Genomic DNA, 110,258 nt, shown 5'->3' on the forward strand with positions numbered 1-110,258 from the left:
TCGACCTCGACCTGCTTCAGCAGCCGTTCGAGATCGCCGCGGTCGATGTCGAAGGTCTCGTCGAGCGCGGCGAGCGCCGCATCGATGTCCTCCTCGCGGAAGCCGACGCGGACCGGCGGCGGCAGGTCGCGGGTCTCGTGGGTGTTCACCGGACGGGGTGCTGCGACATGCGGATAGGCGCGGCCTGTCGCCCGGTGGAAGGCGAAGGCGAGGCCGACCAGCAGGCAGGAGTTCAGTCCGACCGGGATGAAGGGATAGAGATAGCCCCATTTGGCGAGCGCGGCATTGCCGAGCACCGCCGTCATGGCGACGGCACCGCCGGGCGGATGAAGCGAGCGGGTGAGCGACATGGCGGCGATTGCCAGCGCCGCGGCAATCCCGGTCGCAAGCACCGGCTCCGCCACCAGCTGCGCGACGGTGAGCCCGACGATACCCGATATCACATTGCCGCCGATGACCGACCAGGGCTGTCCGAGCGGGCTCGAGGGAACGACGAAGAGGATGACTGCAGAGGCGCCGATCGGCGCAACGATCAAGGGCAGGTGCGGATCCGGGCCGAGCAGCGCTCCGCAGACGAGGCCGGTGAGCGTGGTCGCGATCAGTGCGCCGAGGCAGGCGAGCAGACGTTCGCGCAGCGTCGCGCCGGCAAGGATGGGGTGGAAGAAGGGAAAGCGGTTTTCGGGCCGGAAACGCCGGTTGCGAACGGGTTTATTGGTCATTTTCCGGCCATTTGCTCGCTCTTTTGACGGGACCTGCTTCCGAAAAGAGCAGATTGCCCGTTTTATTGGCGATGGCGGAATGGTACTCAAGGAAGATTATTGCCGCTTCGCCGGCTTGCGGGGAAAGTTCGTTCCACGCCGGCAGAGAGAGGATTTTATGTCCGGTCGCGACGATGACGAGGAAAGCCGCGAATATGCTTCGCCGGCCTGTTTCATGCACGAGATCGACCCAGCCTATATGGGGCTCACACCTGTGGAACCGCATGACGTCGGACGATGGCGCTCGGCGGAGCGGGAGCGGCTGATCGCCCAGCGCATGGCGCTCTCGCCGGACGCGCGGGCGAGCTATTCGCGGCTGATCGCCGAGCGGCTCGATACGCTCGTTCCCGAGGTTGCCGGCAAGGCAATCAGCCTCTATTGGCCCTTTCGCGGCGAACCTGACCTCCGGCCCTGGATGGCGTCGGTGACGGCAAGGGGCGGCAAGGCCCTGCTCCCGATCGTCGTTGAAAAGGGACGGCCGCTCACCTTCCGCGCCTGGGCGGAGGGCGAGAAACTCGAACGCGGGGTGTGGAACATTCCCTACCCGGCTGAGGGGCCGGAGGTCACGCCGGACGTGGTGATCGCGCCGCTGGTCGGTTTCGACCGCGACTTCTATCGCCTCGGCTACGGCGGCGGCTATTACGACCGCACGCTGGCGGGGCTTGCCGGCCGGCCGATGGCGATCGGCGTCGGTTACGGATTACAGGAGATCCCGACCATCCACCCGCAGCGGCACGACGTGCCCATGCAGGCAATCGTCACGGAGCGGTGCGTCCGCCGGTCATGAGGGAAAGCACGCCTCAGGCGTGAGGGGTCTTTTCCGCGGCTGCGGCGGTAATCGCCGCGGCGCTGCGATAATAATGTTCGGCATGCTGGTAGTAGTTTTCCGCTTCGATGCGGTCGCCCGAGCGGGCGGTTTCCTGCGCCAGCGCAAGATAGTGCTCGTAGCGGTCCATTGCGGCCTTGGGCGAGGTCGCCGGGCCGTGCGAGCCGCCGCGTGCGCCGCTGCGGGCGCGGTTGTTTGACGGGCTCTTCTGGCGAGGCCCGCGGGTTGGTCTTTTGCTCATTTTTGGTGTTCAGGCCGGTCTTACCGGCCTCTCCTTGGTGGAAGATTGGTTTTAAAGGGACAGGTGCAGGGCGCCGTGGCGTCAGTCGATCTGTTCGGCGACGATCGCGCGCATTTCCTCGCGGCTGAAGCGCACGATGGCCGGCCGCCAGGTTGCGGATGCGGCGATGCGCTTGGCGGCATGGGCGGCGACCGGCAGGCGCCGGGGCAACGAAATGGTTTTCGGTTTGTTGGTCGTCAGTGTTTGTGTCTTTTGCATAGTTTTCCTAGGCGGCGGTCTTTGGATGCGACCAGCCGCAATTATGTCTTGGGAAGAATTCAGGCTGCAGGGGAAAGCTCAAGGCTCGTCGTGAGAGCCGATGTCCGATGCGTGCATTCAAGAGGCGCTCTCCCTGGAGCGCCAGCCGCATCAAGCCCGATATCGAAGCTATAGATGACTATGCATTGTGTCCGTTTCAAGATGCTGCCGGACGCGATGATGTAAAGAGGCATCCGGCAGCATGATGGATCAGCCGCCGGCGCCTGCCCCGAAGGCGGAGAGGAATGCGGTGAGATTGTCGGAAAGCGCGTCGCAGAGATAGCCGCCCTCCTGAACGATGACGGTCGGCAGCTTGAGGCCGGCAATCGCCTCGCCGATCCGCGAAAAACCGGGCGTCGTCACCGACAGCCCGCCGAAGGGGTCACCCTCGAAGGCATCGAGCCCGAGCGCCACGACGAGAGCATCGGGAGAAAAGGCACGGATGCGGCGGAAGGCGGCGCCGAGAGCGAGCAGGAAATCCTCGTCGCCCGACTGGCGCGGCAGCGGCAGATTGAGGTTGTAGCCGAGGCCGGGCCCCTCCCCGCGCTCGTCGGCGTGGCCCCAGAAGAAGGGGTAGAAGCGCACCGGATCGGCATGAAGCGAGATCGTCAGCACATCGGGGCGCGCATAGAAGATGCCCTGCGTGCCGTTGCCGTGATGGAGATCGACGTCGAGGATCGCCACCCGCGCGGCCGACCGGCGCAGATGCTGCGCGGCGACCGCGGAATTGTTGACGAAGCAGAAACCGCCGGCGACATCGGTGAAGGCATGGTGGCCGGGCGGTCGGCAAAGCGCGTAGGCGGTCGGCGCGCCTGCGAACACCGCCTCTGCCGCCTCCACTGCGCTCCATGCGCTCCAGCAGACGCTCTCCCAGGTTTCGGCGGAGATCGGGCACGCCGTGTCGGCCATGTGGTAGCCGGCCTGGCCGACGGCGGATGCGGGGTAGCGCCCGGTGCGGGCGAGCGGATGGATGTTCGGGATAACCTCCTCCGAGGCGCCGGCGATGCGCTGCCAGCGCCTGAAGATATGCTCCAGGAATTCGAGATATTCCGGCGTGTGGACGGCGGCGATCGGGGCCAATCCGTGGGCCCGCGGCCGGACGATCTCGCAGCCGGCCGCCTTCGCGCCGAGGAGCAGGCGCTCGACCCGTTCGGGCTGCTCCGGATTGGGAAGCGGCGCACCGCTCGACAGGAACATCTTCGGGTCGTGCCGCTTCTGCTCGTCGGCGTAGAAGGCTTTCATCACATTTCCTCGTGTCGGGTTTCATCGGGACCGGCGAGCGCCTGGAAGGCCTCGCCATAGGCGCCGTGCTCGCGGTCGGTCGAGAGCCAGGCGAGGCCCACGCGCTCGTAGAAGCCGTGGGCGGAGAGGTTTTCGGTATCCACCGCAAGGCGCAGATAGACGCCGCCACGCCTGCGCGACCAGGCGGCGACCGCGCGCAGGAGGCGCTCGCCGATCTTCCGCCCGCGGAAACGCACGTCGACGAAAAGGTCCTGCACGTAGACGCCCGGCCGGCCGAGCCAGGTGGAGAAGATCGGAAAGAACAGGCAGAGCCCGGCAACCTCGCCGTCCACTTCGGCAATGAAGCCGGAAAAGGCCGCCTCCGGGCCGAAGCCGTAGCGGCGGAAATCCTCCGCGGTGCTCCTGATCTTCGCCTGCTGGCCGAGATGGCCGGCAAGCGCGAGGATCGCCGCGTGCATCGCTTCTGCATCCTGCGGCTCCGCCGGACGGATGCGCAGGGCCGCCGCCTCGTTTCCCTCGTCGCTCATGACCTGCCCGTCCTCTTCATGGTTCCCGTCGCCGGCGCGATGATAGCCGTGCGCCGTCAAAAGGCCACCGTATCGGCGCCCTTCAGGCCGAGATGAGCGCGCGCCTCGGCAGGGGTGGCGATCTCGAGCGACAGGGCGTCGAGGACGCTGCGGATGCGCTCGACCTGCTCGGCATTGCTACGGGCGAGACGGCCGCGGCCGCTGTAGAGGCTGTCCTCCAGCCCGACGCGGACATGGCCGCCCATGGCGGCGGACATGGTGATCATCGGCATCTGGTGGCGGCCGGCGGCGAGCACCGAGAAACTATAGTCGGCACCGAAGAGCTTGTCGGCGATGCGCTTCATGTGGGTGAGGTTTTCCGGATCGGCGCCGATGCCGCCGAGCACGCCGAAGACGAACTGGATGAAGAGCCGCCCCGAGACGAGGCCGCGGTCGCGCAGATAGGCGAGCGAGTAGAGATGCCCGACATCGTAGCACTCGAATTCGAAGCGTGTGCCGCATCCCCGGCCGAGCCTGTCGAGGATGAATTCCATGTCCTCGAAGGTGTTCTTGAAGATCGTGCCGCGGGTCGCCTCGAGTAACTGCGGCTCCCAGGCGTGCTTCCATTCCAGCGGCTTGTCGAGTACCGGGAAGAGGGCGAAGTTCATCGAGCCCATGTTGAGGGAGGCCATCTCGGGACCCGCATCGAGTGCCGGAGCGAGACGCGCTTCGAGCGCCATCAGCGAGGAGCCGCCGGTCGAGATGTTGACCACCGCGTCCGTCGCCTGCTTGATGCGCGGCAGGAACTGCCGGAAGACCGCCGGATCGGCGCTCGGGCGGCCGTCCTTCGGATCGCGGGCGTGCAGATGCAGGATCGCGGCACCGGCATCGGCGGCGGCGATCGCTTCGGCTGCGATCTCGTCCGGCGTCACCGGCAGGTAGGGCGACATGGTCGGCGTGTGCACCGAGCCGGTGACGGCGCAGGTAATGATCACCTTGTTGCGCATGGGGTCGGTCTTCGTGGTCATCGGCCTCTCCTTCAGCGGTTCACGGGCAGGCCGAGCTCGGCGGCGAGTTCGGCGAGCGTGCTTTCGAGGATGCCGACCGTCTCGGCGATCTCTTCCGGCGTGATGATCATCGGCGGGCAGACGAGGAAATGGTCGCCCTCGGTGCCGCCTCGGGTGCGCCGCGAATAGATGATGAGGCCACGCTCGTAAGCGATGTCGACCACCCGCTGATAGGCGTTCATCTCCTTCGGCAGCGGCGCCATCGTCTCGCGGTCGGCGATGAATTCGGCGGCGAGCAGCAGGCCCTTGCCACGCACGTCGCCGATGAAGGGAAAGCGCTCGGCGAGCCCTTCGAGCTCGTGGCGCAGGAGATTGCCGGCGCGCGTCGCATTGCCGAGCAGGTCGTGGTTCTCGATCTCGTCGAGGACGGCAAGCCCCGCCGCACAGGCGAGCGGATTGCCGGCATAGGTGTAACCGTGAGCGAAGCCACCGGCATCGAGTACCGGTTGGACCAGACGCGAGGGGGCGATCATGGCGCCGAGCGGGCAATAGCCGGCGCCGAGGCCCTTGGAGAGGGCAATCAGGTCCGGCTTGCAGTTCCAGTGGTCGCCGCCGAGATATTTGCCCGTGCGGCCCGCCCCGCTCATCACTTCGTCATGGATCAGCAGGATGCCGTAGCGGTCGCAGATCTCGCGGATGCGCGGATAATAGCTGTCGGGCGCGACGAGGGCCCCGGTCGAGGCGCCGCCGATTGGTTCCATGATGAAGGCGAGAACGCTTTCCGGGCCTTCGGCGAGGATCTTCTCCTCCAGCATGTCGGCATATTTCAGCCCGCGCTCCTCCATCGAGAGGTTGTCGCGGTCGAGATAGGCGGTCGGCGCCTTGATCTTCGGCATCGCCTGCATCATCGGCAGGAAGGGGGCGGTGAGCGCATCGTAACCGGTGACGGCGAGCGCCCCGAGCGTCGAGCCGTGATAGGAGGGAAAGCGCGAGATCACCTTGTAGCGGCTCGCCTGCCCCACCGCGACGGCCCACTGGCGCGCGAGCTTCAGGCAGGATTCCACCGCCTCCGAGCCGCCGGAGACGAAGAACACCTTGTCCATGCCCTCCGGCATCAGGCCGGCGAGGCGGCGGGCCAGTTCCTCGGCCGGTTCGTTCTCGAAATGCAGGCGGTAGGCGAAGGTCACCTTGTCCATCTGCCGCTTCATCGCCTCGAGGACGCGGGGATTGCTATGGCCGATGTTGACGACCATCGCGCCGCTCGACCCGTCGATGACCTTCCGGCCGTTCTCGTCCCAGATGTAGATGCCCTCGGCATGGCTTGCGAGCGGCCGGCGCAGGCGGCTCTGGTAGAAGAGGTGGGAGGCAGGACGTTCGTCGGTCTTCAGTGGCTTGTTCATCTTGGATCTCTGTCAGCGTTTGAGATAGCGGTCGAGCACGTTCCTGGTGACGCGTTCGACCATGGCGTCGTTGCGCAGCAGTCCGGCCACCCATTCGCAGGTTCCGGCATGGAACACCTCGCCCTTGCCTTTCGGGAAATTGACGATCATGCCGTTGGAATAACGCACCTTTTCGAGGTTCTCGTCACTCGCCTCGCCATAGAGGGTCTCGGCGATGAAGCGACCGTCCTCGTCGCCGAAGAACACGTCCTCGGGCGCGAGCACGTCGCTTTCCTCGACCTGGCTCGCCATGCCGAGCGCGAGGATTTCAAGGCCCTCGGGCGCGCCGCTCGTCTTCGTCGGGTATGGCAGGCCGTGGCGGATCTCGTATTCCAGGCCGTCGACCTCATAGCCGTAGATGTGGCTGTCGGCGCCGAGAAGATCGCCATAGAAGAGACCGGTGCCGGCAAAGGCCCAGTGGCCCGGCCGGCAGACCGGAAAGCCCCGCACGCCGCGCGGCGCACAGCCGCCCCAGCCGGCATAAACGCCGTTGGTGGAATTGAGACCGAAGGTCGCCGAACCCGGACGCCCGATTTCCGGCGCTTCCCAGCTGTTGGTGGCGCGGGTGACGTCGCCGGTCCTGTAGGCGGGGTCTTCGGCGCGTGCGCGATATTTGTAGCAAACCTGGCGGCGACCCTCGTCTTCCAGACGCGTCTGCCACATGAAATTCCCGGCGAAGCGCGCCGCATGCCCGCCGCGCCCGACGAAATTGTCGACCGCATCGCGCATCTCCCAGGTCCAGTATTCGTCGTGGCCGACGAAGACGGCGCAATCGTAACCGTCGAGGATTTCCGGTTTGAAATGCAGCTCGTGCTGACTGGCGAGATCGACCTCGTAGCCGGCGCGCTCCGCCCAGCGGAAGAAATGGCTGTCGTAGCTCGCCCAGCCGGCGGAGGCGTATTTCTTAGAGTAGCCCGTCGCATAGGCCCATTCCATATGCGGATAGCGCGGCGTGGTGCCCACCTGCAGCGAGACTTCCAGCGGCACGCGCGGCGCCTCTTTTGGCAGGACCACGAAACCGCGGCACCACGGCCGCTGGGTGCTCACGCCCGTGGCGTACTGGTCGCGGTTCTGACCGGTGATGCCCTGATAGTGGTTGGAGCCGCCCCAGGTGTTGTAGGCGGTCCAGGTTCCGGTTGCGGCGACCTGCAGGATGCGGCCCTTCTTTCCGGCGGGCGCCGGATGAAGGATGAAGAGATGATAGCAGTGGATCGGCGCACCGTCCCGGCCTTCGGCCCGCAACGTCAGGCGATAGGCGCCGGACGCCCATTCCTCGGGAATGCGGAATTCGAAGGTCTCCTGCCAGCCGCACCCGAGAACCGAGCATTGGTCGGGCGTCTCCTGCCAGCGGGCCGCGATATTGCCTTGCGTCAGGACGGGCGTTTCGACGGCACCGTCGCGCACGATCTCGAGATCGAAACGCGGCGCCGTGGAACTGACGAACAGGGTCACCTTTTCGCCCGGCCCGTAGGAGAAGCGGTCGGAATAGCACCAGATCTCGCCGCGTCCGCCGTCCATGCCCGGGTATTCGTAGTAGTGGCCGCGCACGGCGAAGCGGCGCTGTTCCGGCGTCAGCCCAAAATCGGGAAAGTCTTTTCTGATCATGATCGTGGCATCCATCAGCCTGCGAGGTATTTTCTCAGGAAAGTCCGGGTGCGCTCCTGCTGCGGGGCGCGGAAGATCTCGTCGGGCGGGCCCTCCTCGACAACCACGCCGCCGTCCATGAACAGCACGCGATCGGCGACCTCGCCGGCAAAACGCATCTCGTGGGTGACGATCAGCATGGTCATGTGCTCGGCGGCCAGTTGCTTCATGACGGCGTTGACCTCGTCGACCAGTTCCGGATCGAGCGCGGAGGTCGCCTCGTCGAACAGCATGACCTTCGGCTGCATGGCCAGCGCGCGGGCGATCGCCACGCGCTGCTTCTGGCCGCCCGAGAGGCGCGAGGGATAGGTGTCGATCTTTTCGGCAAGGCCGACCTTCGACAGGAGCTCATGCGCCAGCTCGCGGGCCTTTGCCTTGGGCATGCCCTTCAGGATCACCGGCCCCATGATGATGTTCTCGAGCACGGTCAGGTGCGGGAACAGGTTGAAGTGCTGGAACACCATACCCATCTGCTGGCGCACCGCATTGATGTGATGCTCGAAGGCCCGGCCGCTCAGGGGCTGGTTGACCTGCACGCCATCGAGCCAGACCTCGCCGCCGTTCAGCGTTTCCAGATGGTTGATCGAGCGCAGCAGCGTGCTTTTGCCGGACCCGCTCGGGCCGATAATGGCCACGATCTGTCCGCGATCGACCGAAAGGTCTATGCCTTTCAGCACTTCGAGCGGGCCGTAGGCCTTGCGGGCGCCCTTCACTTCGACCATTGGCCGCCGAACGGTCATCGCGATACCTCCACCTTCTTTTCGACCTGCCGCAGACCGGCTTCGAGGACGAGATTGAGTACGTAATAGAGCACCGCCACCGTGATGTAGAACTCGAACGGCCGGAAGGTCTCGCTGATCGCCAGCTGCGCCGCATGCACCAGTTCGGCGATGCCGATGACCGAAACCAGCGAGGATTCCTTCAGGAGTGCGATCATGTTGTTGCCGATCGGCGGGGCGGTGTTGCGCACCGCCTGGGGCACGACGACATAGCGCAGGGTCTGGAACCTTCCGAAGCCGAGGCTGCGTGCGCCCTCCGACTGGCCCGGATCCACGGCGACGATGCCGGCCCTGAGCACGTCGGCGTTATAGACGGCAAAGTGCAGGCCGAGGCCGATAATGCCGGCGCCGAGCGCGGGAATGTCGATGCCGATCTGGACGAGACCGAAATAGATCAGGAAGAGCTGCAACAGGAGCGGCGTACCCATGAACAGCCACATGAAGAGCCGCACCGGATAGGCGATGATCGCCGGCGCATAGAGAACCACGAGCGCGAAGAAGATGCCGCCGAAGAAGCTCAGCACCGCGGCCGACACGGTCAGCACCACGGTCCACCAGACCCCCATCCACAGGAGTTCGGCGTAGGGCGGGACGACGCTGAAATCGAGACCATGCATCCGTCAGTCCTCCCCTCAGGCGATCGCAAAGCGCTTGTCGAGCGCATCCACGGCGCGGGCGACCGCATAGATGATGATCATGTAGAGAAGCGCCGACACGCCGAAGATCTCGAAGGGCTTGTAGGTCGAGCCGATGAACCGTTGCGCCGTATAGGTGAGTTCGACGACCGAGATGGTCGAAACCAGCGCCGATCCCTTGACGAGTGCGACGGTGTTGACCCCGAGCGGGCGGATCATCAGCCGTGCCGCCTGCGGCAGGATCACCTTGCGTAGCGTCTGGAGACGGCTGAAGCCGATCGTGCGGGCAGCTTCGGCCTGTCCCCGATCAACGGCAAGCAGGGCTCCGCGGATCGATTCAGCCATATAGGCGCCGATGTTGAGGCCGAGGCCGATGACGCCGGCGGCAAAAGGTTCGAGATTGATCCCGATCTGTGGCCCGCCGAAATAGAGAATGAATAGCTGGATCAGGCACGGCGTGCCGCGAAAGAGGCTGACGTAAAGCGAGCCGACCATGCGCAGCAGAAGTGAGCGCGACATCTTCGCAGCCGTCACGAGAACTGCGACCGCCAATCCGAGGATCATCGACAGCGCCGAGATCTGGATCGTGGTCCAGGCGGCTTCCACGAAGAACGGGAAGACACGCTGCATCAACGAAAAATCCATGGATACGGCTCCGCAGGGCTATGGGCGAATGGGGACCGGCGGGAGAGACTTCCCGCCAGGCACCTGTTCCGTCGGTCTCAGCGGATGTCGCTGCCGATCCATTCCATGGAGATCTTCTCGTAGGTGCCGTCGGCCATCATCTCGTCCAAGGCCTTCTGCATGGCAGCCTTGAGCTCGGGATTGTCCTTGCGGATGGCGATGCCGATGGCGACGGCGCCGCCCTCGATGTCGGGCGTATCGAGCTTGCGGATCTTGTCTCCGGTTTCCTTGACGGCAACCATGACCGGGATGTTGTCGACGACAATCGCATCGACCCGACCCGATTTCAGTTCCAGCATCAGCTCCGGCAGGCCCTTGTATGTGCGGACGTCCCAGCCGCCCTGCTCGCGGGCCCACTTCTCGTGGGTCTCCCCGAGCGTGACGCCGATGGTCTTGCCCTTGAGTTCGTCGAGCGTCTGGACCGTCGAGCCTTCGCCGACGAAGACGGCGCGACCGGCGTGGTAATAGGGGCCAACGAAATCGACGACCTTCTCGCGTTCGGGCGTGATCGTCATCGAGCCGACGATGGTGTCGTATTTGTTGGCAAGCAGGCCGGCGATGATGCCGTCCCAAGCGGTGGTGACGATCTTGCCCTCGACGCCGATGCGCTTGGCGATTTCGAGGCCGATGGAGGCGTCGAAGCCGACGACTTCGTTCTTGTCGTTGACGAAGTTGAACGGCGGATACTGGCCGGACATGGCGATCTTCAGCTCGCCTGCCGACTTGACGGCTTCGAGATCGTCGGCACGGGCAGCGATGGCGGAGAAAGTCGCGGCAACGGCGATCGTTGCAGCGACGAGACCTGAAATAAGCTTGTTCATGAGACCTTCTGCTCCTCTGTCCTCTGGATGCTGGGCATTATTGTTTTTTGGGGAGACGCTCAGCGGCGCTGTCCGGAAATCATGATTGCGTTTGCAGCAATATTACGCAAATAGATAATGGAAATAGAGGACATAGATTTTAAGAATGATGCCGCGCGCCGAGAAACTGGTCTGGGAACTCGACTGGAACCTGTTGCGTACCTTTGTCGTGATCGCGGAGGAAAAGAGCATCACGCGGGCTGCCGAACGCCTCAAGCTCAAGCAGCCGAGCGTGAGCAACGCGCTCAGGCGACTGGAAGACCGAGTGGGTCTCCGGCTGGTGCGGCGTGATGCGATCCGCTTCGAACTGACGGAGGTCGGACAATTGCTCTATGAGCAGAGCATCGAGGTGTTCGGCACGATCTCGCAGCTTCCCGACCTGATGCATGGCATGAGCAGCGCGGTGACCGGGAACGTATCGATCGCCCTTGCAAGCCACGTCGTCTCACCGGTCTTCGACCGGGCGCTCGCGGGCTTCCACAAGGCCCATCCGCGGGCGAACCTCACCATCTCCGTCGCCGAGAGCCTGGAGGTGGTGCAGCGGGTACGCGAGCGGCGCGCCTCCTTCGGCATCTGCCTCGTGCGCGAGCGCGATCCCGCACTGTCCTACACCATGGTCTATCGCGAGCATTTCGGCTTCTTCTGCGGCCCCGGCCATCGGCTCTACGGGTGCAACGACCTGACGCTCGCCGACCTGCGCGAGGAATCCTCCGTCTCCTTCCAGACCGACAACATCTCCGATGCGCTGCGGCCCGTGGCGCTGCTGCGCAGCGAGGCGAAGCTGCGCGGCAACGTTGTCGGCACCTCCTCGAGCCTCGAAGAGGTGCGCCGGATGATCGTCGCGGGCTTAGGCATCGGGCCGCTGCCGCTGCATGTCGCGCGCCGCGACGTGGACGACGGTTTTCTCTGGCGGCTGCCGCCCTATGACAATCCGCCGGCAGTCGATATCTATCTCGTCACCAATCCGGAAAAGCGGATGAACCGGGCGGAAAAGGCGCTCGTCGACGCGCTGGAGGCGGAGATCGCCGCAACGCCTGTCGAGGAACGGATCTACGGGCCGTGAACGGCCAACACCCTGCCGGAGGTCAGCCGGCATCCTCCGCGAGCAGCGCCTCGGCACGGGCACGGGCGGCCGGATCGAGCGCGATCGCGGCGCGGGCGTCGAGATCGAAACGGGCGCTGACGGTACGGGCACGAGCGTGGAGCACGCCGTCGAGGCTGCCGCGCATCTCCTGCTCGAAGGTGATCGAGGACCGGCCGACCTTCACCACGTGCGAGCGGATGGTCAGAAGCGCGCCGGGTTTGGTTTCGTGCTTGTACTCGATCTCGGTGCGGACATCCGCCCAGCCCTTGCCCGTATCATCGGCCGCTTCCGCCCCGGCGATATGGCCGAGAAGCTGAAAGCTCGCATCGTCGAACATCGCCGCATAGTGGCGAACGTTCATATGGCCCATGGTGTCGCACATCCACGGATGCACGACGCCGACGAAAGTGACGATGGAACGCTCGGTCATGGTTTGCCTCTCCCCCGGTGTCTGGTCCTCCCCGCGCTTAGCGGAGCGAGGGCGTAGCTGTAAAGCGGCAAGGTGCGGGAGCGTTGGGAAGGACGGGAGGAAACTGCGGCCGGAAATGAAAAAAGCCCGCTTCCGCGGGCTTTTCGGCTGGTCGGAGTGGCGTGATTCGAACACGCGACCCCCACGTCCCGAACGTGGTGCGCTACCAGACTGCGCTACACTCCGTGACCAGCGGCGCCTCTATAGACCAGCCGTTTTTGTTGTACAAGCGGTGTTTTGAAAAAAGCGCCGGGCCTATGCGAAAAATTTGTGACGGGCCGCCGCGACTTCCGGAACGACGCGCGACGGCAGGCGCCCGGAGCCCTTGTTTTACAGGGCGAGCGTGGCAGGAGAGATACAGACGGGAAAATAAACCGGCGGGCGTGTGGAACCGATTTTCTCCGCAGGCGATTGGGGATAAAGCCGCCAGAGGTGAGGTCGCCGGTGCGGGGGCTGCGCAAAGGCGCGGCCGCCGGCCCCACCGCTCGAAGCGAAGGACGGGACAGATGAATTTCCGCGTGATTACAATGGCTGGCCTCGCGCTGGCCCTTGCCGCATGTACCACAACAGGGATCGCCAGAAATGGCGTCGAGGCGCGCTGGAACGGCAAGCAGGCCGGCGCCTTCTTCGCCAAGTTCGGCCCGCCGGTCAGCGACACGGCCGCCGGCGGCAATACGCTCTATAGCTGGCGCGGCGGTTACAAGACCCGCGTGGTGCCGGCGGTCTATGAAGACCTCAACGGCAAGAAGGGCAAGCTGCTGCAGCGCGCCCGCACCGAGTACCTGCGCTGCGAGGTGCAGCTCACCGTCTCCCCGGATTACGTCATCCGCGGCGTCCGCACCGTGGTCGACAAGCGCGGCGCCGACGGCAAGAGCTATTGCGAGGAATTCCTGGCAGCCGAATGAAGGCTGCATCGGCGGCCATGACCGGTAACGGGCTCCTTCGCGGGGTCCGTTTTCGTTTTCGGCGATTTTTTTTGGGGGAGCCGTCGGTGAACGGGAAGATCGAAGAGCCTCGCTACGCACTACCCATCGCGAGGCAAGGTCGTTATAGCCGCGCCAAGGTTAATTTTTACCTTATCCAGCAAATGCTTATCGTCAAAAATCCGACGGCCGCGAGAACGACGTCAACGGTCGCGAGGACCGGCGGATCGCGGGAAATTACCGACCTACGCCCCCAAAAGGCCAGGGCTTTCTTGACTATGTTCACGCCATGTTCCGTGCCTTTGCGCAATGGCCACGAGGTTCGGCGCTCTCGGCAAACCGCCCTTCACCATATGAAACTTTAGGATGCGACAGCGACAGGCCTTCCGCAACCAACTCTCAATTAGCATTGACTCTTCCGCCAATGAGAACAAAATAGGAACAAATTCCCGTTCTCAAGAGTGCCAATTATGCCTGTCGTCGCCCACCAGATCGAACCCCTTTCCGATGAACAAGACTTGGCGGAAGCCGTCCTCGCCGCTCACGACGGCGACCCACTCGCCGCCCTTCGCTCGGTCATCGCCGATGCGGAATTCCTTCACGGTCAACTCGAAATCGCTTCCGCCCTCATAAGCCCCGGTCTCGCACGTGGCTGGAAACCGAAGTTTCAGCGTGTGGAATAGCCATGAAGCACCGTCGTGGCATTGATCTAACCGCGTCTTTCGGTCCGTCCGATTACCGGGAGCACGAAAGCCAGCAGTACGAAACGTTGAAGAGCCTCCACGAATGGGAAGTGCTCGGTGCGAAATGTGGAAAGTGCGGTCGCGTCTCGTGGCTCGACAAGCGTGTGATCGAGCGTGAATTCGGGAATCAGTACCTCATGAATCTTCGCCGCAAGCTGCGGTGCGTTTGCGGAAACAAGGAGGGCAACACCGTGCTCATCGGAAAACTGCCGCGATAGCCGGTTCCACGCGCCGGAAAAGTGTCCCGGTTGGGAGGTCGCAGATGTTCTCGCACCGTTGGATTTGCCGGCAATGCGAATGTGGCTGGGGCGCCTGGATTCGAACCAGGGGATGGCGGTACCAAAAACCGCTGCCTTACCGCTTGGCTACGCCCCAACACGTGCGGATCGTCGCGGCGGGGAGGAAGGCTCCGGCGCCGGCCGTTGCCCCTTAGCAAAAGCGGCATGGCGGGGCAACGGTTTCGTGACAAAAAAAGCCGGCGCCCTCTCCACCACCTCCGCCGATCAACGGTTTTCATCGGCCGCATCCGATTTTTTCATTGGACGCGACGTGCGCGCGCCTTAGGGTCCGGTCGAGACTTCACCGCTTGCGAACGAGGAACACCCATGCCCGGCTTTTCCGCCCGCCCGCCTGCCCTGCCGACGATCCTCCTCGACGATGCCGTCGTGCGCATCACCCGCTGGGATTTCGAGCCGGGGGCTGCGACCGGACACCATGTGCACGGCCTCGGTTACGTGGTGGTACCGATGACCGATTGCCATTTCCTGATCGAGGACGCCGCCGGCGAGCGGCGGGTGACGAGCAAGGCCGGCGAGGTCTATCGCCGCGAGGCGGGCGTCGAGCACAATGTCGTCAACGGCGGCGATGCGCCGATGTCCTTCATCGAGATCGAGTACAAATGAGCGAGCCGCGCGACACGCCGAAAAGCCCGGAATTCGACCTCACCTTCGAACCGGCCCACGGCCGGGCGGTGCCGGTCGCCGACGGCGTGGAGCGGATCACCGTCAACAATCCCGGCCCCTTCACCTTCCACGGCACGAATACCTACATCGTCGGCCGCCGCTCCGTCGCGGTGATCGATCCGGGACCGGAGGACGAGGCGCATTTTGCCGCGCTGATGCAGGCGCTCGAAGGTCGCGAGGTGACCCATATCGCCGTCAGCCACACCCACAAGGACCATTCGCCGCTCGCGCGCCGACTGAAGGCGGCGACCGGGGCGGTGATCGTCGCCGAAGGGCCGCACCGGGCGGCGCGGCCTCTCCATACCGGCGAAACCAACCCGTTCGCGGAGAGCTCCGACATGGAATTTTCCCCCGACATCGCGCTTGCCGACAATGACAGGGTCGAGGGCGACGGCTGGACGCTATCGGCGATCGCCACTCCCGGCCACACCGCCAACCACCTCGCCTTCGCACTCGAGGGGAGCGGCATCGTTTTTTCCGCCGATCATGTGATGGCCTGGGCGACGAGCATCGTCGCCCCGCCCGACGGCGCCATGGGCGACTACATGGCATCGCTGGAAAGGCTGCTTTCGCGCGACGACCGCATCTACTTTCCCGGCCATGGCGGGCCGGTGAAGGACCCGCCGGCCTTCCTGCGCGGGCTGCGCACCCACCGGCGGATGCGCGAGCGCGCCGTGCTCGAACGCATCCGGGCGGGCGACCGGCTAATCCCGGACATGGTGAAGGCGATCTACCGCGACACCGATCCGCGCCTTCATGGTGCGGCCGCGCTTTCCGTGCTGGCGCATATCGAGGATCTCGTCGAGAAGGGGATCGTCGCGACCGACGGTCCGCCGCGGCTCACCGGCGTCTACACGATCGCCTGAGGCAGGGCTCCCGCAGCCATCAGTCGCCGGCAACCCCGAGAAGCTCGGCATCCAGTTCGTGGAGGTAATGTTCGGCGATCAGGTCGCCGATGCCGAGATCGTGCGGGCCGTAGCGGCTGGCGACGCGGACGTCGACCAGCGTCGTCTCGGCCTCCTCGCGCAGCCTCACCATCACGTCGAAGGAAAGACCGAGCACCAGCGTGCGCATCTCCGCCTGGACGCGCGCGGTACCGGCGGGTTCCGGCGGTTCGGCGACGGCGAGCTCCTGCGGCGCGGGCCGCGGCAACGGCACCGGCCCGACCTTCGGCATCGTTTCGGCCGGCGCCGTGACCTGCGCATCCCTTCCCTGCGGCAGCGGCGCGAGCTCCGGCAGGAGGGGCTCGTGGCCACGCGACGCTGTCACAGTGAGCCCGGTGAGGTCGGCGACCTTCAGCACCGCCTCGTGCACCCGGTCGAGCGCGCCTTCGTAGCGCCGGCCGGTGAGGCCGGGATAGGCGCCCGCCTGGGCCTGCCGCATCGCCGGCGTCACCGGCGGCCGGTCGAGCCATTGCTGCTTGCCTTCCGGCACGGTGATCCAGGCTGGCGGATCGGCAATGTCGGTCGTGACGTCGTAGAGCATCGGCCGGGTCATGTACTGGAAGGCGGCAAAGCCGACGAGGCCGAGCGGCAGGGCCGCGTAAAGAAGCGCGCTGGTGGACGCCACACCGCCGAGCGCCCCGACCTTCCAGAGGCGCCAGAGGCCGAAGAGCGCGAGCGGCACGGCAAGCGCCGCCGGAACCGCCGAGGCGAGCACGAGCGCGACAGAATCCGGCGTGGTGAGTGGCCCAAAGCGATGGAGAAGCACGACCAGGACGAGGAAGACGGCGGCCGCACGCGAAAGCCGCCGCGCCAGGAAGGCCGAGCGGGAGACGGGCCGGTCATAGCGAATGGTCATCGATGCGTCACCGGCGCTCGCGAGTTCGGATCAGGAGCTTCCTGTTTACCGTCTCGCCCGGCAGGCGACAAGCGCGCTCACGGTTGCGTGCCCTCGCCCGCCTGACTGCCGTCGGTCTGATTGCCGTCGTCGAGCGGCAATTCCTCGCCGTTCAGGGTCGGAGCCGAGCCGTCATCGGGAATGATGAGTTGCAGGTCGCCCGGCGGCGGTGGCGGAGCGGCGTTTTCCGGCTGCGGCATGTAGAGCGAGCCGAGGACGATGAAGCCGATGACCACGAGCCAGCTGCCGACGATCCGCGAGGGGATCACGAGCCAGGGCCCGCGGAACTGCCGCAGCAGCAGCGCCGGCGCCACGACCAGCCAAAGCGCGCAGAGCGCCGTGCCGACGGTGAAATCGAGGATGCCGATGCCGAGGTCGTCGAGGCCGACGAAGAGCGAGAAGGAGAAGGCGACGATCGCCGCGGCGACGGCCGCTGCAAGAACGGCCCAGCGTCCCGGCACCCAGAGTGCCGTCCCGGTCGAAATCACCGCGGCGGGTGCAACGAGATAGAGCACCTCACCGAGCGGCGAGGCCATGACCCCGCGGAAGATCGGATCGAAGAAGGACAGCATCACCACCAGAACGGCAAGGAAGGTGAGGAAGATGATGCGCACTCCGCGCGTATCCGGGGCAACGGCAGCGGCGACCGCAAGGCCGAGCATCGCCAGAACCAGGTCATAGACCGAGAGCGTGAAGAGGAAGCCGAGCTCCATGAAGCCGTAGTCATGGGGGATCGCCTGCGAGAGGCCGAGCCCGACGAAGCCGAGAAGGACGAGGCCGAGCGACCAGCGGAAGCCGGCGGTGCGGGTTCTGGCGCGGATCGCAGCAAGGCCGGTGCCCGGCGCCTCGACGAGGGGAAGACCCTGGCGCTGCCTGCGGCGGCGCTCGGCACGCGACAGTGCCGGTTTGGCGTCGCCCGTTGCGCCGTGCGTTTTCGAGACCATGCGTCGCCTTGTCCCTTGGACCGGTGTGGAGAATTGTCCATAAATGATGCCGAGGTCATCATTCAAGACCGATGAAAGACGAGAGCGATGAGATCGATCCTGATGCTGAACGCCGTTACCCGGTGCGAGCGCAACGCGGCCACCAGCTTCGTCTTCGACAGCATAAACGCCCGCGGCGGCTGGGTCGATGACGTTCACATGTATTCCAACAAGATGACCAACATCCGGTTCGTGCTGGAGGCCGGCGACATCGAGCCTTTCCTGGCCGCGCTTGCGGACTACGGCATCCGCCTCGACGCCCCGGCCGAGCGCTTCGCGCCGGACGACCACACGGAGAGGAAGGCGACCCTTCAGCTCAGCTTCGTTCACGACGAGCCGGATCTGAGGCGCGAAATCCCCGCCGTTCCGGGCTGACGCAGTCAGCCCCTTCGGCCGTTCGCCTTGATCGCGGCCTGCGCTGCGGAGAGCCTTGCGATCGGCACGCGGAAGGGCGAGCAGGAGACGTAGTCGAGTCCTGCGCCTTCGCAGAAATGGATCGAGGCCGGGTCGCCGCCGTGTTCGCCGCAGATGCCGAGCTTCATGTCCGGCCGGGTCTGGCGGCCGCGCTCGGCGGCAATCCGGATCAGTTCGCCCACACCGTCGAAATCGAGCGAGATGAAGGGATCGTGCTCGATGATGCCCTTGCGCTGGTAGGTGGTGATGAAGGACGAGGCGTCGTCGCGCGAGATCCCGAAGGTCGTCTGCGTCAGGTCGTTGGTGCCGAAGGAGAAGAATTCCGCCGCCTCGGCGATGACGTGGGCGCGCAGGGCGGCGCGCGGCAGCTCGATCATCGTGCCGACGAGATAGCTGATCTGCAGGCCGGCCTCGGTCATCACCTCCTGGGCGACGCGGTCGATAGCGGCCTTCACGTAGTCGAGCTCGGATTTAAGGCCGACGAGCGGCACCATGATTTCCGGCACGACGGCGGCACCCGTTTCGCGGGCGGCCTCGATCGCGGCCTCGAAGATCGCGCGGGCCTGCATTTCGGCGATCTCGGGATAGGAGATCGCAAGACGGCAGCCGCGATGGCCGAGCATGGGGTTGAACTCGTGCAGCGCATCGACCCGCTGGCGCAGAAGCTGCGGTTCGAGGCCCATGGCGTCCGCCACCTCGGCAATCTCCTCGTCGGTCTTCGGCAGGAATTCGTGCAGCGGCGGGTCGAGGAGACGGATCGTCACCGGCAGGCCGTGCATGATCTCGAAGAGCTCGGTGAAATCGGAGCGCTGCATCGGCAGGAGCTTGGCGAGCGCGCGGCGGCGCCCCTCCTCGTCGGCGGCGAGGATCATCTCGCGCATGACCTGGATGCGCATGCCCTCGAAGAACATATGCTCGGTGCGGCAGAGGCCGATGCCTTCAGCGCCGAAGGAGCGCGCCGCACGCGCATCGGTCGGCGTATCGGCATTGGTGCGCACCGTCATGCGCCGGGTGCGGTCGGCCCAGTCCATGAGCTGGGCGAAATCGCCGGAAAGCTCCGGCTGCAGCATCGCCACCCTGCCCCTCAGCACCTGGCCGGTGGACCCGTCGATGGTGATGATGTCACCCTTGCCGAGCGTCACGCCGGCGCCGATCAGCACCTCGTTGCGCAGGTCGACGCGCAGGCTTCCGGCGCCCGCCACGCACGGGATGCCCATGCCGCGGGCGACAACCGCCGCGTGGCTGGTCATGCCGCCGCGGGTCGTCAGGATGCCTTCGGCGGCGTGCATGCCGTGAATGTCTTCCGGGCTTGTCTCGACACGAACGAGGATCACCTTGCGGCCCTCCTCCTCGGCGGCGACCGCCTCTTCCGCGGTGAAGACGATTGCGCCGGTCGCGGCCCCCGGCGAGGCCGGGAGGCCGGAGCCGATGACGTCGCGCTCGACGCGCGGATCGATCGTCGGGTGCAAGAGCTGGTCGAGCGAGGACGGCTCGATGCGCATCACCGCCTCTTCCTCACCGATCAGCCCTTCGGCCGCCATGTCGACGGCGATCTTCATCGCCGCCTTCGTCGTGCGCTTGCCGGAGCGGGCCTGCAGCATCCACAGCTTGCCGCGCTCGATGGTGAATTCGAGGTCCTGCATGTCGCGGTAGTGCGATTCGAGCTTGTCGCAGATCGAGCGGAACTCGGCGAAGGCCTCGGGCATGACCTTTTCGAGCGAGGGCCGGTCGGAGCCGGATTCGATCCGTGCCGCCTCGGTGATCGACTGCGGCGTACGGATGCCGGCGACGACGTCCTCGCCTTGGGCGTTGACGAGGAATTCGCCGTAGAGCGCCTTCTCGCCGGTCGAGGGATTGCGGGTGAAGGCGACGCCGGTCGCCGACGTCGAGCCGAGATTGCCGAAGACCATCGCCTGCACGGTAACGGCGGTGCCCCATTCGGCAGGGATGGCGTGCAGGTGGCGATAGGTGATCGCCCGCGGGTTCATCCAGCTCGCAAAGACCGCGCCGATCGCGCCCCAGAGTTGCACCAGCGGATCCTGCGGGAAGGGCTCGCCGAGTTCCTCCTCGATCAGCGCCTTGTAGAGGCCGACCACGTGCTGCCATTCGACGGCGGAGAGATCGGTGTCGAGGTCGTGGCCGAGGCGGGCCTTCTCGTCTTCGAGGATTTCCTCGAAGGACTCGTGGCCGAGACCCATGACGACGTCCCCGTACATCTGGATGAAGCGGCGGTAGCTGTCCCAGGCAAAGCGCGCATCGCCGGCATTGTGGCCGAGCGCCTCGACGGTCTCGTCGTTGAGGCCGAGGTTGAGCACCGTGTCCATCATGCCGGGCATGGAGGTGCGGGCGCCGGAGCGGACGGAGAGCAGCAGCGGATTGGTGGTATCGCCGAAGCCACGGCCGGTGATCTCCTCCATGCCTTTCAGGCCGGCGAGCACCTCTTTCTTCATCGCCTCCGGCAGCGTGCGGCCGTTCTCGTAATAGTAGGTACAGACGTCGGTGATGATGGTGAGGCCGGGCGGCACCGGCAGGCCGAGGCTCGCCATCTCCGCAAGGTTTGCGCCCTTGCCGCCGAGATGCTCGCGATCACCTGCGCGACCTTCGGCCTTTCCGTCACCAAAGGTATAGACCCACTTCCTCATGCCCGCTCTCCACCCATAGGCTTTTTCCATCATTTACAGCAATCTAGCCGGATTGGAAACGCCGCCGCCTGCAACTTATGTTGCATTGCATCATAATTGCGGCATGGTCGTGGAGAATTTGCAGATCGCGACGTCAGGCGGCAGTCGATCCGACATCACCGCTCGTGATCTGGTCACGATCCCAGCCGCCTTGCCGTCTGGTGCCGACGCGGCGCAGGATCGATTCCAGGTTGAATGCATGAAAGACGAAGCCGACGTCGTCGAGGGTGCTTCCGTCCCTGATTTCCGAGAGGGCGCGGATCAGAGCGTCCGCGTCGACGATCCCAAGATCGTGCAGGCGGCATTCGCGACGCAGATCGCGCGTGATGCCTCCGGCAGCGGCGACGAGCGACGTCGTGAGATAGGTCTCGAAATTCTCGCGCAGCGGCACATCGAGAAACGCGCTCGGGTAACCGAGATGGGAGAGCATCCGACGATGCAGCTCCTTTCCGGCACGCCATTCGCGGGGCAGACTGCGGTAGAAGCGCACCGCCTCCGGCTGGGCGAAGGCGCTGACCGGCCAGAGCCCGTTTTCCGCAAACAGCGGTGCGCGGGCGGCCTGCGCTTCGAGCACCGAGATCGGCAGGACCGGAAACGGCGCGCGCTCGCACCCGCGGGCGTAATCGGCGAAGCTGTTGCGGTAGGCCGGTCTGATCGCCGGGGCGGGTGATTGCGGCAGGTAGGCGTCGCCGACGTTCCTCGCCCATTGTTCGGCATCCTGCTCGAACGCATGCAGCATGTGCAGCTCGTCGCCGCCCGTCCCGGTCGCGATCACGCGCGTACCCCTTTTGCGCACCAACGCCGCGATGAGACCCCGCAAGGGCCGCTGCAAGTCGGCGTTGCGCGGTGTCGCGACGTAATCGCTCGTCGTGGAAAAACCGGAGGGGATCATCGCCGTGCGCTCGACCGGCCAGGTCATGTCGCGATAGCTGAACCGGCTGATCGCGAGCCTGCGCCGCTCGCGCTGCTGGCGTGCGGCAGCGCCGGTGATCGCAAGCGCCGCCGTTACAGGTGCCGACACGGCCGCGCGGGCGAGCACCCCGGCGATCACCGCGGAATCCATGCCGCCGCTGAACTCGGCTGCGACCTCCAGATCGCCGAGCGGCCATCGCCGCAGAAGCGCGTCCACCAGACCGCAGGCGGCAGCGGGGATGTCGACGTCTTCGCGCAGGGGCGTCGGCAGGAAGTAGGGAGCAGGCGGCGGGTATTCGACGCGGACTTCGCCACCTGCACCGACATACAGGGCGGCGCGTTCGGTCACCATGAAGACGTTGGAAAACAAGGTCGCCGACGCATAAGGCGGATTGCCGGTGAGACGAAAGGCGGTCCAGGCCGGGTCGACATCGCCCGCATCCGCATCGGCGTAGAAATCGGCAAAATTCCAGGAGACTTCCAGCGCGGACGCCGCGGCGCGCACATAGAGCGGCGCCACGCCGCCATGCCCGGCGCGGAACGTGACCGACGCTCGGCGATGGTCGACGACGATCGCCTGCCAGTCGAGCGGCCAGGTCTCCAATGCTGCAAGGAACGCACGCAACTCGCCCTCGCCTGCGTCGGATGCAGGCGGGAAATCCGCCCCTCCGGCCGCGGAGCGCTCACGGCAGAGAACCAAGGAAAGGTCCGGCCCTTCCCAGCAGAAGTTCTCCAGCAGCGGATGGGCCATCGCCCGCAACCCGTCGAACGACCACCGCTCGCAACCGGCAGTGGCCGTCCTGTCGATTCGTCCAATGAACATGCACACGCTCTCCGCGCGAGGTCCGTTGCCTCAGCCGAATGGCCGCCCCGAAGGGCGGCCGCTGATCGGCGTTACACGTCGAGCTTGTCCATGTCGCCGGGCTTTCCGCCCTTGATCATGGCGGAAATCTCGGTCGCCGACGGGGTCTGGCCGACACGCGGCGCCTTGGCGAAGACGTCGAGTTCAGCACCGAGGGTTGCCGACGGACGGGTGGACTTGGTGGTATCCATAGAGCTTCTCCTTGAGTTGAGACAGGTTTATGCTCGCCACGATTGCGCCACCCAACATAAGCATCTATAGATTGCACTCACATAACCGCAATGTCAACCGGAACTGGCAACCCATCCGGCCCTGACGCGGACCGCCCTCAGAAATCGCCGGCGAGCCGTTCCGCGGGCGTCGGATCGCCGAAGACCAGATGTCCCTGCCGGGCGTCGCGGATATAGACCGTCACCCGCTTGCCGTCGGCGGAGAAGAGCGCCCGCAGGCGGCTCTCGGCGCAACGCCCGGCCTCGCAAGCGGAGAAGAGCTGCATCGCCTTGCCGTCGACGGTAACGCGCTTCGAGGCGAGCGCGACGTATTTGGGGCGAGAAACCATGGCGCGTATCCATGGCGGGAGCCCGCGGCGGCCCCGCAGCAGCGTTTCGAGCGCCTCGCGATGGGGCGCGGACGCGGCAATCACCTGCGGCAAAAAATTGCCGGAAAGGCTCGGCTCCGGTTCCCCGGCGTGGAGCGGAAGGGAGAAAGCGACCATCAGGGCGGCGGCCGTGGCGACGGACCGGAGAGAACCCCGATACTGCCGGCGCCGGCCGGTCACACCGCCTCGCGCTCGCGCAGGGCCTCCGCCGTCTGCAGGTCGACGGAGACGAGCTGGGAGACGCCCTGCTCGGCCATGGTGACGCCGAAGAGCCGGTTCATCCGCGCCATGGTGATCGGATTGTGGGTGATGACGACGAAACGGGTCTCGGTGGAGGCCGCCATCTCGTCCATCAGGTTGCAGTAGCGCTCGACATTGTGGTCGTCGAGCGGCGCGTCCACCTCGTCGAGCACGCAGATCGGCGCCGGATTGGTGAGGAAGACGGCGAAGATCAGCGCCATTGCCGTCAGCGCCTGTTCGCCGCCCGAAAGCAGCGTCATCGTCTGCGGCTTCTTGCCCGGCGGGCGGGCGAGGATTTCGAGGCCGGCGTCCAGCGGGTCGTCGCTCTCGATCAGCTGCAGCTCCGCGGTGCCGCCGTTGAAGAGATGGGTGAAGAGGCGCTGGAACTGGGCGTTGACGACGTCGAAGGCGGCGATCAGCCGTTCGCGCCCCTCGCGGTTCAGGCTCTGGATCGCCCCGCGCAGCTTGCGGATCGCGTCGATCACGTCGTCGCGTTCCCTGATGAGCGCGGCGAGCTTCTCCGAAAGCTCCTTCTGCTCCTCGTCGGCGCGCAGGTTGACGGCGCCGAGACGCTCGCGCTCGATGCGCAGCCGGTCGAGATCGCGCTCGATCGCGCGCAGGTCCGGCAGGCCGTCGCCGGCGTTCCGCCCGGTCACCCGGAAGGCCTCGTGCGGCTCGACGTTGAGCGCCTGATGGATGCGCCCTTCGATCTCCTTGCGGCGCTCGCGCGCCGACATCAGGCGTTCCTCGGCGCGTCCGCGCTTCTCGCGGCTCTCGGCGAGCTCGGCGAGCGCGGACACCGCCTTCGCATCGGCTTCGCGCTGGCGGGTCTCGGCCTCGGCAAGCCTGTCTGCGGCAGCCCGGCGGGCAGCTTCCGCCTTGTCGAGTTCGGTCATCAGCGCGCGGCGCTTCTCGTCGAATTCGTCGGGCGCCATTTCGAGCGACATGACCTCTTCGCGCGCCTCAAGCTCACGGTCGCGCAGGGTGGCGATATGCTCCTCGGCGCTCCGCGCACGGGCGATCCAGGTCGCCCGTTCCTGGCCGATCGCGGCAATGCGGCGCCGGCGCTGCTCGTTTTCGCGGTCGAGCCCTTCGTGGCGGGCGCGGGCCTCGGCGAGCAGGCCGCGGCCGGTCGCCACCTCGACCTGGCTGATCCGCAGACGTTCGTCGAGATCGGAAAGATCCGGCGCATCCTCGAGCTCGATGCGGGCATTCTCCTCCTGCGCGAGGATTTCCTCGACCTGCGCCTGCAGGCCGCTCAGCGCCTCCTCGACCACGTCGCGGCGGCGCAGAAGCTCGCCGGAGGCGCGCTCCGCCTGGGCGAGCACATCGCGAGCCTCGGAAAGACGGCGGAGCGAGAGGCGCTGGGTCTCGCGCGCGGCGGCGAGGCTCGCATCCGCCATGCGGATCGCCTCGACCGCTTCCGAAAGCCGGTCCTCGGCCTCGGCGAGCTGGTCGCGAGCCTCGCCGATCTCGGCCTCGATTTCGGCGAGCCGGTTCTTCTGGGCGAGGCGGAGCGCGGCCGCACTCGGCGCCTCGGAGCCGCGGACATGGCCGTCCCAGCGGTAGACGGCACCCTCGCGGGTGACGAGCCGCTGGCCGGGCTGCAGGAGCCCCATCAGGTGGTGCGCCTGACCTGCGTCAACCACGCCGATCTGGCGGAGACGCCGCGTCAGCGCCGGCGGGGCGGCGACATGGCCGATCAGCGGAACCGCACCTGCAGGCAGCGCCGGATCGTCGGTGCCGGCGCCGTTTTCGCTCCAGTGGGCGGGCGCGCGCGGATCGGTGGGCGAATCGAGGTCGTCGCCGAGCACCGCGCCGAGCGCGGTCTCGAAACCACGGTCGACGCGTAGATCTTCGGCGACGGGCGAAAATTCGCCGGACGCGGCGGCGGAAGCGAGCATCTTCGAAATCGTGCGGGACTCGGTCTCGAGCCCGTTCAGCCTTGCGCGCGCCGCTTCGAGCGGGGTGCGGGCGAGGCTCTCGTCGCGGCGTGCGCCGACAAGGGCGGCCTCCGCCTCGACGACTGCCGCCTCGCAATCGGCGGACGCCTGTTCGGCGGCTTCGACCATTTCCCGCTTCTCGTCCGGATCGGGCAGGCCGGCGACGCGGGCGGCGATATCGGAAATTTCGCGGGTGGCATCCTCCGCCTGGCGCTGCAGACGCTGGCGGCGGTCGGCGAGTTCACGGATCGAGCGTTCGAGCTGGGTACGGCCGGCGGCCGCCTCGGCGCGTTCGGCAGTGAGCGCTGAAAACTGCTTCTCGCTTTCGGCAAGCGTCGCGGCGGCAGCCTCGAAGGCCTCGCGCGTCTCCTCGGCATGGCGGCCGGAATCGGCGAGCACCTCTTCGATCTCGGCCTCCTCCGCGTCGAGCCGTTCGAGAATCGTCGCATTGTCGGCAACGAGCCGCTCCTCGCGACGGATGTCCTCGTCGAGCTGGGCCAGACGGCGGGCGAGTTCGTCGCGACGTTTCAGCAGCCGTCCGGCATCCTCTTCGAGCTGCGAACGGGCGATCTGCAGGCGCTGCAGCGCCGCGGCGGCCTTCGCCTCGTCCTCGCGCAGTTCGGGCATCTTGAGGCTGGCGATCGCCTGGGCCTTGGCGGCCTCCATCTGGGCCTGCGCCTTTTCCGCGACGATCGAGGTCGCCTGGTTCAGCGCACTTTCCGCCTCACCTTCCGCCTCCTTGGCCTGCACCCATTGCACATGGAGCAGCATCGCCTCGTTGGCGCGGATGTCGGCGGAGAGCATCTTGAAGCGGTTCGCCTGCCGGGCCTGCCGCTTCAGGCTCTCGATCTGGCCTTCGAGTTGGGTGGTGATGTCTTCGAGACGTTCGAGATTGCCTTCGGCGGCGCGCAGACGAAGTTCCGCCTCATGCCGGCGCGAATGCAGGCCGGAAATGCCGGCCGCCTCTTCGAGAAGCTGGCGCCGCGCCTGCGGCTTCGCCTGGATGAGCTCGCCGATCCGCCCCTGCCCGACCATGGAGGGCGAACGCGCGCCGGTCGAGGCGTCGGCAAAGAGCAACTGCACGTCCTTGGCACGCGCCTCCTTGCCGTTGATCCTGTAGACCGAGCCCTGCTCGCGCTCGATGCGGCGCGTCACCTGGATCTCGTCGGCATCGTTGAAGGCGGCGGGCGCAGTGCGGTCAAAATTGTCGAGATAGAGGCCGACTTCGGCCGAATTGCGCGCCGGACGGTTTCCCGAGCCGGAGAAGATCACGTCGTCCATGCCGGAGGCGCGCATGTTCTTGTAGGAGTTCTCGCCCATCACCCATCGCAGCGCCTCGACGAGATTGGACTTGCCGCAGCCGTTCGGGCCGACGACACCCGTCAGTCCGCGCTCGATCACGAACTCCGTCGGTTCGACGAAGGACTTGAAGCCGACGAGGCGGAGACGGTTGAATTTCATGGAGCGACTCCGCGGAGACGCCGTGCAGAGATACCCCCCTCTGTCACTTCGTGACATCTCCCCCTCAATGGAGGAGATCGGCGCGGGGCCGACGGCCCAGGTCTCTCCACCGTTGCGACGAACGGAGCTGAGCCCGGACGCGCGACAAGGCCCCTCATCCGCCTGCCGGCACCTTCTCCCCGCACGCGGGGAGAAGGGCGATGAGCGGCACCCTCGGCGCAAGCCTTCCCTCTCCCCGCTCGCGGGGAGAGGGTCAGGGTGAGGGGCAAAGAGTTCAGAGACACGGAAAGCAGATGCTCCACCCCCGCCCGCGCATTCGCGCGACCTCCCCCATCAAAGGGGAGGTGGAAAACGGCCGCACGGGGGCTGCCGCCGGCCGTTGTATCGAATGCGCGCCGGTCAGAGGAAGCTGTCGATGAGTGCCGACATGGTTTCAACCGACATGTCTCCGGAATAGCTCTTTCCATTGATGAGGAAGGTCGGCGTCGACTTGATGTTGTAATCCTTGGCCGCACGGTCTCTCACAGCCGTCACATCAGCGGCAAGTTTCGCGTTCGTCAAGCACGCCTCGAAGCTCTCCTGTGTAAAACCGGCAAGTTTCGACATTTGCAGCATCGCGCCGCGGACATCGCCGTCGGCGGGAGCCGCCCAGGCCCGCTGCTGCTTGAGGAAGGTGGAGACGAACGGGAAGTAGCGATCCTGCGGGGCGCAGCGCGCCAGCATGAAGGCGGCGGTGGCGGCCGGATCGAAGGGGAACTCGCGCAGGACGAAGTAGACCTTGCCGGTGTCGATATACTTCGTCTTGATCGCGTCGAAGGTCTTCTCGTGGAAATTGGCGCAGTGCGGGCAGGTCATCGACATGTATTCGACGATCTTGACCGGCGCATTGGCGTCGCCCATCGCCATTTCCGGAAGCGTTCCTGGCTTCAGCACGTCGGCCATATCGACGGTGCCGTCGGGCTGCGGGACCTCGACCTTGGCGGCGGGCGCCTCGGCCGGTGCCGGCGTCGTTTCGGCGGCAGGCTTCTCGGCGGCGGGCTTCGCCTCTTCGGCGGCGGGAGCGGTCTTGCTCTCGGCCGGCTTTTCCTCAGAGCTGTCCGAGCAGGAGGCGAGAAGCGCGCCGAGCGCCGTCACGGCGATCCCGCCGAGCAGCCGCCGCTTGGTGAGGTTCAGTTCGGAAATTTGCATCGGGGCACCTGTCTCGTTCAGCGTTTGGACGTTGCCACAACCGTTATATTGCCGGATGGCGGCAAACAAGGCGGGGAAGCTGCTGTTTCATCAAAGAATTGTGACATCCTGAGGCCGGTCGGCGCAAGAAACGCAACGAGACGGGCTCGCTATCTCTTCCGCCGGTTCGGCGAGAGAACCGCCGTGCCGAGCCGCTCGATCGCCGCCCTCAGCTTCTCGTCGGTGATGCCTTCCATCATGTCGGCGAGGCGTCGCGCCCGCTCGCCCTCGAGCTTGCGCGGCTTGGGGCGGTGAAGCGCCGCCTGCGAGACCGGCTTCTGCACGATGCGGATCTGGCCGATCGCCGGATAGCCGAAGAAGCCGTTGATGCGGGCGATCAGTTCGCCCTGGGCATGGGAGAGGAAGAGCGCCCGTGCGCCGTCGCAGGCGATCGTCAGCACGCCCGGCCGGTGGCCGCCCTCCTCGCCCGGTTCGCCGCGCCGCGGCCAGGCGATCTTTTCCGGCCGCGAGCAATCGGCGAAACCGTCGCCGACGATCTCGTCCCAGGAGCCGAGCAGCGCGGTGTTGATGCCGGCGCGGCGCGCGAGCACCGGATCGACGATGCCGTTCGCCACCTCGGATATCTGGAAGACACCCCTTCTCGGCGCGGCGCTTTTCTTTTTGGTATTCATCGCGGCGCCTCGAAACCTTTTACCTCTGCCGGCAGATCCGGCCTTGAACCAAATGCCGATTTGGCCAGATATAGGCGAGTTTACCCCACATCGGCAAATGGCGACCTTGAAATCCTCCGCAAATCCGACCGCCCGGGCGCTCATTGCCTGGTACGACCGCCACCACCGCAAGCTGCCGTGGCGCACGACGCCGACGATGGCGGCAAAGGGCCTGCGCCCCGACCCCTACCATGTCTGGCTTTCCGAAGTCATGCTGCAGCAGACCACCGTGCAGGCGGTGAAGGCTTATTTCGCGAAATTCTTGAGCCGATGGCCCACCGTCGACGACCTCGCCGCCGCGCCGAACGAGGATGTGATGGCCGCCTGGGCGGGGCTCGGTTACTACGCCCGCGCCCGTAATCTCAAGAAATGCGCGGAAGTCGTTTCCGGCACGCATGGCGGCGTCTTTCCCGACACCGAAGAGGGGCTGAGAACCCTGCCCGGCATCGGCGATTATACCGCGGCAGCGATCGCGGCGATCGCCTTCGACCGGCAGGCGGCGGTGATGGACGGCAATGTCGAGCGGGTGATTTCGCGTCTCCATGCGATCGATGCGCCGCTGCCCGGCTCGAAGCCGGAGATGAAGCGGCACGTGGCGGCGATGACGCCTGCCGAGCGGCCGGGTGATTTCGCCCAGGCGATGATGGATCTCGGCGCGACGATCTGCACGCCGAAGCGTCCGGCCTGCGCGCTCTGTCCCTTCCGCGGGGAATGCCTGGCGCTCGAAGGCGACGATCCCGAACGGTTTCCGGTGAAGGCCGCGAAGAAGGAAAAGCCGGTGCGGCAGGGCGCGGCCTTCGTCGCCGTCTCGGGCGACGGGCTGATTCTCCTGCGGCGGCGTCCGGAACAGGGCCTGCTCGGCGGCATGACCGAGGTGCCGACCACCGGCTGGACGGCGCGCATGGACGGCGAGACCGGCGTCACCGCCGCCCCCTTCCCTGCCGAGTGGCAGCCCGCGGGCACCGTCACCCACGTCTTCACCCATTTCGAGCTCCGGCTTTCGGTCTATCGTGCCGGCCCGCTCAGCCTGCCCTCCGGCGTTCACGGATTTTGGGAGCCGGTGACCAAACTTGATGGCCTCGCGCTGCCGACCGTCATGAAAAAAGCAATCGTTCAGGCTATTCCGAACGCCTTTCCGACCAACAAGGGATAAATAATGCCTGCAGATATCCGCCACATCGTCTTCGACATAGGCAAGGTGCTCATCCACTACGATCCCGACCTGCCTTTTTCGCGCATCATCCCCGATCCCGAGGAGCGCCGTTGGTTCTTCGACAATGTCTGCACGCATGACTGGAATCTGGAGCAGGACCGCGGCCGCGGCTGGAAGGAGGCGGAAGAGCTTTTGATCGCCAGCTTCCCCGAGCGCGAGGACCACATCCGCGCCTTCCGGATCAACTGGCGCGAGATGGTGCCCTATGCCTACGAGGACACGGTGACGGTGCTGCGCGAACTGATCGACAGCGGCCGGGACGTGACCATGCTCACCAATTTCGCCGCCGACACCTTCCGCGAGGCGCAGGAGATGTATCCGTTCCTCACCACCTCGCGCGGGATCACGGTCTCCGGCGAAGTCGGGCTCATCAAGCCCGACCGGGCGATCTACGAAAGCCATGCCGCGGCGCACGGTCTGGAGCCGGAAAACACGCTGTTCATCGACGATTCGCCTGCGAATGTAGAAGGCGCGAAATCGGCCGGCTGGCAGGCGGTGCAGTTCACCGGCGCCGACAAGCTCCGCCGCGACCTCGCGACTTACGGCGTTGCCATCTGAGGACGGCTGGGGAACCGATCAGACGAAATCAGAAAAGATGACGCCCGGTTCCTTGTCGGAACCGGGCGTCAAGCACTCCTTCCGGGACTGAAGGTACTGGAACCGGAAGGAGGATTCTCGCATGCAGGCGAAGCACGCCGGATCGTCAATCGAGCTTCGCCATTCCGCTGCGGACGACCGCCCGCAATTCGTCGATCGGGCGCAGCGCCTTGCCTTCCTCGAAGTGCCAGAAGGTCCAGCCGTTGCAGGCGTCGAGCCCCTGCACCCTGGCGCCGACGCGGTGGATCGAGCCCGCCTCGCCGCCGGAAACCAGTGTACCGTCCGCCCGGACGATCGCCGAATGGCGACGGCGTGCGCAGGTGAGCACCTGGCCGGGGCGGATCATGCCGCTCTCGACCAGTGTATTGAAGGCGACGCGCGGTTCGGCCTTCTTGCCGGTCATCACGGTCAGTTCCGTCTTGCCGAGCGGCTCGACGGCGGCGATGCGCGCAGCAGCCGCATCGATGTAATCCTGTTCGCGCTCGATGCCGACGAAATGGCGGCCGAGGCGCTTGGCGACCGCACCGGTGGTGCCGGAGCCGAAGAAGGGATCGAGCACGACGTCGCCGGGCTTGGTGGAGGCCATGATGACGCGGGCGAGCAGCGCTTCCGGCTTCTGGGTCGGATGCACCTTCTTGCCGTCCTCGCCCTTCAGCCGCTCGGAGCCGCCGCAGATCGGGAAAAGCCAGTCCGAGCGCATCTGCACGTCGTCGTTGGCGGCCTTCATGGCGTCGTAATTGAAGGTGTAGCCCTTGGCCTTCGGATCGGGCGAGGCCCAGATCATCGTCTCATGGGCGTTCTGGAAACGGCGGCCCTTGAAGTTCGGCATCGGGTTGGTCTTGCGCCAGACGATGTCGTTCAGGATCCAGAAATTCAGGTCCTGCAGCGTCGCGCCGACGCGGAAGATGTTGTGATAGGAGCCGATGACCCAGATCGTGCCGGTCGGCTTCAGCACGCGGCGGCAGGCGAGCAGCCAGGCACGGGTGAAGGCGTCATAGGCCTCGAAGGAGGCGAACTGGTCCCACTCGTCGTCGACGGCGTCGACCACCGACTGGTCCGGACGGGTCAGCATGCCGCCGAGCTGCAGGTTGTAGGGCGGATCGGCGAAGATCGCATCGACGGATTTGTCGGGAAGTGCTTCGAGCGCGGCGACGCAATCGCCCTTGATGATGCTGTCGACCCAGGAGAACGGGTCCGAAGAACGGCGAAGTTCGGCGAGCGGAAATACAGAAGCCATGTTCTACTCTCTGTTACGCGGACGCAGCACGGGATAACGAGGCTCATGGTTACCGAACTTGGTTACCAAAGATTGAACGGCCCGGGCGATTTTCCGCGCTTGCCGGCCTTTTCGACCGGTAAGCCCTCACGAACATGGTTTACGCGCCTCTCCGCGCCGGCGGGCGACGGCGCGGAGGGTCTGAACTGTCGTCCTCAGCCGTGCAGGAGGCGGCTGTCGGCGGGCGCTTCGTCGCGGGCGGCGAGACCATAATCGCGGATGACGTGGGCGACCCGCAGCCGGTAGTCGGCGAAGATGCCGGCGCGACCCGCCTCCTGCGCCCGCCGGTGCTCCTCCGTCCGGCGCCATGCGGAGACGGCCTCCTCGTCCCGCCAGAAGGAGAGCGACAGGACCTTGCCCGGTTGGGAAAGGCTCTCGAACCGCTCGATCGAGAGGAAGCCGTCGACCTCCTCCAGCAGCGGCCGCAGGAGCTCGGCGCGGGCGAGATAGGCGGTGCGCCGCCCTTCCGCGGGAACGACCTCGAAGATGACGGCGATCATGGCTGCCTCTCCGCCGACGGCAGGCGGCTCACTTCCTTCAGGAACAGGCGGTCTTCCTCGAGAATGAAACCGGCCTTGCGGGCGAATTCGTAGTTCGCCTGGCCGAGCGGATCGGCCGCGAGCCTTGCCCGGTAGGCCTCGTAGGCCGCGAGGTCCTCGACATGATAGATGCCGTAGGCGGTGGTCAGCGAGCCCTCGTGCGGGGCGAAATAGCCGACGAGATCGGCGCCGCAGCGCGGGATCGCTTCGCCCCAATTGCGGGCATAGGTCGAGAAATCCTCCCGGGCAAAGGGCGCGATGCGATAGCGGATGATGCAGGTAATCATGATTGGTCCTTTCGGTTTCGGGAGCCCCGATGTGCCATGGTCCCGAACGAAGCTGCTTCGACCGCGATCGAAGCATCGCTTACCCACGACAGGGCATGATGCAGGCATCGCTTCGACGGACATAGTTCGATATCAGCCGAAGCATGTGCTACACTCGGCGTGTCGAGTGCCACAAACCCCGCGAGGTGCATCATGGCCGAAGGCCCGGACATTGCCCGCATTGCCGCCCTGATCGGCTATCCCGCCCGGTCGAACATGCTGCTCGCCCTGCTCGGCGGCAGGGCGCTCACCGCGACCGAGCTCGCAGGCGCGGCCGGTGTCACGCTGCAGACGGCAAGTTCGCATCTTTCGAAACTCGAAGACGGCGGGCTGCTTCGCCAGCGCAAGCAGGGGCGGCACCGCTACTTCGCGCTCGCCGACGACCATGTCGGCGCGATGATCGAGAGCCTGATGGGCTTTGCCGCGAGCCGCGGGCACCTGCGCCACCGTGTCGGACCGAAGGAACCGGCGCTCCGCAAGGCGCGCATCTGCTACGACCATCTCGCCGGCGACTATGGCGTCAGGATGCTCGACAGCCTGATCACGCAAGGGGCGATCGAATCCCACGACGAGGCGCTGCGGCTGACGAAGGCGGGCGAGAACCTGCTTTCCGGCCACGGCATCGATTTCGCCGCGCTGAAGGCGAAGCGCCGGCCGCTCTGCCGCGCCTGCCTCGACTGGAGCGAACGCCGCACCCATCTCGCAGGCTCGCTCGGCAAGGCCCTGCTCTCCCACTTCCTCGACCGCGGCGAGGCACGCCGCGTGGAGGGAAGTCGCGTCGTCCAGTTCTCCCCGGAAGGGGAACGGCGGTTCCGGGCGATGTTCCGGTAGACGATCAGCACCGCGCCGCCCGCTCCCTGGAGGATGCGCTGATCGAAGGCGAACAGTCGGGCGAGCCGCGTCCCTTTGACTTCGATGCGTTCAAGAAGCGCAAGCGGGCAGCGTTCTAGCGGCCCGTCTCTTCGCGCTGCCCCTCTTCTCCCCGGCGGGGAGAAGAGAAGCGCCTTGCAAAGAAACCAACCGTCCGGTATCTTTAGGGCCATGATGAACGCGTGCGAGAGTATTTTGCGATGAACCCCGTCTTTTCCGCCTACGGTGCGCTCGGTGGCGCCATCGTGCTCGAGGTGATCGGCACGACGCTCCTGCAGAGGTCCGAGCAGTTCACACGCCTGCTACCGACCGCGGGCATGGTGATGTTCTACGCCGCCTCGTTCTACCTGCTGACGCATGCGCTCAAGGGCATGCCGCTCGGCATCGCCTATGCGATGTGGGGCGGGCTCGGCATCGTGCTGACGGCGCTGATCAGCGTCTTCGTCTTCAAGCAGACGCTCGATTTCGCCGCCCTTTCCGGGATTGCGCTGATCGTCGCCGGCGTCATCGTCATGAACACGCTCTCCGGGTCGGTGAGCCATTGAACGCGCCCGCCCTCTCCGCCTATCACCGCCCGAAACAGCCCGAACAGGTGCGCCGGGCACTGCTCGATTGCGCCGCGCAGATCGCCGCCGAAAGCGGGGCGGGCGCGATCACCATCCAGGCGGTGGCGGAACGCGCCGGCGTCACCAAGGGCGGGCTGCTCCATCATTTTGAGAGCAAGCAGGCGCTGCTCGCCGCCGTCTTCGCCGACCTGCTCGACCAGCTCGACCGCGAGATCGACCGCTCGATCGAGAGTGACCCGAAGCCCGCGGGCCGCTTCACCCGTGCCTATGTCCGCGCCTGCTTCTCCGACCGGCTGCTTGGCGCGAGAAGTCTCTGGGCAGCGCTCTCGGTCGCGATCGTTTCCGAACCGGCGCTGCGGGCGCTCTGGACCGCCTGGCTCGACCAACGGCTTTCCCGGCACCGCGCGACGGACGATACGCCGGCGCTTGCCGTCGTCCGGCTCGCCGCCGACGGCATCTGGCTCGCCGACATGCTGGAGAAGGAAGGCGGGCTCCGGCGCTATCCGCAGAGCTTCGAGGCGGAGCTGCTGGCACTCGCCGGTGGATGAAGGCGCAGAGTGCGGCGCTTGGCGGGCTTCAGGCCGAAGGACGGGCGGCAGGTGCGAGCCGCGCCATGAAGAGGTCCACCAGAAAGGCGACGCGGCCGGGGGCGCTGGCCGGGTCCAGCGCCGTCTGAACGACGAGGTCGATCCCGAGCGCAAGCATGGCGTCGGCCATCAGCACCGGATCGTGGCGCCGTAGCCGCCCCTCCTCCATCCAGCGCCCGAGATCCGTCTCCAGATCGGTCTGCACGGTCGTCCTGATCGGGGTCAGATAGAAGGTCTGGCGAAAAAGGGTCTGGTTCTTCACGATGAGTGCGGCGTTGGCACTGTCCGTCCGGGCGAAATCCGCCACCAGCCGATAGGGCTCGCCGATGAAGGCCTGCGGCGTACCGGCTGCCGCCCGGGCGGCCTTTAGATCTCTGGCGAGAGGAACGACGATGGCCTCGACCAGGGCGGCGAAGGCTTCGTCCTTGTCGTTGAAATAATTGTAGAACGAACCGATCGCCAGGCCGCTGGCACGCACGATGTCGCGCACCGTGGCGGCGCCGAAGCCCAGCTGCGAAAACACGTCGCGTGCAGCGACCAGGATCGCTTCGCGGTTCGCCTTCTTGTTCTGCTCGCGTTTCGACATCTGCATGGCGTCTCATCTCACAGTTCCGACGAAAGATGAAGGGCGCGAACAAAAAATGACGCAAGCGTCATTATTATTATTGACGCATGCGTCATTTTTCCTGATCCTTACATCCGTCTTCAGGAGGAGGAGGAACCCCCATGAGCAAACGCGTCGCCGTCATCGGTGCCGGACCCGCAGGCATCACCGCCATCAAGAATTTCACCGACCTCGGTTTCGAGGTCACCGGTTTCGATCGCTGCCAGGGTGTGGGCGGCAACTGGCGCTTCGACGATCCGACCGGCCATTCGAGCGTCTTCGAGACGACCCACATCATCAGCTCGAAATACACCTCGTCCTACGAGGATTTCCCGCTGCCGACCGACGTGGCCGACTATCCCTCGCATCGCATTCTCGCGAAGTATTTCGAGGACTATGCCCGGACGTTCGACGTGCCCGGGCGCATCCACTTCGAAACGGAAGTGGTGGCCTGCCGGCCGGCACCCGGAGACCGCTGGTCGGTGAGCTGGCGGAAGTCCGGCGAGGAGGACGTCCGGACCGAGGTCTTCGACGCCGTCTGCATCTGCAACGGACACCACCACACGCCGAACATGCCGAGCTATCCCGGCACCTTCACCGGCACCTTCATCCACTCGCACGCCTACAAGCGCGCGGCCCCCTTCGCAGGCCAGCGCGTGCTGGTCATCGGCGGCGGCAATTCGGCCTGCGACGTGGCGGTGGAGACGGCGCGAATCTCGGAAAAGACGGCGATCAGCTGGCGGCGGGGCTACTATCTCGTCCCGAAATTCCTTTTCGGCAAGCCGATCGACTCGGTCTTCTATCGCTTTAGCTGGCTTCCGAAGGCACTCCAGCTCAGGCTGTTCGAATGGCTCCTGAATTTCCTGCAGGGACGGAACAGGGACATCGGCCTGCCCGATCCCGACCACCGGATCATGTCGACCCACCCGACCCTCAATTCGGACCTCTATCTCGCCCTTCGTCACGGCAAGGTGCAGCCGAAGCGGGACATCGCCCGCTTCGAGGGCAAGCGGGTCCATTTCGTCGACGGGACCTCGGAGGAGTTCGACACGATCATCGCCTGCACCGGCTACAAGATCGCCCATACCTTCCTCGATCCCGCGCTGATCGACCTCTCCCGCGGTCCGGTCCGGCTCTATCAGCGGATGATCCCGGAGAAGCTGAAGAACATCTACTTCATGGGTCTCTTCCAGCCGACCGGCTGCATCTGGCCGGGGGCGGAGCTGCAGGCGAAGCTCGCCGCGCGCCACCTCGCGGGCCTCTGGTCACCGTCGAAGCCGCTCGGCACGCTGATCGACGAGGAGCTGGCCGACCCGGATTTCCAGCAGGTCGCCTCGCAGCGCCACACGATCACCGTCAACGACATGGCCTTCCGCAAGCGGCTGAAGCGCGACATCGCCCGCTCGAAACCGGCACCGGTCGCGACCCGGATCGCCAGATCTCCGCTTGCCGTGGCAGCTGAGTAATGACGAGCGTCGGGCACAGTACGATCAAGGGGAAGGCGGGCGCGCTCAGCGTCCGCCGCCAAGGGCCGCGGGGTGAGGCAGCGAAGGGGCAGCTGCTGTTCCTTCACGGCGCGTGGTCCTCGACGTGGTACTGGGACATGCACTTCATGCCCCATTTCGCCGAGGCCGGATATGACTGCATCGCTGTCAATCTTCGGGCGCACGGCGACAGCGAGGGCGAAATCCGGTTCGCGACGATCGAAGATTACATCGACGACGTGACCCGGCTGATCGGAGAACTCGACAGCCCGATACTGATCGGCCACTCGATGGGCGGCTTCATCGCCCAGCACATCGCCGCACGGCAGGCGGTGCGCGGGCTGGCCCTGCTCGCTTCGGTGCCCCATTACGGCTGCTGGAGCGGCTTCCTCAACGTTGTGCGGACGACGCCGTCCGGTGTCCTGCGCTGCCTTTCGACCGGCGACCTGACGCCGATCGTCACCGATCCGGACGCGGCGCGCTCGCTGATGTTTTCCCGCGGGCCGCTGGAGAGCGATATGGACTACATGCTCGATCTCTACGGGACGGAATCGATCCCGGCGCTGTTCGGCATGCTGTTGAAGCGCGTCCGCGGTCTGCCTGCGGCCTCGACGCCGAGGCTCGTCGTCGGCGCCGACCGCGACAGGCTGGTCTCGGCGGCCGATGTACGCCGGACGGCAAGGCGCCTCGGCGTGGAACCGGTGTTCATCCCGAACAGCTCGCACATGCTGACCGTCGACCATCGCTGGCGAACGGTGGCGGCCGTCCTCATGGAGTGGCTCACGATCCATCTCGCCAGACCCGTGCGTGGCGAGCCGGCCGGGCCTGCAGGCTCCGTCGTTCCCGAGGAGGGAGAAGCGGAGAACAAACCTGCCCTGCGCCGAGCGTGATTGTTCTTCCTCGCCCGATCGTGTAGTCAGGCGACCTTCCCGAGGCAGAGGACGAATCTTTCCATGAGCGGTTTCGAGCTGACCATTTTCGATTGTGACGGCGTTCTCGTCGATTCCGAGATCATCGCCGCGAGGGTGGAATCCAAGCTTCTCAACGAAGCAGGCTACCCGATCTCCGTGGAAGAGATGGGCGAACGCTTCGCCGGCATGACCTGGAAGAACATCCTGCTCTCGGTCGAAAAGGAAATCGACATTCCGCTTTCGGCGAGCCTGCTCGACAAATCCGAAACGCTTCTCGACCAGCGGCTTGCCCGCGAGGTCAAGATCATCGAAGGTGTCGCCTTCGCGCTCTCGCGCATCGAGGGCCCGCGCTGCATCTGCTCCAATTCCTCGGTCCACCGCCTCGACAGCATGCTGACGAAAGTCGGCCTCAAGGAGCACTTCGCGCCGAACATCTTCTCGGCCAAGGACCTCGGCGCCGACCGCGTCAAGCCAAAGCCGGATATCTATCTGCACGCGCTCTCGCAGATGGGCGTCGCGGCGAAGAAGGCGGTCGTCGTCGAGGATTCGGTCCATGGCGTGCATGCCGCGCGCGATGCCGGCATCCGCGTCATCGGCTTCACCGGCGCTTCGCACACCTATCCTTCCCATGCCGACCGGCTGACCGATGCCGGCGCCGAGACGGTGATCTCCCGCATGGTCGACCTGCCGGCGGTCATCGCCGCGATGGAGAGCTGGTCGGGCCTCGTCTGATCTCGCTCAGATCTTGAGGGTCAGCGCCGCCGGCTTCATGTCGAAGGAGGCGGCGATGCTTCCCGGCGTCTCGCCATCCGCCTCCAGCAGCGCCGGCCGGTCGTCGAGCGGCTCGGCCTCGACCGAACGCGCCCGGTAGAAACGGACCTTCGGATCGCGGACATGGGCGCCGGAATAGATCTTCTGCAACAGCATCAGAGTCTCGAGCGTCGGGGCGCCGCCGAGCACCGCGACCTCGAAGAGTCCGTCGGAAAGGTCCGCGGACGGTGCGACATGCATGCCGCCGCCGAACCAGCCGCCATTGGCGATCGCCACCGCGGTCACCGGTCCGGCATGCACCTCGCAGCCGTCGAGCACGAGCCGCACCCGGCGGGGCCGGTAGCGCAGGATCGACCGCGTGGAGTGGACGAAGAAGCGCAGCGAGCCAGGCAACCAGCCGCCGCGCGCGGCCCCGTTGACCGAACGCACGACATCGCCCGAGACCCCGAAGCTGGCGATATTGATGAAATGGCGTTCGCTGGTCGTCCCGTCCTCTGTGCGGCAACGCAGGACGCCGGCATCGACCTTCCGCAGGCGCGCGCGGGCGATCACTTCGGCGATGGCGCCCGGCTGCCGCGGCAGATCGAAATTGCGGGCGTAGTCGCCGCCGGTTCCGGCGGCTACGAAGGCGAGCGGCGTGTCGGGACGCGCGGAGGAAAGAATGCCGTCGGCAACCTCGCTGATCGTCCCGTCACCACCGACCGCGATCACGAGGTCGACACCAGCTTCGACGATGCGGCGCGCCAGGAGCGGCGTGCCCCCGACGACGGTCTCGTGCTCCTCGATTATCGGAAAATGCCGTTCGAGCTCGCGCCTGACGCGCAGCCAGCCCGCCTGCCCGAGCGACCACCCGAGGCGGGATTTCTGATGATGGCGACCTTCACCCCTGCCCCGACTTGCAGGGATCGCCGCCTTCCCCTCAAAGGCGGACGATCCGTGCGGCAAACGGCCGGTGAAAACCGGCCGCCCCGCGAAACTCCTTGGATTACTTGGTCTTGTAAGGACCTTCGTCGAATCCGACCTGCACCTTGGTAATGCCCGAGACGTCGCCGGGCACCGTCACCTGCTTGGTGAAAAGGAACTGGCTCGCCTGAGCGGCATCGGCAAGGCTCGCCTCGAACTGGGTGAGCTCGGTATAGACGACCTTGTCGCCGTCGGTGACCGCCACGCGGATCGGCATCTTCAGCGTGCCCGCCTTGCCCATCGGGCCGGCGACCAGGCGACCCTGGACCATGACGTTGATCGTCAGCTGCGTCTCGTCGCGGCTGCAGGAACGGGTCGTGTCGGCAAGCGAAGCCTGGTAGACGACCTTCGCCGGGTCGTCCTTGCCGCCCTTTGCGTAGGTTCGGTAGTAGGCCGTACCGTCACGCAGCGCGATCGTCGGGCAGAAGCCCTGCACCACGGGAGCGACCGCGGGCGTTGCGGCCGGCTTGTCGGCGCCGCCGCCGAGACCGGCACCGGGATTGCCGGCGTTGCAGCCCGCCAGCACTGTCAACAAGGATGCGGCCAAAATCCCGCGCGAGACTTTCAAAGACACGATTCCGAACCTTCCCCATTTCAGGCTGCGCGCAGCCAAAAACCATTCCAATTGAGGCCTTTTCACGACCCTTGCGGATGGTCTATATCAGCGGCGCAGTGAAAAATCGATCCGGTCGCCGGTGTTTCGCTTCAATTTTCGGCCTCGTGCGGGCCTTCGAAGGCAAGCCTTCATTCCCGACAGCAAGGATGACACTCTTGGAATACATCTCTACCCGGGGCCAGGCCCCCAGCCTCGGCTTCTGCGATGCGCTCCTTGCGGGGCTTGGCCGCGACGGCGGTCTCTACGTGCCGCGCGAATGGCCGAAGCTCTCGAAGAAGGAGATCCGCGCGCTTCGGGGCAAGAGCTATCAGGAGGTTGCCTTCGCCGTCCTCAGTCCCTTCGTCGGCGACGAGATCAAGGCCGATGTCTTCCGGGCGATGATCGACGAGGCCTATACGACCTTCCGGCATCCGGCGATCACCCCGCTCGTGCAGACCGGCCCGAACGCCTTCGTGCTGGAACTCTTCCACGGCTCCACGCTCGCCTTCAAGGACGTCGCGATGCAGCTGCTCGCGCGGCTGATGGACCATGTGCTGGCCGAGCGCGGCGAGCGGGCGACCATCATCGGCGCCACGTCCGGCGACACCGGCGGTGCGGCGATCGATGCCTTCGCCGGTCGTTCCCGCACCGACATCTTCATCCTCTTCCCGCATGAGAAGGTCTCGCCCGTCCAGCAGCGGCAGATGACCACCTGCAAGGCCGACAACGTCCATGCGCTCGCCATCCGCGGCAATTTCGACGATTGCCAGAACCTCGTGAAGGCGATGTTCAACGATGCGGCCTTCCGCGACCGGCTGCGCATCTCCGGCGTCAACTCTATCAACTGGGCCCGCATCATGGCGCAGGTGGTCTATTACTTCACCGCAGCGCTCACCCTCGGCGGCCCGGATCGCAAGATCTCCTTCACCGTGCCGACCGGCAATTTCGGCGACGTCTTCGCCGGTTATGTCGCCAAGAAGATGGGGCTGCCGATCGATCGGCTGGTGATCGCCACCAACGAAAACGACATTCTCGCCCGCACCCTGAAGAGCGGTCGCTACGAGATGCGCGGCGTTTCGGCGACCACCTCGCCGTCGATGGACATCCAGATTTCCTCGAACTTCGAGCGGCTGCTGTTCGAAGCTTATGACCGTGACGACGCGGCCGTGCGCGCCTCGATGGAGAGCCTCAGGCAGTCCGGCTCGTTCGAGATCAAGGAGCGCGCGCTTAAGGCGATCCGCAAGGATTTCCGTGCCGCTCGCGCCAGCGAAAAGCAGGTGGAGAAGACGATCCGCACGACGCTCGCCGAGACCGGTTACCTGCTCGATCCGCACACCGCCGTCGGCGTTTTCGCCGCCGCCAAGTTCGAGCGTTCGGCAAGCCCGATGGTGACGCTTGCGACCGCGCACCCGGCAAAATTCCCCGCCGCGGTAAAATCCGCAAGCGGTATTGACCCGGCGCTTCCGACGTGGCTTGCTGACCTGATGGACCGGGAGGAACGTTTCGACATTCTCGACGCAGAGCTTAAAGCCGTTGAAACTTTCATCGGCCAGCATGCCCGCGCGCAAACGTAAACCAGGCGTAGAAAGACGGATATGAAGGTTGAGTGTACCCGGCTGCCCTCCGGGCTGACCGTCGTGACGGAGAGGATGCCGCACCTCGAAAGTGTGGCGCTCGGCACCTGGATCAAATCCGGCGCCCGCAACGAAACACCGGACGAGCACGGCATCGCCCATCTCCTCGAACACATGGCCTTCAAGGGCACGAGGAGCCGCAGCGCCCGCGACATCGCCGAGCAGATCGAGAATGTCGGCGGCGAACTCAACGCCGCGACCTCGACCGAAACCACCGCCTATTATGCGCGCGTCCTCAAGGACCACGTTCCGCTCGCGGTCGACATCCTCTCCGACATCCTGACGGACTCGCTGTTCGACGAGGACGAGCTTGCGCGCGAAAAGCAGGTGATCCTGCAGGAGATCGGCGCGGCGAACGATACCCCGGACGACGTCGTCTTCGACCGCTTCTCCGAGATCGCCTTCCGCGACCAGACGCTCGGACGGCCTATCCTAGGCACGCCGGACACCGTCAAGGCCTTCACCAGCGACGAGATCCGCGGCTATCTCTCCCGCAACTACACGACCGACCGCATGTTCGTCGTCGCTGCCGGCGCCGTCGACCACGATGCCTTCGTCCGCCAGGTCGAGGAGCGCTATGCCTCCCTGCCGACCAAGGCTTCCGCGACCCCGGTCATGGAGCCCGCCCGCTACACCGGCGGAGAAGCGCGCGAGACCCGCGACCTCATGGATGCACAGGTGCTGATCGGCTTCGAAGGCCGCGCCTACCACGTGCGCGACTTCTACTGCTCGCAGGTGCTCGCCAACATTCTCGGCGGGGGCATGTCCTCGCGGCTCTTCCAGGAAGTGCGCGAATTCCGCGGCCTCTGCTACTCGGTCTACGCCTTCCACTGGGGCTTTTCCGATACCGGCATCTTCGGCATCCATGCCGCGACCGGCGGCGAGAACCTGCCGGAACTCGTGCCCGTCATCATCGAGGAATTGCGCAAGGCGTCCAAGACGATCGACCAGCAGGAAATTGAACGTTCGCGCGCCCAGATCCGCGCACAACTCCTGATGGGACAGGAAAGCCCGGCGGCACGCGCCGGCCAGATCGCCCGCCAGATGATGCTCTACGGCCGCCCCATCTCCAACCAGGAGATGATGGAGCGCCTCGAAGGCATCACCACGGAGCGCCTCACCGATCTCGCCGGCCGGCTGTTCTTCGACACGGTACCGACGCTTTCGGCGATCGGACCGCTGGAACAGCTCGCGCCGATGGACGAGATCGCCGGTGCCCTGTCGCTCGGCGATCGATCGGCCCGCAAGGCCGCCATTTAAGGCGGGTCGACCGCCGGGAAGACACGTGCGGCGGAAACGGCCGCCGCTGCGGGGGTAATCGATGGGACGATCGGTGTTTCGGTTTCTGTCACGGCAGCCGGACAAGCCTGATCTTGCAAGCGAATTCCATCGCCTGCGTCTGGCCCGCTACAGCGATTTCGAGCAATGGCATGCGCTGCGGGCGGAAAGCCGCAGTTTCCTGCAGCCGTGGGAGCCGAGCTGGCGCCCGGACGATCTCACAGAGAGGGCCTTCCGCGCCCGCGTGCTGCGCAACGAGCAGGAATACTATGCCGGGCTCGCCGTGCCGCTCTTCCTTTTTTCGCGTTCCGACGACACCCTGCTCGGCGGCCTGACGATCGGGCTCATCCGGCGCGGCGCCTCGCAAAGCTGCATGATCGGATACTGGATGGGCGAAAGACATGCGGGGCACGGCCATATGTTTGCCGCACTTCAACTGGCTATTCCATACATATTCAGGGTCCTCGAGTTGCACCGAATTGAAGCAGCCTGTATTCCAGACAATCAAAAAAGCATCCGGCTGCTCGAACGGACCGGATTTCAGCGGGAAGGCCTTTTGCGCGAGTATCTGAAAATAAACGGACAGTGGCGCGATCACGCCCTGTATTCCAGACTGGCCGAAACTGCCGGCGGGAACAGGGACAAAGAGCGTTGATGAGCTGGCTCCGGAATGACCATGCGTCCCGCGGGCGCCGGATGGTGATGCTTGTCGCCGCGCTGATGTGCGGCCTGATCAGCCTTGCCGCCGCTCCCTTGCGGGCTGCCGAGCCGGTGAAGATCTCGCGCGACGATACCGCGCTCGACCTCACCCCGACCACGGAGATCTACACGAGCCAGGGCGAGGCCTTCCAGGTTTCGACGGCCGCCGGTGCCGACGGCATCCGCCGCCGCATCGAAGTCCGCTCCAGTTCGGAAAACCACCAGGGCGACTGGGCGGTGTTCGCACTCGCCAATGTCTCGGAAGAGCAGCTCGAACGGGTGATCGTCGCACCGCATTTCCGGCTCGCCAATTCCAAGATGTTCTGGCCCGATCTCGGCTCGCAGCGCATCATCGCCATCACCCCTTCTGAAGGCTTCGCCCTCGACCGCCAGCCGAGCGACGAGGCGGACGTCTTCCGCATTACCCTGAACCCCGGCGCAGTGATCACCTTCGTCGCGGAACTTGCGACCCCCAACCTGCCGCAGATCTATCTCTGGGAGCCGAACGCCTACAAGGACACGGTGAACGCCTTCACGCTCTATCGCGGCATCGTGCTCGGCATCGCCGGCCTGCTCGCGGTGTTCCTGACGATCCTCTTCGTGGTGAAGGGCACATCCATGCTGCCGGCGGCGGCGGCGCTTGCCTGGGCGGTGCTCGCCTATATCTGCGTCGACTTCGGCTTCATCGACAAGCTGATCGGCATCACCACCGTGGACCAGCGAATATGGCGCGCCGGCGCGGAGGTGGCGCTGGCGTCCAGCCTGGTGATCTTCCTCTTCACCTACCTCAACCTCAACCGCTGGCACGTGCATCTCGGCTACGCGACCTTCGCATGGGTGCTCAGCCTCGGGCTCGTCTTCGGCGTGGCGATCTACGATCCCTCCATCGCCGCCGGCATCGCCCGCCTCTCCTTCGCGCTGACGGCGACGGCCGGTATCGCCCTCATCGTCTATCTCGGTTTCAACCGCTACGACCGGGCGATCCTGCTGGTCCCCTCCTGGGCGCTGATCCTCGTCTGGCTGTTCGGCGGCTGGCTCACCGTCACCGGCCAGCTCGACAACGACATCATCCAGCCCGCACTCGGCGGTGGCCTCGTGTTGATCGTGCTGTTGATCGGCTTCACCGTCATGCAGCATGCCTTTGCCGGCGGCGCCTACCAGCAGGGCTTGTTCTCCGATCTCGAGCGGCAGGCACTGGCGCTCAGCGGCTCCGGCGACACGGTCTGGGACTGGGATGTCGCCCGCGACCGCGTCGTCACCAGCCCCGACATCTCGCAGCGACTCGGCCTCTCGCCGGGCACGATGCACGGGCCGGCGCGCAACTGGCTGCCGCGTCTCCACCCGGACGACCGCGACCGCTTCCGCGCCACGCTCGACGTGCTGCTGGAGCACCGCAAGGGCCGGCTGAACCACGAATTCCGCCTGCGCGCCGAGGACGGCCATTTCCACTGGCTGCAGATCCGCGCCCGTCCGGTGCTCGGCTCCAACGGCGAGGTCATCCGCTGCGTCGGCACGATCGTCGACGTCACCGAACAGAAGAACTCGATCGACCGGCTGATGCAGGATGCCATGCACGACAACCTGACCGGCCTGCCGAACCGCGAGGTCTTCCTCGACCGGCTGCAATCGGTGCTGGCGCTTGCCAATGACGGCGACGCCATTCGCCCGACGGTCATGGCGATCGACATCGACCGCTACAAGCAGGTCAACGACTCGCTCGGAATCGCCGCCGGCGACAACATCCTCATTGCGCTGACACGTCGGTTGCGACGGCTCCTGAAGCCGCAGGACACGCTCGCCCGCATCTCCGGCGACGAGTTCGGCCTCATTCTCGTCTCCGAGCGCGATCCGGCCAAGGTCGCCGATTTCGCCGATGCCGTCAGCAAGGCGATCATGGTGCCGATCAGCTTCGCCAACCGCGAGGTGATCCTGACGGCCTCGGTCGGCCTCGTCTCCTGGGTGGACCAGCAGGAGAATGCCGCCGGCCTCCTCTCCGATGCGGAGCTAGCCATGTACCGCGCCAAGCGCGCCGGCGGCAACCGCGTCGAACCCTTCCGCCCGGCCTTCCGCACGTCCGGCACCGACCGGCTGCAGCTGGAAACCGATCTTCGCCGCGCGATCGAGCGCAAGGAGCTTTCGATCGTCTACCAGCCGATCGTGACGCTCGCCGATGGTGAGATCGCCGGCTTCGAGGCGCTGATGCGCTGGGACCACCCGAAGCGCGGCAACATTCCGCCCTCCGAGTTCATCCCGATTGCGGAAGGGTCCGATCTCATCGAGCCGCTCGGCATGTTCGCGCTGGAGCGCGCGACCTCGGACCTCGTCGAGTGGGAGCGACACACCGGCCACGTACCGATCTTCGTCTCCGTCAACCTGTCGAGCGCACAGCTCCTCAGCAGCGAGCTCTACAACGACATCCGCTCGATGCTCGCCAAGACCCAGTGCGAGCCGAACCGCATCAAGCTCGAACTCACCGAGACGGTAATGATGGCGAACCCCGAGCAGGCGCGCCTCGTGCTCGGCAAGCTCAAGGAGCTCGGCATCAGCCTGGCGCTCGACGATTTCGGCACCGGCTATTCCTCGCTCGTCTATCTGACGCGCTTCCCCTTCGACACGATCAAGCTCGACCGGGCGCTCGTCTGCGCCGAAGGCGACAAGCGCGAAGTGATGCTGCGTTCGGTCGTCACCATGGCACGCGAAATGGAGATGACGCTGGTCGCGGAAGGCGTCGAGACCGACGAAGCCGCCAAGGCGCTCGCCGACCTCGGCTGCCAGTATGGCCAGAGCTATCTCCTCGGCCCGCCGATCGGCGCCGAATCCGTCCAGAAACTGCTGCGGGAGCGCTTTCCGCTGACCAAGCGGGCGTAAATTCCGGTCCCGACGAGACGAACCGCCCGCCGCTGCCCGTCAGGCGTGGCCGGCGTCGGCCGAAAGCATCGCGGGCGTGACGCCCATCAGGGCGAGCGCACGCTCGTATTTCCCTTCGAGCGCACGGTCGAAGATGATGTCCTCGGTCGCCGGGCAGTTGAGCCAGCCGTTGTTGGCGATCTCATGTTCGAGCTGACCCGGTCCCCAGCCGGCATAGCCGAGCAGCATGGTCGCCCGGCGCGGCCCGCGGCCGTCGGAAATGGCCCGCACGACATCCAGCGTCGCCGTCAGCGAGATGTCGTCGCTGACCGGAATGCTGGAATCGCTCAGGTAATCGTCGGTGTGGAGCACGAAGCCGCGGCCGACTTCGACGGGGCCGCCGCTCTGGATCGGAAAGTCACGGGCGTGCTCCGGCAGCATGATGGCGTCTGCCCGGTCGATCATCTCGAGGTGCAGGAGCACGTCGGCGAAGGTCAGCGATTGCGGGCGATTGATGATGAAGCCCATGGCGCCGGCCTGCGAATGGGCGCAGACATAGACCACCGAACGGGCGAAATTGCCGTCCGCCATGCCCGGCATGGCAATGAGCAGCTGCCCGTCGAGATAGCTGCGCTCGCGGTTATTCGCTAAAGACGAGAAGGGCATCCTACCTCCAACTGCCTCTACGAGGCTTTCGGCGCCGCGCGCTCGGTCTTCGACATGCGTTAATGAGAAGATGGGGCATCGGTCGCGATCTATCAACCAAAAATGATCACGGGCTATCGAGCGTGACTAGAATTGACCCAAAATGGACGCTAAGTCCATGTGACATGTTCACGCCCCGTCCTTTCCGCCTGCTGTCCTCCGCCATCGCGGCGGTCCTTGTCGCCGCGCTCGCACCGGCGCTGCCTGCCCGTGCCGCATCGAGCGACTGGGCACTCAACGAGGGCGGCCGGATGCGGCTCGTCGTCCTCCCGGCCGATGCGGAGGGCCGCCGCCAGGCCGTGCTGCAGATCGAGCCGCAGCCGGGCTGGATCACCTACTGGCGCGAACCCGGGGACAGCGGCGTTCCGCCCGCCGTGACGATGGCGCCCGCAGACGGCTTTACGCTCGACCGGATCGACTTCCCCGTGCCGAAGCGGATCGAGGCCGGTGGCCTCACCGATATCGGTTATGATAATGCCGTGGCCCTGCCGCTTTCGCTTTCCGGACCGCCGGCAGGGAAGAAGGCGACGCTTGAGGCAACCGCCTTCATCGGCCTCTGCAAGAACATCTGCATCCCCTTCCAGGCAGCTCTCGCAATCGACCTGCCGGCAAACGAGGCTGCCGACGCGGACGAAGCCCGCATCGTCGCAGATGCCCTCGCCAGCCTGCCCGGAAAGGCTTCCCCCAATTTCGCCGTCGAGCGCCATGCGATCAGCGCCGATCTCAAGCGCCTGACGCTCGAGGTCTCGCTCCCCGAGGGTGCGAAGGAGGCACAGGCGATCATCACCGGCCCGTCCGGCTACGTCTTCTTCGCCTCCACGAGCGCATCCGGGGCCGGCGGCAAGACGGTCATCGAGGTGCCGGTCGGACACCTGCCGAAGAATTACGCGATCGCCGGCAAGCGCTGGGACGCGCTGGTGATCGCCGGTGGACGGGCGATCGAGACCGTCCTTGCCTTTGACTGACGTCAATCTATATTCCCGGCGAAACGCCCCACCGCCACAACGATCCCCGCAGAGGAGAAGCCAATGACGATCGCGATCGGAGACAAACTGCCCTCGGCCACCTTCAAGGAAAAGACGCCGGACGGCCCTGTCGAGATCACCACCGACGAGCTCTTCAAGGGCAAGCGGGTCGTCGTCTTCGGCGTACCCGGCGCGTTTACGCCGACATGCTCGCTGAACCACCTGCCCGGCTATCTGGAAAACCGCGACGCGATCCTCGCCCGCGGCGTCGACGACATCGCCGTGATCTCGGTCAACGACTGGCATGTGATGGGCGCATGGGCGCAGGCCTCCGGCGGGATGGGCAAGATCCACTTCCTCGCCGACTGGGACGCCTCCTTCACCAAGGCGATCGGCCTCGACGCCGATCTCTCGGCCGGCGGGCTCGGCGTGCGCTCGCAGCGCTATTCGATGCTGGTCGAGGACGGCAGGGTCAAGACGCTGAACGTCGAGGACATGACGAGCCAGGCGACGGTGTCCTCCGCCGCGACCATGCTCGAGCAGCTCTGACGGGGTAGCCGCCGGAACGACCGCGGCGGGTCCCGCTCGCCGCGTCGTCAGATTTCCATGTCGAAGACGAGGACGCCGGAAAGCCCGCCGTCGGTCGCGCGCACGATCCGCTCGGCGACCTCGAGATGGGCCGGGTGCTGCAGATAGTAGTCCCGCACCTCAGCATCCTCGAAAGTGACGATGAAGCCGTCGACGAAGCCGCCGTCGAGCCCTTCCGTCGAGACATTCGGCCCGCAAGCCACTTCCACGATGCCGGGGATGACGTCCTTCAGCGCGGTGATGCCCTCATAGATCGCCTGTTTGTCGGCGGCTTGCGTGGCCGCCTTGAAGCGCAGGAATACGCAATGCCGGATCATGTGGACCTCCCCTCCGTCACGTCAGGGCAAACAATAGGGACGGCTCGGGCTTTGACAAGCCGCCAAATCATCGCGGCCGGAGAAAGCCGTGGATGGCGGCGGCGCGCCCGCAGATTCAACGCCCTCTCTTGAACGGCTCCATGCCGAGGCGGGCGAGTTCGTCGGCGCGCTCGTTCTCCGGATGGCCGGCATGGCCCTTGACCCAGTGCCAGGTCACCTTGTGGCGGCTGCGCGCCTCCTCCAGCGCCTGCCAGAGCTCGGCATTCTTCACCGGCTTCTTGTCGGCCGTCTTCCAGCCGTTCTTGCGCCAGCCGAAGATCCACTTCGAGATGCCGTCCATCACGTATTTGCTGTCGGTGTGGAGATCGACCTCGCAGGGCGATTTGAGCGCGTTCAGCGCACTGATCGCCGCCATCAGCTCCATGCGGTTGTTGGTCGTCTCCGCCTCGCCGCCGGAGAGTTCCTTCTCGACGCCGTTGTAGCGCAGCACCGCGCCCCAGCCGCCGGGGCCGGGATTGCCGGAGCAGGCGCCGTCGGTGAAAATCTCGACATGCTTCATGCGGTTTCAAGCCCGTATTCGGCGGCGGAGGCCACCTGCCGGTGGAAGCGGAGCTTCCGCAGATATTCGATCGGGTCCTTCTTGACCACGAGGGCGCCCTCGGGCGTGGTCAGCCAGTCGTAGAGCCGCGTCAGGAAGAAACGCAGCGCCGAGCCGCGCGCCAGAACCGGCAGTGCGGCGATCTCCGCCGCACTCAGCGGACGCACGGCGTTATAGCCGTCGAGCAACGCCATGCCCTTGGTGATGTTGTAGGAGCCATCCTTTTCGAAGCACCATGCGTTCAGGCAGATCGACACGTCGTAGGCGAGCATGTCGTTGCAGGCGAAATAGAAGTCGATGAGGCCGGAAAGCTGGTCGCCGAGGAAGAAGACGTTGTCGGGGAAGAGGTCGGCATGGATGACGCCCTCCGGCAGGCCCTTCGGCCAGGCCCCTTCGAGAAACGCGAGTTCGGCCCCGATTTCCTCTTCGAGGCCGCTCAGCACCTCGTCGGCCCTGCCCGCTGATTTCGCCCAGAGCGTCTTCCATCCGTCGAGGGAAAGCGCGTTCGCCCGGCGAAGCGCGAAGCCATCGGACGCGATGTGCATCCCGGCGAGCGCCCTGCCGACCTCGCGGCAATGGGCGGGCTCGGGCTTTCTCAGCCACATGCCTTCGAGAAAGGTAATCAGGGCGGCAGGGCGGCCGGACAATTCTCCGAGCAGGGCGCCGTCATGGCGTGGCAGCGGCAGCGGACAGTTGACGCCGCGCGAGGAGAGATGGTGCATCAACCCCAGGAAGAACGGCAGGTCGGATTTCTCTACCCGCTTCTCGTAGAGCGTCAGGATCAGCGAGCCGGCGGTGGTGTGCAGCAGGAAGTTGGAATTTTCCACGCCCTCGGCGATGCCCTTGTAGGACATGAGTTCGCCGGCGTCGTACTGCGTCAGGAAGGCCTTGAGGTCGACCTCGTTGATATCGGTATAGACTGCCATGATCCGTCGTCGGTTTGTCGCTGGTTGGTGAAGGCATACAGCGGGCGGGCGGCGAGCACCAGCCCCGCACCGGATCGCGGCACAGGAATCGAAAAACGCCTCGCCGCGGATAAAAACAGCGCAGGCACGTCGAAATTGTCTTCAGGAATTTCCATTGAAAACGTTCATACAATTTCTGATCACCCCACGAAAATCCGCTGATTTCCAGAAAACAAGGAAAGAACAAGCACAACGGAAAATATGAAACACCCTTGTATTTTCGTGAGAAATCCATATCTTTGTCTCATCGCACCTTGTTAGCGACTTTTGTGCAGAGCCTCTGCGGCTCTTTCAGATTTCCCTTCATCGTCGATTTATCAGATCGGCCATCCGGCCGGGCACACATGCGATTGAAAGGAATTGTCATGAATACGGGTACAGTAAAGTGGTTCAACAGCACGAAGGGCTTTGGATTCATTCAGCCGGACAACGGTGACCAGGACGTTTTCGTTCACGTCTCCGCTGTCGAACGCGCCGGCATGCGTGGTCTCACTGAAGGTCAGAAGATCAGCTACGACATCGTGCAGGACAAGCGCTCGGGCAAGAGCTCCGCGGACAATCTGCGGGCGGCCTAAGGATTTCTCATTGTCCGCGTGACCACGGATGTACTGGCACGCAGGGGCAATGAAGTGGAAGGTCGGGATAAAACCCGGCCTTTTGTTTTTAGACTGACGAAGGAAGCTTGATGGGCAAGCCTGCTTATCGCACCGGCGACACCGTCGTCCTGAAGCGGGGCGTCTTCCACAAGGATGAAAGCCAGCGCCGCTGCAGCATCAGCGCGGTCCTGCCGGAAGCGCAGGGGCTTGCTCAGTACCGTGTCCAGTTCAACGACGAGAGCTTCGCCCGGCACATCACCGAAGCCGATGTCGACAGGACGGAAACACCGGCTTCGCCGGGCGCCACGCGTTCGGCCTCCGCCGCCGGCGAGGCCAGATGGATCAATCCGAATTCGATCAGGATCAGGAAATAGAATCCACCACAACACACAAGGAGATGTTTTTGCAGGTACTCGTCAGAGAAAATAACGTCGATCAGGCACTGCGTGTGCTCAAGAGAAAGATGCAGAAGGAAGGCCTTTTCCGGGAGATGCGCGACCGGCGCGCCTACGAAAAGCCTTCGGAGAAGCGTGTGAGAGAAAAGGCCGAGGCGATCCGCCGCGTGCGCAAGCTCGCACGCAAGAAGGCGCAGCGCGAGGGCCTGCTGCCTGCTCCGAAGAAGAAGGTCGTGCGGGCACGCTAAGCGTCCGCGCGTCGCGAGGCAGCCGGGCCGGCTGCCTTTTCCCCTCCAGCCAGGGAGAATAACATGACTGCAACCAAAGAAACGTTCTTCAAGCCCGCCAAGATGTCGGCACAGGAGAAGGCGGCACAGACCGACGCCACGGCGCGCGACATTCTCGCTGCCGAAGTCCAGGCGCGGGAGAAGAAGACGGAAAGACTGCGGGCACTGCGCATGGCGCAGCCTGTCGAGAGCCAGCCCACCAAGGCCGCAAAGAGCCGGACGCGCAAGGCCGTCGCTCAGCACTCCTGAAATTTAGACTGCCGCATGGCAGACCCTGCCCGATGCCACCTCGCGGAAGCGGGCCTGCCGACGGTAACAGGTGGGGCCCAAGCCCGCCTCAGCTAACCAGAAAGCGACAGACTTCACCGGCCAGCGTTCGCAGGAAGCCAGCGCGGTCCGGATGCGTGTCGACCACGTGCGGCGGCAGCTCGTTCATGAAGGTGAAGTGCCCGGCACCTTCGACCACGCGGATATCGACCGGGACCACACCTTCGATCGCATCCTTGAGGAACGCGGCCTGCGCCGGCGGCGTGATCGTGTCCCTGTCCCCCACCCAGACTTGAACGGGCACCTTGACGGACGACAGCGAGTCGGGACGCCGGAAGAAATCGGTCGGCGGTGCGAGGAGCGCCAGCCGATCGAACGGATATCCCGCCGCAGCCCTCACCCGCTCCCCGGCGAGCGTATCGGCTTCGGCGCCGGCAAGAAGCAGCAGCGCCACCGTTCCGATCGAATGTCCGAGACCTGCAACCGGCAGTCCGGCCGGGCAATGTCCGGCGGCGAGCGACAGCCTTCGTCTGCGCTCGGAAAGTTCGGCTGCGGTGGGCGCGGGGGACGCAAGCATGTCGAAATGGGGAGCGATCACCAGCATCCCCTCGTCGGCGAACGCCTGCAGGAGCCCCAGATGCCGCAGGGGATTTCCGCCGCGGCCGGCGGCGAAGAGAATGCACCGGCGTGCCGATGACGGCTTCAGTACGGTCACCCCGAAAGCGTTGTCACAATCGTGTGACGGTTGCATCTCAGCCGTTCACCCAGGCCATGTCGTCATGGGTGAGTTCGATGGAACGCAGTTCGCGGTTGACGAGGAAATGCTCGTTCTCGACCGAGAATTCCGCAAGCTCAACCGTCGTATCGTAGCGTTCCTTGAACGCCTCGATGATCTCGTTGACGATCACTTCCGGCGCCGAGGCACCGGCCGACAGCCCGAGCGTGCCGATCGTGCCGATCGCATCCCAGTCGATCTCCGAGGCGCGCTGCACGAGCAGCGACTGCATCGCTCCCGCCTTCAGCGCCACCTCGACGAGGCGCTTTGAATTCGACGAGTTCGGCGCGCCGACGATCAGGAAAAGGTCGCAGCCCGGCGCCGCCTGCTTCACCGCCTCCTGGCGGTTAGTCGTGGCGTAGCAGATCGAATCCGCGGCCGGATCGGCAAGGCTCGGGAAACGCTCCTTGAGCTTGGCGATTACGCCTTCGGTGTCGTCGACGGAGAGCGTCGTCTGGGTGACGTAGCCGAGATTGTCGGGATCGGCAGGCGCATAGGCGGCGGCGTCCTCGACCGTCTCGATCAGCGAGACGGTACCCTCCGCCAATTGCCCCATGGTGCCGATCACCTCCGGATGGCCGGCATGTCCGATCAGCACGACGTGACGGCCGAGCCGCTGGTGGCGCATCGCCTGCTTGTGGACCTTGGAAACCAGCGGACAGGTGGCGTCGAGATAGAAGAGATTGCGCGCCATGGCATCCGCCGGCACCGATTTCGGCACGCCGTGGGCGGAGAAGACGACCGGTTGTTCGCGGTGCTCCTCGGGGATCTCGTCGAGCTCCTCGACGAAGATCGCACCCTTGGCCTCCAGCCCTTCGACGACATAACGGTTGTGGACGATCTCGTGACGCACATAGACCGGAGCGCCGTAGCCTTTCAGCGCCAGCACGACGATCTGGATGGCGCGGTCGACGCCGGCGCAGAAGCCGCGCGGGCCGCAGAGCCTTATCGTCAGTTTCGGTCGGATCGGGTTGGTGTTCGTCATCAGCCAGCCAAGAAAACCAGGATCAGGGCGAGGACGGCCGGCAGCGCCTGGATGTAGAGAATGCGCCGCGAAGCCGTCACGCTTCCATATAGGCCGGCGACGAAGACACAGCCAAGGAAAAAGAGCTTGAGCTCAAAGGCGAATTCCGGAACCGGCTGCACGAGCGCCCAGCCGAGGCCAAGCGCGAGAAAGCCGTTATAGAGCCCCTGATTGGCGGCGAGTACCTTCGTCGCCTCCGCCTGCGGCGGCTTCATGCCGAAGGCCTTGAGGCCCGTCGGCTTCGTCCACAAAAACATCTCCAGCACCAGAATCCAGAGATGTTCGAGCGCAACCAGCGCAGTCAGCAGATCAGCGAGCAGTTTCATCGGTTCCCCCTCCAGCCCATATGGGTTCGTCTTTATCCGCGAAGCTGGCGAGAGGAAAACACCCGCCCTCCCCGCGGCTATTCCGGCTTCCGGCCGCGCAGGAATGCGGTGATCGAGATCACCAGCAGCACGACGGCGAGGCCGTACCAGGTGATCGCGTATTGCAGATGGTCGTTCGGCAGGTCGATCTGCGTCACTCCACCCTTCGGCCAGCCGCCGGGGACCGGCGTCGCGTCCGCATCGACGAAGAACTGGACGACGTTCTCTTCGGCAAGACCGACACTGGCGGCCATGGCGGACAGGTCTTTCCAGTAGAAGATGTCGCCGGCGACGTCGTTATCGGGCACGACCCAGGAGGGCTTGCCTCCGAGACGCGCGCGGGCGAGCCCGGTCACCGTCTGGCGACCCTCCAGCAGGCCCTCGCGGCGGCTCGCCGGGTCCTTCATTTCATAGGGCACGAAGCCGCGATTGACGAAGAGGAAGCGGCCGTCGTCGAGCTGGAACGGGGTGTAGACGTAATAGCCGGTGCGCCCGTCGAAGGTCGCGAAGAAGTGGCGCTCCCTGTCGTTCAGGAAGCGGCCCTCGACGCGAACCGCGCGGTATTCGAAATCCTCTCCGCGGGCGGCCGTGGCCTCGACCTCGGACAGCGGCGCCGGCGGCATTGTGCGACGCGCCTCGATGTCGGCGATCAGCGCCTCCTTCCAGTGGAGACGCCTGACCTGCCAGGTGCCGAGAGACACGAGAACGGAGAGCGCGACAACCAGCAGAACAAGGCTGACGACGAGTTTGGTGCGGCCTGCCGCAGCGCCTTCAGCCACGATCGATCGTTCCCTGCGAGGCGTTGTTCTTGTACTGGAGTGCGACGAGCAGCGCCTTGATGGTGCGCAGGAGCCAGAGCGAAAGCCCGACTGCGAGCGGCCCCCAGAGCAGCGCATGCAGCCAGACCGGCGGCTGGTAGTTGATCTCCGTCCAGACGGCCAGCCCGACGACGATGAAATCGGCGATCAGGATGACGAAGACGGCCGGACCGTCGCCGGCGTCGATGAAAGTGTAGTCGAGACCGCAATTCGTGCAGCGCGGCTTGATCTTGGTCAGCCCGTCGAAGAGCTTGCCCTGCCCGCAGCGGGGGCAGCAGGCACCGAGCGCCGCCTTCACCGGATCGACCGGCGGATACATCGCATTGTCCTCGCTCATGGCGATCCCTTTGCTGCTGATAATACGCTTCTCTTAGAGGATGCCCGTCACCGGGGCAAATCTCCCGCAGGCGACTTCGGTTCCCCTCAGTGCCCGCAACGAAAAAGGCGGCAGTCTCGCCGCCGCCTTTTCCGATAGCCGAAGGATCGTTCCCCGATCAGCCGTGGGCGAGCGGTGCGCCCCAGCCGCCCCAGATGTAGACCGAGAAGAACAGGAAGAGCCAGACCACGTCGACGAAGTGCCAGTACCAGGCGGCCGCCTCGAAGCCGAAGTGCTGCTTCGGGGTGAAATCGCCCTTCAGCGCACGCAGCAGGCAGACGATCAGGAAGATCGTGCCGACGAGCACGTGGAAGCCGTGGAAGCCGGTCGCCATGAAGAAGGTCGAACCGTAGATCGAGTCCTTGAAGGTGAACGGCGCGTGGGCGTATTCGTAGCCCTGCACGAAGGAGAAGAGCGCACCGAGCAGCACGGTCAGCGTCAGCCCGGAAATCAGGCCACGGCGATCGCCGTGCAGGAGCGCATGATGCGCCCAGGTGACGGTGGTGCCGGAGAGCAGCAGGATGATCGTGTTGTAGAGCGGCAGGTGCCAGGGATCGAGGACCTCGATGCCCTTCGGCGGCCACTGGCCTCCGGTGAACTCGACGCGCGAGGCCTGGATGGCTTCGTGCGGGAACAGGCTGGCATCGAAGAAGGCCCAGAACCAGGCGACGAAGAACATCACTTCGGAAGCGATGAACATGATCATGCCGTAGCGCAGGTGCAGCGACACGACACGGGTGTGATGGCCCTCATGGGCTTCCTTGATGGTGTCCGACCACCAGCCGACCATGGTGTAGAGGATGATCGCCAGGCCGATGAAGAACAGCCACGGATGAGCCAGTTCGAGGCCGAAGAGCTCGAACGAACCGCCCGAGAGATAGCGCATGTAGCCGACGCCACCAAAGGTCAGCAGGAACGCCCCGACCGCGGCCAGAAGCGGCCACGGGCTCGGGTCGATGATGTGGTAGTCGTGATTCTTCTGATGCGCTTGGGCCATGTCAGCAATCCCCGAATGTCAAACTGTCCTGAGGTCCGGCGGAGCCGAACCCCTCCTCTCACAATTTCTGGTTCCCGTCCGCCTTTCCGGCAGGCAGGACAGCCACCGGCTTCGTCTCCTCCTGCGGATAGAAGGTGTAGGACAGGGTGATCGTACCGATGTCCTTCGTCTCCGGCGTGTTCACGATCTCCGGATCGATGAAGAAGACGACGGGCATGTCCTTCGTTTCGCCGGGCTTCAGCTCGACCTCGGTGAAACAGAAGCACTCGACCTTGTTGAAGTAGGCGGCGGCCTCCATCGGCGTCACGTTGAAGACGGCCTGCCCCTTCTTCAGTTCGGACGAATTGTTGGTGGCAGTGAAGTGAACCTTCACCGTCTCGCCGATCTTCGGCGTCACCCCGCGTTCGACCGGCTTGAACTTCCACATCAGCCCCGGCGCGACATTGGCGTCGAAGGTGACGCGCATCGTCCGGTCGAGAATGACGCTCGAAACCTGTTCGACGCGCTGGGTCGTACCGTTGTAGCCGGTCACCTGGCAGAACATGCGGTAGAGCGGCACGGCGGCGAAGCTCATGCCCACCATGCCGCCGACGAAGGCGACACAGGCGACGAGGATCGCCGCGTTGCTGCGTCCCTTGCCGGCCGGGATCTTCGTATTCTCTGCCAAGGTCCGACCTCCGTCCTTTACTGGGCCATGCCGCTGATCTTCACCAGCGTCACGACGTAGAACAGCACCACCAGCGCCGCGAGCACGATGCCGAGCGCGATGTTGCGGCCACGGCGAGATTTCTTCTGGCTGTCGTTGAGCTTGACGGTTTCCATCAGTTTGCCCCTCCAAGAAGGGTCGCGAATGTCACGACGTAATGGTCAACGAGAAGCGCCAGGAAGACTGCGAAGAGATAGACGAGCGAGAAGCCGAAGAGCTTTTTCGCAGGAACCATCTTCTCGTCGCCTTCCGGCATGCGCCAGACGCCGATCGAGTAGTAGACGAAGCCCGCGCCGAGAACGGCCGCGAAGGCACCGTAGTAGGACGAGGACAGTCCGGTGAAGGCCGGCGCGACGCCGGCTGCCGCGGTCAATACCGCGTAGAGGGCGATCTGCCGCTTGGTGGCCGGGATGCCGGCGACATTCGGCAGCATCGGCACGCCGACGGCGCCGTAGTCACGCATCTTGAACAGCGCGAGCGCCCAGAAGTGAGCCGGTGTCCAGAGGAAGATCACCAGGAAGAGCAGGATGCTGTCGAGCGAGACGCCACCCGTCACGCAGGCCCAGCCGACCATAGGCGGGAAGGCGCCGGCCGCACCGCCGATGACGATGTTCTGCGGGGTCAAGCGCTTCAGCCACATCGTGTAGACGACGGCGTAGAAGAAAATGGTGAAGGCGAGCAGGCCGGCGGCGAACCAGTTGACTGCGAGCCCGAGGATCGCGACCGAAAAGACCGAAAGCGTCAGGCCGAAGGCGAGCGCTTCGGTGGGCAGGATGCGGCCGGCCGGGATCGGACGGCGGGCGGTGCGGCTCATGACGGCGTCGATATCGGCGTCGTACCACATGTTGAGCGCGCCGGAGGCCCCTGCCCCGACAGCGATGCAGAGAATGGCGATGGCGCCGAGCACGGGATGGATCTGCCCCGGCGCGAGCACGAGACCGGCAAAGGCGGTGAAGACGACGAGCGACATGACCCGCGGCTTCAAAAGCGCGAAGTAGTCGCGTGCACTGGCTTCGGACAGGCGCAGTTCGCCATCCATCCCAAGCGCTTCGCAGTTGTCGACAACCGTCATAGTTTCCGTCCCGATATTCCTGATTTCCGGTCGCCGCGCTACCGGAGCGCGGCGATCGTTTTCGTTTCAGCGTGTGCCGCTTACTTGACGCGCGGCAGCTGCTCCCACTGGTGGTATGGCGGCGGAGAGCTCAGCTGCCATTCCAGCGTGGTCGCACCGACGCCCCACGGGTTGTCGCCGGCGACGCGCTTCTTCGCAAAGGCTTCGAAGACGCCGAAGAGGAAGATCACCACGCCGAAGGCCGAGATGTAGGAGCCGATCGAGGAGACGTAGTTCCAGCCGGCGAACGCATCCGGATAGTCGATGTAGCGGCGCGGCATCCCGGCGAGGCCGAGGAAGTGCTGCGGGAAGAACACCATGTTCACACCGATGAACATGACCCAGAAGTGCAGGTTGCCGACCGTCTCGTTGTACATGTAGCCGGTCATCTTCGGGAACCAGTAGTACCAGGCGGCGAAGATGGCGAAGACGGCGCCGAGCGACAGAACGTAGTGGAAGTGAGCCACCACGTAGTAGGTGTCGTGCAGCGAGCGGTCGAGACCGGCGTTCGCCAGCTGCACCCCGGTTACACCGCCGACGGTGAACAGGAAGATGAAGCCGATCGCCCAGATCATCGGCGTGCGGAACGACAGCGAGCCGCCCCACATCGTCGCGATCCAGGAGAAGATCTTGATGCCGGTCGGCACCGCGATGACCATGGTGGCGAAGACGAAGTAGCGCTGGGCGCCGAGCGACAGGCCGACCGTGTACATGTGGTGCGCCCACACGACGAAGCCGACGGCACCGATGGCGACCATGGCATAAGCCATGCCGAGGTAACCGAAAACCGGCTTGCGCGAGAAGGTCGAGATGATGTGGCTGATGATGCCGAAACCGGGCAGGATCAGGATGTACACTTCCGGATGACCGAAGAACCAGAACAGGTGCTGGTAGAGGATCGGGTCACCGCCGCCTTCCGGAGCGAAGAAGGTCGTGCCGAAGTTACGGTCGGTGAGCAGCATGGTGATGCCGCCGGCGAGAACCGGGAGCGACAGCAAGAGCAGGAAGGCGGTTACAAGAACGGACCAGGCGAAGAGCGGCATCTTGTGCAGCGTCATGCCCGGAGCGCGCATGTTGAGAATGGTGGTGATGAAGTTGATCGCGCCGAGGATCGACGACGCACCGGAAACGTGGAGCGCGAAGATCGCAAGGTCGACCGCCGGACCCGGCTGGCCGGACGTCGCAAGCGGCGGATACATCGTCCAGCCGCCGCCGACGCCGTAACCACCGGCCGGACCTTCGACGAACATCGACAGGATCAGCAGCAGGAAGGCCGGGACGAGCAGCCAGAAGGAGATGTTGTTGAGACGTGGGAACGCCATGTCCGGAGCGCCGATCATGATCGGGATCATCCAGTTGGCGAAGCCGCCGATCAGCGCCGGCATAACCATGAAGAAGATCATGACCAGGGCGTGCGCCGTGGTGAACACGTTGAACATGTGCTTGCCACCGTCGATCGCGGCGTCACCTTCGAAGCCGTAGACGATCGATGCCAGGCCGTGGAAGATCTGGATGCCCGGCTCCTGCAGCTCGGCGCGCATGGCGACCGAAAGCGCCGCACCGATGATGCCGGCGATGATCGCGAAGATCAGGTAGAGGGTGCCGATATCCTTGTGGTTCGTCGAGAACAGCCAGCGGGCGGCAAAGCCCGGCTTGTGGTCGTGATGGTCATGATGCGCGCCCTGACCGTGAGCGTGCTCTTCGTGGGCAACAGGTCCAGCCATTGTCCGCACTCCCCTTCCTTATTTCGAAACGTTATCGGCAAGCTGTACGGACTTGTCCGCACCGTCGACCGCGGCCATCAGCGCCTTGTTGGCGTCCTCCACGCTGGTGGTCGCAGCTTCGAGCCAGGCGACATACTTGTCTTCTGCGACCACGCGGATGGCGATCGGCATGAACGCGTGATCCTTGCCGCAGAGCTCCGAACACTGGCCGTAGAACAGGCCTTCACGGTCGGCCCTGAACCAGGTTTCGTTGAGGCGGCCCGGGACGGCGTCGATCTTGATGCCGAAAGACGGCATGGCGAAGGCGTGGATGACGTCGGTCGGAGCCGCGGTCACCAGAAGACGGACCGTCTTGCCGACCGGTACGACCATTTCGTTGTCGACGGCGAGAAGGCGCGGATAGGCATCCTTGTCTTCCTTGCCTGCGGCGGCGCGCTCCTCATCGGTCTTCAGCATGTAGGAATCGAAGGAGACCTGCTTGTCGCCCTGGTATTCATAATTCCACTGCCACTGCGTCGCGGTCGCCTTGATCGTGATGTCCGGATTTTCCGGCTGGACGAGCTGCGCGGAGAGCAGGTTGAAGGAGGGGATCGCGAAGAAGAGAAGCACGAGGACCGGTCCCAAGGTCCAGATGATCTCGATCGTCGTGTTGTGGCTGGTCTTCGACGGCACCGGATTTGAACCCGAGCGGAAACGCAGAACCACCGCGATCAGCAGGAAGAGTACCAGGAGCGTGATCGGAACGATGAACCAGAGCGTATAATGCTCGAACCAGCGGATCTGCTCCATGATCGGCGTGGCTGCCGGCTGGAGATCGGTTTGCCAGGGCGCAGGCTGATCGGCAAAGCCGGCGGAAGCAAAAAGCAGACAGGTCGTGGCGACCAGCGCTGCACAAGCTCTCTTAATCACGGTATCTCTCCCTCAAGCGTTTGATCCACATCAAATGGAAACGCAAAATCCATGCTATGGGTTTCTGTTTAAAATCACAGTTTGCCCCCGACCGCAATACGCCTAACCGAATGGCACTGCGGCATTTTTGCGCTACGTCAATTTGTCGCAGCAACATCCGACAGAGAGCCTTGACGGCGTCATTAAAGCGCGCTTTTCGACCGTATGGACGTCTTGCCGGTCCCAAATATGCCGCACTCCGGAGAAAAGACGTTCCGGGGCTTTTCAATACCGCGCCCGGCGACAAGAATGGCGGCGATGATTCGAATTCCAGAGGTATCCATGGGTGTTCCAGCACTTCTCAGGTCGGGCGTGCTTGCGCTGGCCGTTGCCGCAGCAGCCGGAACGGGTTTTGCGCAGACGCCGCAACAGCCCGGCACCGTGCGCTCCAATCACGGCGCCTGGTCGATCATCTGTGATACGCCGGCCGGCGCCTCCGTCGAGCAGTGCGCCCTGATGCAGAACGTCGTTGCCGACGACCGGCCGGAAGTCGGGCTCTCGGTAGTGGTCCTGAAGACCGCCGACCGCAAGGCGAAGGTGCTGCGCATCCTCGCGCCGCTCGGCGTGTTGTTGAAGGACGGCATGGAACTCTTCATCGACGGCAACAATATCGGCCGCGCCTATTTCACCCGCTGCTTCGCCGAGGGCTGCTATGTCGAGGTCGAGATCGACGAGGAGCTCATGAAGATTCTCCGGGCCGGCAAGAGTGCGGTCTTCGCGCTCAGGGAATCGGCCGACCAGGACCGTGTGGGCATTCCGATCGAGCTCACCGGCTTTGCCGAGGGCTATGACGCCCTGCCCTGAGCAGCAGCCGGCGACGAATGACCTGACGGCGCATTGCCCTTTCCGCCCGGCCCTCCGGGCGGGCGGGCTTGCCTCCACCCCCTGCCGGACCTACATCGGGTTCGAAGGAGCGCGTCTGCCGCCCGCGCCCAAGGAGCTTTGATGGATACCGATCTTCTCAACCTTTTCGACTGTGACGAGACGAAGCTGCGCTTGGTGCTCGCCGAAACCCTTTCGGGCGCCGACGACGGCGAACTGTTCGTCGAGCACGCGCAGGCCGAATCACTCACCTTCGACAACGGTCGCCTGAAGGGCGGCAGCTTCAACACCGATCAGGGCTTCGGGCTCCGGGCGGTTGCCGGCGAGGCTGTCGGCTACGCGCATGCGGGCGAGCTTTCGCTTTCGGCGCTGTCGCGAGCCGCCGAAGCGGTCTCCGCCGTCACCCGCGGCCATGGCGGCAGCTATGCCGCCGCACCCCAGCGCACCAACCGCAAGCTCTACGGCGAGGAGAACCCGATCGGTTCGCCGACCTTCGAGGAAAAGGTGAAGCTTCTTTCCGAGGTTGACGCCTACCTGCGCGACAAGACCGACAAGGTCCGCCAGGTCACGGCATCGATTGCCGCAAGCTGGCAGGTCGTCGAGATCCTGCGTGCCGACGGCCACCGGGTGCGCGACATCCGCCCGATGACGCGGCTCAACATCTCCGTCGTCGCCGGCGAGGGCGACCGCCAGGAAACCGGTTCCTTCGGCATCGGCGGGCGTATCGGCTTCGGCGACTTCCTGACCGAAGAGAGCTGGAAGAACGGCGCCGACGAGGCGCTTCGCCAGGCGCTCGTCAACCTCGACGCGATCGATGCGCCCGCCGGCACCATGGATGTCGTGCTCGGCAACGGCTGGCCGGGCGTGATGCTGCACGAGGCGGTGGGCCACGGGCTCGAAGGCGACTTCAACCGCAAGAAGACCTCCGCCTTCGCCGGACGGATGGGCGAGATGGTCGCGGCCCCCGGCGTCACGATCGTCGACGACGGCACGATCGACCTTCGCCGCGGCTCGATCACCGTCGACGACGAGGGGACGCCCTCCGGATACAACGTGCTGATCGAGAACGGCCGCCTCGTCGGCTACATGCAGGACCGGCAGAACGCCCGACTGATGGGCATGAAGGCGACCGGCAACGGCCGCCGGCAGGGTTATTCGCACCAGCCGATGCCGCGCATGACCAATACCTACATGCTCGGCGGCGACAAGACCCCGGAAGAGATCATCGCCTCGGTGACGCGCGGCATCTACGCCGTCTCCTTCGGCGGCGGGCAGGTGGACATTACCTCCGGCAAGTTCGTCTTCGGCTGCACCGAAGCCTACATGATCGAGGACGGCAAGATCGGTGCGCCGGTGAAAGGCGCGATGCTGATCGGCAACGGCCCGGAGGCGATGAAGCGCATCTCCATGGTCGGCAACGACATGAAGCTCGACACCGGCATCGGCAATTGCGGCAAGGGCGGCCAGTGGGTGCCGGTCGGCGTCGGCCAGCCGCATCTGAGGATGGACCAGGTGACCGTCGGCGGCACACGGACGTGAGCGGCAACGTCCTCGTCCCGGAACTGGCGATCAGCGACTGGCGTTCCAGCCGCTCTTTCTATACTGACCTGATCGGCTTCGACGTCGCCTATGAGCGGCCCGAGGAAGGCTTCAGCTTCCTGTGTCTCGGCGACGCGCAACTGATGATCGACCAAGTCGGGATGGGCCGAACATTCGCGCTGGACGGCGCACCGTTCGAACGACCCTTCGGCCGCGGCCTCAATCTGCAGATCCGGGTGCCGGCCGTCGAGCCGATACTGCGGCGCCTGGAGAAAGCCGGGATCAATCCCTATCTTTCCCTCGAGGAAAAGTGGTATCGCCGCGACGACCTGGAAGTTGGCAATCGCCAGTTCATGGTGGCGGACCCGGACGGCTACCTGCTTCGGCTCTACGAGGACCTCGGCAGCCGACCGGCGACGTGACAGAATAAAGAAACCGAAGGAAACCGAGACAAGATGCTGCCCCGCCTGCCCCGCGCCGTCGTCTTCGACATGGACGGCCTGATCCTCGACAGCGAAATCCTCTACCGCAAGTCGGTGATCTCGGCGGCGACGGAAAAGGGATTGCCGATCGGTCCGTCGATCTACGAGGCGATGATGGGGCAACCCTGGCCGGGCATCGCGCAGCTGATGACTGATCATTACGGCGAGGACTTCGATCCGGATGCCTTCCGCACCGTCTGGATCGACCATTTCGACCGTCTGATCGCGACCGAACTCAAGCTGAAGGCCGGCGTCACGGCACTTCTCGATACACTCGACCGGCACGGCATTCCGCGGGCGATCTGCACCTCCTCGGCCCACCACCAGGTGCGTCACCATCTCGAAGGCTTCGGCCTGCTGCCGCGCTTCGACCACGTCATCGCCCAGGGCGACTATGCCCGCGGCAAACCGGCGCCCGATCCGTATCTCGCCGCGGCGGAGCGGCTCGGCGTCGCGCCGGAGGACTGTCTTGCGCTCGAAGATTCCCACAACGGCATCCGCTCGGCGGCCGCCGCCGGCATGATGGCGGTGATGGTGCCGGACCTGCTCGCCCCGACGGACGAGATCGTCGCGCTCTGTGCGCGGGTCGCCGGGAGCCTCGATGAGTGTTGCGCCTTCTTCACGGAGCCACTGGCGGCGGAGCGGGCGTAGACCCATCGGGCGCGAAACGCCATTCCCCGTAGAACAGAAGAGCGCGGCGCCGGTCAGCCGTTGATCGGCATCAGCACGCAGTCGTAGCGGTTTTCGACGAGTTTCTCACAGGCGCGGCGCGCGTCGACCTTGCTGTCGAAGCCGCCGAAGCGGGCGCGGTAGAAGGTGTTGCCGTTGCGCGAGACGCGCTCGGTATAGGCGTTGTGGTTGGCGAGCGGTCCGCCGATCTTCGCCTTGGCATCGGCAAGCAGGCCCATGGCTGCCTCGGCGCTCGCCGCAGCGGCAATCTGGATCTGCCATTTCCCGCCGCCGCGCACCGGCAGTGCAGGCTTCGGCATGGCGATGCTCTCGACGGCCGCGACCGCATCCGAGGCGTTGCCGGCATCGGCAAAAGCGGTGCCGTAACGGCTTTCGGGAAGCTGCGTGGCATCGCTGATGAGTTCGGCAACGGCATCACGATCCGGTGCGCCAACGGGAACCGGCACTTCGTTGCCGAGGCGAGCGATCACCGCACCGGGACCGTTGCTGGCAACCAGCGAGGAACCGCCCGAAGCCTTGCGGATATAGCCGTCGATGAGCTTCGCCATCAGCTTGTCGCGGCTGGCGGCGCTGCGGCCGCCCATCACGACACCGATCACGCGGCGATCGCCGTCGGCGACGGCGCTGACGAGATTGTAGCCGGAGGCGTTGGTGTAGCCGGTCTTGATGCCGTCCATGCCCTTGTAACGGTACATGAGGTTGTTGTGGCCGTTGATCGTGCGGCCGCGGAAGGCGAAGGAACGGGTGGAGAAGAGCTTGTATTCCCGCGGGAAGTCGCGCATCAGCGCCAGCCCGAGGGTCGACATGTCGCGCGCCGTGGTGATCTGGCGGTCGTCGGGAAGGCCGGACGCGTTGACGAAGACCGTGTTCGGCATGCCGAGCGAACGGGCCTTGCGGGTCATCAGCTCGGCGAAGGCGGGCTCGGAGCCCCCGAGCTTCTCGGCCATGGCAACGGCGGCATCGTTCGCCGACTGCACGATCATGCCGAGCACGGCTTCCCGGACGGTAATCGTGTCACCCGCCTTGACGCGCAGCTTGGTCGGCGGACGCGAGGAGGCGTATTTCGAGAACGGTACCGGGCTGTCCCAGGAGAGAGCGCCGCGGCGGATCGCCTCGAAGGTCATATAGATCGTCATCATCTTGGTCAGCGAGGCCGGATGATTGAAGTCGTCGCCATTTTCCGAGGCTAGGACCTTTCCGGTCCGCGCGTCGAGAAGGAACTGGGCGCCGCCGGCATTGGCAGAACTGGTGAAACAGCCGATCACTACAAAAAACGAGAGCGCGACCAGTAGCTTATTCATCATTCCTCCACGGGAGCGGATCAGAAACACGAGAATGTCCGGGTGACGGGAATCGGCCTGCCGATTCGAAGACCGGGGGATGCCTAGACGAAGAATGCGGCGACAATCGAGCAATACAGCCATAATCTGATCGGTGAAGCTGGTCCGACGCTGGTGTCGGTCGGGTGGGCGGCGCGGCGCACAGAAATCGCCGGTCGTGGTTAACATCACCTTTCACCGCAGGCGTCGCCGACGACGAAAAAATCCCCCTTTACCTCAATCACGGTTGAGGTCGTAGCGTCCGAACGTCACCTTGAAGGACCCGCAAAGGAAAGCAACGACCGATGACCGTCCACGAACGAGAGATCACCGAGATGTCGCCCGCCGCACCCGAAGAGGGCGACGGCCGCTGGCTGGAGCTGCTCGCGCCGCATTACCTCGTCGCAACCGCGATGCTATGCCTTGGCGTGGCGCTCTACGCCTTCAACGGCTTCCTCGTCAGCACGGTGATGCCGACAACCGTCGCCGAACTCGGCGGCGAGGCGGTCATCTCCTGGTCGCTGACACTCTTTCTCACCGCCTCGATCATCGCCGGCGCGAGCGCGGCCATGCTGAAGGAACGATTCGGCGCCCGTCTCGTCCTCACCGCCGCGGCCCTCGTCTTCCTCGCCGGTACGCTGCTCGCGGCGACGGCGTCCACAATGGCCACCGTCCTTCTCGGGCGCATCGGACAGGGGCTCGGCGAAGGCGTGGTCGCGGCGATCTGCTACGCGCTGATCCCCGAAATCTTCCCGCGGCGGCTGGTGCCGAAGGTCTTCGGCGCCGAGGCTCTGGTCTGGGCGCTCGCCGCCTTCGGCGGCCCGGTGCTCGCCGGCTATCTCACCGAGACGATCTCCTGGCGTGCAGCCTTCTTCGTCAACGTGCCGATCACCGCGATCTTCGTCTTGATGGCAGTCACGATCGTGCCAAAGCGGCAGGGCGGAGAGGTGCGGAACACGAGTTTTCCCGGGCTCCGGCTCGCCCTTCTCGCCACAGCGCTGGTGACGGTGCTCGTCGCCGGCCTTTCCGATGTCTCGTCGCAAGCGGCAATCGCGCTGGTCGTCGCCGCGCTTGCGATCGTCGGTTCGCTGCGTCTTGACCGGCGGGCGAAGGAGACAGTCTTGCCGTCGGGCGCCTTCTCCCTCAACTCGACGCTGGGGCTCGGGCTCTGGGCCGTGCTGCTGATGTCGCTCGCACAGGCAACGAGCAGCGTCTATCTCGTCTTCAGCCTGCAGAACCTCTGGCACTTTCCGCCGACGGCAGCCGGCGGCATGAGCGCACTGATGGCGATCTGCTGGAGCCTGACGGCGATCGGCGTCGCCAACCTCCGGACGGAGGACAGCAAGCGCAGCATGATCTGGATCGGCCCGCTGCTCCTCGTCGGAGGGCTCGGCCTGCTGGTCGCATCGTTGCTCTCGGGCAAGATCGCCCTGCTCGTCGTTGCGCAGGTGGCGATCGGCACCGCCTTCGGTGTGAGCTGGGGGTATCTGAGCCAGATGCTGATGGACACCGCCCCCGCGCATGAGCGCGACAAGACCTCGACGCTGCTGCCGACGCTGCAATCGGCAGGCTATGCGCTCGGCGGTGCGCTTGCCGGGCTTGCGGCGAATGCCGCCGGGCTTGCGGCGGCGAGAAGCGCCGAGGGCATGCGGGGGCCGCTCATCACGGCCTTCATCCTCGCCTTCTTCTGGTCCCTGCCGGCCGCCCTCGTCTCCTGGCGTGCGGTCCGGCTGCTCCGAAAGCCGTCGGCCGGTACCCGCTGATGCCGGCTGTTCTCCCGCTGTGCGACTCTGCTAGACAGGGTCTCCGCACGCAGGAGGATGAAGGGCATGGAGCCCACGCAGATCACGCTCGCAGCCATTCCCGCCTATGTCTCCGGCCTCAGCACCGGCACGCTCTCCTTCCTTCTCGCCTCGGCGCTCGTCGCGGGACTGGCGCGCGGCTTTTCCGGCTTCGGCGGCGCACTGATCTTCATTCCGCTGGCAAGTTCCGTGGTCGAGCCGCGGCTCGCCGTGGCCGTCCTCTTCCTGATCGATCTGGTGATGGCCCTGCCGATGCTTCCCGACGCCGTGCGGCAGGCCGATAAGCGGGAGGCCGGCACGATGCTCATCGGGGCGCTTGCCGGCGTGCCGCTCGGCACGATGATCCTCGCCCGCACCGATCCGCTCGCCGTCCGCTGGGCGATCATCGCCGTTGTCATTTCTCTGCTCGCCCTGCTGGTGTCCGGCTGGCGCTATCACGGAAAGCCGACGGCACCGCTTACCATCGGCGTCGGTGCTGTTGCGGGCGTGTTCGGCGGCGCGGCGCAGGTGAGCGGACCGCCGGTCGTCGCCTACTGGCTCGGCGGAGCGCTGCCGGCGACCACGGTGCGCGCCAATCTCGTCTTCTATTTCGCGATGAGTTCGCTGATCACGGGCGTCAACTACGTGTTCGCCGGCTTCTTCGACGTGCCGGCATTTGCGTTGTCGCTGGTCGCCGGCCCCGTCTTCGGCCTCGGCGTGCTTGCCGGGGCTCGCCTCTTCGGCAAGGCAGACGACCGGCTTTTCCGACGCATCTGCTACGCTCTGATCGCCGCCGCCGCTATCATCGGCCTGCCGCTGCTCGACAGCCTGTTGCGCTGAAAGCGGAATGCAATTCCCCGTAGATTTCGGGGTGACGCGGCAACTCTCGCTTAACGCCAGTCGGCTACGGTCGCCTCACGCTACGCGAAACGGCACCACGGATGCCTCGCCGGCAGGAGTGAAGGACGGAAAACCATGTTGAAGGAGTTTGCGAGACGCGGCGTCATCACCGCCGGGCTGGAAGCATCGCACCTCTTGCGACGCGCGGGCGCGATGGCGTCGGCGCGCGGGCTCGGCGCGATCTTCACGCTACACCAGGTCCGGCCCTTCGTTCCGACCCCGACCGACGTCAACGAACATCTCGAGATCACGCCGGAATTCCTCGACGCCGCGATCCGACAGCTGAAGGCAGAAGGCTACCGGTTCGTGCCTCTCGAAGAGGTCCCTGCCCTTCTGCGCTCGCCGGAACCGGGACGGCCCTTCGCCGCCATCACGCTCGACGACGGCTACCGCAACAATCGCGACCACGCGCTGCCGGTCTTTGAACGGCATAGCGTTCCGTTTACCGTCTTCGTCTGTCGCGGATTTTCCGAACGCAGCCACACGATCTGGTGGGAGACGGCCGCGGCGATCCTCTGCCGGCAACGGCGGGTGGACCTCAGCGGCAGCGAGCCGATCGTCCGTGATGTCCGCACTGGCGCCGAGATGCGCGCGGCCTTTCGCGGCATGGCCGACGCGATCTGCGCCGAGGGCGAGGATGCGATGATCGAAAGGCTCGACCGCGCGGCGCGCGCAATCGGCATCGCCCCCGAGGCCATCGTCGAGGATCTCGTGATGTCTGGGGAGGAGCTCGCGGCCTTCGCGCGCCATCCGCTCGTCACCCTCGGCGCCCATTCCGTGAGCCACCGCTCGCTCGGCTTTCTCGATCCCGCGACGATCGCCGCCGAGGTATGCCGGTCTGCCGACTACGTGGAGGAGATCGCCGGCCGGCGGCCGGCGGCCTTCGCCTATCCCTACGGCGATGGTCGCAGCGTCACGAAGGAAAGCATCCGTGCCGTCGAGGATGCCGGATGCCGCCTTGCGGTGACGACATCCCCCGGCACGCTCAACAACCAGTCTTCCGGGCACCTTTTCCGGTTGCCGAGGATTTCGCTGAACGGCTTCTACCAGAAGAGGCGCTACGTCTCCGCGCTCGCCTCCGGCATTCCCTTCCGCCTCAAGGGCTGAGAATCCTCAGGGATACATTCTTACCTTGGTCCACGGCGAATCGACCGTCTCGCGACGGAATTCGATCCGGTCGTGCAGGCGGAACTTGCGGTCGTGCCAGAACTCGATCGAGGTGGGGCGAATGCGGAAGCCCGACCAGTGGGCCGGCCGGGGCACGTCGCCGAAGGCGTAGCGCGCGGTGTATTCGGCGACCGCCTTTTCGAGTGCGAACCGGCTCTCCAGCGGACGGGACTGCTTCGACGCCCAGGCGCCGATGCGGCTGCCGAGCGGACGGGAACGGTAATAGATGTCCGCCTCCTCGTCCGAGACGACTTCGACCTCACCACGCAGGCGCACCTGGCGACGCAGCGATTTCCAGTGAAAGCACATCGCCGCCTTCTTCTGGCCGAGGATTTCGCGTCCCTTCTGGCTCTCGAAGTTGGTGTAGAAAACGAAGCCGCGGGTATCGAACTCTTTCAACAGGACCATGCGGACGTTCGGAAGGCCGTTCTCGTCGACGGTCGCGAGCGCTACAGCGTTGGGATCATTGATCTCCGAGGCCTCCGCGTCCTTCAGCCACATCCCGAAAAGGGTGAAAGGTTCATTCTCTTCGGTAAAGTCACCGCTTGTTAACTTCGATTCAGACATATTAAGTCGAATGCTCCTGAAATTCATCACCAATGCCCAGGTTCGCAGCGCTGGACAGGACGCCCATTGAGAGACATAGCAAAGTCAGAGACAGGCACAAAGGGCAGGATGCCCGGCTTCGGCAGGATTGTCGCCGTCGCCCTTCTCGCACTTCCGCTGACCGGCTGCATGGCCGGAGGGCTCGGCCTTTTCGGCGATGACAAGGTCGACCGCTCGATCGCAACCGGCACCGTCGCCGGAAGCCATGGAAACGGCAGCTCCGACGAAATGACCGTTCAGAACGCCGTATCCTCGGCGGATCTCGAGAAGCTCGGCACCAACCCGCTGCCATGGGCGAACGCCTCGACCGGCAGCGCCGGCGTCGTTACCGCGATTCGCGAGCAGAAGCAGGGCGGCGTCGTCTGCCGGGACTTCTCGACAACCCGCCACTCCTACGAAGGCATCGCCTACTTCAGCGGCAAGACCTGCGCGGTCGGACCCGGCTGGCGGCTCATGAACTTCGACCGGCAGTCCTGAGGCGCCGTCCTTCGCAAGGGCCGACCTCGCCGTTCGCGCACCGGCCCCGTATCACCGTGGTACGCTCGTTCATTCCCCGTAACTTCTAATTAGCAACTTCTTGCCATGATCGGACCATGTGCGCGCACGACGGAGGTCGTCCGCGCCGACTGTTTCAACGGCCGGCCCTCCCCCTGCGGAACGGGCCACGCCAGTCATCGGGGACCTGGATGCGCGACTTTTATTCAGTGCTCGGCGTGCGGCGGAATGCAGGAGCCGACGAGATAAAGACGGCCTGGCGCAGCAAGGCGAAATCCGTTCATCCCGACCATAACCAGGACGATCCCGAGGCGAGCCATCGCTTCGCCGAGATCGGCCGGGCCTACGAGATCCTCAAGGATCCCGAGAAGCGCAATCGTTACGACCGGCAACGCGAGAAGGCGGAGAACCGCATGCGCGAACAGACGATCCTCCAGCAGCGCCAGGCCGCCCGCGAGGCGGCGGAACGTGCGAAAGAAGCGAAGGAGAATGCCGAGCGCATTCTCGCCGAACTGCAACGCGCCGAAGCCGAGAAGGCGAAGGCCGACAGACAGGGACAGGCGCAGCCGCATCCGCAAGCCCAGCCCCAACCGCAGGCTCAGCCTCAACCCCAGGCTCAGCCCCAACCGCAGGCAAAGGCAAAGCCTGCAGGAAAAGCCGGAGCCGAAAGCCCCGAAGACGTCGTCGCGCGCATCTTCGGCGACAGTCCGGAGGCGGCTGCCGTGGCCGAGAGCCTCCGGCGGGAAGACCAGGCTGCCAAGTCCGAGGGAGAGAACGGCGGCGGACTCTCCGGCCCCGCATCCCTCCGGCCGATCGAACTCATCAGCGCGCTGGTGCGACGCCTGCGCGGCGTGCAGCCGGCGCCCGAGCCGGCGCCCGACATCCTGGCCGACGCACAGGTCGCGATCACCGATCTTCTCAACCGGTCCGCGGTGACGGTCACGCTTGCCGACGGGCGCGACGTTCGCGTCAGCCTCGACGGAGGACTGAAGGACGGCGACGTCGTCCGGCTGAAGGGCCAGGGTCTCAAGGTCCAGGGCATGCTGCGCGGCGATGTCGCCGTGACGATCCGGGTGCAGAAGACGGAGAAATTCCGCACTGAAGGCTATGACATCCACACGGTATTGCCGATCACGCTCGAGGATGCCGTTCTCGGTTGCGAGGCGACCGTCGAGACGCCGACGGGACCGGTCCAGGTCACCATTCCGCCGTGGTCCGGTTCGGACCAGGTCATCCGGATCGACGATCTCGGCCTCGTGGACACCGAGGGAAAACGCGGCGTGCTCGCCGTGGAGCTTCGCGTGCTGCTCTGGGAAAAACCCGACGAGAAGGTGACCGACCTCATGCGGCTGATGCGCCACGGGCTGTTCTTGTAAAGTATTTGTGACATTCACACCCTTTGTTACGCAGCCTAACAGTAGATGATCCCGGTCAATCTTGAACCGGGATGCGGGCTATGCCATAGGCAGTTTCAATCGAAAGTCTTAGGGAAACAAAACATGGTTCAAGGTTCCGGCCTCATGGCAGGCAAGCGCGGCGTCATCATGGGCGTCGCAAACAACCGTTCCATCGCATGGGGTATCGCTAAGGCCTGCCGTGACGCGGGCGCGGACATCGCATTGACGTGGCAGGGCGACGCCCTGCGCAAGCGTGTCGAACCCCTCGCCCAGGAACTGGACGCCTTCATGGCCGGCGACTGCGACGTCACCGATCTCGAAAGTATCGACGCCGTCTTCAACAATCTCGAAGAAAAGTGGGGCAAGATCGACTTCGTCGTTCATGCGATCGCCTTCTCCGACAAGGATGAACTGACGGGCCGTTACATCGAGACGACGCGCGACAACTTCACCCGCACGATGGACATCTCGGTCTATTCGTTCACCGCCGTCGCCGCGCGCGCCGAGCGGATCATGAACGACGGCGGCTCGCTGCTGACGCTCACCTATTACGGTGCCGAGAAGGTCATGCCGCACTACAACGTCATGGGCGTCGCCAAGGCCGCGCTCGAGGCGAGCGTACGCTACCTCGCCGTCGACATGGGCGGCCGCGGCATCCGGGTCAACGCGATCTCCGCCGGCCCGATCAAGACGCTCGCAGCCTCCGGCATCGGCGACTTCCGCTATATCCTGAAGTGGAACGAGTACAATTCGCCGCTGAAGCGCAACGTCTCGACGGACGAAGTCGGCAAGTCGGGCATGTACCTTCTCTCCGATCTCTCGACCGGCGTCACCGGCGAAGTCCACCACGTCGACTGCGGTTATCACACCGTCGGCATGAAGGCCGTCGACGCCCCGGACATCTCCGTATCCAAGGAATAATCTTCCGCTTCTGGAGTGGTCTGCCGTGCTCATCTACATGATCCGCCACGGTCAGACCGACTGGAACGCGGAAGGAAGGCTACAGGGGCAGCAGGACGTGCCCCTCAATGCACTCGGTCGCAGCCAGGCAAGCCGTAACGGCGAGCGGCTTGCGGCCGAACTCGACGTGACGGCCGAGAGCTACGACTACGTTGCCTCCCCGCTCGGCCGTACCCGCGAAACCATGGAGCGCGTGCGCGCGGCCATGGGCCTCGACCCCGCTGCATACCGGACCGAAACGCGGCTGATGGAACTCTCCTTCGGAGACTGGCAGGGCTTTACGCTCGCCGAACTGCGCCGGCAGGCTCCGGAACGAGTCGAATCGCGCAGACGCGAGAAGTGGGACTTCATCCCGCCGGGCGAGGCTGCCGAAAGCTACGAAATCCTCTCATGGCGCGTCGGCGCATGGCTTACCTCGGTCGACCGCCCGACCGTCTGCGTCAGCCACGGCGGCGTCGTGCGCAGCGTCTTCCGGCTCGTCGGCAAATGGTCGCGGGATGCCGCCTGCAACATGAATGTTCCCCAGGACCGTATCCTGAAGATCGACCGCGACGGCGGGACGGTCGCCTGGCTGTAGGCCCGGTCGAAGAGAACTATTCGCCGACGACCTGGAGATCATCGACGATGCGTTTGCCGTCGACCTCGGTGAAGAAGACGATCACCTTGACGCCGGTTTCCAGTCCTTCGAAGTTGAATTCCTGCGGGAGGAGATACGTCTTCCCGTCGTCCAGCGTCATCGTGAGCTGATCTGAGTTGAGCGACCGGATCGTCGACTCGACGTCATTGCTGCCAGCAAATGCGCTCAGCGGAGACAAGAAGCTCGCGGTGCCGAGCAGAACTGCCATGACGAAACGCATCCGGAAAACCTTTGCCACTCTTAGTGCGTTAAAAACATTGAACAAAGTAAGCCTCCCGAATGTGGCAGAAGTTGCCCGCAAAAATGACATTTCCGTGCGATTGTTGGCACGGGAAGCGGGCCACGATCAAGCACTCGTGAAGACCACGGGCGAATGGGCAACAGTTTTCGCCCGTCGCATCTTCGGAAACGCCCCCCTCCAACCATATCCGGCCGACCATTTCTGGGCATGAAATCCTAAATTAACCCGCGCACGCGTAGTATTTCCGCCGCTGCCCGCCATTCTGGAAACATACGGGTCACAACCGAATACATCGGGAAGATCATTGCGGCCCGCGTTCGGGCGAAGGGAACCTCGACACTTGGACATGCCAAGCCGTACATCCAGATGGCGCAGGAGGGGCCACGCACCGAACAAGGGCGCGTTCCTGCTCGGCTCCGGCTTGGTCGCCGGCGTTATCGTCGTGGCGGGCGTTCTCGCCGACCAGCGCTATACGCAGGCGCACAGGTCGGCTCTCGATCAACACGTGCGCGACGGAATGCAGGTCATCCGCTTCGCGCTCCAGACCGAGATTGCCTCCGATTTCGCCACCGTCCGCCACATCGCTTCGGAAGCCGCCGTCAATTCCGATCGCGCCCAGCTGCGTCGCGCTGCTGCGATCCTCGGCTACGGCAAGGACCACATCCGCTCGTTTGAATACAAGGCCGGCCCGGCCGCCACCGCCGAGACACTCTATTCCCTCGCGAACGCGCCGGCGAGCACGGCGGCCTCCCCGTCGGCGGTCCCGCAAGGAGGACAGATGCTCCGGCTCGGAAACGACGCCTTCCGGCTCTCCGTGCCCGTCGGGCGGACGGGTGCAAAGGGCCGGAGCCTCGTTTCGATGACCATCGATGCCCGCGGCCTGCTGCAGGCGAGCGGTCTGCTGCAGCCGGACGACGGAATGCCGACGGCAGCACCTCTCCCGCTTGCGGACCTGCAATGGTCGATCCGGCACATCGCACCGGATGCGGCACCCCTCGACATCGGCCCACGCTTCGCGACCGATGCGGCTCCGACGATTGGCCGACTGAACGTGCCGGGTGGCGGCGCTTTCGAAATCCTGGCCGCACCGCAGGGCGGCTGGGACACGCCTCCCGAGAACCGCATCGCTATCCGGCTGGCGATCGTCTTCGCCGGCGCGGCGATCATGATTCCCGCCGCCGTCACCGGCATTCTCTTTCGTGACCGCAACCGCTATGTCGCCGAGCTCAAGCAGCGCGAGAAGAAGCTGCGCGAGCTTTCCCAGCGCCTGAATCTGGCGATGGATTCTGCCGACATCGGCATCTGGGAGGTGAGGCTGGACGGCCACGTGCTTCTCTGGGACGACCGCAGCGCCGCGCTCCACGGACGTGCGCCGAGCTTTGCAGACGACGAGGACCGGATCTCCGACTGGACCGCGTCGATCCATCCAGACGACCGCGAAAGGGTCGAGGCGCAGGCCTTCGCCTACAGCTGCATCGCCGTAACGGATACCACCGACCTGAACTATCGGGTCGTGCTGCCCGACGGCAGCGTGCGCCACCTTCGGTCGGTCGGCGCCCATTCCCTCGGAGAGGAAGGCGAGAGCCGGCTGACGGGCGTCGTCCTCGACGTCACCGCGGATGCGGCGATGACGCAGACGCTGCGCGACGCCAAGCAGACGAGCGACATCAAGAATGCCGAACTCGAGCTCGCGCTCGACGAACTGTCGAGCCGCGAACAGGAGCTTTCCGAGCTTTCGCACAAGTTCGACCTCGCACTCGCCTCCTACAATTGCGGCATCTGGGAGGCTGACCCCGTGTCCGCGACGGCACTGTGGGACGAGCGGATGCACCAGCTCTACGGCATTCCCTACAGCCCGCGCCGGCTCGACCAGCAGGGCTGGCTCTCCTGCCTTCATCCCGACTATCGTGAGCGGGTGCTCGCCGCCACCAACAAGGCACTCGAAACCGGAACGACGATCAACACGCTGCAGCAGATCCTGCTGCCGAACGGAGAGCCGCGCTACGTCCGCTCGGTCGGCCAGGTACATGTCGGCAGGGACGGCAAGGAAAAGATCATCGGCATCGCCTTCGACGTCACCGCGGATGCCCTTCTCGCCGAGGAGCTGCGCGCCGCCAAGGCCGAGGCCGATGCCCGCAACATCGAACTCGAGCTTGCCAAGAACCGGATCGAATTCAACGCGCTGCACGATCCGCTGACGGCACTGGCCAACCGCCGCAAGCTCGACGACGAACTCGACCGGCTCGTCCGCAGCGGGGCCGGGCGCGGCACGCGGTTTGCGATCCTGCATCTCGACCTCGACCGCTTCAAGGAAATCAACGACACGCTCGGCCACGCCGCCGGCGACGCGGTTCTGACCCATACCGCCGACATCCTGTCGCGGACCGTCGAGGCCGGCGACCTTGTGGCGCGCATCGGCGGCGACGAGTTCGTGATCCTGATCACCCGTCCGGTGACGACGGAGGAGCTTTCGCTGCTCAGCGAGCGGATCATCGAGGAGATGCGCAAGCCCGTCGACTTCGACGGATTCTCCTGCCGCTGCGGCGTGTCGATCGGCATCGCCCGCTCGCAGGGGATCGGCTCCGACCCGCGCAAGGTGCTGATCAACGCCGACATCGCCCTCTACCAGGCGAAGGAGAAGGGACGAAACGGCTACGAATTCTTCTCCCAGGCGCTGCAGGCCAACATCGTCACCCGCAAGAGGCTCGCCGACGACATCCTCGCCGGGCTGGAGCGCGACGAGTTCACCGTCTGGTACCAGCCGCAGTTCGACGCGACGACGATGCGGCTGACGGGGGCGGAGGCGCTGGTGCGCTGGAACCATCCCGATCAGGGCATTCTCGCCTCGGGGCGCTTCCTGCGGCTCGCCGAGGAGCTCAACGTCATGGCGCGCATCGACCAGCTGGTGCTCGAAACCGCGCTGCGCGACAAGATGCGCTGGCTGGCCGACGGCATCGACCTGCCGCGGATATCGGTCAACGTTTCCTCGCGGCGGCTGCACGACCCGGCGCTGCCGGACCAGCTCCGCGGCCTCAGCATCCGTCCGGGCGAGGTCGCCTTCGAGCTTGTGGAATCGATCTTCCTCGACGACAGCGACGATCCGGCGAGCGCCAATCTCGCCGACATCAAGGCGCTCGGCATCGACATCGAGATCGACGACTTCGGCACCGGCCATACGTCCATCGTCAGCCTGCTGCGCCTGAAGCCGAAGCGGCTGAAGATCGACCGGCAGCTGGTCATGCCCATCCTCACCTCGCCGCAGGAGCGCGCGCTGGTGCGCTCGATCGTCGAAATCGCCCGCTCGCTCGGCATCGAGACGATCGCCGAAGGGGTGGAGACGCCGGCGCATGCCGAGCTGCTGCGAACACTCGGATGCGACGAACTGCAGGGCTACGCCTTCGCAAAGCCGCTGCCCTTTGCGGAGTTCGCCCGCTTCGCCGCCCGGCGCGCAGGCGCTCCGGCCGCGCGGCAGGCGTGACGCCAACTGCCGTCCGCGGGCGCCGGCGAGAGGAAAAAGCCTTTCCCCTGCGGGTGGTTTTCCACTATGTGTGTGGCCCGATACGAGAAGGCGGCCCGGCCGCCCCAGTTCCGGACCTTTTGAGACATGTCGCACAACACCTTCGGTCACCTGTTCCGCGTCACCACCTGGGGCGAAAGCCACGGGCCGGCGCTCGGCGCCGTCGTCGACGGCTGCCCGCCCGGCCTCCGTTTCCGCCAGGAGGAGCTGCAGGCATGGCTCGACAAACGCAAGCCCGGCCAGTCGCGCTTCGTCACCCAGCGGCGCGAGGAGGATCTCGTCAAGGTGCTCTCCGGCGTGATGCCGCAGGAGGACGGCTCCTTCGTCACCACCGGCACGCCGATCTCGCTGATGATCGAGAACACCGACCAGCGCTCGAAGGACTACGGCGAGATCGCCCGGCAATACCGTCCGGGACACGCCGACTACACCTATGACGTCAAGTACGGCATTCGCGACTATCGCGGCGGCGGGCGCTCCTCCGCCCGCGAGACGGCCGCCCGTGTCGCCGCCGGCGGCATAGCCCGCCTCGTCGTCCCCGGCGTCACCATTCGCGGCGCGCTGGTGCAGATCGGCAAGCACAAGATCAACCGCGCCAACTGGGACTGGGCGCAGGTCGGCGAAAACCCGTTCTTCGCGCCCGATCCCGAGATCGTGCCGGTCTGGGAAGACTATCTCGACGGCATCCGCAAGGCCGGCTCCTCGGTGGGCGCGGTGATCGAGATCGTCGCCGAAGGCGTTCCCGCCGGGCTCGGCGCGCCGATCTACGGCAAGCTCGACCAGGACATCGCAAGTGGCCTGATGTCGATCAACGCGGTCAAGGGCGTCGAGATCGGCAACGGCTTCGGTGCGGCCGAGATCACCGGCGAGGAAAACGCCGACGAGATGCGCATGGGCAATGACGGCAAGCCGCTCTTCCTGTCGAACCACGCCGGCGGCATCCTCGGCGGCATTTCGACCGGCGAGCCGGTGGTCGCGCGCTTCGCCATCAAGCCGACCTCCTCGATCCTGACCGAACGCAAGTCGATCGACGCCCACGGCAACAATGTCGACGTGCGCACCAAGGGTCGCCACGACCCGTGTGTCGGAATCCGGGCAGTTCCCGTCGGCGAGGCGATGCTGGCATGCATCATCGCCGATCATTATTTGCGAGACCGCGGCCAGACCGGCCGGCTGAAGTGAGGTTTTTCCATGAGCTATGACCAGAGCCGCGTCGTCGATGCCATCCGCGCCTTCGAGGCGGGCGAAATCGTCGTGGTCGTCGACGACGACGACCGCGAGAACGAAGGCGACCTGATCGTCGCCGCCGTCCACTGCACGGCCGAGAAGATGGCCTTCATCGTCCGCCACACTTCCGGCATCGTCTGTGCGCCGATGCCGCGCGAGGAGGCAAAGCGCCTCAACCTCAGCGCCATGGTCGCCGAAAACGACAGCGCGCATACGACGGCCTTCACCGTTTCGGTCGATTTCAAGCACGGCACGACGACCGGCATTTCCGCCGACGACCGCACGTTGACGGTGCGCAACCTCGCCAACCCGAACGTCGGCGCCGCCGATTTCGTCCGCCCCGGCCACATCTTCCCGCTGGTCGCCCGCGAAGGCGGCGTCCTGATGCGCTCCGGCCATACCGAAGCCGCCGTCGACCTCTGCAAGCTCGCCGGCCTGCCGCAGATCGGCGTCATCTCCGAACTCGTCAACGACGACGGCACGGTCAAGCGCGGCCCGCAGGTCGCAAGCTTCGCCGCCGAGCACGGGCTGAAGCTGCTCTCCGTCGCCGACCTCATCGCCTATCGCCAGCGCAAGGAGACGCTGATCCAGCTCGCCTCGAGCTTCGGCGTCGAGACGCCTTACGGCCCGGCCAAGGCGCACGCCTATTCGCTGCCCTGGGACCCGATGCAGCACCTCGCCGTCGTCTTCGGCGACATCCGCGACGGCGTCGACATTCCGGTGCGCCTGCATCTCGAACATGTCGGCCAGGACGTGTTCGGCAAGGACCGCCAGATCGACGACATCATGAAGAAGATCGCCGAAAAGGGCCGCGGCGTCATCGTCTACCTGCGCGAAGGCTCCGTCGGCGTCGGCGTCTCGACCACCGCACGCGCCGGCCACCACGACCGCGAGGCGCACGAACAGGCGCAGGCCCGCGAAAGCGAATGGCTGGAAATCGGCCTCGGCGCACAGATCCTCAAAGACCTGGGCGTCACCTCGATCCGCCTCTTTGCCTCACGCGAACGGCACTATGTCGGGCTCGAAGGGTTTGGGATCCGGATCAGCGGGACGGAGATTGTGTGAGGGGGTGAGGGCTCGCGGTTGGGCCGAGGCGTGGGGTTGCTGTCTGCCTGGGACGGTCGTCGCGCAGTTCCCCTTATTTCGGGCTGCTTATGGCAGCCGTTGAGGCATGGCTTAAGTCTGTCTGCCGAATCCATGCGATTGAAATAGACGGCAAGGAATGAATTCGCCGGGGACCATTTAGCTTTGATCTATGATCCACAGAGTATGATCTATAGACTATTGTGGACTGTTTCACCTGATTTCTGTGCATGAGGTCTCCGTTTTGGTGGCGACCAGCGGTGACCGCTTCCGCTTAAAGATCAGTTGAATTACATTTCCAACGATGATGGTGAAGCGTCCGGAAAATATTGCGGAATACTTCGAGCAACTACGGCCTCCTATCGTTAGATCGGAGGGTTCTACAGAATCCGAAAGGTATTTGGCTAGACTGGCCGATCGAACCTTTCTTAACCTCTGGTCATACCCCAATCCATATCGTTCGCAGAAGCTCGGAGGCGCAGGTGATGGCAAGGAAATTTGTGATCTCCTCGGGTAATCCTCCCCGTGAATAAAGGGCTTTAAAAGTAGAATTTTCTCGGCAAGATGCTCGAGGAGATTTCGATGAAGAAGAGCCGATTTAGCGAAGCCCAGATCATGGCCGTGTTGCGCCAGGCGGAAGGTGGAATGCCGGTGCCTGACCTTTGCAGGGAGCATGGCATCAGCACCGCCAGTTTTTACAAATGGCGTGCGAAGTATGGCGGCATGGACGCCTCGATGATGAGCCAGATGAAGGCTCTTGAGGAAGAGAACCGACGATTGAAACGGATGTATGCGGACTTGAGCATGCAGGCCGATCTGCTGAAGGAGGCTCTCGGAAAAAAATAACGCGGCCATCTCAGCGCCGGGAGCTGGCCGAGAAAGCAGTGGCGCAAGGCGGTGTGAGCATAGCGCTGGCATGCAGGACGTTTGGCGTCAGCGAGACCTGTTATCGGTATAGCCCTCAGCGCAATGCCGACAACGAACGGATCGCCGATCTGTTGCTTGGGCTTGTGAAGGTGAAGAAGACGTGGGGTTTCGGCCTGTGCTACCTTCACCTGCGCAATGTCCAGGGACATCGCTGGAACCATAAGCGTGTCTACCGCATCTACCGGGAGCTTGAACTGAACCTCAGGATCAAGCCTCGTCGGCGGTTGAAGCGGGAGAAGCCGGATGAACTGGCGGTGCCGGATGCGCCGAATATGGTCTGGTCGATGGACTTCATGGCGGACCGCCTGGCAGACGGCCGCCAGTTCAGGCTCTTGAATGTGCTGGATGACTTCAACCGTGAAGGTCTGGGCATCGAGGTCGACTTCTCGCTACCCGCCGAACGGGTCGTGCGCAGTCTCAACCAGATCATCGAATGGCGGGGAAAGCCGCTGTCGATCAGGGTTGATAACGGCCCGGAATATGTCAGTTCGACGCTCATCGAATGGGCAGAAACACAGGGAATCGCATTGAATTACATCCAGCCCGGCAAGCCGCAGCAGAACGCCTATGTCGAGCGCTACAATCGAACGGTCCGGCACGAATGGCTTGATCTGTATATTTTTGACAGCATAACGGAGGTGCAAGAGATCGCCACAGAGTGGCTTTGGACATATAACCACGAACGGCCCAACATGGGCATTGGCGGCATCACACCCGCTCAGAAACTGAAAATGGCCGCGTGAATTCTACCGCTGAACCCCGTTAAAACGGGGAGGATTACCCTCGTAGTCTGTGACCCGCACATTCTCATATTCTCTGAAAAGGACATTAGCTGGACGGATAAGCCAGTAGATGTCGCGTGGCCGCGCTGGTGTCGACGTGCGGTATTCGACGCAGCTACTCAACTCAAAGGAGCTGAGAGGTGGATAAATGAATTTCCTGATCGCATTTTTTTGGACAAGCTATGCGACGTCCCGTTTCCACTCGCTTTCCCTGAGCCCGATCGGCGGCGGGTGCACAGAATTATTGTCGCCCGAGGCGCTAAGGAGGCATGCCGCAGATATTTCGAAGGTGGGCTTGGCACGTTTGTTATCAAGCCTAACCTCAAAGGGCAGGATCACGTCGACCCTAAGGCGGCGGAGTATATGCCATTTGCTATCGGTGATCTCGATCCCGAAGGAGACTTCGTTCATGTGTTTGATGAAGCGTCTCTCGATATTGTCATGGGCGAGCTCGACACCATCTCGGACTTTACCGAGTATCTCGATAAGCGAGCGGCCTTCATTCGTTCAGGTAGACTAGAAGAAGCACATGGGGAGGAAGACCTCGTTGCCTACTACGCGATCAGAATAGACGTACACGGCGATCACGATTTCACGCCGCCAAAGGGACATAGCTGGGACGAGATCAAATCCGTTGTGATCGGTGCAGGGAACTGGTCGCGCTACATATCCAATCCTCAATATCTCGCGAAGAAGGAAGCTGACAGGGTTTCCTACGCTTGGGATAATTTGATCGAGACGTTCACGGACCACATGCTGGGTGGAACATCCATCGTGCTGCCGGGGTACTCATATTCTTTGACTAACAGCGAATTGGCGGTTCGCTATATGGCCTTACAGAGGCGCTATGTCCGTCGTGGTCACAGCGAGGCAATCCTTGGTGCACTTGAAATCGGCCGAAAGCAGCAAGTGTTCTTTCGCGCGATGCTGGGTCCGCCAAATTCGAAGGAGAGTGAGACAGGCTTTTTCTTCCTGACCCTAAAATACCTTGATTGGATGGACGATCATGGAGGCTATGAAAGATACCGGGAAATGCGGACTTTCTATCTCCAGACTTACGCGCAAGCTCTGTTGATGAAGCACTCTCACCTCAAGCGCGTAATAGGCATTGCTATGGAGCCGCCCGATCAAGGCAGAGGTGCGTCGGAAGACATCGTATATGCCGCTCAGATGGAGTGGACCGATCACGATAAGAGGGAAAATCGGGACGACTGTAACGCCCTTGGAATCATGGGCGAAATGAAGGAGCGGAGATATCGGGGGCTGAGTTTCCGAAGATCAAGCAGTTTGGGGGTGGTGGAGGCGGAAATCGAAAACAGCGACGGGCGGCCTTGGCGCGTGAACGAAGGAGGAAATAGTCAGCAAGTTCGCGACAACTGCATTCCATTGCCTCATCCGTATCTGCCGAAGTCATGACCAATCGTCTTGAGTCGTCGCGACCAGTACGGTGAAAATTCCAATCAGTTGTGCCGCAGCTTCAGCGGTCCGGTTCTTTTTTCTAGGGCCGCCGTTCACAATTGGCGCAAAGCGGCCAAGCGTAGCTTACCTCCTCACGCCTCCCACTTCATAGCCCCTCACCCCAGCCACCCCTCGCCATATTCCACCTTCTCCACGCCGGCGAACTTGGCGATGCGGGAAAGCTCGGCCTCCAGCCGCTCCAGCCGCCCGGCGGAGGGTTTGACGCCCGGCTCCCACCAGAGACGCTTGACGGCCAGCACGCCGGTCTTGCGGTCGGCCTTCATGTCGATGCGGCCGACGAGCCGGTCGGCTTCGAGGAGCGGGAAGACGTAGTAGCCGTATTCGCGCTTCGGCTCGGGCACGAAGATCTCGATGCGGTAGAAGAAGCCGAAGAGGCGTTCGGTGCGGTTGCGGTCGCGGATCAGCGGGTCGAAGGGGCTGAGCGTCCGGATGCGGGCCGGCGGCTCGGGCGGGTCGAGGAGTGCCGGCAGGCTCTCGGCAAGGGCGAAGGAGGCGCGCGGCTTGCCGTCCACCGTTTCGAGCGAGACTTCCGTAAGCTCGTCGCGGTGTGCTTCCACCCAGGCCTTCGCCTCCTGCGGGGTGACGAGGTCGAAGAAGGCGGCGATCTCGCCATGGGTGGCGAAGCCGAGCCGCGCAAGCGCGCCGCGGCAGGCCCAGTCGATGAAGGCGTCGTGGTCGACCTCGGCGGAAAAATGTTCGGACGGGATCACCCGTTCGGCGAGGTCGTAGACCTTCTGGAAATTCTCCCGCGCGGAAATCGCGAGCTTGCCGGTGTGCCAGAGGAATTCGAGCGCCGTCTTCGAGGGGTGCCAGTTCCACCAGCCGCCGGACTTGTGATCTTCGGCCTTCACGTCCCGGGCCATCACCGGGCCGGTCTCGCGGATGCGCTCGTAGGTCTCCTCGAAGGCCTGGTCGAAGCCCTCCCCCTGCCATTTGCGCCAGTTCTCGCGGATATGGCCCTCGCGGCGGGCGAACCGGTGCTTCCAGTAGGGAAAGAAGGCGGAGGGGATGATCGACGCGTCGTGCGTCCAGTGCTCGAAGAGCGCGCGGTCCTTTTCGAGAAGCGCTGTCAGGTGCTCCGGCCGGTAAGTCTGATTGCGGGAAAACAGGATCTGGTGATGGGCGCGCTCCACCGTCGCGATGCTGTCGACCTGGACGAAGCCGAGGTCGTGGATCAGCTCGTAGAGCCCGTCCTTTCCGAGCATGCGGTTCGGCGGCCGCGACAGCCCCTGCCGTTCGAGGAAGATACGCCGTGCCTGCCGGTTGCTGATCGGAATCGCCATGCACGGCAAGCTAGCGAATGTTCTTGGTATGTTCAATGGGTGGATCGAGTTGTTGCAGTTGTCTGCTGGTGCCTGGGACTGCCCCCTCACCCTGGCCCTCTCCCCGCATGGGCGGCGAAATTGCCCTGCCCTCAAGGGGAGAGGGCGGCGCATCCGTCGCATCCGTCATGCCGGACCTGATCCGGCATCCAGCCGGCGAGCGTCGGCGAGCCGAAAGAATGCATCTCGAAGAAGGCGAAGACGTCTCCCCGCGCGATGGACATCGCGCGACTGGATGCCGGGTCGAGCCCGGCATGACGGTGGTTGGGGGTGGGTTACTGCAGGCGTCAAGATCGGGGCCCCCTCTGTCGGCTTCGCCGACATCTCCCCCACAAAGAGGGAGACCGCTTCATGCGCCGCTCAAAATCCGTATGCAATTGCCCTGCCGTCAGGGGATGAGGGGCATCGCACAAGCTCCCTGCAGGGTCGCATATTCCCCTCACCTCCGCTCCGGTCTATAGAGGGCGCGAAGAAGGACGGGGACAGGCATTGCAGATCACATTCGACCGGGCCGAAGTGCGTTACGGTGACCGCGTGGCGCTGGAGCCGCTCAGCCTTTCGCTCAGCGAGCGCCGCATCGGCGTGATCGGGCTCAACGGCTCCGGCAAGACCACCTTCGCGCGGCTGATCAACGGGCTTATCAAACCGAGCGCCGGCAAGGTGACCGTCGACGGGCTCGACACGGTCGATGACGCGAAGGCGGTGCTCGCCCGCGTCGGCTTCATCTTCCAGAACCCGGCAAACCAGATCATCCTGCCGATCATCCGCGACGACATCGCCTTCGGGCCGAAGAGCCGCGGGGTGAAGGGCGAGGCGCTCGACCGGGCGGTGAACGCGGTGCTCGACCGCTTTTCGCTGACCGAACTCGCCGACCGCCGGCCGCACGAACTCTCCGGCGGCGAGGTGCAATTGGCCGCGCTCGCGGCGGTGATGGTGATGCGGCCCGAGATCGTCATCTTCGATGAGCCGACCAACCAGCTCGACCTCAAGAACCGGGCGCTGGTCGAAACCGCGATCCGCGGGCTCGAGGAAAACGCCATCGTCATCAGCCACGATCTCTCGCTGGTCGCCGATTTTCCGCGCGTGCTGGTCTTCGACCGGGCGAGGCTCGTCTTCGACGGTCCGGCGGACGAGGCGATCGGCCTCTACCGGGAGATCGCGCTTCGATGAGGAGTCTCTATGTCGCCGGCGACACCTGGCTGCACCGGCTAAAGCCCGCGATCAAGCTGACCGCGCTCGCGGTCTTCGCGGTGGCGGTGTTCGCAACCCGCAGCCCCGTGGTTCCGGGGGCAGCGCTCGTTCTCGCCGCCTTTGTCTATTTCGGCCTCGGCCAGCCGTTGCGGTCGGCCATGCGGCCGCTGCTGCCGATCCTCCTGACCGTGGCGGTGGTGGCGCTCTTCAATCTCATTGTCAATTCCGCCGATGAAGCGCTGCTGACGCTGCTGCGGCTCTCGGCGCTCGTGCTGATGGCGGCGGCCGTCACCGCGACGACCGGCATTTCCGATTTCATCGACACGATCGCCGCCGCCGCCCGGCCGCTCGAAAGGGCGGGGCTCGTCAAGGCGTCCGACATCGGGCTTGCCGTCGGCCTCGTCATCCGCTTCGTGCCGGAAATCCTCGCGCGCTACCAGGCGATCCGCGAGGCACACGCCGCCCGCGGACTTGCGGTCCGGCCCTCCACCCTGCTCGGCCCGCTGGTCATCCAGACGCTCAAGGATGCGGACAGCATCGCCGCGGCCATTGACGCCAGGGGAATTCGGGTCAATGAGCAGAAAAGCAGGGGATTTCCCAAGGAGGCTGCCATGAATACCCGCGATCTCGTTCTCGTTGCGCTCTTTGCCGCGATCATCGTCGTGCTCGGCCTCGTGCCGCCGATCATGCTGCCGTTCAACGTGCCGATTTCGGCCCAGACGCTCGGCGTCATGCTCGCCGGCGTCATCCTCGGGGCAAAGCGCGGGGCGCTGGCGCCGGTTCTCGTCATCATCCTGGTGGCGATCGGCCTGCCGGTGCTTTCCGGCGGGCGCGGCGGCCTTGCCGTCTTCGCCGGCCCGACCGTCGGCTTCCTGATCGGCTGGGTGCCGGGCGCCTATGTCACCGGCCAGATCGCCGAACGCTTCGGCAAGCCCGCGATGGAGGCCCTGCCGCAGACGCTCGGCTTCTTCGCCGCCTCGGTCATCGGCGGCATCGTCGTCGTCTATCTCTTCGGCGTCGGCTATCTCGCCTTCGGCGCCGGGCTCGGCCTCTCCAAGGCCTTCATGGGTTCGCTCGCCTTCATTCCCGGCGACCTCATCAAGGCGGCGATCGCAGCGCTTGCCGGCCGCGCCGTGATGGTCGGCTATCCGCTCTTGCCGCACCGCGCCTGAGATCTGCGCGGCCGCGGGCGATCACCCGCGGCCCCTTCCCAGCCGTCGCTCAGCCGACGCCCGCGGCATGATCCGAAATCAACGACCAGTGGGTGGCGACGATCCGCCATGCGCCGTCGGCCTGCCGGCGATAGACCTCGGTGCAATACCAGTGCATCCGTGCGCCTTCGCTGCCGGCATGGGAGAGGAAGCGGAAGGTCAGCACCGCCGCGTCGCCGATTTCGATCACCTTCGGCTCGATCATCTCGTAGCGCGCCGCAAAGATCTTGCCGCGGATAGTCTCGTAATAGCCGGTGAGTGCCGCGAGCCCGTCGATGCGCTTGTCGAGGAAGGGATCGAAATAGACGACCTCCGGCGCGGAGATTTCGAGAAAGCCGGAAGGATCGCCGTTGCACCAGCGGGCAAGGGCCGCCTTTTCGAGATCGATCACCGGATGGATTTCGGGGGTGGTTTCGGACATCAGATTTCTCCTCGTTCGGGGTTGATGTCGGCAGCCTTACCCGATCGGAAAAATTGCGCCAGTACGCACAAATAGCACCGTTACGGCGCCATTTGTGTGCACGGAAGAGGAAAAGACATGCGCAAGCAGCGCCACAAGATCTACGGCAACTGCCCGGTGGAAGCGGCGATGGACATCATCAGCGGCAAGTGGAAGGTGGTCCTGCTGTTCCACATCATGGACGGCACCAAGCGCTTCAACGAACTCGGCCGGCTGCTGCCGGGGCTCACCCAGCGGATGCTGACGAACCAGCTCCGGGAACTCGAGGCCGACGGCGTGATCGCCCGCACCGTCTATCCGGAAGTGCCGCCGAAGGTCGAATATTCGATGACGCCGTTCGGCATGACGCTCGAACCACTCCTCAAGGCCCTGTGGGTCTGGTCGGAGACCCATGTGAAGCCACGGCTTGCCACGGAAGAGTGAAGGCTCCTGTTTTCTCGGGAGAATTTGCGCTTGGTCAGTTCCGTGCCGCAAGCGCTTCGGCTATGGTGCCGCAGGATATTTCGAAGAGGAGTGCAGGCATGTTGGGACTGTTCGGCCGGTTCGTCGCCCTGATCGGGGCCGCGATGATCCTCATGCGCCGGGGCGGTGCAGGTAACGGCAAGCCGGCCCTCGGCGGCGCGCCGATCATCCCGGAAGCAAAACCGCAGCGCATCCCCACCCTCAAGATGCCGACCGCCAGGGGCTGGACCGAAGGCCACACGCCGACGGCCGCGCCGGGACTGAAGGTCAATGCCTTCGCCAAGGGGCTCAAGCACCCGCGCTGGATCTACGTGCTGCCGAACGGCGACGTGCTCACCTCGGAAGCGCTCGGCGTCGACGGCGGGCGCATGCGCACGCCGTTCGACTACGCGATGTATGCGACGATGAAGCGGGCGGCAGCCGTCGGCGACAGCCCGAACCGCATCACGCTCCTGCGCGACAATGACGGTGACGGCACCGCGGAGGTCCGCCACGCCTTCATGGAGGGGCTCAACCACCCCTTCGGCATGGCACTGCTCGAAGGGACCTTCTATGTCGGCAATACCGACGGGCTGATGGCCTTTCCCTATACCGACGGCGCCACCCAAATCGCGGCGCAGGGCCGCAAGATCGCCGACTTCAAGCCGGCCGGCCACTGGACCCGCAGCGTGCTTGCGAGCCAGGACGGCAGCAAGCTCTATGTCGGCGTCGGCTCGCTGAGCAACATCGCCGAACACGGCTTCGCGGCGGAAGAAGGCCGTGCCTGCATCTACGAGATCGACCTCAAGACGGAGAAGAGCCGGATCTTCGCCGGCGGCTTGCGCAACCCCGTAGGCCTCGCCTTCGAGCCGACCACGGGCGCACTCTGGACGGTGGTCAACGAGCGCGACGGGCTCGGCGACGAGACGCCGCCCGACTACCTGACCTCGGTGAAGGACGGTGGCTTCTACGGCTGGCCCTATTGCTACTGGGGCCAGACGGTCGACGACCGCGTGCCGCAGGCGCCCGGCCTCGTCGCAACGGCCATCCAGCCCGATTACGCGCTCGGCGGCCATACCGCCTCGCTCGGCCTCTGCTGGCTGCCGGCAGGCACCCTGCCCGGCTTTCCCGACGGCATGGTGGTCGGCCAGCACGGCTCGTGGAACCGCTCGACGCTCTCCGGCTACCGGGTGATCTTCGTGCCCTTCGAGAACGGCAAGCCTTCCGGCCCGCCGCGCGACATCCTGACAGGCTTCCTCTCGCCTGACGAGAAATTCTCCTACGGCCGTCCTGTCGGCGTGACCATCGGGCCGGACGGTTCGCTGCTGGTCGCGGACGATGTCGGCGACGTCATCTGGCGCGTGACGGGAGCGTGAGCGCGGCGGCTGCCGCTCACCTCACGGCAGGTAGCTGTAGAGCCAGTCGCGCAGGGTCTCGGGCAGAGTGACCGGCTCATCGTCATCCCTGCCGGTCGCCGCCCAGACGATCTCGACCTCCGCCGCGAGTGTCGCCTCGCGCTGGATGAGGATGTCGAAGCCGACCGATTTCATGCCGATCTTGTCGACGCGAACCGTGAGCTTCACCCGGTCGTCGAGATGCAGCGGTTGGTGCAGGCGGATTTCGATCTTGGTCGGCTGGAAGTGCGGCTCGTCCTCGAGCGGCGGGCGATAGCGCCAGAAGTGGCTGAGCGCGGTCTCGGCATGGGCGAGGTAGGCGGCATTGTGCATCCGCCCCGTCATATCGATGTCGCGATAGGGAACGATGATTTCCGTCACTTCGACGCGCGCGATGTCGTCCATGGCCTGCCTGCCCTCTCCCTCATGCCAGGGCATTTATACGTTCATTCGACGAGGAAGAACAAGGAGCGGCGGGAACGACGGCTTCTGTTGACAGTTGTCAATCGGTTCGGCGGAGTGGTGGCGCACCTCGCCGCGGGGTCATAGAATGGCCCGCGAAGACGAAGAAGGTTACTTCGGGCCGACCGGCCGAGAACATCATCTGACCCGGGGACGACCATGACCACACGCCTCTACGAGCACCCGGTTTTTCTGGAGCACCTGACGCCGCCCGGCCATCCGGAGCGGCCGGACCGGTTGCGCTCGATCAACATCGCGCTCGAACATCCCGCCTTCGCGCCGCTGCAGCGGAAGCAGGCGCCGCAGGCGAACGAGGATGCGGTGCTGCTCGCCCATCCGGAGGAACACCTCTTTTCGGTGATGCGGCAGATCCCGGAGGAAGAGGGCGAGATCAACCGGATCGAGACCGACACCTATGTCTCACCGAAGAGCCTGCAGGCGGCGCTGACGGCGATCGGCGGCGCGATGGCCGCCGTCGACGCCGTGATGGCACGTGAGATCGCCAATGCCTTCGTCGCCTGCCGTCCGCCGGGCCATCATGCCGAAAAGGCGAAGGCCATGGGCTTCTGCCTGTTCAACACGATCGCCATCGCCGCCCGCCACGCGATGCGCCATCACGGCGTCGAGCGGGTGGCGATCGTCGACTGGGACGTGCATCACGGCAACGGCACGCAGGACATCTTCTGGGACGAGCGCTCCGTGCTCTTCTGTTCGACGCACCAGATGCCGCTCTATCCCGGCACCGGCAAGAAGGAAGAGACCGGCGCCTTCGGCAACATCGTCAATGCGCCTCTCTCGCCGAACACCAGCAGCGAACACTTCCGCGAGGCGTTCAAGGCGCGCGTCCTGCCGGCACTCGAAAACTTCCGCCCCGACCTCGTCCTGATCTCCGCCGGCTTCGACGCGCACCACCGCGACCCGCTGGCGCAACTTAATCTCGTCGGTGAAGATTTCGACTGGGCGACGGGGCGGGTGATGGAAGTGGCGGACAAATTCAGCCATAACCGGGTCGTCAGCCTTCTCGAAGGCGGCTATGATCTGGAAGGCCTCGCCGAATCGGCGGGCATGCATATCATGAGACTGATGAAGGGTTGAGCATGACCGAAAGCGCCCCCCAGGCCGATCTTTCCGGCTATTCGTTCGAGAAGGCCGTCGCCGAACTGGAGAGCATCGTGGCGCGGCTGGAGCGTGGCGACGTGGCGCTTGACGAGTCGATCGCCATCTACGAGCGCGGCGAACAGTTGAAGAAGCATTGCGAAACGCTGCTGGCCGCCGCCGAAAACCGCATCGAGAAGATCCGCCTCGACCGCGCCGGCAAGCCGCAGGGCACCGAGCCTCTCGACCGCGAATAACACATCGGCACCCGACGGATATCAAGACTTCCGTCCGCGGACGGGAGACGCTTGTGCTTGCCTGCAATATCACTTGCCGGTTTCCAGTATTTCCGCGTCTATCGGCGACAAACCTTCCTGATGATGGGCTTTTCCCCTGCCTGATACTGGTTCAGAAGATACTATATAAGCACTTCTGGATTTAGCAGTTACGATGGCGCAAGACTGATTTTCGGAAAACCTTCTGCGTGCAGTTTGGTTTATCGATTCAACCCAAGTTAAGGGCTTTTCAACCATTCTATTGCAGAACAGCATTGCCTCGCAATTTTGCGAGGCGGGCGAGATGAAGTGGCCCCGCGCCGGCCGTCGCCTGTCGGAAGCCGCCCCCGAAAGCCGCTTCCGGCCGATCATGTTTTCCGATCACTGCCATCTCCGTATGCCGTCGTCCCCGGCGCACGGAGCCGTATTTTCAGAAGGAATTTCCATGAAGCGCCCTACCGTCAAGACCTCGCTGATCCTCAGCCTGGCGTCGATCGCCGTCATTACAGGCGGCCTCGCTTTTGTTGCCATCTCCGGCGTCTCCAGTATTTTCGATCGCGCAAGCGAGATTGCCGACCGGGTGCTGCCCTCGACCAACCAGGTGCGGCTGATGGACAAGGGCATGGTCGACATCCGGCTCGCCTATGCCCGGCACATCATGAACGTCACGCCGGAAGCCATGGCCGCCGTCGAAAAGGACATCAAGACCTATGTGGATTTCCAGCGTGAGCTGATCCGCAAGCAGAACGAACAGTTCATCAGTGGGACCGAAGAGCAGAAGCTGATCGGCGAGGTGACGAAAACCCTCGATGCCTATGTCCAGCACGGCGAAAAGATGCTGGCGCTTTCCCGCGAGAACAAGAAGGACGAAGCCAAAGCCGCCTTCTCCGACGAATTGCAGAAGTACGGCGACGCCAGCGACCAGGCGATCGATACACTGGTCGATTACTATGTCGAAGAGGCGGACGTGGTGCATAACGACATCAAGGCCGAGTTCGACTTCATGCAGGTCCTGATCGCCTCGGTGAGCGCGCTCGCCTTCGTCGTCGCCGGCGCGGCCATGCTGTTCACCGTCACCGGCGTCGCCAACCCGATCCAACGCATCACCCGCTCGATGCGCGGCCTCGCCGGGGGTGATACCGACGCGCCGATCCCCTACGCCGGCCGCACCGACGAAGTCGGCGAGATGGCGGGCGCGGTCGAAATCTTCCGTCAGGCAGCCATCGCCAACAAGCGCCTCGAAGCCGAGGCCGAACAGAACCGCCGTCAGGCCGAACTCGACCGCGTCGCCGACCAGCAGCGCGCCGAGGCGGAAGCCGCCGAACGCATGCGGATTGCGACCTCCGGCCTCGCCGCCGGCCTGAAGCGGCTCGCCTCCGGCGACCTCTCTTTCCAGCTCGACGAAGCCTTCGCCGCCGATTTCGAGGAACTGCGCCGCGACTTCAACCAGTCCGTCCAGCAGCTTTCCTCGACGCTGCAGGTCATTCAGGACAGCGTTTCGACCATGGACAGCGGCGCCCGCGAGATGGCGACCGCCGCGGAGAACCTCTCCAGGCGCACGGAGCAGCAGGCCGCCTCGCTCGAAGAGACCGCCGCCGCCCTCGACGAGATCACCGCCAACGTCAACTCCTCGACCCGGCGCACCGAAGACGCCCGCACCGTCGCCACCCAGGCGAACCAGGGTGCGGCGAAATCGGCCGGCGTCGTCGCCAGCGCCGAAGAAGCGATGCGGCGCATCGAAGGGTCGTCACAACAGATCTCCAACATCATCGGCGTCATCGACGAGATCGCCTTCCAGACGAACCTGCTGGCGCTCAATGCCGGCGTCGAAGCGGCGCGTGCCGGCGAGGCCGGCAAGGGCTTTGCGGTCGTCGCCCAGGAGGTTCGCGAGCTGGCCCAGCGCTCCGCCCAGGCCGCCCGCGAGATCAAGGGTCTCATCCACAACTCCTCAGAAGAGGTGGAGAACGGCGTGAAGCTGGTGCGCGACACCGGCGTGGCGCTGCAGGCGATCAGCGGCTTCATCACCGAGATGAACCAGCACATGGATTCGATTGCGACCGCCGCAAAGGAACAGTCGATCGGTCTTGCCGAGGTCAACACCGCCGTCAACTCGATGGACCAGACGACGCAGCAGAACGCCGCCATGGTCGAACAGTCGACCGCTGCAAGCTCGAGCCTCGCCATGGAAACGGCGAAGCTGCGGGAACTGATCAGTCAGTTCCGGCTCGCAGCCGGCGGACGCGCAGTCTCCACAGCACAGCGCCCGGCAATGGCCGCCGCCCCGGCGGCACGGCCGGCAGCGCGCCCGCTGGCCGCACCTGCGCCCAAGGCCGCTCCGGTACGCGGCAACACCGCGCTTGCCGTCGACGACTGGGAAGAGTTCTGAGCCGGCCCCGCTCAGCATCGGGTTCGAATACGCGCCCCCGAAGGTCTTGCCTTCGGGGGTTTTCTTTCGGCCGCGAGAGCCTTGCAGTTCGCCGCCGCCGGCAGACGGTCAGCGCGACAATCCGAACTGGATCTCGATCCGGTGGTAGGGCGCGCCCGGCCCTCGCCAGTCGTGATAGACCTCGCGGCTCTCGCCGGAAAAATGATGGCGCGACATCTCGATCTCGGCAACAAGCGGTGCATATCCTTGCGTGAACAGGGTCCGCAGGGAACCCTGATGAACGCCGGCAGCAACGATGATCGGCTCGAAGTGGCAGAGTTCGATCGACCCGCCATAGGCCGCGGGCCTTGCGACAGGCCGGCATATCTCCCAGTCGAACGGCGTCTTCCCGTCCTTCGGCAGGTTGTGCGAGACAAAGAGCCAGGGACCGTCCACCGTCAGGCCGACCTCCTCGATCTGTTGCTCGATCAATGGCGCACATTCGGCCGCGGCCTGCCTGATTTCGGGGATGCGCAAGCGCCTGCACAGGCGCAGAACCCACATATCGGGCGTTTCCTTGATCTGCATCGTCGATCTCCTTCGACCTGCAAGTAGATCGCCGATCGTTTCCGGGCAAACGAAGACGTAGTATGCGATTCCAAAATTCACCTCACCATGGCAAGATCGCGAAAAATTCTTCCTGACGTGAGTTCTCCCGCCGAGCGGCATCGCCTAGGTCCGATCTCCCCTTTGAAGGGAGGACGATCGGCCGCGTTTGCGGTTCTTTCCCACTCTCCCGGGCCCCTGCAAAACGGTTTGACGTTTACGTAAAAATCAATTAGCCAATGGACACCATTTCCGCATCAGGCCCGGAGGACCGGCCGCGGACACGAGGGACGTCAGCAGGAGGAGCATGCGCATGTACAAGGCGCCGGTAGACGAGATCGCATTCACCCTGAAGCATGTGGCGGGCCTTTCGAAGGCGATCGACGAGGGGCGTCTCGGAGACCTCAGCGACGATCTGGTGGACGCGATCCTGTCCGAAGCCGGGCGCTTTGCGAGCGACGAGGTGGCGCCGCTTGCCGAGATCGGCGACCGGCAGGGCGCGCGGCTTGTCGACGGCAAGGTCATCGTGCCGGACGGCTGGGCCGACCTCTATCGCCAATGGACCGAAGGCGGCTGGAACGCGCTCGTCGCCCCGGAAGAATTCGGCGGCCAGGCGCTTCCCCATATGCTCAATGTCGCCGCACTTGAAATGTGGAATTCCGGCTCGATGGCCTTCGCACTCGGGCCGACGCTCACCATGGGCGCCTCGGAGGCCCTTGCCGCCCACGGCAGCGCGGCGCTGAAGGAGAAATTCCTGCACAAGATGGTGTCGGGCGAATGGACCGCCTCGATGAACCTCACGGAACCGCATGCCGGGTCCGATCTCGGCGTCATGAAGAGCCGCGCCGAACGCCGCGACGACGGCACCTACCGCATCTTCGGCCAGAAGATCTTCATCACCTGGGGCGAACACGAGGTGACGGACAACATCGTCCATCTGGTGCTGGCCCGCCTGCCCGACGCACCGGCCGGCACCCGCGGCATCTCGCTCTTCCTCGTGCCGAAATTCCTCGTCAACGACGACGGCTCGCTTGGGCCCCGCAACGACCTCCACTGCCATTCGCTGGAGCACAAGCTCGGCATCCACGGCTCGCCGACCTGCACGATGATCTATGGCGACGGCAAGTTCGGCGGTGAGCCGGGCGCGATCGGCTACCTCGTCGGCGAGGAGAACAAGGGGCTCGCCTGCATGTTCACGATGATGAACAATGCGCGCCTCGCCGTCGGCATGCAGGGAGTGGCAATCTGCGAGGCGGCGACCCAGAAGGCGGTCGACTACGCAAAGGAACGCACGCAAGGGAAAGCGCCCGGCTGGACCGGCTCCGGCATGTCGCCGATCATCGAGCACCCGGACGTCGCCCGCATGCTCGTCACCATGAAGGCGCTGACGCAAGGCTCGCGGGCGATCTGCTATTCCTGCGCTCATGCGATCGACATGGCGCATCACACCGAGGGCGCCGACGCCGCCTTCTGGCAGGAACGCTCCGCCCTGCTGACGCCGATCGCCAAGAGCTTCGCGACCGATGCCGGCGTCGATGTCGCCTCGCTCGGCATCCAGGTGCATGGCGGCATGGGCTTCATCGAGGAGACGGGGGCGGCCCGCTACCTGCGCGACGCCCGCATCGCCCCGATCTACGAAGGCACCAACGGCATCCAGGCGATCGACCTCGTCACCCGCAAGCTGCCGCTCGCAAACGGAGATCACGTCCGCGGCTTCATCGCCGAGCTGAAGGCGATCGCCGATCAGGTCCGCGCCTCCAACCTCGACGGCCTCGGCGCGACCGCCGAGCGGCTTTCGGCGAGCCTCGCCGATCTCGAGGAGGCGACTGAATGGATGCTCGCCCGTCTCGCCGAGGGCGATGCCGCGACGGCTCTTTCCGGCGCCACGCCATACCAGCGGCTGTTCGGCCTTGCCCTCACCGGCTGCTATCTCGCCAAGGGCGGGCTTGCCGACGAAGAGAACGGCCGCGACACCCGCATCGCGCTCTGCCGCTTCGCCGCGGAAAACCTGATCGCCGAAACCGCAGCCCTCAAGGACCGCGTCATCAACGGCGCGGCAAGCCTGACGGCGGCGCGGGTGCTGTTTGCTTGAGGTTACACCTCCCCCTCGAGGGGGAGGTCGCCGCGTGAGCGGCGGGTGGGGGTGACACTCCTCCCACAAGGTTGCAGGTAAATGTCTTTGATCACCCCACCCCGGAGCTTCGCTCCGACCCTCCCCCTCAAGGGGAGGGTAGCGCCGCCACTCTAGGAAAACCCAGATGACCGACCACATTCTGATCGAGCGACCCGAAGCCCATCCCGGCGTGCTGGTGATCCGGTTCAACCGGCCGGAGAAGAAGAACGCCATTACCCAGGCGATGTACCAGAAGATGACCGACGGCCTGCTCACGGCCGAGGACGATCCGGCGATCCGCTGCGTCGCCTTTCTCGGCACCGAGGGCTGCTTCTCCGCCGGAAACGACATGGCAGACTTTCTCGCTTTCGCCATGGCCGGTGCGGTCGGCGAACCGGCCGCCTTCGGTTTCCTCAAGGCGCTCTGGAGCGTGTCGAAGCCCGTCGTCTCGGGCGTCGACGGGCTGGCGATCGGCATCGGCACGACGATCCAGATGCATTGCGACATGACGATCGCCTCCGACCGCAGCCTGTTTAGGACGCCGTTCGTGGACCTCGCACTCGTGCCGGAAGCGGGATCGAGCCTGCTCGCCCCGCGGATGATGGGCCACCAGCGGGCTTTCGCGATGCTCGCCGCGAGCGAGGGCTTTTCGGCGGAAGAGGCACGCGCTGCCGGACTGATCTGGAAGGTCGTCGCGCCCGAGGCCGTCGAGGCGGAAACGCTGAAACTCGCGGCCTCGATCGCAGCAAAGCCGCCGGAGGCGATGCGGATCGCCCGCGATCTCATCCGCGGCGACCGCGGCGAACTTCTCGTGCGCATGGAGGAAGAACTCGCCTTCTTCGTCGAGCGGCTGAAGAGCGCCGAAGCCCGCGCCGCCTTCGAGGCCTTCCTGAAGGCACGCTGACCGGAGGGGAGCTCGCCGACGGACGCTTGCCGGGCTTTCAGCCGCCGGCCGTCCGATGCTCGCGAACGACTGCCTCGATGACCGCGGCGGGCGAAAACTCATGCGGGTGCGTCGGCGCGCCCGATGCCAGGACGAGGGCGGCCTTCCACAGTGCCCAGGCGCGGGCACGGGCCCATGAGGCCTCGTCGACCATCATCGCTTCACGAAACGTGCGCCTGCTCTCTCCCTCGAAGAACAGCCAGGCGATTACGAGATCGCAGGCCGGGTCGCCGACCGCCGCCGAGCCGAAATCGATGACAGCGGAGAGGCGCCCGTCCCCTACCAGCAGGTTGCCCACTGCGATATCGCCGTGCAGCCAGCAGGGGCGCCCCGAAAAGCGGACCTGCTCCGCCGCGTCGAGGATCGACAACGCCCCGGCGAGGTCAATTCTTCCCGCCACCTGTGCCAGCGACCGGCGCGCCTCTTCGCCATAGACTTCGATCACGTCGCCCCCACGAGAGAAGTTGTGCTCACCCGGCGGTGGTCCACCGGAGGCATCAAGCCCGTGCAGCGCCTTCAGGAAGCCGGCGAGGTCGGTTGCGAAGCTGACGAGATCCGGCACGGTTTCGCGCCGAACGGGCTCATCGTCGATCCACTCGTAGATGGTCCACTGCCAGGGATAACCGTGTTCCGGCGCGCCGAGCGCGACCGGTGCCGGAACGCGCACCGGCAATTGCGGCGCCAGAACGGGCAGCCAGCGATACTCCTTGGCCGGCTGACCGGCATACCCCTCGGCACTTGGCAGGCGCACTTTCAGATCGTCACCGAGCCGGAAGGTCCAGTTGTCCCAACCATCCTCGGCGATCCCGCGTGGCTCCAGCCCTGCAAAGGCCGGGAACTGGCTTGCGATCAGCCGCCTGACCACATCGGCATCGACGGCGAATTTGCCCGCCTTCAGCTTGTCGACCCGCCTCATGAAACGTCTCTCGGTCCTGTGTGGGTACTTCGCCGGCACGAGACGGGCGAGCCCGCCTCTCGGCGTTCCGTGAACACATCTCCGGCAATCGTAGAACAAAGGCGCGCCGCCTTCGAGGCCTTCCTGAAGGCGAAAGGCTGAGGACGACGGGCCCGGCGGACCATCGGCAGGGATTAACGGCCCATTAAAGGCCCCTCGAATATAAGGGGTATCGCGGTCTGTGGACCGCAGTCGCGCCATGATGGCTTTTTTCGTCTTTCCCTATGCGGATGGGCAAGCCTCAGCGGCCACGGAGAATATCCCACAGCGCATGGAAGGGCTTGCCGTTTGAAAGAGGTATGCCCCTGTGAGCAAGCGCTCGAACCTGATGACCAAGATCCTGGTGGTCGCCTCCCTCGTGGTCGTCGCCGCCCTGTCCGGTTTCTCCTTCTATATCGACAGCCTTCAGCGCGACGCCACCGGTGCCGCTGTCAAGAGCGAGATCGGCTCCTCGGGTCTGCAGGCCTCGCAGAGTATTTCCAACTGGCTCAGCGCCCGCGTCATGCTGACGGAACTCGCCGGCAATGCTGCCGCCAAGGCGCCGGACGCCGCCGCCATCGCCGCCGCCTTCGACAATCCGGTGCTGATCCGCGAGTTCATGTCGACCTATGTCGGCGACGAACAGGGCGTCTTCACCAGCGTTCCTGACCAGCCGCTGCCGGCGGACTACGACCCGCGCAAGCGTCCGTGGTACCAGGACGCCGTCAAGGCGGACAGGATGGTGCTCACCGATCCCTACAACGATGCCTCGACCGGCAACCTCATCATCAGCGCCGCCGTTCCGGTGAAGAAGGACGGCAAGCTCTATGGTGTCGCCGCCTCCGACTTCTCGCTGAAGTCCCTCGTCGACATGGTCAACTCTGTCGACATGGGCGGCAAGGGTTCGGCTTTCCTCGTCAAGCAGGACGGCACGATCCTCGTCCATCGCGACGCCGACCTCGTCACCAAGACGCTGAAGGATGCCTTCCCGACCGACACCCCGACGGTCGGAGCGGAGATCACCGAGACCACCTTCGCCGACGCCAACGTTCTCGTCAGCTTCCTGCCGATCAAGGGCCTGCCGCGTGACGACTGGTATCTCGGCGTCCAGATCGACCGTGACCTCGCCTTTGCCGGCATCAGCAAATTCCGCACCGCCGCCGCTGTTGCAACGCTGATCGGCGTCGTCGCGATGATCGGCGTCCTCGCAGCGCTGCTCTCCAAGCTCGTCGTGCGTCCGGTCGTCGACATGACCGGCGTCATGGGCCGGCTCGCGAGCGGCGACGTCTCGACCGAGATTCCCGGCACCGACCGCCGCGACGAGATCGGCCAAATGGCCGCGGCCGTCGCCGTCTTCCGCGACAACGCGATCGAACGCAGCCGTCTTACCGAGGAAGCGGACAGGAACCGCACCCTGAGCGAGGAAGAACGCCGCGAGCGCGAAGCGACGAAGGCGCGCGAAGCCGAGCAGGTCTCCTTTGCCGTGCTCTCGCTCGCCGAAGGCCTCGACCATCTCGCCAACGGCGACCTCGTCCATCGCATCGACACGCCCTTTGCCGGCGACCTCGACCGCCTGCGGGTCGACTTCAACGCCTCCGTCGGGAAGCTGCACGACGCTCTCGCCACGGTCGGCCTGAACGCACGGGCAATCGACAGCGGCGCAAATGAGATCCGTATAGCGGCCGACAATCTGGCTCGGCGCACGGAGCAACAGGCTGCCTCCGTCGAAGAAACCGCCGCGGCGCTCGAGGAGATCACGACGACCGTTAAGGACAGCGCCCATCGGGCGGAAGAGGTCGGCCAGCTCGTCGGCCGCGCCCGCAACGGCGCCGAGAAATCCGGCGAGATCGTCCAGCGGGCCGTCGAAGCCATGCACGGCATCGAGAAGTCCGCCGGCGAGATTTCCAACATCATCGGCGTCATCGACGAGATCGCCTTCCAGACCAACCTGCTGGCGCTCAACGCCGGCGTCGAGGCTGCGCGCGCGGGTGATGCCGGCAAGGGCTTCGCCGTCGTCGCGCAGGAAGTCCGCGAACTCGCCCAGCGCTCGGCCAATGCCGCCAAGGAGATCAAGCAGCTGATCGGCGCTTCGGGGCAACAGGTCCAGTCGGGCGTCGAACTGGTCAACCAGACCGGTCAGGCGCTCGAAGTGATCGTCCGCGACGTACAGGAGATCAACCGGCATGTGAGCGCCATCGTCACGGCGACACGCGAGCAGTCGACCGGCCTCCAGGAGATCAACACCGCCGTCAACACCATGGACCAGGGCACACAGCAGAACGCCGCCATGGTCGAGGAACAGACCGCGGCAAGCCATGGCCTCGCCACGGAAGCGGCGGCCCTGACGACACTGCTCGCCCAGTTCAGGATCGAGAACACGGCCGCCCAGCCTCACCGTGCGGGCTCTCGCCGCGCCGCCTGACGACACCCGTTCGATCCGGCAGGCAATCGCATGACGGCACCGGTTCACCGCCGGTGCCGTTTGCTTGCCGGCAGTCGGCAAGACCACATTCTCGCCTCTTCGCGCTTCTTTAATTCCTGACGGCTAAAAGAACGAGCATCACAGCTGGAGGATAACCGATGCGCGCGATGATCCTGTGCCTGGCTCTTGTCCTGACGGCGGGAACCGCCGTTTCGGGGCCCTTTGCAACCGAGGACGGCCTGCTTCACATGGTGCAGGACGAAGGTTCGGCAACAATCAACAGCGAGTCCCGCAGGCCGGCGCCTCCTCCGGGAATGCGGCCGCAGCGCTTCTACTGCGTGATCGATCCACCGGCGAGCGCCGAGACCGACGACAAGTGGTCCTGCCCCGCAAGACCGGGCCGCGTCGGCGGCCGCTGCCGCTGCGCAGGCATGGTCGGAAGCGGCACGCTCTACGCTTACTAAGCCCGGATCAGTGCCAGACGAGGTCGCGAAGACCTCGACATGCTGCGTCCAGAGGAACTGGTCGACCGGTGACGGCGCCTAAGCCGGCCAGGTCCGACACGGTTCCGTCTGGTTGCCTGGCGGCACAGCCTTCTGTCCATCACGAAATATCTATGCATATATCTCGGGTCATGAGTGACGCCGCCAACACATCGATCGTCCGAAACCGTCCGGCCGCTTTTGGCGCGGGAGCCATCATCGGCACCCTCGGAGGCTTGATCGGCCTTGGAGGCGCGGAGTTTCGCCTGCCGCTGCTGATTGGTGTGTTCAACTTCGCGGCTCTGGAAGCGGTTATTCTCAATAAGGCGATGAGCCTTGTGGTGGTCGCAACCGCCCTGCCATTCCGTGCGGGAACCGTGTCCTTCGGCACGATTGCCGACAACTGGACGATCGGCGTCAACCTGCTTGCCGGCAGCCTTCTCGGTGCGTGGTTCGGTGCTGGCTGGGCGATGCGCCTGAAATCCGAGACACTGCACAGGGTCATTGCGGGCATGCTCGTTGCAATCGCCGTCGTGCTGGTTCTCGGGCATGACGCAACGGCCGGGCATGCCGTATTGACGGGACTGGCGCAACTCGTCGCCGGCGTCGTGGCGGGCTTCGTCATCGGCATTGTTGCGGCGCTGCTCGGCGTGGCGGGAGGCGAGTTGCTGATCCCGAGCCTGATCTTGTTGTTTGGTGCCGATATCAAACTCGCGGGAAGCCTGTCCCTCGCGGTCAGTCTTCCGACAATGCTCGTCGGCTTCATGCGTTACAGCCGCGATCAGAGCTTTTCCGTATTGGGCCGCAACAAGGCTTTTCTTTTCGTCATGGCGGCAGGGTCGATCATCGGTACCTTCGTCGGCGGCCTGCTGCTGGGTATCGTTCCGAACGGCGTGCTCCTGCCGACGCTGGCCGTGATCCTGCTGATCTCGGCCGTGAAAGTCTGGCGGCATTCCTGACGCAGACGAGTCCTCGAGACTCGTATGTCCGCGCTGCCGTCAGCGCCTGACGAGGGTCGCGACGACCTCGACATGCGGCGTCCAGAGGAACTGGTCGATCGGGGTCACGCCGGTGATCGCATAGCCGCCCCCGACGAGAATTGCGAGATCGCGGGCGAGCGACAGCGGATTGCAGCTCACCGCCACCACCTTTTTCACCGCCGAGCGGGCCAGTTCCTTGCATTGCTCTTCCGCCCCGGCCCGGGGCGGGTCGAAGACGACGGCGTCGAAGGTCTTCAGTTCCGAGACCATCAGCGGCCGGCGGAAGAGGTCACGCTTTTCGACCGAAACGGGCTTCAAACCCTGCGTGTTGCGGCCGGCATGATCGAGCGCCTTCAGCGCCTTCTCGTCGGATTCCACGGCATGCACCTGGGCGGTACGCGCGAGCCGCAGCGCGAAGGTGCCGACACCGGCGAAGAGATCGGCGACGCGCTTCGCCTTGCCGACATGGTCGAGCACAAGCCTCGCCATCGCCTCCTCGGCGGCAACCGTCGCCTGGGTGAAGGCGCCGGGCGGCGGAGCAACCCTGATGCCGGAGAAATCGAGAAGCGGCTTCTGCGGCTCGATCACGATCTCGCCATTGACCGAGACGCGGGCGATGCCGCGAAGCTTCAGCACGGCCTCCGTCACGTCGCGGCGCTGGCGGTCTGAAAGCTGTTTGACGCCGTCGATCGCGACGTCGAGGCCGGTGAGGCTCTCGATCACCGTGATGCGGAAGGCATCGGCACCCGCGGCAGCAAGGCCGATCGTGCGCACCGCCTCCAGCCGCGCGAAAATGCCGGCCGAAATGACCGGACATTCCTCGATCGGCACGATGTGATGGCTTTCGGCCTGGTTGAAGCCGACGAGCAGGCCCTTCTCCGTGCGGCGGGCGGCGAAGACGACGCGCCGGCGTTCTCCGGCCTCCGCCTCGACGAGCGGGCCGACCTCCGGCTCCAGGCCCTTCGACTTCAGCGCCGCGATCACCAGCGAGCGCTTGAAGGCGCCATAGGCCGGCCGCGCAAGATGCTGCAGCGAACAGCCGCCGCAACTGCCGCCCACCCCTTCCGGGCCGAAATGGCGACAGGCAGGCTGGACGCGGTCCGGCGAGGCGACACTGGTCGACATCACCGTGCCGTGGTTCTTCACCCGCGCGATCGCGACGGTTTCGCCGGGAAGGGCAAAGGGCACGTAGATCGGGCCGGCGGAGCCGTGGGCGATGCCGTCGCCCTGGGCGCCGAGACTGGTGATGGTGACGGTTTCGGTGCTCATGGTTTGCGCCCTGCGAGGAGGAATTCCTGGTTGCCGTCACCGCCGGCGATCGGAGAGGCAATGAGACCGAGGCTCTGCCAGCCGATGTCCTCGACGAGCCAGCGCTCGAGTTCGGCGGCAACCGCCGGTGCCGAGGCCGGATCCTTCAAGAGGCCGGCCTTGCTGATCGCATCGCGCCCCGCCTCGAACTGCGGCTTGACCAGCAGCAGGCAGTGGCTACCCGGCTCCGCCAAGTCGAGCGCCGGCGGCAGGGCGAGCTTCAGCGAGATGAAGGAGACATCTGAAACGACGAAGGAGATCGGCCGGTCGCCGATATCCTCGCTTTCGAGATAGCGGGCGTTGAGCCCCTCGATATTGGTGACGCGGGGATCGGCGGCGACGCGGGGGTGCATCTGGTCGTGGCCGACGTCGATAGCCGTCACATGGGCAGCGCCCCGCTTCAGCAGCACTTCGGTGAAGCCGCCGGTGGAGGCGCCGACATCGAGGCATTCCTGTCCCGATGGGTCGAGACCGAAATGATCGAGGCCGGCGACGAGCTTCAGCGCCGCGCGAGAGACATAGTCCTGCGCCGGATCGTCAATCTCGATCGTCACGTCTGTTGAAAAGACAAGGCTCGGCTTGGTGACGACCTTGCCGTCGACCTTGACGGTGCCGCGCTGGATCGCATCGCGCGCCCGCGAGCGGCTGGCGACGATATCGAGGGCGACCAGCAACTGGTCGAGGCGTTGGGGATCGGTTGTGGTCATGCGGCTGTCCATGGCCCGCAAAGCAGGCCGTGGCAAGCCTTTTGTTCCGCAGCACCTCTCCGTCTTCCGTCGAGGGGCTTTTTTTGGTGCCATCGTCCGGGTCATTGACCGTTCCCGGAATCGGTCGCTAACTGTGGCCAGCCCGACGCAGAAGGATTCTCGCGATGAAGAAAGCTCTCCTGGTTCTCCTTTCGAGTGTCGCTGTCGCGCCGGCGGCGATCGCCAACGACACGATGGCGGAACTGAAAGCCGGCGGCCTCGTCTACGTGCAGACGACTGAGGTCTCCATGGAAAGCGAAGACCTCTTTATCTCGCCGGACAAGGTGACCGTCGACTATGTCTTCCGCAACGGCTCCGACAAGGACGTCGAATCCTACATCGCCTTCCCGATGCCCGACATCACGACCGGCCCCGCCGCCAACATAGCGATCGGCGACACGCAGTCCGACAACTTCCTCGGCTTCGTCGTGAAGCAGGACGGCGAGGAGATCACGCCGGAGTTGCAGCAGCGCGTCTACGCGATGGGGATCGACATGACCGACGAGGTGAAGGCGCGCGGCGTCTCCCTCCTGCCCTTCAGCGACGCGACTTATGCGGCCCTCGAAAAGCTTCCCCCGGACGTGCTTTCCGACTGGACGGCGCGCGGCCTCGTCTTCGACGACGCCTACGACGCGGGCAAGGGCTGGGAGCACCATCCGATGCCGCTCTGGACGCTGAAGTCCGCCTACTGGTGGAAGACGACCTTCCCCGCGGGCAAGGAGGTGCGCGTCCATCACGAATACAGGCCCGGTGTCGGCGGCACCGCCGGCCTCTCCTTCATCCAGGACGGAAAGCCGGGCTACAGCTACGAGGAATACCTCAAGAAGTACTGCATCGACAGTGCCTTCATGAAGACGGCGGCCAAGCTCGAAAAGGCGGCCAACGACCAGACCGGTCCTTATTTCATGGAGAGCTGGATCTCCTACGTGCTCACCACCGGGGCGAACTGGGGTGGGTCGATCAAGCATTTCAAGCTGACCGTCGACAAGGGAAGCCCGAAGAATTACGTCAGCTTCTGTGGCGAAGGCGTCCGGAAGGTCGGCCCGACCACGTTCGAGATGACGGCCGAGGACTTCTACCCGCAAAAGGACCTCGATTTTCTGCTGCTGGTGCCTTCCGAGTAATTCTTTTTTCGCTGGATTTCGGTTCCGTCAATTTCATCAGCGCTTGCTAACGGATTGTAAGGGTAATCCGTTACAGGGTGGGCCGATCGTCGGTTCCGCCCGTGTCTTACGCGCGCCATGAAGGCTGCGCGCTGGCGAAGGCCCGATCATGCCCTCCCGCAAGCCGATCCGGCCGGGCCGAGCGCCCGCCTGCCGACCGACATTCGAGCGTGAAAGACCCTTTGGCATGTCCATAAAGAACTTGTCGCTGAGTAAAAAACTGATCGTGACCTTCATGGCGATCATGGCCGGGTGCTTCGTCGCCTCCGCCATCGTCTTCCTGCAGGCCTGGCACGCCAAGCTCGCCTCCCAGGAGCAGGAGCGTGCCGAACAGATCCTCGCCTCCGTGGACAACGCACTGGAATCCATGCTGGAGCAGGCGGTGAACCAGCGCGGTTACCTGCTGTTCCGCAGCGAGAGCACCTATAACGACGTCTTTGCAAATCGCGAACGCATGCTGAAGTCGATCGCCGAGGCCGAGACCCTCGCCGCAGGCGACGCAGGCCTGGTCGCGTCGCTCGGCGCAATGAAAAAGGCGGCAGACGTCTTCCATACCCAGCTGACCGAGCCGCAACTCGCCGCCCGCAAGAACACCGAGGCACCGATATCCGAAATCATCGAGATCGGCCGCAATGCCTCCAAGGGACAGCTCGATGCCTTCCGCGAGGCGGCGGCGAGCATCAAGCAGCAGGTCGTCGCGATGCTCGAGGCGAAGCGGGCCGAACAGGCCAGCGCCCACAGCGACATCCAGATGGCGCTGATCCTCGGCAGCGCGGTTGCCGGCGGCATGGCCGTCGCGCTGATCTGGCTGCTCGCCCGCTCGATTGTCACCCCGATCGTCGGCATGACCGCAGCGATGACGCGGCTCGCCGAGGGCGATCACGACATCGAAGTGCCGGCACTCGACCGCGGCGACGAAGTCGGCCAGATGGCGAAGGCCGTCGTCGTCTTCAAGGACGCCGCCGTCGAGAAGCTGCGCCTTTCCGGAGAGACCGAGGCGATGCGCCTGCGCTCTGAAGAGGAACGCCGCGCCGCGGAAGCGGAGAAGGCCCGCGAGACCGAAGAAATCGCCTTTGCGATGGACAAGCTTGCAGCCGGTCTGACGGCGCTTTCCGAGGGCAATGTTGCCTACCGAATCCGCAACGCGTTCGCGCCGCGGCTCGATCCGCTCCGCATCGACTTCAACAACTCGCTCGAAAAACTGCAGGGTGCGCTCCGCTCGGTCGGTGAGAACGCCGCGGCGATCAATGCGGGTGCAGCGGAAATCCGCGCTGCCGCCGACGACCTCGCCAAGCGCACCGAACAACAGGCCGCTTCGGTCGAGGAGACCGCAGCCGCCCTCGAACAGGTGACCACGACGGTGAAGGATACCGCCATGCGGGCCGAAAACGCTGGCGAACTCGTCGCCCGTACCCGCAGCGGGGCGGAACGTTCCGGTACCGTCGTCCGCAATGCGGTCGCCGCGATGAACGAGATCGAGAAGTCTTCCGGCGAAATCGGCAACATCATCGGCGTCATCGAGGACATCGCCTTCCAGACCAACCTGCTCGCCCTCAACGCCGGGGTCGAGGCCGCCCGCGCCGGTGATGCCGGCAAGGGCTTCGCCGTCGTCGCCCAGGAAGTGCGCGAGCTCGCCCAGCGCTCGGCCAATGCGGCGAAGGAGATCAAGTCGTTGATCTCCACCTCGAGCGCCCATGTCGGAACCGGCGTCGCGCTGGTCGGCGAGACCGGCTCGGAGCTGGAAAAGATCGTCGTCGCCGTCCAGGACATCAGCCAGCACGTCGCGGCGATCGTGACGGCGAGCCGCGAACAGGCGACCGGCCTGCAGGAGATCAACACCGCCGTCAACCTGATGGACCAGGGCACACAGCAGAATGCCGCCATGGTCGAGCAGCAGACCGCCGCCAGCCATTCGCTCGCGACGGAAGCCACCTCGCTGAACAGCCTTCTTGCGCAGTTCACGCTCGCCGAAACCGGCGAGCGTGAACTGCGCGCCGCCTCTCCCTCCGCCGCATCACGGTCGGCGGGTCGCCGTCCGGCGCCTCAGGCGGCAACGGAAGGCAGCGGCCCCGCCGCGTCCCCTGCCCGGGCGCTCGCGAACCGCGTCGCCGGCGCCTTCGGCGGCGGCTCGTCTTCGGCGGCCGTCAAGCAGGAATGGTCGGAGTTCTGACCGTCTCCGCGACGTCATGAAGAAGGCCCGGACCGCCGCCGCGATCCGGGCCTTTTCTTTTGGAGTAAAAGAGGGTGCCGGCGTTCAGCCCGCGGCGTTCACGCCGAAACCCTTCTGGCCGAGCGCGCGGAACACCGTCTCGACGATGCCGCGACTGTCGAGGCCGGCCTTCTCATACATCGCCTCGGGCTTGCCTTGCTCCATCCACACGTCGGGAAGCACGAGGGAACGGATCTTGAGACCGTGATCGAGCAGGCCCTCGCCCGAAAGGAAGTGCAGCACCTGGCTGCCGAAGCCTCCGGCGGCCCCTTCCTCGACGGTCACCAGCACCGCATGCTCGCGGGCGAGCCGGCGGATGAGGTCGTGATCGAGAGGTTTGGCGAAGCGGGCGTCCGCCACCGTCGTCGGAAGTCCGGCGGCGTCGAGGTCCTCGGCTGCGAGCAGACATTCCGCAAGGCGCGTGCCGAACGAGAGAAGGGCGATCTTGGTGCCTTCCTTGACGATCCGGCCCTTGCCGATCTCCAGGATGGAGCCGCGTTCGGGCAGTTGCACGCCGACCCCCTCACCGCGCGGATAGCGGAAGGAGATCGGGCCTTCGTCGTAAGCTGCGGCCGTGCGCACCATGTGCTTCAGCTCCGCCTCGTCGGCGGCGGCCATGACCACGAAACCGGGAAGCGAGGAGAGGAAGCCGGTGTCGAATGAGCCGGCATGGGTCGGCCCGTCGGCGCCGACGAGGCCGGCGCGGTCGATCGGGAAGCGCACCGGCAATCTCTGGATCGCCACGTCGTGAACGACCTGGTCGTAGGCGCGCTGCAGGAAGGTGGAATAGATCGCGCAGAAGGGTTTGAAGCCTTCCGCCGCAAGACCCGCGGCGAAGGTGACGGCGTGCTGCTCGGCAATGCCGACGTCGAAGGTGCGGTGAGGGAAGGCTTCCTGCAGCTTGTCGATGCCGGTGCCGGAGGGCATCGCCGCGGTGATCCCGACGATCTTCTCGTCAAGGGTCGCCTCCTGCACCAGCGTTTCGCCGAACACGGCGGTATAGCTCGGTGCGTTCGGCTTCGCCTTGGCCTGCGTGCCGGTGATGATGTCGAACTTGTTGACGCCGTGATACTTGTCGGCGGCCGCTTCCGCCGGAGCGTAGCCCTTGCCCTTCTGGGTCACGACATGGATCAGCACCGGACCCCTGCCGTTGTCGCGGACATTGCGCAGCACCGGCAGAAGGTGCTCGAAAGAATGCCCGTCGATCGGGCCGATATGGTAGAAGCCCATCTCCTCGAACATGGTACCGCCGGTCACGTAGCCGCGGGCATGTTCGACCGCACGGGTAAGCGCCCGGTCGACGCTCTTGCCGAGATAGGCCGTCAGTTTCTTGCCGAAGTCGCGGAAGCCCATATAGGTGCGGCCGGAGGCGAGCCTTGCCAGATAGGCGCTCATCGCGCCGGTCGGCGGCGCGATCGACATGTCGTTGTCGTTCAGGATGACGATCAGCCGGGCGTCCAGTGCGCCGGCATTGTTGAGCGCCTCGTAGGCCATGCCGGCCGACATCGCGCCGTCGCCGATCACCGCGATGACGTTGCGATCGGTATGGCTAAGTTCGGCAGCGACCGCCATGCCGAGGCCGGCCGAGATCGAGGTCGAGGAGTGTGCGGCGCCGAACGGATCGTATTCGCTCTCGGCCCGACGGGTAAAGCCGGAAAGGCCACCCTCCTGCCGCAGCGTGCGGATGCGGTCACGCCGGCCGGTGAGGATCTTGTGGGGATAGCACTGGTGTCCGACGTCGAAGATCAGCCGGTCGTGCGGCGTGTTGAAAACCTTGTGGATCGCGATCGTCAGCTCGACGACACCGAGGCCGGCGCCCAGGTGTCCGCCGGTCTTCGACACTGCGTCGATCATTTCGTCGCGGACCTCGCGGGCAAGCTGCGGCAGGTCGCGGTCTTCCAGTTCACGCAGGTCCGTCGGCAGCTTCACCTTGTCGAGCAAGGGGGTCTCGGGCAGCGATGTCACGGGCTCAGGCCTCATTCTTCTTATGTCTTCGGTTCAAGGGTCCTGCGCCCCAGGCGGAAATTTCCGGCCCGGCAACACCGCAGAACGGCCCATGCCTCCCTTATATAGAAGTTAACGACGCTCGGGCAAAGGGACAAACTCGTCTTCGTCGCCGGGAACAATGTCGAATCTGCCGGTACGCCATTCCTCCTTGGCCTTTTCGATGCGTTCCTTCGACGAGGAAACGAAGTTCCACCAGACGTGACGCGGGGAAGCAAGCGGAGCGCCACCGAAAAGCATGACGTGACAACCGTCGACCCCTCCCTTCAGCGTGATCGCGTCGCCGGGGCGGAAAACCAGCAACTGGTCGGCGCCGAAACGATCGCCGGCGATCTCCACCTCCCCGGACAGGACATAAGCGGCGCGCTCCTCGTGGCCGGCATCGAACGGGAAAGTGGCGCCGGGCACGAGCGCCAGGTCGACATAGAGCGTGTCGGAGAAGACCCCGACCGGCGAGGCCATGCCGGAAAGACTGCCGATCACCACCCGCCCGCTGGCGCCGTGGTCGTCAAAGACGGGCATCGCGTCACGCCCGGTATGGGCGAATGCGGGGTCGATCTCCTCCTTCTCGTCGGGAAGAGCGATCCAGGTCTGCAGGCCGGAAATCGAGAGCGGGCTGCCACGCAGGTTTTCCGGCGTGCGTTCGGAATGGACGATCCCCCTGCCCGCCGTCATCAGGTTGATGTCGCCGGGACGGATGACGAGCGTCGTCCCGAGGCTGTCGCGGTGCTTGATCTCGCCGTCGAAGAGATAGGTGACGGTCGAGAGGCCGATATGCGGATGCGGGCGCACGTCGAGCGCCTCGCCCGCCTTCAGCACGGCCGGGCCCATGCGGTCGAAAAAGATGAAGGGGCCGACCAGACG

General features: G+C 64.9%; 111 protein-coding genes, 2 tRNA genes and 3 pseudogenes (2 of these 116 cut by a window edge). 59 read left to right on the forward strand and 57 right to left on the reverse strand.

Annotation, left to right across the window (positions count from 1 at the left end; genetic code table 11):
* Positions 1-719, reverse strand: the 5' portion of a protein-coding gene (locus H4I97_RS12315; RefSeq protein ID WP_182304936.1) for an HPP family protein. The gene continues 439 nt to the left of window position 1, outside the view; 719 of the gene's 1,158 nt are visible here — the first part of the coding sequence; the start codon lies at positions 717-719; its stop codon lies off the left edge, out of view.
* A gap of 157 nt (positions 720-876) precedes the next feature.
* Here H4I97_RS12315 and H4I97_RS12320 point away from each other — a divergent pair, with 157 nt between their 5' ends.
* Positions 877-1,545: a 5-formyltetrahydrofolate cyclo-ligase gene (locus H4I97_RS12320; protein WP_244658640.1), complete on the forward strand. Its 669-nt coding sequence runs from the start codon at positions 877-879 to the stop codon at positions 1,543-1,545.
* A gap of 13 nt (positions 1,546-1,558) precedes the next feature.
* On the opposite strand, the gene H4I97_RS12325 is transcribed toward H4I97_RS12320, so the two are convergent.
* The 11 genes from H4I97_RS12325 to H4I97_RS12375 all read right to left on the reverse strand — a co-directional run bounded on the left by H4I97_RS12325 (position 1,559) and on the right by H4I97_RS12375 (position 10,879).
* Positions 1,559-1,825, reverse strand: a complete 267-nt coding sequence (locus H4I97_RS12325; protein WP_182304937.1) for a DUF4167 domain-containing protein — start codon at positions 1,823-1,825, stop codon at positions 1,559-1,561.
* Positions 1,826-1,906: 81 nt separating this feature from the next.
* Positions 1,907-2,083: a hypothetical protein gene (locus H4I97_RS12330; RefSeq protein ID WP_182304938.1), complete on the reverse strand. Its 177-nt coding sequence runs from the start codon at positions 2,081-2,083 to the stop codon at positions 1,907-1,909.
* A gap of 249 nt (positions 2,084-2,332) precedes the next feature.
* Complete coding sequence (locus H4I97_RS12335) at positions 2,333-3,364, reverse strand: histone deacetylase family protein (protein ID WP_182304939.1); 1,032 nt, start codon at positions 3,362-3,364, stop codon at positions 2,333-2,335.
* A complete protein-coding gene (locus H4I97_RS12340) occupies positions 3,364-3,891 on the reverse strand; it encodes a GNAT family N-acetyltransferase (protein WP_244658641.1) in 528 nt (175 codons plus the stop codon). The genes H4I97_RS12335 and H4I97_RS12340 overlap by 1 nt, the downstream gene beginning before the upstream one ends.
* Before the next feature lie 56 nt (positions 3,892-3,947).
* Positions 3,948-4,898, reverse strand: a complete 951-nt coding sequence (kce, locus tag H4I97_RS12345) for a 3,5-dioxohexanoate:acetyl-CoA acetone transferase (protein ID WP_244658642.1) — start codon at positions 4,896-4,898, stop codon at positions 3,948-3,950.
* Between the two features lie 11 nt (positions 4,899-4,909).
* The gene (locus H4I97_RS12350; protein ID WP_182304940.1) at positions 4,910-6,277 is read right to left on the reverse strand and encodes an aminotransferase family protein; all 1,368 of its coding nucleotides are present in this window, start codon (positions 6,275-6,277) and stop codon (positions 4,910-4,912) included.
* Positions 6,278-6,289: 12 nt separating this feature from the next.
* Entirely contained in the window at positions 6,290-7,921 is a 1,632-nt protein-coding gene (locus H4I97_RS12355) for a N,N-dimethylformamidase beta subunit family domain-containing protein (protein WP_182304941.1), read from the reverse strand.
* 14 nt (positions 7,922-7,935) lie between these two features.
* Positions 7,936-8,700: an amino acid ABC transporter ATP-binding protein gene (locus H4I97_RS12360; RefSeq protein ID WP_280527678.1), complete on the reverse strand. Its 765-nt coding sequence runs from the start codon at positions 8,698-8,700 to the stop codon at positions 7,936-7,938.
* Positions 8,697-9,356, reverse strand: coding sequence for an amino acid ABC transporter permease (locus tag H4I97_RS12365; RefSeq protein WP_182304942.1), 660 nt, complete (start codon positions 9,354-9,356; stop codon positions 8,697-8,699). Before H4I97_RS12365 ends, H4I97_RS12360 begins: the two co-directional genes overlap by 4 nt.
* A 15-nt stretch (positions 9,357-9,371) precedes the next feature.
* Complete coding sequence (locus tag H4I97_RS12370; RefSeq protein ID WP_182304943.1) at positions 9,372-10,019, reverse strand: amino acid ABC transporter permease; 648 nt, start codon at positions 10,017-10,019, stop codon at positions 9,372-9,374.
* 77 nt (positions 10,020-10,096) lie between these two features.
* Positions 10,097-10,879 (reverse strand): ABC transporter substrate-binding protein, encoded by a 783-nt coding sequence (locus tag H4I97_RS12375; RefSeq protein ID WP_182304944.1) that lies wholly within the window; start codon positions 10,877-10,879, stop codon positions 10,097-10,099.
* Positions 10,880-11,024: 145 nt separating this feature from the next.
* Between H4I97_RS12375 and H4I97_RS12380 the strand changes: the two genes are divergently transcribed.
* Positions 11,025-11,981 (forward strand): LysR family transcriptional regulator, encoded by a 957-nt coding sequence (locus tag H4I97_RS12380; protein WP_182304945.1) that lies wholly within the window; start codon positions 11,025-11,027, stop codon positions 11,979-11,981.
* A gap of 22 nt (positions 11,982-12,003) precedes the next feature.
* Here H4I97_RS12380 and H4I97_RS12385 read toward each other — a convergent pair whose 3' ends face one another.
* A complete protein-coding gene (locus H4I97_RS12385) occupies positions 12,004-12,432 on the reverse strand; it encodes an acyl-CoA thioesterase (RefSeq protein WP_182304946.1) in 429 nt (142 codons plus the stop codon).
* A 148-nt stretch (positions 12,433-12,580) separates the two neighbouring features.
* Positions 12,581-12,657, reverse strand: a tRNA-Pro gene (locus H4I97_RS12390).
* A gap of 320 nt (positions 12,658-12,977) precedes the next feature.
* Here H4I97_RS12390 and H4I97_RS12395 point away from each other — a divergent pair.
* The 3 genes from H4I97_RS12395 to H4I97_RS12405 all read left to right on the forward strand — a co-directional run bounded on the left by H4I97_RS12395 (position 12,978) and on the right by H4I97_RS12405 (position 14,355).
* Positions 12,978-13,376 carry a hypothetical protein gene (locus tag H4I97_RS12395; RefSeq protein WP_182304947.1) on the forward strand — a complete coding sequence of 133 codons (399 nt, stop codon included), beginning with the start codon at positions 12,978-12,980 and terminating at the stop codon, positions 13,374-13,376.
* Between the two features lie 488 nt (positions 13,377-13,864).
* Positions 13,865-14,077, forward strand: coding sequence for a hypothetical protein (locus H4I97_RS12400; protein ID WP_182304948.1), 213 nt, complete (start codon positions 13,865-13,867; stop codon positions 14,075-14,077).
* 2 nt (positions 14,078-14,079) lie between these two features.
* The gene (locus H4I97_RS12405; protein ID WP_182304949.1) at positions 14,080-14,355 is read left to right on the forward strand and encodes a hypothetical protein; all 276 of its coding nucleotides are present in this window, start codon (positions 14,080-14,082) and stop codon (positions 14,353-14,355) included.
* An 82-nt stretch (positions 14,356-14,437) separates the two neighbouring features.
* On the opposite strand, the gene H4I97_RS12410 is transcribed toward H4I97_RS12405, so the two are convergent.
* Positions 14,438-14,512, reverse strand: a tRNA-Gln gene (locus tag H4I97_RS12410).
* A 230-nt stretch (positions 14,513-14,742) separates the two neighbouring features.
* Between H4I97_RS12410 and H4I97_RS12415 the strand changes: the two genes are divergently transcribed.
* Both H4I97_RS12415 and H4I97_RS12420 read left to right on the forward strand, forming a co-directional pair.
* The gene (locus H4I97_RS12415) at positions 14,743-15,039 is read left to right on the forward strand and encodes a cupin domain-containing protein (RefSeq protein WP_182304950.1); all 297 of its coding nucleotides are present in this window, start codon (positions 14,743-14,745) and stop codon (positions 15,037-15,039) included.
* Positions 15,036-15,965 (forward strand): MBL fold metallo-hydrolase, encoded by a 930-nt coding sequence (locus tag H4I97_RS12420; RefSeq protein ID WP_182304951.1) that lies wholly within the window; start codon positions 15,036-15,038, stop codon positions 15,963-15,965. Before H4I97_RS12415 ends, H4I97_RS12420 begins: the two co-directional genes overlap by 4 nt.
* A gap of 19 nt (positions 15,966-15,984) precedes the next feature.
* Here H4I97_RS12420 and H4I97_RS12425 read toward each other — a convergent pair whose 3' ends face one another.
* Together H4I97_RS12425 and H4I97_RS12430 are read right to left on the reverse strand one after the other, a co-directional pair.
* Positions 15,985-16,899, reverse strand: coding sequence for a DUF1499 domain-containing protein (locus H4I97_RS12425; protein ID WP_182304952.1), 915 nt, complete (start codon positions 16,897-16,899; stop codon positions 15,985-15,987).
* 77 nt (positions 16,900-16,976) lie between these two features.
* Positions 16,977-17,882, reverse strand: coding sequence for a hypothetical protein (locus tag H4I97_RS12430; protein ID WP_182304953.1), 906 nt, complete (start codon positions 17,880-17,882; stop codon positions 16,977-16,979).
* Between the two features lie 87 nt (positions 17,883-17,969).
* On the opposite strand from H4I97_RS12430, the gene H4I97_RS12435 reads away from it, so the two are divergent.
* Entirely contained in the window at positions 17,970-18,296 is a 327-nt protein-coding gene (locus tag H4I97_RS12435) for a hypothetical protein (protein WP_182304954.1), read from the forward strand.
* A 5-nt stretch (positions 18,297-18,301) separates the two neighbouring features.
* On the opposite strand, the gene ppdK is transcribed toward H4I97_RS12435, so the two are convergent.
* The 7 genes from ppdK to H4I97_RS12470 all read right to left on the reverse strand — a co-directional run bounded on the left by ppdK (position 18,302) and on the right by H4I97_RS12470 (position 28,891).
* Complete coding sequence (gene ppdK / locus H4I97_RS12440; protein WP_182304955.1) at positions 18,302-20,977, reverse strand: pyruvate, phosphate dikinase; 2,676 nt, start codon at positions 20,975-20,977, stop codon at positions 18,302-18,304.
* A 133-nt stretch (positions 20,978-21,110) separates the two neighbouring features.
* The gene (locus H4I97_RS12445) at positions 21,111-22,751 is read right to left on the reverse strand and encodes an asparagine synthase-related protein (protein ID WP_182304956.1); all 1,641 of its coding nucleotides are present in this window, start codon (positions 22,749-22,751) and stop codon (positions 21,111-21,113) included.
* A 71-nt stretch (positions 22,752-22,822) separates the two neighbouring features.
* Positions 22,823-22,981, reverse strand: coding sequence for a hypothetical protein (locus tag H4I97_RS12450; RefSeq protein ID WP_182304957.1), 159 nt, complete (start codon positions 22,979-22,981; stop codon positions 22,823-22,825).
* A gap of 137 nt (positions 22,982-23,118) precedes the next feature.
* On the reverse strand, positions 23,119-23,505 hold the full coding sequence (locus tag H4I97_RS12455) for an Ivy family c-type lysozyme inhibitor (protein ID WP_182304958.1): 387 nt from the start codon (positions 23,503-23,505) through the stop codon (positions 23,119-23,121).
* Positions 23,506-23,564: 59 nt separating this feature from the next.
* Positions 23,565-27,032, reverse strand: coding sequence for a chromosome segregation SMC family protein (locus H4I97_RS12460; protein ID WP_182304959.1), 3,468 nt, complete (start codon positions 27,030-27,032; stop codon positions 23,565-23,567).
* 399 nt (positions 27,033-27,431) lie between these two features.
* On the reverse strand, positions 27,432-28,220 hold the full coding sequence (locus H4I97_RS12465; RefSeq protein ID WP_182304960.1) for a DsbA family protein: 789 nt from the start codon (positions 28,218-28,220) through the stop codon (positions 27,432-27,434).
* A 149-nt stretch (positions 28,221-28,369) separates the two neighbouring features.
* Positions 28,370-28,891 (reverse strand): DUF721 domain-containing protein, encoded by a 522-nt coding sequence (locus H4I97_RS12470; RefSeq protein WP_182304961.1) that lies wholly within the window; start codon positions 28,889-28,891, stop codon positions 28,370-28,372.
* 97 nt (positions 28,892-28,988) lie between these two features.
* Here H4I97_RS12470 and mutY point away from each other — a divergent pair, with 97 nt between their 5' ends.
* Together mutY and H4I97_RS12480 are read left to right on the forward strand one after the other, a co-directional pair.
* The gene (mutY, locus tag H4I97_RS12475; RefSeq protein WP_182304962.1) at positions 28,989-30,083 is read left to right on the forward strand and encodes an A/G-specific adenine glycosylase; all 1,095 of its coding nucleotides are present in this window, start codon (positions 28,989-28,991) and stop codon (positions 30,081-30,083) included.
* A 3-nt stretch (positions 30,084-30,086) separates the two neighbouring features.
* On the forward strand, positions 30,087-30,701 hold the full coding sequence (locus H4I97_RS12480) for an HAD family hydrolase (RefSeq protein WP_182304963.1): 615 nt from the start codon (positions 30,087-30,089) through the stop codon (positions 30,699-30,701).
* A 145-nt stretch (positions 30,702-30,846) separates the two neighbouring features.
* Here H4I97_RS12480 and H4I97_RS12485 read toward each other — a convergent pair whose 3' ends face one another.
* From H4I97_RS12485 to H4I97_RS12495, 3 genes are all read right to left on the reverse strand, one after another.
* Complete coding sequence (locus tag H4I97_RS12485; protein WP_182304964.1) at positions 30,847-31,977, reverse strand: site-specific DNA-methyltransferase; 1,131 nt, start codon at positions 31,975-31,977, stop codon at positions 30,847-30,849.
* A gap of 194 nt (positions 31,978-32,171) precedes the next feature.
* Positions 32,172-32,516: an antibiotic biosynthesis monooxygenase family protein gene (locus H4I97_RS12490; RefSeq protein ID WP_182304965.1), complete on the reverse strand. Its 345-nt coding sequence runs from the start codon at positions 32,514-32,516 to the stop codon at positions 32,172-32,174.
* Positions 32,513-32,842, reverse strand: coding sequence for an NIPSNAP family protein (locus H4I97_RS12495; protein WP_182304966.1), 330 nt, complete (start codon positions 32,840-32,842; stop codon positions 32,513-32,515). Before H4I97_RS12495 ends, H4I97_RS12490 begins: the two co-directional genes overlap by 4 nt.
* 192 nt (positions 32,843-33,034) lie before the next feature.
* Between H4I97_RS12495 and H4I97_RS12500 the strand changes: the two genes are divergently transcribed.
* The 4 genes and pseudogenes from H4I97_RS12500 to H4I97_RS12515 all read left to right on the forward strand — a co-directional run bounded on the left by H4I97_RS12500 (position 33,035) and on the right by H4I97_RS12515 (position 34,865).
* Complete coding sequence (locus H4I97_RS12500) at positions 33,035-33,712, forward strand: ArsR/SmtB family transcription factor (protein WP_182304967.1); 678 nt, start codon at positions 33,035-33,037, stop codon at positions 33,710-33,712.
* A 26-nt stretch (positions 33,713-33,738) separates the two neighbouring features.
* Positions 33,739-33,831: pseudogene (locus tag H4I97_RS12505) on the forward strand (type II toxin-antitoxin system ParD family antitoxin); the annotation flags it as partial.
* A 120-nt stretch (positions 33,832-33,951) separates the two neighbouring features.
* Positions 33,952-34,296: a DMT family transporter gene (locus H4I97_RS12510; RefSeq protein ID WP_182304968.1), complete on the forward strand. Its 345-nt coding sequence runs from the start codon at positions 33,952-33,954 to the stop codon at positions 34,294-34,296.
* On the forward strand, positions 34,293-34,865 hold the full coding sequence (locus tag H4I97_RS12515) for a TetR/AcrR family transcriptional regulator (RefSeq protein WP_182304969.1): 573 nt from the start codon (positions 34,293-34,295) through the stop codon (positions 34,863-34,865). Before H4I97_RS12510 ends, H4I97_RS12515 begins: the two co-directional genes overlap by 4 nt.
* Before the next feature lie 28 nt (positions 34,866-34,893).
* Here the strand turns inward: H4I97_RS12515 and H4I97_RS12520 are convergent, their stop codons facing one another.
* Positions 34,894-35,496, reverse strand: a complete 603-nt coding sequence (locus H4I97_RS12520; protein WP_182304970.1) for a TetR/AcrR family transcriptional regulator — start codon at positions 35,494-35,496, stop codon at positions 34,894-34,896.
* A 134-nt stretch (positions 35,497-35,630) separates the two neighbouring features.
* On the opposite strand from H4I97_RS12520, the gene H4I97_RS12525 reads away from it, so the two are divergent.
* The 3 genes from H4I97_RS12525 to H4I97_RS12535 all read left to right on the forward strand — a co-directional run bounded on the left by H4I97_RS12525 (position 35,631) and on the right by H4I97_RS12535 (position 38,635).
* Complete coding sequence (locus tag H4I97_RS12525; RefSeq protein WP_182304971.1) at positions 35,631-36,974, forward strand: flavin-containing monooxygenase; 1,344 nt, start codon at positions 35,631-35,633, stop codon at positions 36,972-36,974.
* Complete coding sequence (locus tag H4I97_RS12530) at positions 36,974-37,882, forward strand: alpha/beta hydrolase (RefSeq protein ID WP_182304972.1); 909 nt, start codon at positions 36,974-36,976, stop codon at positions 37,880-37,882. The genes H4I97_RS12525 and H4I97_RS12530 overlap by 1 nt, the downstream gene beginning before the upstream one ends.
* A gap of 63 nt (positions 37,883-37,945) precedes the next feature.
* A complete protein-coding gene (locus tag H4I97_RS12535; protein WP_182304973.1) occupies positions 37,946-38,635 on the forward strand; it encodes an HAD family hydrolase in 690 nt (229 codons plus the stop codon).
* A 6-nt stretch (positions 38,636-38,641) separates the two neighbouring features.
* On the opposite strand, the gene H4I97_RS12540 is transcribed toward H4I97_RS12535, so the two are convergent.
* Positions 38,642-39,619: a diacylglycerol/lipid kinase family protein gene (locus tag H4I97_RS12540; protein ID WP_244658643.1), complete on the reverse strand. Its 978-nt coding sequence runs from the start codon at positions 39,617-39,619 to the stop codon at positions 38,642-38,644.
* 40 nt (positions 39,620-39,659) lie between these two features.
* Positions 39,660-40,211 carry a hypothetical protein gene (locus tag H4I97_RS12545; RefSeq protein ID WP_182304974.1) on the reverse strand — a complete coding sequence of 184 codons (552 nt, stop codon included), beginning with the start codon at positions 40,209-40,211 and terminating at the stop codon, positions 39,660-39,662.
* A 188-nt stretch (positions 40,212-40,399) separates the two neighbouring features.
* Here H4I97_RS12545 and thrC point away from each other — a divergent pair, with 188 nt between their 5' ends.
* From thrC to H4I97_RS12565, 4 genes and pseudogenes are all read left to right on the forward strand, one after another.
* The gene (gene thrC, locus H4I97_RS12550; RefSeq protein WP_182304975.1) at positions 40,400-41,806 is read left to right on the forward strand and encodes a threonine synthase; all 1,407 of its coding nucleotides are present in this window, start codon (positions 40,400-40,402) and stop codon (positions 41,804-41,806) included.
* Positions 41,807-41,827: 21 nt separating this feature from the next.
* On the forward strand, positions 41,828-43,126 hold the full coding sequence (locus tag H4I97_RS12555) for a M16 family metallopeptidase (RefSeq protein ID WP_182304976.1): 1,299 nt from the start codon (positions 41,828-41,830) through the stop codon (positions 43,124-43,126).
* A 61-nt stretch (positions 43,127-43,187) separates the two neighbouring features.
* Positions 43,188-43,799, forward strand: coding sequence for a GNAT family N-acetyltransferase (locus H4I97_RS12560; RefSeq protein WP_182304977.1), 612 nt, complete (start codon positions 43,188-43,190; stop codon positions 43,797-43,799).
* 98 nt (positions 43,800-43,897) lie between these two features.
* A pseudogene (locus H4I97_RS12565) lies at positions 43,898-46,711 on the forward strand (EAL domain-containing protein); the annotation flags it as partial.
* Between the two features lie 39 nt (positions 46,712-46,750).
* Here the strand turns inward: H4I97_RS12565 and H4I97_RS12570 are convergent.
* The gene (locus tag H4I97_RS12570; protein ID WP_182304979.1) at positions 46,751-47,356 is read right to left on the reverse strand and encodes a YqgE/AlgH family protein; all 606 of its coding nucleotides are present in this window, start codon (positions 47,354-47,356) and stop codon (positions 46,751-46,753) included.
* A gap of 164 nt (positions 47,357-47,520) precedes the next feature.
* On the opposite strand from H4I97_RS12570, the gene H4I97_RS12575 reads away from it, so the two are divergent.
* Together H4I97_RS12575 and H4I97_RS12580 are read left to right on the forward strand one after the other, a co-directional pair.
* Positions 47,521-48,360 carry a protein-disulfide reductase DsbD domain-containing protein gene (locus tag H4I97_RS12575; RefSeq protein ID WP_182304980.1) on the forward strand — a complete coding sequence of 280 codons (840 nt, stop codon included), beginning with the start codon at positions 47,521-47,523 and terminating at the stop codon, positions 48,358-48,360.
* 63 nt (positions 48,361-48,423) lie between these two features.
* Entirely contained in the window at positions 48,424-48,909 is a 486-nt protein-coding gene (locus H4I97_RS12580; protein WP_182304981.1) for a peroxiredoxin, read from the forward strand.
* Positions 48,910-48,956: 47 nt separating this feature from the next.
* On the opposite strand, the gene H4I97_RS12585 is transcribed toward H4I97_RS12580, so the two are convergent.
* From H4I97_RS12585 to H4I97_RS12595, 3 genes are all read right to left on the reverse strand, one after another.
* On the reverse strand, positions 48,957-49,265 hold the full coding sequence (locus tag H4I97_RS12585; RefSeq protein ID WP_182304982.1) for a Dabb family protein: 309 nt from the start codon (positions 49,263-49,265) through the stop codon (positions 48,957-48,959).
* A gap of 115 nt (positions 49,266-49,380) precedes the next feature.
* The gene (rnhA, locus tag H4I97_RS12590) at positions 49,381-49,824 is read right to left on the reverse strand and encodes a ribonuclease HI (RefSeq protein ID WP_148175616.1); all 444 of its coding nucleotides are present in this window, start codon (positions 49,822-49,824) and stop codon (positions 49,381-49,383) included.
* Positions 49,821-50,789, reverse strand: coding sequence for a homoserine kinase (locus H4I97_RS12595; protein ID WP_182304983.1), 969 nt, complete (start codon positions 50,787-50,789; stop codon positions 49,821-49,823). The genes rnhA and H4I97_RS12595 overlap by 4 nt, the downstream gene beginning before the upstream one ends.
* 404 nt (positions 50,790-51,193) lie before the next feature.
* On the opposite strand from H4I97_RS12595, the gene H4I97_RS12600 reads away from it, so the two are divergent.
* The 4 genes from H4I97_RS12600 to H4I97_RS12615 all read left to right on the forward strand — a co-directional run bounded on the left by H4I97_RS12600 (position 51,194) and on the right by H4I97_RS12615 (position 52,355).
* Positions 51,194-51,403 (forward strand): cold-shock protein, encoded by a 210-nt coding sequence (locus tag H4I97_RS12600; RefSeq protein WP_182304984.1) that lies wholly within the window; start codon positions 51,194-51,196, stop codon positions 51,401-51,403.
* Between the two features lie 110 nt (positions 51,404-51,513).
* Positions 51,514-51,798 carry a cold-shock protein gene (locus tag H4I97_RS12605; RefSeq protein ID WP_182304985.1) on the forward strand — a complete coding sequence of 95 codons (285 nt, stop codon included), beginning with the start codon at positions 51,514-51,516 and terminating at the stop codon, positions 51,796-51,798.
* 29 nt (positions 51,799-51,827) lie between these two features.
* Positions 51,828-52,067 carry a 30S ribosomal protein S21 gene (gene rpsU, locus H4I97_RS12610; protein WP_182304986.1) on the forward strand — a complete coding sequence of 80 codons (240 nt, stop codon included), beginning with the start codon at positions 51,828-51,830 and terminating at the stop codon, positions 52,065-52,067.
* Positions 52,068-52,130: 63 nt separating this feature from the next.
* Complete coding sequence (locus tag H4I97_RS12615) at positions 52,131-52,355, forward strand: hypothetical protein (protein ID WP_182304987.1); 225 nt, start codon at positions 52,131-52,133, stop codon at positions 52,353-52,355.
* A gap of 88 nt (positions 52,356-52,443) precedes the next feature.
* Here the strand turns inward: H4I97_RS12615 and H4I97_RS12620 are convergent, their stop codons facing one another.
* From H4I97_RS12620 to coxB, 11 genes are all read right to left on the reverse strand, one after another.
* On the reverse strand, positions 52,444-53,124 hold the full coding sequence (locus tag H4I97_RS12620) for an alpha/beta hydrolase (RefSeq protein ID WP_182304988.1): 681 nt from the start codon (positions 53,122-53,124) through the stop codon (positions 52,444-52,446).
* Between the two features lies 1 nt (position 53,125).
* The gene (gene ispH / locus H4I97_RS12625) at positions 53,126-54,133 is read right to left on the reverse strand and encodes a 4-hydroxy-3-methylbut-2-enyl diphosphate reductase (protein WP_182304989.1); all 1,008 of its coding nucleotides are present in this window, start codon (positions 54,131-54,133) and stop codon (positions 53,126-53,128) included.
* On the reverse strand, positions 54,133-54,498 hold the full coding sequence (locus tag H4I97_RS12630; protein ID WP_182304990.1) for a DUF1304 domain-containing protein: 366 nt from the start codon (positions 54,496-54,498) through the stop codon (positions 54,133-54,135). Before H4I97_RS12630 ends, ispH begins: the two co-directional genes overlap by 1 nt.
* A 77-nt stretch (positions 54,499-54,575) precedes the next feature.
* On the reverse strand, positions 54,576-55,316 hold the full coding sequence (locus tag H4I97_RS12635) for an SURF1 family protein (protein ID WP_244658644.1): 741 nt from the start codon (positions 55,314-55,316) through the stop codon (positions 54,576-54,578).
* The gene (locus tag H4I97_RS12640) at positions 55,309-55,692 is read right to left on the reverse strand and encodes a DUF983 domain-containing protein (RefSeq protein WP_182304991.1); all 384 of its coding nucleotides are present in this window, start codon (positions 55,690-55,692) and stop codon (positions 55,309-55,311) included. The genes H4I97_RS12635 and H4I97_RS12640 overlap by 8 nt, the downstream gene beginning before the upstream one ends.
* Positions 55,693-55,849: 157 nt before the next feature.
* Entirely contained in the window at positions 55,850-56,728 is an 879-nt protein-coding gene (locus H4I97_RS12645) for a cytochrome c oxidase subunit 3 (protein WP_182304993.1), read from the reverse strand.
* 58 nt (positions 56,729-56,786) lie between these two features.
* Positions 56,787-57,395, reverse strand: a complete 609-nt coding sequence (locus tag H4I97_RS12650; RefSeq protein WP_182304994.1) for a cytochrome c oxidase assembly protein — start codon at positions 57,393-57,395, stop codon at positions 56,787-56,789.
* Positions 57,396-57,412: 17 nt separating this feature from the next.
* Positions 57,413-57,550, reverse strand: coding sequence for a hypothetical protein (locus H4I97_RS12655; RefSeq protein WP_182304996.1), 138 nt, complete (start codon positions 57,548-57,550; stop codon positions 57,413-57,415).
* Positions 57,550-58,506 carry a heme o synthase gene (locus H4I97_RS12660; RefSeq protein ID WP_182304998.1) on the reverse strand — a complete coding sequence of 319 codons (957 nt, stop codon included), beginning with the start codon at positions 58,504-58,506 and terminating at the stop codon, positions 57,550-57,552. The genes H4I97_RS12655 and H4I97_RS12660 overlap by 1 nt, the downstream gene beginning before the upstream one ends.
* Positions 58,507-58,586: 80 nt before the next feature.
* A complete protein-coding gene (ctaD, locus tag H4I97_RS12665) occupies positions 58,587-60,269 on the reverse strand; it encodes a cytochrome c oxidase subunit I (protein ID WP_182304999.1) in 1,683 nt (560 codons plus the stop codon).
* 18 nt (positions 60,270-60,287) lie between these two features.
* The gene (gene coxB, locus H4I97_RS12670) at positions 60,288-61,178 is read right to left on the reverse strand and encodes a cytochrome c oxidase subunit II (RefSeq protein WP_182305001.1); all 891 of its coding nucleotides are present in this window, start codon (positions 61,176-61,178) and stop codon (positions 60,288-60,290) included.
* Between the two features lie 321 nt (positions 61,179-61,499).
* Here coxB and H4I97_RS12675 point away from each other — a divergent pair, with 321 nt between their 5' ends.
* The 4 genes from H4I97_RS12675 to H4I97_RS12690 all read left to right on the forward strand — a co-directional run bounded on the left by H4I97_RS12675 (position 61,500) and on the right by H4I97_RS12690 (position 64,711).
* A complete protein-coding gene (locus H4I97_RS12675; RefSeq protein WP_182305003.1) occupies positions 61,500-62,021 on the forward strand; it encodes an invasion associated locus B family protein in 522 nt (173 codons plus the stop codon).
* Between the two features lie 141 nt (positions 62,022-62,162).
* A complete protein-coding gene (gene tldD / locus H4I97_RS12680; protein WP_182305004.1) occupies positions 62,163-63,578 on the forward strand; it encodes a metalloprotease TldD in 1,416 nt (471 codons plus the stop codon).
* Positions 63,575-64,000: a bleomycin resistance protein gene (locus tag H4I97_RS12685; protein ID WP_182305006.1), complete on the forward strand. Its 426-nt coding sequence runs from the start codon at positions 63,575-63,577 to the stop codon at positions 63,998-64,000. Before tldD ends, H4I97_RS12685 begins: the two co-directional genes overlap by 4 nt.
* A gap of 33 nt (positions 64,001-64,033) precedes the next feature.
* Positions 64,034-64,711, forward strand: coding sequence for an HAD family hydrolase (locus H4I97_RS12690; RefSeq protein ID WP_182305007.1), 678 nt, complete (start codon positions 64,034-64,036; stop codon positions 64,709-64,711).
* Between the two features lie 53 nt (positions 64,712-64,764).
* Here the strand turns inward: H4I97_RS12690 and H4I97_RS12695 are convergent, their stop codons facing one another.
* The gene (locus tag H4I97_RS12695) at positions 64,765-66,051 is read right to left on the reverse strand and encodes a D-alanyl-D-alanine carboxypeptidase (protein WP_182305009.1); all 1,287 of its coding nucleotides are present in this window, start codon (positions 66,049-66,051) and stop codon (positions 64,765-64,767) included.
* A 323-nt stretch (positions 66,052-66,374) separates the two neighbouring features.
* Here H4I97_RS12695 and H4I97_RS12700 point away from each other — a divergent pair, with 323 nt between their 5' ends.
* From H4I97_RS12700 to H4I97_RS12710, 3 genes are all read left to right on the forward strand, one after another.
* Positions 66,375-67,832 (forward strand): MFS transporter, encoded by a 1,458-nt coding sequence (locus H4I97_RS12700; protein WP_244658645.1) that lies wholly within the window; start codon positions 66,375-66,377, stop codon positions 67,830-67,832.
* 66 nt (positions 67,833-67,898) lie between these two features.
* Positions 67,899-68,690 (forward strand): sulfite exporter TauE/SafE family protein, encoded by a 792-nt coding sequence (locus H4I97_RS12705; protein ID WP_182305011.1) that lies wholly within the window; start codon positions 67,899-67,901, stop codon positions 68,688-68,690.
* Positions 68,691-68,825: 135 nt separating this feature from the next.
* The gene (locus tag H4I97_RS12710) at positions 68,826-69,857 is read left to right on the forward strand and encodes a polysaccharide deacetylase family protein (RefSeq protein ID WP_182305013.1); all 1,032 of its coding nucleotides are present in this window, start codon (positions 68,826-68,828) and stop codon (positions 69,855-69,857) included.
* A 6-nt stretch (positions 69,858-69,863) separates the two neighbouring features.
* Here H4I97_RS12710 and pdxH read toward each other — a convergent pair whose 3' ends face one another.
* Positions 69,864-70,484 carry a pyridoxamine 5'-phosphate oxidase gene (gene pdxH, locus H4I97_RS12715; protein ID WP_148175626.1) on the reverse strand — a complete coding sequence of 207 codons (621 nt, stop codon included), beginning with the start codon at positions 70,482-70,484 and terminating at the stop codon, positions 69,864-69,866.
* Positions 70,485-70,592: 108 nt separating this feature from the next.
* Between pdxH and H4I97_RS12720 the strand changes: the two genes are divergently transcribed.
* From H4I97_RS12720 to H4I97_RS12735, 4 genes are all read left to right on the forward strand, one after another.
* Positions 70,593-71,000, forward strand: coding sequence for an RT0821/Lpp0805 family surface protein (locus H4I97_RS12720; RefSeq protein WP_182307636.1), 408 nt, complete (start codon positions 70,593-70,595; stop codon positions 70,998-71,000).
* Between the two features lie 209 nt (positions 71,001-71,209).
* Positions 71,210-72,394, forward strand: a complete 1,185-nt coding sequence (locus H4I97_RS12725; protein WP_182305014.1) for a DnaJ C-terminal domain-containing protein — start codon at positions 71,210-71,212, stop codon at positions 72,392-72,394.
* Between the two features lie 123 nt (positions 72,395-72,517).
* A complete protein-coding gene (fabI, locus tag H4I97_RS12730; protein WP_129331908.1) occupies positions 72,518-73,336 on the forward strand; it encodes an enoyl-ACP reductase FabI in 819 nt (272 codons plus the stop codon).
* A gap of 25 nt (positions 73,337-73,361) precedes the next feature.
* Positions 73,362-73,952, forward strand: a complete 591-nt coding sequence (locus H4I97_RS12735; RefSeq protein ID WP_182305016.1) for a histidine phosphatase family protein — start codon at positions 73,362-73,364, stop codon at positions 73,950-73,952.
* A 16-nt stretch (positions 73,953-73,968) separates the two neighbouring features.
* Here the strand turns inward: H4I97_RS12735 and H4I97_RS12740 are convergent, their stop codons facing one another.
* On the reverse strand, positions 73,969-74,232 hold the full coding sequence (locus H4I97_RS12740) for a DUF1344 domain-containing protein (RefSeq protein ID WP_182305018.1): 264 nt from the start codon (positions 74,230-74,232) through the stop codon (positions 73,969-73,971).
* Between H4I97_RS12740 and H4I97_RS12745 the strand changes: the two genes are divergently transcribed.
* From H4I97_RS12745 to H4I97_RS12770, 6 genes are all read left to right on the forward strand, one after another.
* A complete protein-coding gene (locus H4I97_RS12745; protein ID WP_182305019.1) occupies positions 74,219-74,464 on the forward strand; it encodes a hypothetical protein in 246 nt (81 codons plus the stop codon). The genes H4I97_RS12740 and H4I97_RS12745 overlap by 14 nt on opposite strands.
* A gap of 135 nt (positions 74,465-74,599) precedes the next feature.
* Entirely contained in the window at positions 74,600-77,731 is a 3,132-nt protein-coding gene (locus H4I97_RS12750; protein ID WP_182307637.1) for a sensor domain-containing protein, read from the forward strand.
* A 126-nt stretch (positions 77,732-77,857) separates the two neighbouring features.
* Positions 77,858-78,952, forward strand: coding sequence for a chorismate synthase (gene aroC / locus H4I97_RS12755; RefSeq protein WP_182305020.1), 1,095 nt, complete (start codon positions 77,858-77,860; stop codon positions 78,950-78,952).
* Positions 78,953-78,961: 9 nt separating this feature from the next.
* On the forward strand, positions 78,962-80,062 hold the full coding sequence (ribB, locus tag H4I97_RS12760) for a 3,4-dihydroxy-2-butanone-4-phosphate synthase (protein ID WP_182305022.1): 1,101 nt from the start codon (positions 78,962-78,964) through the stop codon (positions 80,060-80,062).
* Between the two features lie 600 nt (positions 80,063-80,662).
* A protein-coding gene (locus H4I97_RS12765) for an IS3 family transposase (protein WP_182305024.1) occupies positions 80,663-81,750 on the forward strand; the annotation gives its coding sequence in 2 pieces (ribosomal slippage) (positions 80,663-80,924 and positions 80,924-81,750; 1,089 coding nt in all).
* A 402-nt stretch (positions 81,751-82,152) separates the two neighbouring features.
* Positions 82,153-83,205, forward strand: a complete 1,053-nt coding sequence (locus H4I97_RS12770) for a hypothetical protein (RefSeq protein ID WP_182305026.1) — start codon at positions 82,153-82,155, stop codon at positions 83,203-83,205.
* Positions 83,206-83,363: 158 nt separating this feature from the next.
* On the opposite strand, the gene H4I97_RS12775 is transcribed toward H4I97_RS12770, so the two are convergent.
* Complete coding sequence (locus H4I97_RS12775; protein ID WP_182305027.1) at positions 83,364-84,551, reverse strand: winged helix-turn-helix domain-containing protein; 1,188 nt, start codon at positions 84,549-84,551, stop codon at positions 83,364-83,366.
* 528 nt (positions 84,552-85,079) lie between these two features.
* On the opposite strand from H4I97_RS12775, the gene H4I97_RS12780 reads away from it, so the two are divergent.
* The 3 genes and pseudogenes from H4I97_RS12780 (at position 85,080) to H4I97_RS12790 (ending at position 86,953) form a co-directional block, all read left to right on the forward strand.
* Positions 85,080-85,760, forward strand: coding sequence for an energy-coupling factor ABC transporter ATP-binding protein (locus H4I97_RS12780; RefSeq protein ID WP_182305029.1), 681 nt, complete (start codon positions 85,080-85,082; stop codon positions 85,758-85,760).
* Positions 85,757-86,350 (forward strand): annotated as a pseudogene (locus tag H4I97_RS12785) (energy-coupling factor transporter transmembrane component T family protein); the annotation flags it as partial. The gene H4I97_RS12780 and the pseudogene H4I97_RS12785, both read left to right, overlap by 4 nt.
* 42 nt (positions 86,351-86,392) lie before the next feature.
* Positions 86,393-86,953: a biotin transporter BioY gene (locus tag H4I97_RS12790; RefSeq protein ID WP_182307638.1), complete on the forward strand. Its 561-nt coding sequence runs from the start codon at positions 86,393-86,395 to the stop codon at positions 86,951-86,953.
* Between the two features lie 49 nt (positions 86,954-87,002).
* Here H4I97_RS12790 and H4I97_RS12795 read toward each other — a convergent pair whose 3' ends face one another.
* Positions 87,003-87,413 (reverse strand): YybH family protein, encoded by a 411-nt coding sequence (locus H4I97_RS12795; protein ID WP_182305031.1) that lies wholly within the window; start codon positions 87,411-87,413, stop codon positions 87,003-87,005.
* A 117-nt stretch (positions 87,414-87,530) separates the two neighbouring features.
* Here H4I97_RS12795 and H4I97_RS12800 point away from each other — a divergent pair, with 117 nt between their 5' ends.
* The gene (locus tag H4I97_RS12800; RefSeq protein ID WP_182305033.1) at positions 87,531-87,875 is read left to right on the forward strand and encodes a winged helix-turn-helix transcriptional regulator; all 345 of its coding nucleotides are present in this window, start codon (positions 87,531-87,533) and stop codon (positions 87,873-87,875) included.
* Between the two features lie 62 nt (positions 87,876-87,937).
* Positions 87,938-89,269 carry a PQQ-dependent sugar dehydrogenase gene (locus tag H4I97_RS12805; RefSeq protein WP_182307639.1) on the forward strand — a complete coding sequence of 444 codons (1,332 nt, stop codon included), beginning with the start codon at positions 87,938-87,940 and terminating at the stop codon, positions 89,267-89,269.
* Between the two features lie 21 nt (positions 89,270-89,290).
* On the opposite strand, the gene H4I97_RS12810 is transcribed toward H4I97_RS12805, so the two are convergent.
* Entirely contained in the window at positions 89,291-89,692 is a 402-nt protein-coding gene (locus H4I97_RS12810; protein WP_182305035.1) for an acyl-CoA thioesterase, read from the reverse strand.
* 216 nt (positions 89,693-89,908) lie between these two features.
* On the opposite strand from H4I97_RS12810, the gene H4I97_RS12815 reads away from it, so the two are divergent.
* The 3 genes from H4I97_RS12815 to H4I97_RS12825 all read left to right on the forward strand — a co-directional run bounded on the left by H4I97_RS12815 (position 89,909) and on the right by H4I97_RS12825 (position 93,505).
* Positions 89,909-90,844 (forward strand): histone deacetylase family protein, encoded by a 936-nt coding sequence (locus H4I97_RS12815; RefSeq protein ID WP_182305036.1) that lies wholly within the window; start codon positions 89,909-89,911, stop codon positions 90,842-90,844.
* Positions 90,845-90,846: 2 nt separating this feature from the next.
* On the forward strand, positions 90,847-91,101 hold the full coding sequence (locus H4I97_RS12820) for an exodeoxyribonuclease VII small subunit (RefSeq protein ID WP_112691572.1): 255 nt from the start codon (positions 90,847-90,849) through the stop codon (positions 91,099-91,101).
* 463 nt (positions 91,102-91,564) lie between these two features.
* On the forward strand, positions 91,565-93,505 hold the full coding sequence (locus H4I97_RS12825) for a HAMP domain-containing methyl-accepting chemotaxis protein (RefSeq protein ID WP_182305038.1): 1,941 nt from the start codon (positions 91,565-91,567) through the stop codon (positions 93,503-93,505).
* A gap of 108 nt (positions 93,506-93,613) precedes the next feature.
* Here H4I97_RS12825 and H4I97_RS12830 read toward each other — a convergent pair whose 3' ends face one another.
* Positions 93,614-94,072, reverse strand: a complete 459-nt coding sequence (locus H4I97_RS12830) for a GyrI-like domain-containing protein (protein WP_148155105.1) — start codon at positions 94,070-94,072, stop codon at positions 93,614-93,616.
* A 331-nt stretch (positions 94,073-94,403) separates the two neighbouring features.
* Between H4I97_RS12830 and H4I97_RS12835 the strand changes: the two genes are divergently transcribed.
* Both H4I97_RS12835 and H4I97_RS12840 read left to right on the forward strand, forming a co-directional pair.
* Positions 94,404-96,182: an acyl-CoA dehydrogenase family protein gene (locus H4I97_RS12835; RefSeq protein ID WP_182305040.1), complete on the forward strand. Its 1,779-nt coding sequence runs from the start codon at positions 94,404-94,406 to the stop codon at positions 96,180-96,182.
* A gap of 166 nt (positions 96,183-96,348) precedes the next feature.
* Entirely contained in the window at positions 96,349-97,107 is a 759-nt protein-coding gene (locus tag H4I97_RS12840) for a crotonase/enoyl-CoA hydratase family protein (RefSeq protein ID WP_182305041.1), read from the forward strand.
* Positions 97,108-97,144: 37 nt separating this feature from the next.
* Here H4I97_RS12840 and H4I97_RS12845 read toward each other — a convergent pair whose 3' ends face one another.
* Positions 97,145-98,062: an aminoglycoside phosphotransferase family protein gene (locus H4I97_RS12845; RefSeq protein WP_182305043.1), complete on the reverse strand. Its 918-nt coding sequence runs from the start codon at positions 98,060-98,062 to the stop codon at positions 97,145-97,147.
* Between the two features lie 346 nt (positions 98,063-98,408).
* On the opposite strand from H4I97_RS12845, the gene mcpU reads away from it, so the two are divergent.
* The 3 genes from mcpU (at position 98,409) to H4I97_RS12860 (ending at position 101,943) form a co-directional block, all read left to right on the forward strand.
* A complete protein-coding gene (gene mcpU / locus H4I97_RS12850) occupies positions 98,409-100,502 on the forward strand; it encodes a methyl-accepting chemotaxis protein McpU (RefSeq protein ID WP_182305045.1) in 2,094 nt (697 codons plus the stop codon).
* A 158-nt stretch (positions 100,503-100,660) separates the two neighbouring features.
* The gene (locus tag H4I97_RS12855) at positions 100,661-100,966 is read left to right on the forward strand and encodes a hypothetical protein (protein WP_182305047.1); all 306 of its coding nucleotides are present in this window, start codon (positions 100,661-100,663) and stop codon (positions 100,964-100,966) included.
* A gap of 170 nt (positions 100,967-101,136) precedes the next feature.
* Positions 101,137-101,943 (forward strand): sulfite exporter TauE/SafE family protein, encoded by an 807-nt coding sequence (locus H4I97_RS12860; protein WP_182307640.1) that lies wholly within the window; start codon positions 101,137-101,139, stop codon positions 101,941-101,943.
* A gap of 39 nt (positions 101,944-101,982) precedes the next feature.
* Here the strand turns inward: H4I97_RS12860 and H4I97_RS12865 are convergent, their stop codons facing one another.
* Together H4I97_RS12865 and H4I97_RS12870 are read right to left on the reverse strand one after the other, a co-directional pair.
* Complete coding sequence (locus H4I97_RS12865) at positions 101,983-103,233, reverse strand: class I SAM-dependent RNA methyltransferase (RefSeq protein WP_182305049.1); 1,251 nt, start codon at positions 103,231-103,233, stop codon at positions 101,983-101,985.
* The gene (locus H4I97_RS12870) at positions 103,230-103,979 is read right to left on the reverse strand and encodes a TlyA family RNA methyltransferase (RefSeq protein ID WP_244658646.1); all 750 of its coding nucleotides are present in this window, start codon (positions 103,977-103,979) and stop codon (positions 103,230-103,232) included. The genes H4I97_RS12865 and H4I97_RS12870 overlap by 4 nt, the downstream gene beginning before the upstream one ends.
* Before the next feature lie 164 nt (positions 103,980-104,143).
* Here H4I97_RS12870 and H4I97_RS12875 point away from each other — a divergent pair, with 164 nt between their 5' ends.
* Both H4I97_RS12875 and H4I97_RS12880 read left to right on the forward strand, forming a co-directional pair.
* Positions 104,144-105,142, forward strand: coding sequence for a DUF4424 domain-containing protein (locus tag H4I97_RS12875; RefSeq protein WP_182305050.1), 999 nt, complete (start codon positions 104,144-104,146; stop codon positions 105,140-105,142).
* 226 nt (positions 105,143-105,368) lie between these two features.
* Positions 105,369-107,351, forward strand: a complete 1,983-nt coding sequence (locus H4I97_RS12880; protein WP_182305052.1) for a methyl-accepting chemotaxis protein — start codon at positions 105,369-105,371, stop codon at positions 107,349-107,351.
* 84 nt (positions 107,352-107,435) lie between these two features.
* Here H4I97_RS12880 and dxs read toward each other — a convergent pair whose 3' ends face one another.
* The gene (gene dxs, locus H4I97_RS12885) at positions 107,436-109,355 is read right to left on the reverse strand and encodes a 1-deoxy-D-xylulose-5-phosphate synthase (protein WP_182305054.1); all 1,920 of its coding nucleotides are present in this window, start codon (positions 109,353-109,355) and stop codon (positions 107,436-107,438) included.
* Positions 109,356-109,466: 111 nt separating this feature from the next.
* Positions 109,467-110,258, reverse strand: partial view of a pirin family protein gene (locus H4I97_RS12890; RefSeq protein ID WP_182305055.1) — the 3' portion only. The gene runs 135 nt beyond the window's last position; 792 of the gene's 927 nt are visible here — the last part of the coding sequence; its start codon lies off the right edge, out of view — the gene reads right to left on this strand; the stop codon is at positions 109,467-109,469.

Source organism: Ciceribacter thiooxidans (assembly GCF_014126615.1).
Classification (GTDB): Bacteria; Pseudomonadota; Alphaproteobacteria; order Rhizobiales; family Rhizobiaceae; genus Allorhizobium; species Allorhizobium thiooxidans.

What these genes read in the sequence shown, in the direction of transcription:
- H4I97_RS12320 (WP_244658640.1), top strand. Translation starts at nt 877, where the DNA reads ATGTCCGGTCGCGACGATGACGAGGAAAGCCGCGAATATGCTTCGCCG.
- H4I97_RS12325 (WP_182304937.1), bottom strand. Translation starts at nt 1,825, where the DNA reads ATGAGCAAAAGACCAACCCGCGGGCCTCGCCAGAAGAGCCCGTCAAAC.
- H4I97_RS12330 (WP_182304938.1), bottom strand. Translation starts at nt 2,083, where the DNA reads ATGCAAAAGACACAAACACTGACGACCAACAAACCGAAAACCATTTCG.
- H4I97_RS12335 (WP_182304939.1), bottom strand. Translation starts at nt 3,364, where the DNA reads ATGAAAGCCTTCTACGCCGACGAGCAGAAGCGGCACGACCCGAAGATG.
- H4I97_RS12340 (WP_244658641.1), bottom strand. Translation starts at nt 3,891, where the DNA reads ATGAGCGACGAGGGAAACGAGGCGGCGGCCCTGCGCATCCGTCCGGCG.
- kce (WP_244658642.1), bottom strand. Translation starts at nt 4,898, where the DNA reads ATGACCACGAAGACCGACCCCATGCGCAACAAGGTGATCATTACCTGC.
- H4I97_RS12350 (WP_182304940.1), bottom strand. Translation starts at nt 6,277, where the DNA reads ATGAACAAGCCACTGAAGACCGACGAACGTCCTGCCTCCCACCTCTTC.
- H4I97_RS12355 (WP_182304941.1), bottom strand. Translation starts at nt 7,921, where the DNA reads ATGATCAGAAAAGACTTTCCCGATTTTGGGCTGACGCCGGAACAGCGC.
- H4I97_RS12360 (WP_280527678.1), bottom strand. Translation starts at nt 8,700, where the DNA reads ATGACCGTTCGGCGGCCAATGGTCGAAGTGAAGGGCGCCCGCAAGGCC.
- H4I97_RS12365 (WP_182304942.1), bottom strand. Translation starts at nt 9,356, where the DNA reads ATGCATGGTCTCGATTTCAGCGTCGTCCCGCCCTACGCCGAACTCCTG.
- H4I97_RS12370 (WP_182304943.1), bottom strand. Translation starts at nt 10,019, where the DNA reads ATGGATTTTTCGTTGATGCAGCGTGTCTTCCCGTTCTTCGTGGAAGCC.
- H4I97_RS12375 (WP_182304944.1), bottom strand. Translation starts at nt 10,879, where the DNA reads ATGAACAAGCTTATTTCAGGTCTCGTCGCTGCAACGATCGCCGTTGCC.
- H4I97_RS12380 (WP_182304945.1), top strand. Translation starts at nt 11,025, where the DNA reads ATGATGCCGCGCGCCGAGAAACTGGTCTGGGAACTCGACTGGAACCTG.
- H4I97_RS12385 (WP_182304946.1), bottom strand. Translation starts at nt 12,432, where the DNA reads ATGACCGAGCGTTCCATCGTCACTTTCGTCGGCGTCGTGCATCCGTGG.
- H4I97_RS12395 (WP_182304947.1), top strand. Translation starts at nt 12,978, where the DNA reads ATGAATTTCCGCGTGATTACAATGGCTGGCCTCGCGCTGGCCCTTGCC.
- H4I97_RS12400 (WP_182304948.1), top strand. Translation starts at nt 13,865, where the DNA reads ATGCCTGTCGTCGCCCACCAGATCGAACCCCTTTCCGATGAACAAGAC.
- H4I97_RS12405 (WP_182304949.1), top strand. Translation starts at nt 14,080, where the DNA reads ATGAAGCACCGTCGTGGCATTGATCTAACCGCGTCTTTCGGTCCGTCC.
- H4I97_RS12415 (WP_182304950.1), top strand. Translation starts at nt 14,743, where the DNA reads ATGCCCGGCTTTTCCGCCCGCCCGCCTGCCCTGCCGACGATCCTCCTC.
- H4I97_RS12420 (WP_182304951.1), top strand. Translation starts at nt 15,036, where the DNA reads ATGAGCGAGCCGCGCGACACGCCGAAAAGCCCGGAATTCGACCTCACC.
- H4I97_RS12425 (WP_182304952.1), bottom strand. Translation starts at nt 16,899, where the DNA reads ATGACCATTCGCTATGACCGGCCCGTCTCCCGCTCGGCCTTCCTGGCG.
- H4I97_RS12430 (WP_182304953.1), bottom strand. Translation starts at nt 17,882, where the DNA reads ATGGTCTCGAAAACGCACGGCGCAACGGGCGACGCCAAACCGGCACTG.
- H4I97_RS12435 (WP_182304954.1), top strand. Translation starts at nt 17,970, where the DNA reads ATGAGATCGATCCTGATGCTGAACGCCGTTACCCGGTGCGAGCGCAAC.
- ppdK (WP_182304955.1), bottom strand. Translation starts at nt 20,977, where the DNA reads ATGAGGAAGTGGGTCTATACCTTTGGTGACGGAAAGGCCGAAGGTCGC.
- H4I97_RS12445 (WP_182304956.1), bottom strand. Translation starts at nt 22,751, where the DNA reads ATGTTCATTGGACGAATCGACAGGACGGCCACTGCCGGTTGCGAGCGG.
- H4I97_RS12450 (WP_182304957.1), bottom strand. Translation starts at nt 22,981, where the DNA reads ATGGATACCACCAAGTCCACCCGTCCGTCGGCAACCCTCGGTGCTGAA.
- H4I97_RS12455 (WP_182304958.1), bottom strand. Translation starts at nt 23,505, where the DNA reads ATGGTCGCTTTCTCCCTTCCGCTCCACGCCGGGGAACCGGAGCCGAGC.
- H4I97_RS12460 (WP_182304959.1), bottom strand. Translation starts at nt 27,032, where the DNA reads ATGAAATTCAACCGTCTCCGCCTCGTCGGCTTCAAGTCCTTCGTCGAA.
- H4I97_RS12465 (WP_182304960.1), bottom strand. Translation starts at nt 28,220, where the DNA reads ATGCAAATTTCCGAACTGAACCTCACCAAGCGGCGGCTGCTCGGCGGG.
- H4I97_RS12470 (WP_182304961.1), bottom strand. Translation starts at nt 28,891, where the DNA reads ATGAATACCAAAAAGAAAAGCGCCGCGCCGAGAAGGGGTGTCTTCCAG.
- mutY (WP_182304962.1), top strand. Translation starts at nt 28,989, where the DNA reads ATGGCGACCTTGAAATCCTCCGCAAATCCGACCGCCCGGGCGCTCATT.
- H4I97_RS12480 (WP_182304963.1), top strand. Translation starts at nt 30,087, where the DNA reads ATGCCTGCAGATATCCGCCACATCGTCTTCGACATAGGCAAGGTGCTC.
- H4I97_RS12485 (WP_182304964.1), bottom strand. Translation starts at nt 31,977, where the DNA reads ATGGCTTCTGTATTTCCGCTCGCCGAACTTCGCCGTTCTTCGGACCCG.
- H4I97_RS12490 (WP_182304965.1), bottom strand. Translation starts at nt 32,516, where the DNA reads ATGATCGCCGTCATCTTCGAGGTCGTTCCCGCGGAAGGGCGGCGCACC.
- H4I97_RS12495 (WP_182304966.1), bottom strand. Translation starts at nt 32,842, where the DNA reads ATGATTACCTGCATCATCCGCTATCGCATCGCGCCCTTTGCCCGGGAG.
- H4I97_RS12500 (WP_182304967.1), top strand. Translation starts at nt 33,035, where the DNA reads ATGGCCGAAGGCCCGGACATTGCCCGCATTGCCGCCCTGATCGGCTAT.
- H4I97_RS12510 (WP_182304968.1), top strand. Translation starts at nt 33,952, where the DNA reads ATGAACCCCGTCTTTTCCGCCTACGGTGCGCTCGGTGGCGCCATCGTG.
- H4I97_RS12520 (WP_182304970.1), bottom strand. Translation starts at nt 35,496, where the DNA reads ATGCAGATGTCGAAACGCGAGCAGAACAAGAAGGCGAACCGCGAAGCG.
- H4I97_RS12525 (WP_182304971.1), top strand. Translation starts at nt 35,631, where the DNA reads ATGAGCAAACGCGTCGCCGTCATCGGTGCCGGACCCGCAGGCATCACC.
- H4I97_RS12530 (WP_182304972.1), top strand. Translation starts at nt 36,974, where the DNA reads ATGACGAGCGTCGGGCACAGTACGATCAAGGGGAAGGCGGGCGCGCTC.
- H4I97_RS12535 (WP_182304973.1), top strand. Translation starts at nt 37,946, where the DNA reads ATGAGCGGTTTCGAGCTGACCATTTTCGATTGTGACGGCGTTCTCGTC.
- thrC (WP_182304975.1), top strand. Translation starts at nt 40,400, where the DNA reads ATGACACTCTTGGAATACATCTCTACCCGGGGCCAGGCCCCCAGCCTC.
- H4I97_RS12555 (WP_182304976.1), top strand. Translation starts at nt 41,828, where the DNA reads ATGAAGGTTGAGTGTACCCGGCTGCCCTCCGGGCTGACCGTCGTGACG.
- H4I97_RS12560 (WP_182304977.1), top strand. Translation starts at nt 43,188, where the DNA reads ATGGGACGATCGGTGTTTCGGTTTCTGTCACGGCAGCCGGACAAGCCT.
- H4I97_RS12570 (WP_182304979.1), bottom strand. Translation starts at nt 47,356, where the DNA reads ATGCCCTTCTCGTCTTTAGCGAATAACCGCGAGCGCAGCTATCTCGAC.
- H4I97_RS12575 (WP_182304980.1), top strand. Translation starts at nt 47,521, where the DNA reads ATGTTCACGCCCCGTCCTTTCCGCCTGCTGTCCTCCGCCATCGCGGCG.
- H4I97_RS12580 (WP_182304981.1), top strand. Translation starts at nt 48,424, where the DNA reads ATGACGATCGCGATCGGAGACAAACTGCCCTCGGCCACCTTCAAGGAA.
- H4I97_RS12585 (WP_182304982.1), bottom strand. Translation starts at nt 49,265, where the DNA reads ATGATCCGGCATTGCGTATTCCTGCGCTTCAAGGCGGCCACGCAAGCC.
- rnhA (WP_148175616.1), bottom strand. Translation starts at nt 49,824, where the DNA reads ATGAAGCATGTCGAGATTTTCACCGACGGCGCCTGCTCCGGCAATCCC.
- H4I97_RS12595 (WP_182304983.1), bottom strand. Translation starts at nt 50,789, where the DNA reads ATGGCAGTCTATACCGATATCAACGAGGTCGACCTCAAGGCCTTCCTG.
- H4I97_RS12600 (WP_182304984.1), top strand. Translation starts at nt 51,194, where the DNA reads ATGAATACGGGTACAGTAAAGTGGTTCAACAGCACGAAGGGCTTTGGA.
- H4I97_RS12605 (WP_182304985.1), top strand. Translation starts at nt 51,514, where the DNA reads ATGGGCAAGCCTGCTTATCGCACCGGCGACACCGTCGTCCTGAAGCGG.
- H4I97_RS12615 (WP_182304987.1), top strand. Translation starts at nt 52,131, where the DNA reads ATGACTGCAACCAAAGAAACGTTCTTCAAGCCCGCCAAGATGTCGGCA.
- H4I97_RS12620 (WP_182304988.1), bottom strand. Translation starts at nt 53,124, where the DNA reads ATGCAACCGTCACACGATTGTGACAACGCTTTCGGGGTGACCGTACTG.
- ispH (WP_182304989.1), bottom strand. Translation starts at nt 54,133, where the DNA reads ATGACGAACACCAACCCGATCCGACCGAAACTGACGATAAGGCTCTGC.
- H4I97_RS12630 (WP_182304990.1), bottom strand. Translation starts at nt 54,498, where the DNA reads ATGAAACTGCTCGCTGATCTGCTGACTGCGCTGGTTGCGCTCGAACAT.
- H4I97_RS12640 (WP_182304991.1), bottom strand. Translation starts at nt 55,692, where the DNA reads ATGAGCGAGGACAATGCGATGTATCCGCCGGTCGATCCGGTGAAGGCG.
- H4I97_RS12645 (WP_182304993.1), bottom strand. Translation starts at nt 56,728, where the DNA reads ATGGCCCAAGCGCATCAGAAGAATCACGACTACCACATCATCGACCCG.
- H4I97_RS12655 (WP_182304996.1), bottom strand. Translation starts at nt 57,550, where the DNA reads ATGGAAACCGTCAAGCTCAACGACAGCCAGAAGAAATCTCGCCGTGGC.
- H4I97_RS12660 (WP_182304998.1), bottom strand. Translation starts at nt 58,506, where the DNA reads ATGACGGTTGTCGACAACTGCGAAGCGCTTGGGATGGATGGCGAACTG.
- ctaD (WP_182304999.1), bottom strand. Translation starts at nt 60,269, where the DNA reads ATGGCTGGACCTGTTGCCCACGAAGAGCACGCTCACGGTCAGGGCGCG.
- H4I97_RS12675 (WP_182305003.1), top strand. Translation starts at nt 61,500, where the DNA reads ATGGGTGTTCCAGCACTTCTCAGGTCGGGCGTGCTTGCGCTGGCCGTT.
- tldD (WP_182305004.1), top strand. Translation starts at nt 62,163, where the DNA reads ATGGATACCGATCTTCTCAACCTTTTCGACTGTGACGAGACGAAGCTG.
- H4I97_RS12690 (WP_182305007.1), top strand. Translation starts at nt 64,034, where the DNA reads ATGCTGCCCCGCCTGCCCCGCGCCGTCGTCTTCGACATGGACGGCCTG.
- H4I97_RS12695 (WP_182305009.1), bottom strand. Translation starts at nt 66,051, where the DNA reads ATGAATAAGCTACTGGTCGCGCTCTCGTTTTTTGTAGTGATCGGCTGT.
- H4I97_RS12700 (WP_244658645.1), top strand. Translation starts at nt 66,375, where the DNA reads ATGACCGTCCACGAACGAGAGATCACCGAGATGTCGCCCGCCGCACCC.
- H4I97_RS12705 (WP_182305011.1), top strand. Translation starts at nt 67,899, where the DNA reads ATGGAGCCCACGCAGATCACGCTCGCAGCCATTCCCGCCTATGTCTCC.
- H4I97_RS12710 (WP_182305013.1), top strand. Translation starts at nt 68,826, where the DNA reads ATGTTGAAGGAGTTTGCGAGACGCGGCGTCATCACCGCCGGGCTGGAA.
- pdxH (WP_148175626.1), bottom strand. Translation starts at nt 70,484, where the DNA reads ATGTCTGAATCGAAGTTAACAAGCGGTGACTTTACCGAAGAGAATGAA.
- H4I97_RS12720 (WP_182307636.1), top strand. Translation starts at nt 70,593, where the DNA reads ATGCCCGGCTTCGGCAGGATTGTCGCCGTCGCCCTTCTCGCACTTCCG.
- H4I97_RS12725 (WP_182305014.1), top strand. Translation starts at nt 71,210, where the DNA reads ATGCGCGACTTTTATTCAGTGCTCGGCGTGCGGCGGAATGCAGGAGCC.
- fabI (WP_129331908.1), top strand. Translation starts at nt 72,518, where the DNA reads ATGGTTCAAGGTTCCGGCCTCATGGCAGGCAAGCGCGGCGTCATCATG.
- H4I97_RS12745 (WP_182305019.1), top strand. Translation starts at nt 74,219, where the DNA reads ATGACGAAACGCATCCGGAAAACCTTTGCCACTCTTAGTGCGTTAAAA.
- H4I97_RS12740 (WP_182305018.1), bottom strand. Translation starts at nt 74,232, where the DNA reads ATGCGTTTCGTCATGGCAGTTCTGCTCGGCACCGCGAGCTTCTTGTCT.
- H4I97_RS12750 (WP_182307637.1), top strand. Translation starts at nt 74,600, where the DNA reads ATGCCAAGCCGTACATCCAGATGGCGCAGGAGGGGCCACGCACCGAAC.
- aroC (WP_182305020.1), top strand. Translation starts at nt 77,858, where the DNA reads ATGTCGCACAACACCTTCGGTCACCTGTTCCGCGTCACCACCTGGGGC.
- ribB (WP_182305022.1), top strand. Translation starts at nt 78,962, where the DNA reads ATGAGCTATGACCAGAGCCGCGTCGTCGATGCCATCCGCGCCTTCGAG.
- H4I97_RS12770 (WP_182305026.1), top strand. Translation starts at nt 82,153, where the DNA reads ATGCCATTTGCTATCGGTGATCTCGATCCCGAAGGAGACTTCGTTCAT.
- H4I97_RS12775 (WP_182305027.1), bottom strand. Translation starts at nt 84,551, where the DNA reads ATGGCGATTCCGATCAGCAACCGGCAGGCACGGCGTATCTTCCTCGAA.
- H4I97_RS12790 (WP_182307638.1), top strand. Translation starts at nt 86,393, where the DNA reads ATGAATACCCGCGATCTCGTTCTCGTTGCGCTCTTTGCCGCGATCATC.
- H4I97_RS12795 (WP_182305031.1), bottom strand. Translation starts at nt 87,413, where the DNA reads ATGTCCGAAACCACCCCCGAAATCCATCCGGTGATCGATCTCGAAAAG.
- H4I97_RS12800 (WP_182305033.1), top strand. Translation starts at nt 87,531, where the DNA reads ATGCGCAAGCAGCGCCACAAGATCTACGGCAACTGCCCGGTGGAAGCG.
- H4I97_RS12805 (WP_182307639.1), top strand. Translation starts at nt 87,938, where the DNA reads ATGGTGCCGCAGGATATTTCGAAGAGGAGTGCAGGCATGTTGGGACTG.
- H4I97_RS12810 (WP_182305035.1), bottom strand. Translation starts at nt 89,692, where the DNA reads ATGGACGACATCGCGCGCGTCGAAGTGACGGAAATCATCGTTCCCTAT.
- H4I97_RS12815 (WP_182305036.1), top strand. Translation starts at nt 89,909, where the DNA reads ATGACCACACGCCTCTACGAGCACCCGGTTTTTCTGGAGCACCTGACG.
- H4I97_RS12820 (WP_112691572.1), top strand. Translation starts at nt 90,847, where the DNA reads ATGACCGAAAGCGCCCCCCAGGCCGATCTTTCCGGCTATTCGTTCGAG.
- H4I97_RS12825 (WP_182305038.1), top strand. Translation starts at nt 91,565, where the DNA reads ATGAAGCGCCCTACCGTCAAGACCTCGCTGATCCTCAGCCTGGCGTCG.
- H4I97_RS12830 (WP_148155105.1), bottom strand. Translation starts at nt 94,072, where the DNA reads ATGCAGATCAAGGAAACGCCCGATATGTGGGTTCTGCGCCTGTGCAGG.
- H4I97_RS12835 (WP_182305040.1), top strand. Translation starts at nt 94,404, where the DNA reads ATGTACAAGGCGCCGGTAGACGAGATCGCATTCACCCTGAAGCATGTG.
- H4I97_RS12840 (WP_182305041.1), top strand. Translation starts at nt 96,349, where the DNA reads ATGACCGACCACATTCTGATCGAGCGACCCGAAGCCCATCCCGGCGTG.
- H4I97_RS12845 (WP_182305043.1), bottom strand. Translation starts at nt 98,062, where the DNA reads ATGAGGCGGGTCGACAAGCTGAAGGCGGGCAAATTCGCCGTCGATGCC.
- H4I97_RS12855 (WP_182305047.1), top strand. Translation starts at nt 100,661, where the DNA reads ATGCGCGCGATGATCCTGTGCCTGGCTCTTGTCCTGACGGCGGGAACC.
- H4I97_RS12860 (WP_182307640.1), top strand. Translation starts at nt 101,137, where the DNA reads ATGAGTGACGCCGCCAACACATCGATCGTCCGAAACCGTCCGGCCGCT.
- H4I97_RS12865 (WP_182305049.1), bottom strand. Translation starts at nt 103,233, where the DNA reads ATGAGCACCGAAACCGTCACCATCACCAGTCTCGGCGCCCAGGGCGAC.
- H4I97_RS12870 (WP_244658646.1), bottom strand. Translation starts at nt 103,979, where the DNA reads ATGACCACAACCGATCCCCAACGCCTCGACCAGTTGCTGGTCGCCCTC.
- H4I97_RS12875 (WP_182305050.1), top strand. Translation starts at nt 104,144, where the DNA reads ATGAAGAAAGCTCTCCTGGTTCTCCTTTCGAGTGTCGCTGTCGCGCCG.
- H4I97_RS12880 (WP_182305052.1), top strand. Translation starts at nt 105,369, where the DNA reads ATGTCCATAAAGAACTTGTCGCTGAGTAAAAAACTGATCGTGACCTTC.